Origin of the sequence: Mesorhizobium sp. B4-1-4, from assembly GCF_006439395.2 — a bacterium.
Taxonomy (GTDB): domain Bacteria; phylum Pseudomonadota; class Alphaproteobacteria; order Rhizobiales; family Rhizobiaceae; genus Mesorhizobium.
Genome location: NZ_CP083950.1, coordinates 4374237 through 4483586, shown reverse-complemented (window position 1 = coordinate 4483586; position 109350 = coordinate 4374237). Strand labels below are relative to the sequence as shown.

The window sequence follows — 109350 nt, the reverse complement described above, 5'->3', positions numbered from 1 at the left end:
GACCGGCTGCGCGAAGAGGGTTGGGACAAGATGGATGCCGTGCTGCAGACCTGCCGCGAGCGTGCGCGACCGGTGGTTCTGACCGCGGTGTCGGCGATCCTGGGTGTGCTGCCGATCGCCTTCGGCCTCGGGCTGGAAATCTTCCATCACGAGACGACGATCAACGCACCGTCGACGCAGTGGTGGATATCGCTGTCCTCGGCGATCGTCTTCGGCCTGTCCTTCGCCACCATCCTGACACTGGTGGTGACGCCGTCGATGCTGATGGTGTTCACCCGCGCCAAGGTGAAGCCTGGCGCCAGGCGCGGCTGGTTCAGCCGGCTGTTGCGGCGCGGCAAGGGCGAGATCCCATCGGACGCGCCGACAGCGGAGGCGGCCACCGAGCCGGCCATCGCCTTCCCGAAGGCCGCCGAATAAGCAGGCTTGCCGATCTGACCGGCAAAGGCCGCACGGAACATCCGGGCGGCCTTTTGCATTTTGTCCTCACGAGCAATGCGAAGCATCGTCTCGGGAGCAATGCAGAGCGGGGATTTCGTCATGCCGATCATCACCATTGTCATCATCGTCCTGATCCTTGTGCTTATCGGTGCGGTGCCGGCCTGGCCGCATTCGCGCTCCTGGGGATACGGACCTTCGGGCATAGTCGGTGTGGTGCTGGTGGTGGTTCTGGTGCTGCTTTTGATGGGGCGGCTCTGAGCCGCCTTCGGTTCGAGGAGAGGCGTGGGCGAGCTTGGCCCTCCAACCTCATTCAGGCGGCGTGCAAATGGCCATTCGCGGTGGCGATGCCGATATCCTCGAGGGCTTCGGCGATAGCCTGATCGAGCGGCGTATGGGGTATCTCACCGATGATGCCCTCCAGCCGCGTCGAGGCCAGCCGATGCGGTTCGAAACGCAGATAGGACATCGAGACGATCTCGCGCCACATTGCCACGAACGGGCTGCCGGCGCGCAGCACCCACCACGCCATCGCGCTCATCTTCAGCGGCCGGCCGAGTGCTTTCTCGGCGGCGGCCTTGATTTCCAGATCGGTGACCGCGTGGCCGGGAAAGTTCAGCGCCTCGTAGGAGCCGAGCTTGTCGAGATTGCGCGCCAGCGCCACGAAGCCCACGGCGAAGTCTGGCAAATAGGCCCATTCATGCATGAGGTCGGCCGGGCCGGGCGCGGTGTAGATGCCCTTGGTCATCTTGGCGGCGACGACCAGGTCGAACCATGAGCCGCTGCCGGTGCCGCCGAAGAAGTCGCCGGCCCGCAGAAGAATGGTGCGCACCCGGCCTGCCTCGGCTTCATGGCGGAACAGCTCTTCCATGGCACAGCGGATGCGGCCCTTTTCAGTCGTCGGATGGAAGGGCGTGTCTTCCGACAGCACGGCCGGCATCGGCGAACCGTAATTGTAGATGGTACCGGGAAAGAGATGCAGCGCGTTGTTCGCATAACAGGCCGCCATGACGTTCCGCGCCATCGGCAAGCATTTGCTCCAGTCGGTGTAGATCGGGCTGAGGCCGTTGAAGACGATATCGACGCCCTCGGTGGCGCGGATCAGCGATTGACGGTCCAGCGCATCGCCGACGACCGCTGTGGCGCCTTTGAGCTCGGCCGGCACCTTGCCGGTGCGGGTGACGGCGCGGACGTCGAAGCCGGCATCGATGAAGGCTTTGGCAACCACGCGGCCGAGCCGGCCGTTGGCGCCGAGAATTGCGATCTTGGTCATGTCAGTACTCCTGGTTGGTGTTGCAGTCCGTATCGCTGTTTGCATGGCGAATATGAGTGCCTCATTGATGAATTGAAATTGGCCATGAACGTAGGCTTGATATTCATTCTTGAATGGATGATATCGACTAGAACCCGATCGAGAGCTTCGTCATGGTGGCGGAAACCGGCAGCCTGTCGGCCGCAGCGCGAAAGTTATCCGCCAGTCAGCCGACGCTTGGCGGCAGATCGGGAGTTGGAGGAGGCGCTCGGCGTCACGCTGTCCCGGCGCGGGCGAAGAGGCTATGCGCTCACGGAAGCCGGGGCCACGATGTTCGAAAGCGGCAAGGCGGTCCGCGAGCAGGCGAGTGGGAAGCGGTGCGGACGGGAAACGGTATCGGCCTCGGCCAGCAACGGCTGGCCGAGCGGGATCCGCTGGTGGAGAAGGTCTGCCCGGCCTGCCGCTGCCGCTCGGCGTCACGCTGTCCCGGCGCGGGCGAAGAGGCTATGCGCTCACGGAAGCCGGGGCCACGATGTTCGAAAGCGGCAAGGCGGTCCGCGAGCAGGCGAGTGGGAAGCGGTGCGGACGGGAAACGGTATCGGCCTCGGCCAGCAACGGCTGGCCGAGCGGGATCCGCTGGTGGAGAAGGTGCTGCCCGGCCTGCCGCTGCCGAACCTGCCAATGTGGCTCGCCATGCATCGCGATGTGCGCGGCAGCGTGCGCATCCGCCGCGTGGCGGATTTTCTCCATGAGGAACTGAAGCGCTATTCGGCGGGTGCGGGCGCGAATTCGGCGCGGTGAGCCAGTCCGGCCATCAGCAACACGACGATCAGCAAGCCCGCCATGGCGATGAAGATCGGGCCGAAGCTGAAATGCTCGGCGACGAAGCCGATCGCCGACGGCGCCACCAGAATGCCGGAATAACCCATGGTGGTGACGACGCTCATGCCGGTGCCCGACGACATGCCTTCCTGGTTACCGCCGGCCGAAAAGATGATCGGCACCATGTTGGCGATGCCGAAGCCGCAAAGCGCAAAGGCAGCGATGGCGAGCCAGGGCGAGGGCGACAGGCCGGCGATCAGCATACCGGCGGCGGCGACAATGGCCGAGCCGCGCAGTGTCGTCACGGCGCCGAAACGGTTGCGTACGCCATCGCCGAAAAAACGCATGATTGCCATGACACCGGAGAAGGCGGCGTAGGCGAGACCGGCAACGGCAAGGTCGGCGCCGAGTTCCTGCCGCAGATACAGCGCCGCCCAGTCGAGCACGGCACCTTCGGAGATCATCGTCAGCAGCGCCATCAGCCCAATGAAGTAGACCAGGGGGCTCGCAGGCAGTGTGAACCTATGATGCTCCGCGACCTGCGGCCTGTCTTCGGCCACGAGATGGGAAACCGCCGCCGCGATCGCCGCGAGGGCAAGCGCCGTTACCAGCGCGGCATGGGCGAGGTGGCCATAATTCTGGATGGCGAAGCCGCCAAGCGCTCCGCCGGCGAAGCCGCCGAGACTCCAGAAGCCGTGCGAGGAGGACATGATCGCCCGGGACAATTTTCGTTCGACGACCACCGCGTTGGCGTTCATGGCAACATCCATGCCGCCGATCGAGCCGCCGAAGATGAACATGGCGATGGCCGCCAGCGGCACGTTGGGCGCCAGCGCCACGACCAGCAGGCCGAGGCTGCCGCAGAGGCCGAACCAGCGCAGCACGATGCGTGAGCCGTGTTTGGAGATCAGGTGGCCGCACCAGGTCATCGCGGTGACAGCGCCGGCGCCGAACAAAAGGATCAGCAGGCCGAGCGTGAACTTCGAAATGTCCAGCCGGGTCAGGAACACCGGGATCTGCGGCGCCCAACTGCCGGTCAGGAAGCCATTGGCGAGGAAAACAGCGGCCACGGCCCATCGCCCGCGAATGGCAGTCTGCATGGCGTTCGACGCGTTCATAAGGCGAATCCGGTCAGAAAATGGCTTTGCGCCGCAAATTAGATCGATTCAATTTTCAGTCAAGCACCGCGCAAAGAGAAGTGTTTGGACCAAAGGGAGCGACCAAGGGGTCGGTTTCGTTCGAGGCAGGCTGCGGCGTTGTTGGCAGAAACGCCTCTCCGTTCGTCATCCACGGGCGAAGCAAGGAGCGAAGCGACGCGGCGCAGACCCGAGGATCCATGCCGTGACCGAGGAGCGCCGCTAGATGCAGAATGTTCCCTGGTTGCGCCGTTACGATCATATTCTGGACCGCGGTGCTCTTCGGCAGCCGTCACGGAATGGATTCTAGGGTGTCCGCGACGTCGCTTCGCGACTGCTTCGCCCTAGAATGACGAAGCCGCAAACTTCGTCCCGCGTCGGAAGTAGGTGCCGGAGGCTGGTGGCCGTCTAAGGTTCGCTAGTGGTCCTTGGGACGCCTCGCTTCGAACTCGGCCTTTTTGGCATCCGAAGCTTCGGTTTGATTGAGCGCCTGCCAGTCGGCATAGGGCATGCCGTAGACGATCTCGCGCGACTGGTCCTTGCTGAGATCGACGCCCTCGGCATTCGCCGCCTCGCGATACCAGTTCGACAGGCAATTGCGGCAGAAACCGGCAAGATTCATCAGGTCGATGTTCTGCACATCGCTGCGTTCCCTGAGATGCTCGACCAGCCGGCGGAAGGCCGCGGCCTCGAAGTCGCGCTTCTGCTCGTCATTGAGTTCGATCATCGTAAGCTCCTTACGGCTTAAACCGGCCCGGTGCGCGAGCCGAATTGCCTGACCACATGTATATCGGCACGGCGGTCGATGGCGTCAACGATCGGAGCCAGGCGCTCGGCCCACGCGATCGCACCTTTCTGGTCAGATATCAGGTCCTGGCGGATCTCGATCAGCGCGTGGGCATAGCCGTTGACGATGGCATGCTTGAACATGGTGTCGCCGCGCAGCGCGCCGTCATAGGGTTCATTGTCGCCGACGACGAGGGTCTTATCCTCACCGAGCATATCGATCAGCGGCCGCGCAACCCGGTCGTCCCGGTCCCACAGGATACCGACGTGCCAAGGGCGTTGGATCCCTTGCATGACCGGCGTGAAGGAATGCACCGAAAAGATGAACGGCGCCTGCCCGGAAGCCTGCGCGACCGAAGCGATCATGGCGGCCACGGCGTCGTGATAAGGCCGGTAAAAGCGGTCGAGCCGTCTTTCGCGTTCCTCCGGCGCCATGGGATAGTTTCCCGGCACGATCGTGCCGTCATAGAGCTGGCGAATGAGGGTCGGATCGTCCTCGCCGCGGTTGGGGTCGATCAAAAGCCGCGAGAAATTGGCGATCACCGCGGGCACGTCGAGCAAGGCGGCGAGTCCGCGCGTCACCGCCTCGACGCCGATGTCATAGGCGATATGGCGGTCGAACTCGGCAGCCGGCAGGCCGAGGCTGCCATAGTCGTCGGGCAGGTCGCGGCGGGCATGATCGGCCAGGAGCACGATGCCTCGCTTGCGGTCGCCCTCGACAAGGTCGAAGGGCGCGAAAACTGTGGATCGGGTCATTGGCGGGAAATGGTCTGTTCGCTGGCTTCCGGGGAGGGTGCTATCGTCATTCCACGAAGACGACGCGTGCGCAATGCCGTTGTTTGGCCAAGGTTTCCGCCGAAATCTGGCAAGGGGCGACGGAAAGCGCGCCGGGAGCCTTCCTAAATCGATTGGAATTGGTCAAAACGGCGCGTTGACATGCGCTCGGACTTTTCCGAAAAGGGGCGCAGAGAGATGCAGATGTGGTTCTTGAGGGGTTTTCGGATGGGTTCCGCCGGCAGGCAGCGCATGCGCCCTGCCTTTGCCATGCCGCTCCTGATCCTGACCGTCGGCATGTCGGCAATGGTCGTGGCTTCGCCGGCACGCGCCGATTTCCGCGTCTGCAACGCCACGCAGAACCTGGTCGGCGTCGGCATTGGCTATCGTGCCAAGGCCGGCTGGATCACCGAGGGCTGGTGGCACATTGAAGGATCGAGTTGCAAGACGTTGATCGAAGGGCCGCTGTCATCAAGGTTTTACTATCTTTATGCAGAAGACGCCGAGCGTGGTGGACGCTGGGACGGCCCGATCAACATGTGTGTGGCTGAAAAAGAGTTCAAGATCGCCGGCGTAAACGACTGCGTCGCCCGGGGCTTCCAGCGCGCCGGATTCCAGGAATATGACACGGGCGAGCAGGCAAGCTGGATGGTCCAGCTGACCGATGAGCCCGCAACGGGAGGCGCCCCAGCCACCCCGGGAATCAATAGTCAATGAGACGTAGCCGCAAGGTCAAGATCCTAGCCACAATCGGCCCCGCCTCCTCCTCCGAGGAGATGCTGAAGAAATTGTTCGAAGCGGGCGCCGATGTGTTCCGCATCAACATGAGCCACACCGATCACGAGCTGATGCGGACGCTGGTGGGCCGTATCCGCGCCGTCGAGGAAAAGGTTGGCCGGCCGATCGGCATCCTGGCCGACCTGCAGGGCCCCAAGCTGCGTGTCGGCAAGTTCGCCAATGGCAAGGAAGTGCTGACATCCGGCCAGACCTTCACGCTCGACGACAATCCCGAGCCCGGTACGTCGAACAGGGTCTATCTGCCGCACCCCGAAATCCTGAGTTCGGTCGAGGCTGGCGATCGCCTTTTGATCGACGACGGCAAGCTCGAGCTGAAGGCGGTGAAGAGCAACGGCAAGTCGATCACCTGCACTGTCGTCGCCGGCACCACGATTTCCGACAAGAAGGGCGTCAGCCTGCCCGATACCGACCTGCCAGTCGGCGCGTTGACCGAGAAGGACCGCAAGGATCTCGACGCCGTGCTTGCTACGGGCGTCGACTGGGTCGCGCTGTCCTTCGTGCAGCGGCCGGAGGATCTGGCGGAAGCGCGCAAGATCGCGCGCGGCCGGGCTCTGATCATGGCCAAGATCGAAAAGCCGCAGGCGGTTGCCAGGCTGGCCGAGATCATCGACCTGTCCGACGCGCTGATGGTCGCCCGTGGCGACCTCGGCGTCGAGATGCCGCTGGAAGCCGTGCCCGGCATCCAGAAGCAGATCACGCGCGCCGCGCGCCGCGCCGGCAAACCGGTGGTGATCGCCACGCAGATGCTGGAATCGATGATCACCGCCCCGGTGCCGACACGCGCCGAAGTGTCCGACGTCTCGATCGCCGTCTTCGAGGGCGCCGACGCCATCATGCTGTCGGCCGAATCGGCGGCGGGGGCCTATCCCGTGGAAGCGGTGGCGATGATGAACCGCATCGCCACCAAGGTCGAAACCGACCCGACCTATGCCGGCATCATCAACGCGCAGCGCTCGGAACCCGAAGCGACAGGCGCCGATGCGATTTCGCTGGCCGCCCGCGAAATCGCCGAAACGCTGAAACTGTCGGCGATCATCACCTATACCGCGTCCGGCACCACCGGGCTGCGGGCGGCGCGCGAACGGCCGCAGGTGCCGATCGTGGCGCTGTCGCCGATCCTCAACACGGCCAGACGGCTGTCGCTGCTGTGGGGCACGCACTGCGTCGTCTCGCCCGACGCCACCGATCTCGACGACATGGTCAACCGCGCCTGCCGCATTGCGCTGGAAGAGGAATTCGGCAAGCCGGGCGATCGCGTCATCATCACCGCCGGCGTGCCGCTCAGGACGCCGGGATCGACCAATATGCTGCGCATCGCCTATGTCGGATCGGAAGCAGCCGGCCGGTAAGCCCAGCCTTTCCTGACGGAAGCATATCTCGCGCCCTGTGCGTAGCTCAACGTGGCAGCGATACAACAGAGGCTTGGACAATGGTCCTGGCCTCTGTCTGGACACGGGCTTGCCGTGATCGCCTCTACAAGGCGCGGTCGAGTGGCGCTAACAGTCGCCCTACCCGCCAGCATCTCCCATTTTGAAAGTGTACTTCAATGTCATCTCTCGTTTCGCGCGGTCGCTGCTGACCGGGCTGTCGCTTGTCGGGGTTTCGGCGATCTCGGCCTATGCCCAGATGCCCAGACAGCCGATCAGCGCGGCCAGTTCCTTCAATCCCGCGCCGCTTGAGCCGACACCGGAAAAGGCGCCGATCGAACAGGCCGCGCCTGAAATCATGGTCCCGGTGTCGCCCGACTATGCGAGCATGTACAGCGCGGTCGGGGATGGCGGCCATGCGTTGCCGGCTATACCCTTCACCAAGGTCGACGAACGGTTTCTGCGACAGATGGTCGACGATCCGACGGGCGAGAAACCTGGAACGATCGTGGTCAATACGACCGACAAGTTCCTCTGCTTGGTGCTCAAGGGTGGCAAGGCCATGCGCTATGGCGTCGGCCTGGGTCGCCAGGGCTATTCCTGGAAGGGACGTGCGATCGTCCAGTGGAAACGCAAATGGCCGACCTGGACGCCGCCTTCGGCTATGATCCGCCGGGATCGGAAGCTGGAAAAATGGCGCCAGGGCATGGAGCCCGGCGTCAGCAACCCGCTCGGATCTCGCGCTCTCTACATCTTCAAGGATGGCGTCGACACGCTTTACCGCATTCACGGGTCGCCGGATTGGAAGTCCATCGGCAAATCCGCTTCGTCCGGCTGCGTGTTCAATCAGGACGTCATGGATCTTTACGAGCGCGTTCCCGGCAAAACGCCGCTGCTGGTGATCTAACTTGTGGCGCTGCCTGCCTGAGGAGGCATCTTCCCGCCTCAGGTCGGTGCAAGCTCGGTCTCCGGCAGCTTGATATCGGCACATCGGCCCGCCCCGTAGGCGTCGCCGGCGATCCGCCTTTCCACTGCCCTGGCCATCGCCTCAAGATCGATGTCCTTGCCGGCGACCTTTTCGATGGCGCCGGCGACGAGGTCAGGGGCGATCCAGTCCGGCTTGTGGCCGAGATTGCCCACCCAGACGAGTTCGGCGCCGGCGATGTCGCGCACCAGGCCGACGGAATGGATGTGAGCGTAGACGACCTTGTCCCGGTCGCCGGAGATGACCACGGTCGGCGCCTTGATCTCGTTGTAGCGTGGCGCGGCGCCGAGCGCATAGCGGTAGAGCCCGGCAACATCGCTGGCATTGGCGCGGAAGGCTGCCGGCCGCAGCACCAGCGGGATCGACGCTTTGTCGATATAGTCGTCCGGCACCTTGTTGGGTGAGAAGACGCAGGTCGTGGCATCGGCAATCCGCACTGTTCCGGCGGGATAGGTCAGCGTTTCGGAGAACAGCCGGCCGATCACCGGAAGCATGGTCAGGTCGTAGTACCAAGATGTCGCGCCGCCCGGCCACGGATGGGTCGCCGGCGCCAGGAAGATCAGTCCGAGCATCTTGTCGGGATGTTCGCAGCCGAATGCCGATGTTACCACGCCGCCGAAGGAATGGCCGACGATGACTGCCTTGCGGATGCGCAGATGATCCATCAGCGCGGCGAGGGTATTGGCCTGCGCCGACGGGTCTTCATTGGTGCCCGGTCCGCGCCCGGACCAGCCGAATCCCGGCCGGTCGAAGAACAGCATTTCGGCGCGGCCTTCCAGCAGCGGCCTCAGCGGCAGCATTTGATCCCTGAGATTGGCGCTGGCGCCATGAATGAAGACGACCGGCGGCAGGTCCGCGTTGGCGGGGGCGGGAATATGGACGTAGTGAATACGGGCGCCGCGGATGTCGGCGAATTCACCGATGGACGGATTACGGCGTTCGATCAGCCACGAGCCGATCCGGGTGACGCCGACAAGGACGAAGACAAGCGCCAGAAGGAAGGCGAAGGCGGTGTAGAGAAGGTTCATGGAGATTCTGCAGTAGGCAGTAGGCGGTAGGCGGTAGGCGGTAGGGGAAAGGGCATCTCAGCTTACTGCCTAATCCCCATTCGCTACTGCCTAGTCAAATTCCTTCGCCGGCGAGCTCTTCCGAAAGGGTGGCGACCTGGTTCTGGGCGCTGCGCATCATCGGATAGATTGCCAGCACCCTCTGCCAGGCTTCGAGCGCCGATTGCTTATGGCCGGTCAAAGCCATGATCTGCGCCAGGCCCGCAAGCGCGCCGAAATGGCGGGGCTCCAACTGCAGCGTATGATCGATGTCGGACATCGACTTGCTGTAGTTTTTCATCATGAAATGCACCGTGGCGCGCCGGTTCCAGCCTTCGGCATAGGTCGGCTGCAAGGTCACCACCTGGTCGAGGAAATCGAGCGCGACGTCGAATTTCTGGTTCTCGATCGCCTTTTGCGACCACTGCATCATCAGGTCGATCGAAGCGCTGCCGGAGTGGAACCATTCGTTCCAGATATTGCCGGCGATGCGTTCGGCGGCCTTTTCATTGCGCTCGCGCTTGAGGTCGGCGAACAGCTTGTCAAGCCGGGCCTGTTTCGTCAGCGGCGCGGCCGGAGCTTCCGGGGCCGCCGGTGCGCTGGCCTGATCGTCCGCCAAGGCGGGCACGGACAAAGAAACAGGCAACGCGATCAGAAATGCAAAAAGAATCCGCATCGCCCGACTCTAGTCCCCGGGCGGCGGAACATCAAAGTGATTTTGCGTGAGAACGGTCGGCAGGCCGACAAGCATCAATGGCGGAGGCGGTCAGCCTCCAGCCGAAAGCTCAGCCCTGGCGCGCCTTGTAGCGCGGGGCGGTCTTGTTGATGATGTAGACGCGGCCCTTGCGGCGAACCAGCTGGCTGTCGCGGTGACGCGCCTTCAGCGCCTTGAGCGAATTCTTGATCTTCATGGTCTTGCCTGTCGATGTGGACCCGGTCCCGGGTCGAAATTTTAAGGCGCGCCAGAAGACGCGCCTTTTGAACGGTGGGTGGCTCATAAACGAGGAGGCTTGCCCATGTCAACCGTGAGTCAACCGCAAGCATGCCGCGCATCCCAATATTATCAAATATCCGCCATGTTGGCCCTGCGGCATTGCACGGTTCCGGGCCGGCTGGAATGATGCCGTAGATTTGAAGTGATTTGGGGACGAGCATGCGCCGAACATTCCTGTATGCCTGGCTGGTCGTGCTGGCGGCGACCGCAGCCGTCCGCGCCCAGGAATGCGACCGCTCCGACGACAGCCAGCAGATGATGAACATCTGTGCCGGCGAGGACTACCAGGCGGCCGACGCCAGGCTCAACAAGGCTTATCAGGACCTGATCGGCTCCGACGATGCCGATGACAAGAGATTGCTGCAGGCGGCACAGCGCGCCTGGATCGCCTTCCGCGACGTCGAATGCGCGCATACCACGGCCGCCAGTCAGGGCGGCTCCATCCATGCGCTGGAGGTTTCGCAATGCCTGACCAGGCTGACCAACGAGCGCATCAAGCAGCTCGCCGCCTCGGCCAATTGCCAGAAGGGCGATGCGAGCTGCGCCAGTCCCGACGACAGCGACGAGGTGGAGTAGTTTGCCGTCCTTGGGCAGCCATTGCAGGGCGTGCGTGAGCGGCTTTACCGGCGGCCGATCCGGGTGAAATGACCCATCTTGCGGCCGGGCCTTGCCTCCGCCTTGCCGTAGAGATGCAGCATCAGGCCGGGCTCGGCGAGCAGGGCTGGGACGCGCAGCACGTCGTCGCCGATCAGGTTTTCCATCACGCAATCAAAATGGCGGTTCGGGCTGCCGAGCGGCAAGCCGGCAACGGCGCGGATGTGCTGCTCGAACTGCGAAACGATGCAGGCGGCTTCGGTCCAATGGCCGGAATTGTGGACACGCGGCGCGATCTCGTTGGCGAGCAGCGAACCGTCCGCCAGCACGAAGAATTCGACGCCGATGACGCCGACATAGTGGAGCGCCGACAGGATCTTCGCCGCCGCCGCCTGTGCTGCCTCAGCCGTTTTGGGCATGACGGCAGCCGGCAAGGTCGATGTGTGGAGAATGCCGTTGCGGTGCACATTCTCGGCCGGATCATAGGCGGCGACCGTGCCGTCCAGCCCGCGCGCCGCGATCACCGAGATCTCGCGCTCGAACGGCACGAAGCTTTCCAGGATCAGCGGCACATTGCCCATCGCCTCGCAGGTGCCGGCGAAACCGCCGGCTTCCATGTTGCGGAAGACGCGCTGGCCCTTGCCGTCATAGCCCATGCGCCGCGTCTTCAGGATGCCGCTGCCGCCGAATGCCTTCAGCGCCGCCGTCAATTCGTCGTCAGTGTCGACCCGCCGGAAATCGGCGGTGGCAATGCCGATGCCATTCAGGAATGTTTTCTCGCTCACACGGTCTTGCGCCACGTCCAGCGCGCGTGCCGGCGGATAGACCGCGACCCTGGCGGCGAGCGCTTGTGCCGCGGCAACCGGAACATTCTCGAACTCATAGGTGACAACGGAACTTGCCGCCGCCAGTTCGGCAAGGGCGGCCGGATCGTCATAGGCGGCCGTTATCTGGCGGTTGGCGACCGGGGCGGCCGGGCAATCCGGCTGCGGCTCCAGCACGATGGTGCGGTAGCCGAGACGGGCGGCCGCCATCGCCAGCATGCGGCCGAGCTGGCCGCCGCCGATGATGCCGATGGTCGATCCGGCGGGCAGGCTCATGGCGTATCCGTGGGCTCAGCCGCGACCTTGGCGGTCTGCGAGGCGCGCCAGGCATCGAGCCGCTGGGCGAGCTTGTAGTCATTCAGCGCAAGCACGGCGGCCGCCAAGAGGGCTGCATTGGCGGCACCCGCCTTGCCGATGGCCAGTGTTCCCACCGGAACGCCGGCCGGCATCTGGACGATCGAGAGCAGCGAATCCTGCCCCGACAGCGCCTTCGATTCCACCGGCACGCCGAATACCGGCAGCGGCGTCATCGCGGCTGTCATGCCGGGCAGGTGGGCGGCGCCGCCGGCGCCGGCGATGATCACCTTGTAGCCGGCGGCCTTTGCGCCCTTGGCGAAGTCATAGAGCCGGTCGGGGGTCCGGTGTGCCGAGATGATCAGCCGTTTGTGCGGGATGCCAAGCGCTTCCAGCGTTTCAGCGGCCTGGCGCATGGTCGCCCAGTCGGACTGGCTGCCCATGATGATGGCGACGTCGGCGCGTTGATCGTTCAAGCTTCTGCTCCCCGGCGACAAAGGCGCGCCTTAGCGGAAATCGGAGGCGACGGCAAGGATGAGCAGCGTTGGCCGCGCCCCGGCAAACCCGCGCCGGTGTCGGTTCATCAAGTGTCTGGCGAGAGCTTCATAGGCCGGCAACGAGAATAACCGGATGAAATAGCTGCCGGCGAGGACTGCGCGCCGCGCGGCGTTTCTTGCCCGAATGGGCAGCTCCTGTTCACGCGACCGAACCAGCGACCGCCGGTCTTCGCAGCCGTCGGCGGCGCGAATGCTCGCGTCCACAAGGATCATTTGGGCCGTTTTCCTGAAACTGGGTCATACCGCCGCCTTGCGGAAGCGGGCGACGAAGTCGTCGAGTTCCGGCCGCTCCATGTCGGAGATAGCCCAGAAGGAGAAGGCGCCGTCACTCCAGTGCACCATCGAGAAGCCGCCTGACGAAAGGTCGTCAGGCTGAGTGACCTTGCCGTCCTGCTGCGGTTCGGCGACCAGCGTGATCAGGTGCTCGCGGTGGCGGTAGACCAGTGCCGGCACAGGCCGGCCTGATATCACCTCGACCCGGCCACCAATCAGCGCGTAGCCGTCCTGGGCAAGGTCAGGGGCAGGGGGCGACACGCCGATGCGGGCGTCGAGCCACGGCTTGACCGTATGGCGATCGGACGAGACGATGTCGGTCGGGCTCGTGGCAAGTAGGCTGCGGCGATGGCCGTTGGCGACCGCCGCGGCAACGCCGTCATCCATGCCGCCTTGCATCACCCATTGCGTCGCTCCACTGGCCAGCACTGCGCTGATCATGATCGACGCGGCAAGAGCGCGCCAGTCGAACGAGCCGAAGCGGCGTGCCCCCGGCGACGACCGCGTCTGGGACGGGCGTGTCCCGGCTTCCCGTCTCTGGCCCGCGCCGGCGCCCACAATCGATCCCGGCGGCGCCAACGGTGCGCGCTGCTGTGGCTCTGTCGCCTCGGCTTGCTCCTGCTGTTCGGCGCCCGCCATGCCGATCGCCGCGATACGGGCCCGGAAGGCATCGCTGACGTCGGGGCGCGGCAAACGACTGACCGTGGCGCGCAAGGCAACGATACGGGCATGTTCGGCGGCAAGCCGGGGGTCGGCGGCGATGCGGCGCTCCACGGCAAGGGCGGCCGCGGCATCGAGTTCTCCGTCAACAAGGGCGTGGATCATAAGCCTGATACCTTCGGGATCATTGGGCAGTCCATCGTCATGGCTGGTCATGGCGCTCTCCCCAGTTCGGACGCAAGCAGGCCGCGAGCGCGGGCAAGCCTGGACATCACCGTGCCCATCGGCACGTCGAGCATGGCCGATATCTCGCGATAGCTGAGGCCGTTGATGTCGCGCAACACCAGCGTTTCGCGAAATGGCTGCGGCAGCGCCGCGATCGCCGCTTCTAGTGCGGCTGTGTCGGCCCTGGCGATCAGGCTCGCCTCCGGGCCATCCTCGTCCGGCAGGCTGGTGCCATGGGCCGCCGCCATGTCGTCGAGATCGCCGAGGTCGCCGACGGCCATAATGGCGCGCGGCCGGTTGCGCGACATCCAGGTGTAGGAGGTGTTGCGCACGATGGTCAGCAGCCAGGCGCGGGCGTTGCCGCCGGCATAGCCTGATATGCCGGCATGCGCCTTGATACAGGCGTCCTGCACGACATCCTCGGCATCGGCGGCGTTGCCGGTCAGCCATCTGGCAAGCGCCAGCGCGTCGCCGAGATGCGGCAACACCACCTCGTTGAAGCGTTCTGCCAGGGCCCTCTCGCTCAAAGCAGCACCATGATTCGATACTCCGGGAGGAACAGGCCGTGCGCTTTCAAGCAAGGACGGTGATCTCGTCCTGCCTGTGCGGGTGAAACCCGCCGAAACAGGCAACGCCGCCTGCTGTGGCGAAAGTGAATTCATCTGCGTCACCAGTGTCAAGCGTTCCGGGAAGGCGGGGCGCCATGGGGGAAAGAGCGGTGATGTTCATGCGCGCCAGCATATGGCGGCGACTGAAGCCGCGACCATATTCGCCGCCGTCCGCGCGATGATGGGCCATGCCGATCTCCTCAGCGCCAGCAGTGGCGCATGCCGAGGAGACTTGTCGCGACCGCAATTTAGTCCCGTCGCCGGTTCACAGTCGCGTGATCAGCCTGATGCAGCCGGGGAATTTTACCGGTGGACGGTGTCTGGCAGTCAATCCGGCCAGCGCAAAGCGCCTGATGAATCCTTACGGGCGGCTTTCATCGCATCGGCGGGACGATCCTTCGCGGTCAATATGGCCCGTAGCTGTTCGGCGACGATGTCGGCTTCGCCGGGATGAAGGTTGCAGGGGTCGAGGAAGAAGTGGCCGCGTTCGACCTCGTGGTTGCGCACGATGATCGGCGGCGAGCCAACGGCGAGCGCCGAGGCCAGGCCGGCGGCGGTGAAGCGGCTTTCCGGCCGCACGAAGACCTGCAGGCGATCGAGCGGGTTGGCGGTCGGGTCGGGTATGATCTCAGCCGATATGCCCGGTATGCCCTGCAAAGCGCCCTTCCAGAGGGTGAGCGCGGCTTCCTCGCGCCGGCGGATACCGGCGTGATCGCGCTTCTCCCAGGCTTCCAGCGCCGCCATGGTGCCGGCTATGCTTTCCTTGCCGACCTTCATGGCGCGCGCGACGCCGCGGTTCTGCAGATAGGCGGCACGCACGAGGTCCTTGCGGCCGGTGACGATGCCGCTGGTCGGCCCGCTCAGGAATTTGTGGCCGCTGTAGATGACGATGTCGGCGCCGCGCGCGAGGAAACCGCGCAGATCGTATTCGGAAGCGGCATCGACGATCACCGGCACGCCCCTGGCGTGGCAGATCTCGCAGAACTCTTCCAGCGAGAGCATGCCGTACTGCACGGTATGATGCGCAACGACATAGAGGCCGGCCGCGGTGCGGTCGTTGATCGCTTCGAGCACATGATAGTCCTGCGTCACGCTGACCGTGCCGGCAGGCACCACCTTGGCGCCGGCGACGCGGACCGACTGGTCGATCGGTGCGCCATAATTGACGATGTGGCCAAGCTGGATGACGACTTCCGATTTGAGCTCCCCGGTGTCGTCAGGCAGGCGCTCGATGGCGAGCAGGCTGGTACCCGTCATCGCGCCGGCGATCGCCATGGTGATGCCACTGGCGCAGCAGGCGGTGATGAAACCGGCCTCGCCGCCGGTGAGGCGTGCGACGACCGTGCTCGCGGCGCGCTGCAGATCGTCCATCTCCACCCATTGCGAGGCGATTTCGGCCATGGCGCTGATCGCCTCGGGAACGATGATGGATGCGCCGAGAGCGGTCATTGTGCCGGAAACATTGATGATCGGCCGCAAGCCGAGCCGTTCGCGGATGGTGGTGTTGGAGCCGGTGTCGGAATAGGTCTTCATGTGAGTGGATCCCGTGTGGCAGGTCAGGCGGCGATCTCGACGACCGCCTCGATTTCGACAGTGATGTTTCCAGGCAGCGAGCCGACGCCGATCGCCGAGCGCGCGTGGCCGCCGACCTTGTCGAAGACATCGGCGAACAGGTCCGAACAGCCATTCATCACCTTCGGGTGGTCGCTGAAGGTCGGCGTCGCGTTGACGAAGCCGAGCAGCTTGACGACGCGCACGATACGGCCGAGATCGCCGGCGGCGGCATGCATGACCGCAAGCAGATTGAGCCCGGTCAGGCGGGCATGCTCATACGCCTGCTCGACGCTCACATCCTCGCCGACTTTGCCGGTGCAGAGCGTGCCGTCGGCGCGCAGCGGCCCTTGGCCGGACAGGAAGATCAGCCGGCCGCTCTCGGCATGGGTGACGAAATTGGCTATGGGGATCGGCGGCTCGGGCAGCGTCAGGCCGAGTTCGGCAAGCCGGGTATAAGGCGTCATAGAAGAAGGCTCCCTTGGTTGGCTTCAGCCATCCGATATTCAAAAATGAGCGGCGTCGGCCGTCCAATGTCAGAAATGCGAGGCGCGGAAGCGCGCCAGGAAGGTGCGGAGGCGTTCGTTGCTGGTCTCCGCCGCGAGGATCTCCTTCGGCGGGCCGACGGCGCTGACGCCGCCATCGGCCATGAAGACGATGCGGCTCGAAGCGTCGCGGGCAAAGGCCATTTCGTGCGTCACCATCAGCATGGTCATGCCGTCCTCGGCAAGGTTGCGCACGACGGCCAGCACCTCGCCGACCAGTTCGGGGTCGAGGGCGGAGGTGATCTCGTCGAGCAGCAGGATCTTCGGCTCCATCGCCACGGCGCGCGCGATGCCGACACGCTGCTGCTGGCCGCCGGACAGCTCCGCCGGCAAGCTGTCGGCCTTGTGGGCGAGGCCGACGCGGCCGAGCCAGTGTTCGGCGGCCTTGCGCGCCTCGGACTGGCTCTTTCCGCGCACCTTGGTGAGCCCAAGCATGATGTTGCCGGCCGCCGTCAGGTGAGGAAACAGGTTGAAGCTCTGGAACACCATGCCGGTTTCGGCGCGCATGGCGGCAAGGTCGCGTTCGCTGCGGCGCTGGCGTGTTCCAGTCTCCCGATAGCCGACCTCCCTGCCGTCGATGCGGATCGAGCCGCTGTCGTAGCTTTCGAGGAAGTTGACGCAGCGCAGCAGCGTGGTCTTGCCGCTGCCCGAGGGGCCGATGACCGTCACCACCTCGCCGCGCTTCACCTGAAGGCTGACGGAGCGCAGAACCTCCACGGCGCCGAAGGCCTTACAGACATCGCGCACGTCGAGCAGCGCGGGACTGGCGTTTGTGGTGTCGGACATGGTGCTATTCCCGGATGAAGGCAAAGCGCCGCTCGAGCCGCCGGCTGGCGAGCGAAAGCGCGTAATTGACCGCGAAGTAGATGAGCGCGCCCAGTATATAGAGCGGCATCGCCTCATAGGTGCGGCCGATGACCTGGTTGATGGCCTGCATCAGGTCGGTGATGCCGAGCAGCGAGACCAGCGCGCTGCCCTTGACCGCGTCAGTGACGCCGTTGATCCAGGGCGGCAGGAAGCGCCTGAAGGCCTGCGGAAAGATGACCGAGGTGAGCCGCTGGGGGAAGGTCAGCCCGATGGCCATCGCCGCTTCCGACTGGCCCTTGGGAATGGAGGCGACGGCGCCACGCACATATTCCACCACCTGCGCCGTCTTGAACAGAGTGAGCGCCAGCACCGCGGCCCAGAAGGACGGCAGATGAAGCCCGATCGCCGGCAGGCCGTAATAGACGAAGAACATCAGCACCAGGATCGGAATGCCGCGGATCGTATCGGAGAAGATGCGCACCGCCCAGCGCAACGGGGCAGGGCCATAGACCAGGCCGACGCCGAGCAGGACGCCGGCGATGAGCGAGAGCACCACGACCAGCAGCGACACCCACAGGGTCACGGCGAAGCCTTGGGCGAGGAAGGGCAGGGCGTAGAGGATCTGGCTCAACATCTCAGCGCGCCGCCCTGAACCGGCGCTCGACGAGTCTCAGCGCGAAAAGCAGCGTATAGCCGGTCACCAGATACATTGCCGTGGTGACCAGGTAGACCTCGACGATGCGGAAAGTGTTGAAGTTGATCCACTGGGCGCCGTAGGTGAGTTCCGGCACCGAGATGACCGAGGCGATCGAGGTGTCCTTGAACAGCGAGATGAAGGTGTTGGAGAGCGCCGGCAGCGTGATGCGCAGCATGGTCGGCAGACGCACGTGGAGCAGCCTTTGCCAGGGCGTCAGGCCGATGGCCTTGCCGGCATCGAGCTGGCCACGTGGAACAGCCTCGAGGCCCGAGCGAAACACCTCGACCAGATAGGCGCCGCTATAGACCGACAGCGTCAGGACAAACGAGGTCGGCGCGCTGTAGGCGAGGTCCACCACCGTCGGCAGGCCGTAGAAGACGAGATAGACGAGCAGGATCAGCGGCACGTTGCGGATGAATTCGACATAGGCGGCGATCGTCGCACGCACGACGCGCCCGGCCGAGACATACCAGACCGCCAGCACCAGCCCGATGACGATGCCGATGGCGATCGAGATCACGGCAAGCTCGAGGCTGAGCAGCAGGCCGCCCCACAGCTTGTCGAAGTGCCGCCAGATCAGGTTGAAGTTGAGGGCATAGCCCATGCGTCCGCCTTGGTGTGAAGGGCGTCGGAAGAAGCCAGGCGGAAAGGGTGCCGAATGCCGCCCCTTCCGCCTGCTGGATCAGATGACCGGGAAGCCGGGGTGGCGCGGCGGCGGCTCCTGGCCGAAATACTGCTTGAAGGCGGCGTCGTATAGCGCCGTCTCATGGCCGAACATGGCGATGGTGAAGGTCTGGTCGACGAAGGTCAGCCAGTCCAGATCGTCTTGCCGGACCGCGGCGCCATAGAGCATCGAATACCAGCTCTTGCCGGCATCGAAATATTTGTCCGGATTGCGCGAGGCGAGCCAGCGCACGGTGGAGAGATCGACCGCGGCGGCGTCGACCCGTTTGGATTCCAGCGCCTGCAGAACGTTGGCCTGGGTGTCGATCTGCATCACCTGCGCCTGCGGCAAGGCAAAGTGGACAGAGGACTCCGCGTCGACATTCTGTAGGATGGAAATGCGCGTCGCCGAACCGCCGGCAAGCAGCTTGTCGAAGGTCTTGTTCTCGGCGCTGGGAAGCGTCAGCAGCGCAACGCCCTCGACATAGTATGGCCTGGTGAAGTTGATCAGCTGCGAGCGCTGCGCCGTCATCGTCATGAACTGGATGGTGATGTCCACCTTGTTGGTGGTGACGTTGGGAATGCGCTGCGCCGGATCTTGCATGACGAACTCGACCTTGGTGGGGTCGTCGAAAAGCCCCTTCGCCAGAATCCGCCCCATGGTGATGTCCATGCCGACCAATTCGCCGGCGTCGTTCTCGAAATGCCAGGGCGCGTTGGTGCTGCCGGTGCCGACAATCAGCTTGCCGCGGTCGAGCACGGTGCGCAGCAGGCTTTCGGATGCGGCCTGGGCGGCGGCCTTCTGGGCATCGACGGTTGCCAGCACGCCGGCCGTCGCAAGTCCCGCCATTCCCAATTTCAGAAAATCACGTCTTCCGGATGTGTCGTTCACGGCGACCTCCCTTCGTGTTGTGTTCCCCTACGCACAGGTCATACACGCGACAGCGATCATTCCGATTGTCTCTTACAAGAGACGCATGTATCCTGTACAAGACAGATACTAACACCAGGAATCGACAATGCAAGATGGCAGTGCCTTGGCTGTTTCAGACAGCGAGAAGATCTCGGGCTCTCGTGAAAAGGGCCTCAACCGGGTGCTCGAGATTCTGGAGTTTCTGCACACGACGCAGAGGGCGATCGGGATCGGCGATCTTGCCAAGGGGGTGAACGCACCCCGCTCGACGACCTATACGCTGGTGCGATCGCTGGTCGATGCCGGCCTGTTGGAAATGGCCGGCGATGGCAACCGCGTCTATTTCGGCAAGAAGCTGTATCTCTATGGAATGGATTATCTGCGCGGCAACGACCTGCTGCGGCGCGGGCGCCAGGAGGTCGACAATCTGTCACGCGAGACGGGCGAGACCTCGGAATTGTGCATGCTGCAGAGCGGCCGCTACACCATCGTCCATTCAAGCCCGGGCAGCAGGCCGTTCCGCATCAGCTCGGCCACTGGCCTGCAGATACCGCTGCCCTGGACCGCGTCCGGCCGGCTGCTTCTAGCGGGGCTGGAGAGGGCCGCGATCGAAGGCATGGTATCGGAAGACGATCTCGTGCTGCCCGACGGCCGCAAGTTGCGGCTCGACGATTTTATCGCCGACATCGCCAAGGCGCGCGTCACCGGCTACTGCGTGACCTCGGGTCTGGTCGATGCCTACACCAAATGTCTTGCCGTGCCGGTCTTTTCAGCGCCAGGCAAGGTCGAGGCGACGATGTGCCTGGTGGTCCCGATCGATACGTCGCAGGAGCGGACCGGCAGCCTAATTGGCCTGTTGCGCGACCGCGCGGCCAGGCTCTCGATCGCCGGATAGGCGAAGGCGCCTCAAGCGATGATGTCGGGAATGATCTTGTCTTCCAGCTTCATGAGCCGGTCTTTCAGTGCCAGCTTCTTTTTTTTCATGCGCTGGATCTGCAGCGGGTCGCAATTCATGGCGATCATCGCGTTGATCGCCGCGTCGAAATCGGCGTGTTCCTGCTTCAGCCGCGAAAATTCAAGGCGAATATCGGCCTGTTCCTGATCGGACATTCTTTACCGTCTGCACGTCTGCGGCGCCCAAAACTGGGCCTGATTGGGCGGGGGCGGCAAATTTCTGCCACCGGCGCGCAGCCCATACCACATTTCACATTGTCGTGGAATGCTACCACGGATCATTCGACATCGCTGTCCGAAGGTGGCACAGTGTCACCGTGCCGTCACAGAAGCGACCTGCGGTGGACGTGCCTTTGACGGCTGCAATCGAGGAAACCATGAAAGGGAGAACCAATCATGTCTCTTGCATCCCATCTTGATGAGTTGCAGCGGAAACACGGCGACATTGAACGTGAAATCGATGACGCGATGAACCACCCGTCGGTGGACGACCTCGAAATCGTGAATCTCAAGCGACGCAAGCTGGCAATCAAGGATGCGATTGAGAAACTAAGGGCGCAACCGACCACGCATTGAACCCTCACCTGATATAGCCGCTCACCTCTTGCGGTTTTGCTTGCCGGCGGTAAAAGCCGCCGGCCTGGTGAGCTTTGAGCGCTGCGCTACAAGCCGGTAGCCGATATCCTCTCAGATACTTTTACTTCCATGTCTCGGCCGCGCTGGGTCGCGCCCTGTTTTCAGGTCCGTCGCGAGGCTCAATTGCTGCCAGTGGCGACCTATCGCCATTGACAAGCGATCTTTGCTCCTCCACCTCATGCCCGGACTTCAGCGTATAGGCCCGGAGCGCCCTATGCGTCCACGTGGGTGCATGGCGCTTCAGAGACAAAAGGCTGCCGGCATGACCGGATATTTTTCCTTTCCCTTCCCCCGCCGCACCTCGGTCGGCGTCGACGTCGGCGGCGTGGTCGTCGGCGGCGGCGCGCCCGTTGTCGTGCAGTCGATGACCAATACCGACACGGCCGATGTCGACCAGACGGTGGCGCAGGTGGCGGCGCTGCACCGTGCCGGCTCCGAGATCGTGCGCATCACCGTCGACCGAGACGAGAGCGCCGCCGCCGTGCCGCATATTCATGAGCGGCTTCAGCGCCTCGGCATCGATGTGCCGCTGGTCGGCGATTTCCACTATATCGGCCACAAGCTTCTGGCCGATCATCCGGCCTGCGCCGAGGCGCTGGCCAAATACCGCATCAACCCCGGCAATGTCGGCTTCAAGGACAAGAAGGACCGGCAGTTCGCGGCGATCGTCGAAATGGCGATCAAGCACGACAAGCCGGTGCGTATCGGCGTCAACTGGGGCTCGCTCGACCAGGATCTGTTGACGCGGCTGATGGACGACAACCAGGACAAGGGTTTCCCGTTGACGGCGCAGGAGGTAACGCGCGAGGCGATCGTGCAGTCGGCGATCCTGTCGGCCGAGATGGCCGAAGAGATCGGCCTTGCCCGAGAGAAGATCATCCTGTCGGCCAAGGTCAGCGGCGTGCAGGATTTGATCGCGGTCTACACGGAACTCGCTACCCGCTCCAACCATGCGCTGCATCTGGGGCTCACCGAAGCCGGCATGGGCTCGAAAGGTATCGTCGCCTCGTCCGCCGCCATGGGCATTCTCCTGCAGCAAGGGATCGGCGACACCATCCGCATCTCGCTGACACCGGAGCCCAATGGCGACCGCACGCGCGAGGTGCAGGTTTCGCAGGAATTGCTGCAGACCATGGGCTTCCGGCAGTTCGTGCCGATCGTCGCGGCTTGCCCCGGTTGCGGCCGCACGACTTCCACCGTGTTCCAGGAATTGGCGCAGAACATCCAGGCGGACCTGCGCAAGAACATGCCGGTGTGGCGCGAGAAATATCCCGGCGTCGAGAACCTGAAGGTCGCGGTGATGGGCTGTATCGTCAACGGGCCAGGCGAATCCAAGCATGCCGATATCGGCATTTCGCTGCCCGGCACCGGCGAGACGCCGACGGCGCCCGTCTTCGTCAACGGCAAGAAGGCGGCGACGCTGCGCGGGCCTTCGATCGCGGCGGATTTCGAGAAAATGGTCGCCGACTATATCGAGCAGAGGTTTGGTAGCGGCGGCAAAGCCGCGGCAGAGTAAGTCCAATGCAGCGTTTCCCCTGGGCGACGCTAATCCTGTTATGTGCGCTGGGCTGGCCGGCACTCGTTCAGGCCGATCCGCCGCAATCGGCCAAGCAGAGGCTGATCGACAAGGTCTGCAATCTGATCCAGGCCTATGCCGACCAGAACGGCCTGCCCAGGGATTTCTTCGCCCGGCTGATCTGGAAGGAAAGCCGTTTCGACCCCAACGCCGTCAGCCCGGTCGGCGCCGAGGGCATTGCCCAGTTCATGCCGGGCACCGCCAAGATGCGGGGGCTTGAAAATTCCTTCGACATCAACCAGGCGATCCCGGCCTCGGCGAAGTACCTGGCTGAAATGAAAACCAGCTATGGCAATCTTGGCCTGGCCGCCGCCGCTTACAATGCCGGCGAAAACCGGGTGTCGCGCTGGCTGGCTACGGGCGGCTTCCTGCCGATGGAGACCGAGAGCTATGTCTTCGACATCATGGGCGAACCGGTCGACAAGTTCTCCGATCCTGCATATGGCGGAAAGATCGAGCCGCTCGACGCCAAGACGGATTTCGCCGTCGCCTGCCGCAAGCTGCCGGTGATCATGTCGCGGACCGTAGCGATGGCCTCGATCAACGTCAAACCATGGGGCATCCAGGTGGCCGGCAATTTTCGCCGCGGCGCCGCGATCAACCAGTGGCTGAGGGTGAGGAGCCGGTTTCCGGCCCTGCTCGCCAGCCATGATCCGGTGGTCAGCCGGGTGCGCACGCCGATGGGCCGGCGCGGCATCTATGCCGTCAGGATCGGGGTGGACGACCGCGCCGCCGCCAATGTCATCTGCCAGAAATTGCAGAGCGTCGGCGGCGCCTGCGTGGTGGTGCGCAACCGATAGGCGAAGCCCAGCGCGCGGATAGGCTCTCGGGTCTGGCGCGCTGGCAATTTAGGCGCGTGCACCAAAATATGCCTTACGATCTCGAAGCCGATGCCAGCCGGCTCACGCCGCTTGAATGCGCCCGTCGCATCCGTCTGGAATTTCGACTATAGGCGGCGATGGGCTTGGCCAGGGTTGCTCTGCCTGTGAGGAACGACAGGGCAGGGGATGTTCGAGGCATACATTATCTGCGGCACGCCGAGAACCGGCAGCACGTTGCTGTGTAAGCTACTGGCGTCCACCCGGACTGCCGGCGATCCTCACTCCTTCTACCGGCGGCAGGATATGTCGGAGTGGGCCGAGGATTGGAAGCTGCCCGGTCGCGACACAATGGGCGAGCTTGAATTCAACGTCGCCTATCTCAACGCGGCTATCATTGCCGGCAAGGGCGGGGCCGGCAAGGGCGGGACGGATGTCTTCGGCCTGCGCCTGATGCGTGAAAACCTGGACGAGCTTTCAGCCATACTCGACCAGATTTTCCCCGGGCTTGCGTCGGACAGAGCGCGTTTCGAAAGGCCTTTGGCCGTGTTCTCTACGTACATTTGTCGCGCGCGAACAAGCTCGCGCAAGCTGTCTCCCTGGTGAAGGCACGGCAAACCGGTCTTTGGCACGTCGCTCCCGATGGGACCGAGATCGAGAGAGTGGGATCTCCTGGGGAACATCAATACGATTTCGCGCGCATCAAAGGTGAGCTCGCCTGACCCAATGACGCGCTTCAGGCGGTTTTGGCCACCACTGTTTCACTGAGCCATGTGCCGATCTTGGTGCCGAGGCGATCGGGCGAGACCGGCTTGGGCAGATAGTCGTCCATGCCGGCCTCGATGCACTTGTCGCGATCGCCCTTCAGCGCGTGCGCGGTGACGCCGACGATCGGGATGCGGCCGCCCGACGAAGCCTCGATCGCACGGATGGCGCGGGTTGCCTCGTAACCGTTCATCTCGGGCATCGAGACATCCATCAGGATCAATTTCGGACGCAGCGACCGGTACATCTCGACCGCCGTGCGGCCGTTGCCGGCAATGCGGTAGCTCAAGCCCAGCCCGTTGAGGATCTGGCCGAACACCAGCTGGTTCACGTCATTGTCCTCGGCAATGAGGATGTCTATCGGGCCGTTCGGCGTGAGGGTCGATTCCGGCGCTGTCACGACCGGCACGGCTGGCCCCCGGATGACCGTGAAGGCAGGCGGAGCCGCCGGCGGTGGCTGGATCGGCTCGCGAACGAATTGCGCCTTGCCGACCTGCGAGCGGGCTTTCTGGATGACCGAAATGACCGTGCCGAGCAGCACCGCCGAGCGCGTCGGCTTGGTCAGGTGCGCGGCAATACCGAAGTCGATGATCATCTTGCCGAAATCGACCTGGTCGACCGAGGTCAGGATGACGATCGGGATGGCCGACAGTCGGCTGTCGGCGGCGATGGCCCGGGCGACATCGGCACCGTTCATGCCGGGCATCTGGTAGTCGAGGATGATGCAGTCGACGCTGGCGCCCAACTGGCAGGCGCGATCGAGGAAGGCCAGCCCCACGGCGCCGCTTTCGGCGGCGGCGCAATCGAAGCTCCAGCTTCTGAGCTGCTCGAGCAGGATCTCGCGGTTGACCGGATTGTCGTCGATGACCAGCACGCGCGCGCCGGTGACGTCGACCGGCACGATCGCGTCGCGCGCCTCGGCACGGTGTACGGGCAGCGGCACCGCGAACCAGAAGACGGAGCCCCGCCCGATCTCGCTCTCGACGCCGATCTTGCCGGCCATCAGGTCGACGAGGCGGGCGGCGATGGCAAGCCCAAGGCCGGTGCCTTCGTGACGGCGGGTCGAGGAGCCATCGACCTGGGCGAATTTCTCGAACACGTTCTGCAGTTTGTCACCCGGGATGCCGATGCCGGTGTCCTCGACGCGCAGCTTGAGCTGGACGACGTCGTTGACGGTTTCGCCGCCGACATCGATCAGCACATGGCCCTTTTCCGTGAACTTCACCGCATTGCCGACCAGATTGGTGACGATCTGCCGGAAGCGGCCGGCATCGCCGACGACATAGGCCGGCAGGCGCGGGTCGACGCGTACGATCAGCTCGAGGTTCTTCTCGGCGACGCGCGCCGCGACCAGTGTCGCGACATCCTCGACCGCTTCGGAGAGACGGAAAGGGGCGGGATCAAGCGTCAGCTGTCCGGCATTGATCTTGGAGAAATCGAGGATATCGTTGATGATGGTGAGCAGCGCATTGCCGGATTTGACGATAACGTCGGTGAAGGTCTTCTGGCGTGGGGTCAATTCGGTCTTGGCCAGCAATTCGGCCATGCCGAGCACGCCATTCATCGGCGTGCGGATCTCGTGGCTCATATTGGCCAGGAATTCGGACTTTGCGCGGTCGGCGGCCTCGGCCTTGAACAGGGATTCGGCCGATTGGGCGAAGGCGCGGCGGATCGCCTGTTCCATCGGCCGGAAGATCCAGAAGGCGACGATGGCCAGGACGCCGAACAACAGGCCGCTCGCCCACAAAAGCAGCCTGTCGCTGGAAGTGTCGGCTAAATGGCGCTCTTCGTCCAATGCGGTACGGACCCGCACCAGCATCGGTTGGACAAACAGGTCGTTCTGGTTGCGGATTTCCCGGTAGCTCCATTCATCCGCCTTCTGCGCCACCGACATCAGATTGAGATTGCGCACCATGTCGCGCGGCGACCAGAACAGGTCGCCATTGACCGAGGAGGCTTCGAGTTCGTCGATGGTCTTGGCCGACAGGCGCTGATGTATCGCGGCGAGCTGGGCGGTCAGTGTGTCGATCTCGCCGGTCAGGCGTTCGGAATGGGCGCGCGCCGAAGCAGTCAGCGCATCGCGCGTTTCGTTGCGCCAGGCGGAGCCGGTGGTCTCGGCGAAGCTGGTCGCGTTGCGCAGGTCGCGGGTGAAGATGACGAGATTGCTGCTCAGCGCATCGACGTCGTGGCGAAAGGCATTGACACGGTCGAGCGCAACCATGATGGCCGTGGAAGCGAGCGCGAAAATCAGCAATCCTGAAAGATAACGAATCCGGACAAACCGGATGAAGGAAGAATATTCCGGCATGCGCAACCCCAACACATACGCATTATTTTAACGACCGGGATTACGCTTCATTTACATTAAGATTTCGTTGGCGCGAGTGCAGGTTCCCTGTGCCGCGGATCAGACCGATGCGGTGATGCCGCCATCGACATAGAGGATGTGGCCGTTGACGAAGGACGAGGCATCGGAGGCGAGGAACACACAGGCCCCAACCAACTCTTCCACCTTGCCCCAGCGGCCGGCCGGCGTGCGCTTTTCGAGCCAGGCGCTGAAGGCTGGATCGGCGACGAGGGCCGCGTTGAGCGGCGTATCGAAATAGCCGGGCGCAATGGCGTTGCACTGCAGGCCGTGTCTGGCCCAGTCGGTCGCCATGCCCTTGGTCAGGTTGCCGACCGCTCCCTTGGTTGCCGTGTAGGGCGCGATGCCGGGGCGGGCAAGTGCCGTCTGCACGGAGGCGATATTGATGATCTTGCCGCGACCCCGCCTGATCATATGGCGGGCGACCGCCTGGCCGACATGGAAGACGCTGGCAATATTGGTCTGCAGCAGGCGCTCGAACGCATCTTCGGGAAAATCCTCGAGCGGCGCGCGGAACTGCATGCCGGCATTGTTCACCAATATGTCGATCGGCTCGCCGGAGAGCTCGAAATTGTCGATCGCGGAGCGGACCGCGCCATGATCGGTCGCGTCGAAGGCGAGCGTTTCAGCGCCGGGAATCTGCGACACCGCGGCGCCAAGCTTTGCCGCGTCACGGCCGTTGAGGATCACACTGGCGCCGGCTCGCGCCAGGCCTTTGGCCAAGGCGAACCCGATGCCTTGCGAGGAGCCGGTGACGAGCGCCCGGCGTCCGCTGAGATCGAACAGATTGGATGACATCGAAGCTGATCTCCCACTTGGCTCTTGCCACGCACCACCAATATCGAAGCCGCCGTCAGCTGTTGCGCATTGCCACGAAGGTCGCGGCTTGCCTCAGCAGGGCCGCCTTGTCGCCATAGGGTTCGAGCAGCGCGTGCGCCTGGCCGACAAGGCCGTGCAGCTGGCCGCGCGCCCAGTCGGCGCCGTGCAGCGCCACCAGCGTTCCCTTGCCGGCGGCGGCGTCCTTGCCGGTCGCCTTGCCCATCTGCTTGATGTCGGCGGTCAGATCGAGCAGGTCGTCGGCAAGCTGGAAGGCAAGACCGATCGCCGAGCCGAATTCGGCCAGTCGCTCACGGTCTTCCGCCGAAGCGCCGGCGATGATGGCACCCGCCTCGCAAGCGAAGCGGATCAGCGCCCCGGTCTTCATCGCCTGCAGCCTTATGATGCCGGTTTCGTCGGGCGGGATGCGCTCGGCTTCGAGGTCGAGAATCTGGCCGCCGACCATGCCGCCGGCGCCGGCGGCGCGGGCAAGCGCCAGCACCAAAGCGGCCCGCCGCTCGGCCGGCAGCAGGGTCGCCTCGCCGGCGATGATGTCGAAGGCCAGCGTCAGCAATGCGTCGCCGGCCAGGATGGCTGTCGCTTCGTCGAACGCCTTGTGCACGGTCGGCTGGCCGCGGCGCAGGTCATCGTCGTCCATCGCCGGCAGGTCGTCATGGATCAGCGAGTAGCAGTGAACGCATTCGAGGGCCGCCGCGACGCGCAGCGCCGCTTCGCCATCGGCGGAAAACAGGGCAGCGCTTTCCATGACCAGAAACGGGCGCAGCCGCTTGCCGCCGTTCAGCACGCCGTGGCGCATCGCCGCCATCAGACGATCGGGCCGCGTGATCTCGCCCGAAAGCGGTCGGTCGTCGAGCAACCGCCGCAGCAGCACCTCGACGGCGGCGGCCCGCCTGATGAGCGCCATTTCGAACGCCATTTCGTCGTCATTCGTCATGGCCGGACCGGTAGCCGACACTCAGACGTTGCGCAAGAAGCCAAGCGCCATTATGCCGGAGCGGTAAGAGCCCGTTGGGAAACTCCAATCCTACGGTCATCTGACGGCGTTTCCCGCGCTTCCGGTGCTCACGTACTCGACTGTACGCACGGCTCCGGTTCTCGACAACGCCGCCGAATGACTGACAGGAGCGATCTCGCAACGCGCTCCACAGCACGGGTTGGGCGGCTTGGCGGAACCGATCGTCGATCATGAAACCGAAAAGCTGGACATGGCGACGAGATCGCGCGGCATAAACCGCCGCAGTCTCAGGCGCTGGGTCCGGCGCGGCATTGTCGTGGCCGCCGTGCTGGCGCTTATCCCGGCGGTGCTGACATTCCTCTATCTGCCGCCCTTCGTGCACCCGGTCTCGACATTGATGCTGAAGGACCTGGCGACCTTCTCCGGCTATGACCGGCGCTGGGTGTCGATCGACGATGTGGCGCCGGTGCTGGCCCATTCCGTCATCATGTCGGAGGACGGACAGTTCTGCTTCCATCGCGGCGTCGATCTCGGCGAACTCAGGGGCGTCGTCGACGATGCGCTGGCTGGCGAGGCGACGCGCGGGGCCTCGACCATTACCATGCAGACGGTGAAGAACCTGTTCCTGTGGTCGCGGCCGCTGGGCTCGGTGCGCAAGGTCGTCGAACTGCCGCTGGCCGTCTATTTCGACGCCGTGATGTCGAAACGGCGCATCATGGAAATCTATCTCAACATCGCCGAATGGGGGCCGGGCATCTATGGAATCGAGGCGGCGGCGCAGCATCATTTCGGCATTCCGGCAAAGCAGTTGTCCAGACGGCAGGCGGCACTGCTGGCCGTCACCTTGCCCAATCCGATCGCCCGCAATCCGGCAAAGCCGGGGCCGGGCCTTCGGAGACTCGCCAATCTGATCGAGCGGCGTGCCGGCCGTTCCGGCGCTTATGTCGGCTGTCTCGAGTAGCCGACTCAAAAAAATTCACCGCAGTGCTGGCCAAAACGATGTCAGGCGTGTATAGGCACCCGACTTTCTCAGATTTAGGCCCCGACATGGCCCTTTCACGAGGGCGGGCGGGGCTTTTGACCATGTAGTGGAGCATATCCATGGCCGTTCCGAAACGCAAAACCTCTCCGTCCAAGCGCGGCATGCGCCGCTCGGCCGACGCCCTCAAGGCCCCGACCTATGTTGAGGACAAGAATTCCGGCGAAATGCGCCGCCCGCACCACATCGACCTGAAGACCGGCATGTATCGCGGTCGCCAGGTGCTGACGCCCAAGGAAAGCTGAGACAAGCTTTTTAAGGTTTGAGTTGCAAAAGACCGGCCTCTGGCCGGTCTTTTTGCGTTTGGTCGGCAAGGGACGTCTCGTCGGCACGGACATCGTCGAGATCGCGCCGGCACGCGATATCGCCTCGACGACGCGGGCCATATCTCTTCAATGTCATCGGTGCCGCCGTGCGCGCCGGCTATTTCAGGTGTCGAAGTCTCTGTCGGCTGCTCCCATGTCGGCCGGGCAACCGGCTGACATGGTTGTTGCATCCGGTCTTCGACCGTGTTTGCGGCCGCGCACGAAAAATCTTGACGGCATGCCTGTGGCGCATTCTACAGAAGGTGCCCCCATATGGAGACGCCAGATGTTCGGTGCCGTCCCGCTTTTGATCGTGCCTTTCGTGCTCTACAATCTCGGCCTGCTCGGGATATTCGGCGGCGGTGACGATCCGTGGGCGAGCGAGGTCTTCTCGTTCCGCATGATGTCGGGCGGGGTATTCTCGATGACGCTCGGCGACCTGATGGTGCTGATCGGGCTGATCTTCCTGTTCCTCGAAATGGTGAAGTCGGCGCGCACGACCACCGCCTCGATCATGGACCATCTTCTCTCGACGCTGGTCTTCGTCGCCTTCCTGGTCGAGTTCCTGCTGGTCAAGGGCGCCGCGCACTCGATCTTCTTCACGCTGACGATCATCGCGCTGTTCGATGTGCTGGCCGGATTCGCGGTTTCGATGCGATCAGCCAGCCGGGACATCAATTTGAATTGAGGCTCAGCCCGGATCGGCGGTGAAGCCGGCGGCCTCGATGCCAGCGATGGCCGCTGCCTCGTCATTGTCGGATGTGTCGCCGGAAATGCCGACGGCGCCAAGGACGGTGCCGGCCTTGTCGCGGATCAGGACGCCGCCGACCACCGGCAGCACGCGTCCACCCGACACGTCGGAGATGCCAGCGATGAGATGCGGGCGCTCCTTGGCGAAGGCCTCGACACGGCGCGAGCCCATGCCGATGGCCAGCGCGCCATAGGCCTTGCCGGCCGACATTTGCGGGCGCAGGAACGAGGCGCCGTCCTGGCGCTGGAAGGCGACCAGGTGTCCTCCGGCATCGAGCACGGAGACGCCCAGCGGTTTGAACTTGAGGTCGGCGCCCTTGGCGAAGGCGGCGTCGATGATCTCAATGGCTTTTTCGAGCGGCAGCGCGGTCATGGCAGTCTCCTGTTTGAAATGGACAATCATCGGCGACCGGCCGGACGACGCAATCCCGGTTTGGGTTGAAAATGCTTCTTGCGAGAAGGCGGGATGAAGGACTGCCCTATCTGGACGGCGCCGATGCCGTGATCTCAATGCAGTCGACGGCCACTGGCTCAAGGCCATTGGCGAGGCAGCCGGGGAAGTGCGTGTTACTTTTTCTTGGCGCGCGCGGGCTTCTTTGCGGGCACTGCCGGTGTGTTGGCAAGATCTTCGGCTTCCTTGGCGAGCCGCAGCGCCCTCAGCTTGTCGGTCTTGGCCTTGCGCGCGTCACTCTCCGCGGCGTATTCCGCCATCGCTTTCTGGCGGACTGTCGCCGCCTCTTCCTGCTTCTTGAAGCGCAGATCGGCGCGCGCGCGGGCAGTATCCCTAGAGTTCTCAACCAAGAGCCTTATCCAATCCCGTCACGTGTGATTTTCCATAGTTGTAGCAGAGCCGGCCTCTTAGCGGGGAAAATAGTTGGTCACGTGGTCGGGCCGGCGCTGAGAGCCTTGCTGGCAACCACGGCTTCATAGGCGGCCCGCAGCGTCGCGCGGACAGAAGGGCCGGACGGTGTGTCGAGCGGCGTGCCGAGATGCTCGTGGCGCAGTTCGTCCATGAATTTCTCCCACATCGGCGGTCCGCCCTTTTCCAGAAGCTCGGCGCGCATCGAGAGTTCATCGCTGGTCGGCAGCCAGACCCGACCCCAGGCGCCGAGATGGGCCAGGATCGGCACCAGCGTGATGGCCATCTCGGTCAGGCTGTAGATCGCCTTCTGCTTGTGGCTGGGGTCGTCGGCCTTGGTCAGCATGCCAAGCTCCATCAGTCGCTTCAGGCGGTCGGCGAGGATGTTGGAGGCGATGCCTTCCATCGATCCGTTGAGCAGTTCGCGAAAATGGCGCCTGCCGCCGAAAATCATGTCGCGAAGGATGATCAGGCTCCAGCGGTCGCCGAACACTTCCAGCGACAGGTTGATCGGGCAGCCGGACCGGCGATCGAGGCTCATTCGATTCTCTCCGCAAAACCAGTTGCATTATCGTATCAGTTTTATTATCGTGCAACTGATTTCAAAATGCAATCAGTATGGGAGGATCTAAATGACTGCGATCGATCGCCCCGAGATCGTATCGGAAGCCTTCGGCGACCGTGAAAATCCCGCGCTGCTCCTGATCATGGGCGCAATGGCTTCGATGCTGTGGTGGCCGGAGGCCTTTTGCCGGAAGCTCGCGGGTGCCGGGCTCTACGTGATCCGCTATGACAATCGCGATACCGGCCGCTCGACCAAATATCCGCCGGGCGCGCCGCCCTACACATTCGACGACATGGCGGACGATGCGATTGGTGTGCTCGACAGCCACGGCATCGGCGAGGCCCATGTCGCCGGCATGTCGATGGGCGGTATGATCGCGCAGCTTGCGGCGCTCAAGCATCCCTCCCGCGTCGCGTCGCTGACCACGATCAGCAGCTCGCCGATGGGAATGGACACCTCGCATCTGCCGCGGCCGAGCGATGCCTATACCGAGCATTCGGCCGAGGGCGCCGATGTCGACTGGTCGGACCGCCGCCAGGTGATCGACTTCATGGTCAGGGATGCCAGGGCGATCGCCAGCGTTGCGCATCCCTTCGATGCGGCCCGGACGCGCGCTTTCATCGAACAGGATTATATCAGGTCCGGCGGGTTCCTGAGGGCAACCAATCATTTCCTGCTCAAGGGCACCGACCGATGGAATGGCCGCCTGCACGAGATGAGGGCGCCGCTGCTGGTCATTCACGGCACGGCGGATCCGATCTTTCCGATCGAGCACGGCGAGGCGCTGGCAGGGGCGGTCGCCGGTGCGAAACTCCTTCGTGTCGAAGGCGGCGGCCATGAGCTGCATCCGGACGACTGGACGAAGATATCGGCGGCAATCGTCGCCCACGTCCACGCCAACCGAGGCGGCGGCAGGTCTTGACGGACGAAGTTCGCCGCAATAGTTAAGTAAATGCTTCAGTGTTGATCCGGCGAAAGCGCCGGCCGGCCACCGATGAACCGGAAACAGACGAGTAAAGAATGTCCCTGACGCTGCATTTCCATCCCCTGGCCTCTTTCTGCTGGAAGCCGTTGATCGCGCTCTACGAGAACGCCACGCCTTTCGTGCCGGTCATCGTCGATCTCGGCGACGAGCAATCGCGCGCGGCCTTCCTGAAAATTTCGCCGACCGGCAAGATGCCGGCGCTGCGCGACGATGCGCGCGACCGCACGGTGCTGGAATCGACCATCGTCGTCGAATATCTGGCCGCGCACTATCCAGGGCCGGTCGAGCTCGTTCCGGCCGACATCGATCTGGCGCTGGCCGTCCGCCAGGCCGACCGCTTCTATGATTTCTATGTGCAGGAGCCGATGCAGAAGATCGTCGGCGATCGGTTGCGGCCGCTGGACAAGACCGATCCGTTCGGCGTCGAGCAGGCGCGCGGTCAATTGCGCAACTCCTACGCCATCATCGAGCAGGAGATGCGGTCGAAGACCTGGGCGATGGGCGACACCTTTACAATGGCCGATTGCGCGGCTTCTCCCGCGCTCTTCTATGCCAACAAGGTCGAGCCGTTCGGCGACAAATATCCTGCCGTCAAGCGCTACCATGACCGCCTGTTGCAGCGTCCCGCCTTCAGCAGGGTGATCGAGGAGGCGCAGCCCTACTTCAAATTCTTCCCCTACAACAACGGCTGACCGCGATGCTGCACGATCCCGCCCAGCTCGACCTGATGTTCCAGGCGCTCGCCGATCCGGCGCGGCGGCAGATGGTCGACCGGCTGTCGCGCGGCCCCGCCTCCGTCAGCCAACTGGCCGAGCCACTGGCGATGTCGCTGTCGGCCGTCGTCCAGCACCTCAATCTCCTGGAGGCGAGCGGCCTGGTGCGCACCCAAAAGGTTGGACGGGTGCGTACGTGCCAGATCGAGCCTCAGGCGCTGAGATCGGCAGAGCACTGGATCAATGAGCGTCGCCTCTCCTGGGAGCGCCGGCTGGATCGGCTCGGCGATTTCCTCGCGCAAACCAAGGACGAAAGCTGAAGGAGGAATGGCCATGTCCGCCAAAAGCAGAGCGGAATCGATCCGCTTTTATTTTGCCATCTACCAGGCAAATGAGCGTGATGTCGCCGAGACGGTACTGGCGGACGATTTCACGTTCACCAGCCCCTGTGACGATGCCATCGGCCGCGCGACCTATTTCGCCCGGTGCTGGCCGGACACTCGTTTCGCGGCGACCGGCTGCGCAGCGTCGAGGTCTATTTCGGCGCTGCCTATCGTGGCGGGGTCTGCATTCCACAGAACCAGTCGAGTTGACCAACGAGGACCCACTCCATGACCGAACGATCCGTTGTTCATTCCACCTTTGTCGTCGAGCGGAGCTACCCGGTGGCTCCGGCGAAAGTCTTCTCGGCGTTCAGCGATCCGGACGCCAAGCGGCACTGGTTCGTCGATCCCCACGACCCGACGCCCAGCCGCCACGAAATGGACTTCCGCGTCGGCGGCAAAGAGGTCAATGCCGGTTGTCCGAGCGATGGGCAGATGCATTTCTTCAACGCGGTCTATCAGGACATCGTGCCAGACCGGCGCATCGTCTACAGCTATGAGCTGCTGTTCGGCGAAACCCGCGTCTCGGTGTCGCTGGCGACAATCCAGTTCGTGGCGGAAGGCGGGGGCACGCGGCTTGTGATGACGGAGCAGGGTGTCTTCCTCGACGGCCACGACACGTCAGCCCCGCGCGAGCATGGAACGGGCGAATTGCTCGACGCGCTTGGCGCTTTCCTGGACGGGCAAGCCTGATTTTCGAGGTGCGTTGCTGATCAGGCGATGTGGATCAGGCTTCCCAGAACTGATCGAGCCAGATGTTGAGCTTCAGGAAGCCGGCGTTGCTTACCGTGTAGACCCGCCGCGTACCTTCAGCCTTGGCGTTGACCAGTCCGGCATCGAGCAGCACTTTCAGATGCTGTGATACGGCCGGGCGCGAGACTGGTAGCCCAGCCGCCAATTCGTTGACGGTCTTCGGACCGCGTCGAAGTTCTTCCAGAAGATGGCGCCGATTGGGGTCGGCGATCGCCATGAAGGCGTCGGAAAACATCATGCCTCATTTGTGAGGCAAAGTTTTTCAAATCTCAACTGCTTGCTTCTGCTTTTCTTCTTGGATCGAGCCGCAATGCTTCCGGGGTCACGGAGCGGTCTGCCGGTTGCGTCTTGAAGGCGTCGCGATCCTCGATCGGCACCGGAGCGCGGCGGCTGATGCGCAGCAGGGTATAGCCGGCCAGAGACAAATGCGCGAAGGCGGTGGCCAGGAACAGGCCCTCCGGTCGCATCCAGCCCATCAGCGCTGCCGCCAGCAAGGGACCAATCATGGTGCCGAAACCATAGAGCAGCAGCAGGCCGCCCGAGACCTTGACGAAATCCTCGGCACTGGCGTGGTCGTTGGCATGCGCCACGGCGATCGAATAGAGCGTATAGGCGAAAGCGCCGTAGGCGGCAGTCAGCACGATGACGAAGCTGGCGGAGCGCGGCTCGAACAGGAAGATGAGAACCGCAACCAGCGCACCGCCGAAAGCGGCACCGGCCAGCACGAAACGCCGGTCGGTCTTGTCGGACAGGCGCCCGGCCGGAAGCTGCATGGCGGCGCCGGCAACCACCACCAGGCTCATCATCAAGGCGATCTCGGCGGTGGAGATGCCGATGCGGGCGCCATAAACCGCGCCAAGCGTGCCCCAGGCGCCGTTGGCGATGCCGATCAGCAGGCAGGCGATCGCCGACACGGGCGAATTCGCATAGAGGCTTTTGACGTCCAACTTGACGTCCTGCAATGGCTTGGGGGACGATGCCGTCGACACTGCGGTCGGGATCAGCGACAGGCAGAACAGGATGCCGGTGATCATGAACAGCGAAGCCGATTTCACGTCGCCGCCGGCGACGATCATCTGCCCGCCCATGATCGAGGCGTAGGTGACCATCATATAGAGGCCGAAGACGGTGCCGCGGTTCTCGTTGGTGGCTTTCTCGTTCAGCCAGCTCTCGATGACCATGAAGGCGCCGGCCATGGTGAAGCCGGTGAAGGCGCGCAGCAGGATCCAGATAGATTCATTGATGACGAGGCCAGTCAGTAGCGCAATGATCGCGCCCGCCGCGGCGAAGGCGCCAAACGCCCTGACATGGCCTGCACGGCGCACCAGGCGCGGTGCGAAGAAACAGCCGGTGACGAAGCCGCCGGCCCAGGCCGTGCCCATCAGGCCGAGCGAGGCAGTCGAGAAGCCTTCCACTTGGCCGCGCAGCGGCAAAAGCAGGCCGTGCAGGCCGGATGCCGCCAGCAGGAATGCGGTGCCGCGAAGCAGGGAAAGGATCGGTCTGTAGGTTGCGAGCATTTTTTGATCCGGCTGGACTCTGGGAGGGAGGCAGGTCTGAAGACAGTCCCATTCGGGCTTTTCGGCGGCGGACCTTCGACCTGCAGCCTATCCGCGGCGGAACAGCGCCTCAGCGGCTGATTTGGTGCTGTCCTTTGCCTTGAGTTCGGCCTCGAGCCGGGCGATCTCGTCGCGCAGGATGCCGATGCGCTCTGACAGTTCGCCGGCGGAAAGCAATGCCAGGTCCTGCCCGATCTCGTGCGGGCGCGCCTTCTTCCTGGGTTCGTCGTCGAAGATCGCCATCGTCGCTCCTCCCTTGCTCACGCCAGATTGGCCATTTGCCTGATTTGGCAATGAGCATACATAGGGCAGGGACGTCGATGCAAACAGCCGATCGAAAAGCGGCGAGGAAGACGGGAAATACTATGGCGAGCGGACAGACAATTCCGGCGAAGATGACGGCCATCACGATCTCGGAGCCGGGCGGCCCACGGGTGTTGAAACCGGAAACGCGCGAGGTGCCGCAGCCCGGCCCCGGCGAAGTCCTGATCAAGGTGCATGCCGCCGGCGTCAACCGGCCCGATGTGCAGCAGCGCAAGGGCGCCTATCCGCCTCCGCCGGGAGCATCGGATCTGCCGGGCCTCGAAGTGTCGGGCGAAGTGGCGGCCCTTGGCGACGGGATATCGCGCTGGCGCATCGGCGACCGGGTCTGCGCCCTTACCCCCGGTGGCGGCTACGCCGAATATGTCAAGGTTCACTCCGGCAGCGTGCTGCCACTGCCGGCCGGCTTCACCCACACGGAAGCGGCCGCTGTGCCGGAAAACTATTTTACCGTCTGGCACAATGTGTTCGAACGCGGCGGCCTGAAGAAAGGCGAGACGCTGCTGGTGCATGGCGGCTCGTCCGGCATCGGCACGACGGCGATCCAGCTTGCCTCGGCCTTCGGCGCTTATGTCATCACCACCGCCGGCAGCAAGGAGAAGTGCGACGCCTGCCTGAAGATCGGTGCCGACCGCGCGATCAACTACCGGGAGGAGGATTTTGTCTCGGCGGTGAAAGGGGCGACAGGCGGCAAGGGCGCCAATGTCATCCTCGACATGGTCGGCGGCGACTATGTCCAGCGAAACTACGAGGCCGCGGCCGTCGAGGGCCGTATCGTCCAGATCGCCGTTCAGGCCGGCGCAATGGCGACCGCCGACTTTTCCAAGATCATGGTCAAGCGGCTGACCCATACGGGGTCGACGCTGAGGCCGCGCACCGTCGAATTCAAGGCGGCGATCGCAGCGGCGCTGGAAGCGCAGGTCTGGCCGTTGCTCGGCACCCGCAAGGTTGCTCCCGTCATGGATATGATCTTCCCGCTTACCGATGCCTGGCGGGCGCATGAGCGGATCGAGGAGGGCGATCATATCGGCAAGATCGTGCTCGACGTCGGCTAGGACGCATCGATCCAGGCGAGGCCGGCCTCCAAACGGCAGTCTCCCGTGCTTCCGGCGTTCAGGTACTTTTAGGACGCTGCGCTCAAGGTTCTCGGAGCCTGCCGTTTTCGACTCGGGCCTGACCTGAATCGGGACGCGTTCTCGGCGTTTCGTCCTTGCTTACAAAGTGAACAGAAGCTTAATGCTGCAATGCAGCATTTGCATCATTGCTATGCAAAATCGGCCGTTCAAGTCCTGATCGATGATGACTATCTGTGCAGCATCGAAACGAACACCCCATTTGGAGGACTATCATGAACCCGATCCGCGCTTTCCGTAACTGGCGCATGTACAACGAGACCGTGCGCGAACTGAACCGTCTCAACGCACGTCAGCTCAGCGACCTCGGCATCAACCGCGCCGACATCGAAAGGATCGCCCGTCAGGCGATCTGATTTCAAGCGTGACCCGGCCGCAGGGCCGGTCTCATGCCGGGAAGTAGAGCTGTCGCAGACGTTTGTCGTCTCCGGTTCCGAGCCCGCTGGACATCGTCCAGCGGGTTTGTTTTTTGCGAATGGCTGTTCCAGTGGGCCTTTGTCCATGCGCGGCAATACCTGAATCCCTGGTCCGGTTCATTGTGTTCCGGCTGCCGCTCACAGGCTGCCACCCTAATCCCTCACATCCTGCCGCTGCGCCGTTCGGCGGGCTGTTCGACCTGGCGCCAGCCGCGGCGCGCTGGCTTCGGCTCTTTTGCGGGGCGAGCCCTGATGGAGGCCGCGGCAAGCGCCAACATCACCAAAAGGCCGGCGAACCTTTCTCGAACGCATATTCGCCAAGACCGGAACGCGCCAGCAGAGCCAGCTTGTCGCGCTTCTCAAGAGCGCGGAGCGATCCCGGTAGCCGCTCGGTTGTGGTTTCAGGTGGGTGCATCCAAAAACGTTGCGAAACAGCAAGGGAACGGTTATACAAGCCGCGAATTTCCCATTTTGGTGGCTCTAAACCACCGCCCGCGCGGGAACGCGGGCGAACGAGAAGGATTTTTTAAAATGGCCAATACGCTGCTGATGCCCAAGGCGACCGCCGTCTGGCTGGTCGACAACACCGCGCTCTCCTTCGAGCAGATCGCGCAATTCTGCGGGCTGCATCCGCTCGAGGTCAAGGCGATCGCCGACGGTGAGTCGGCGCAAGGCATCAAGGGCATGGATCCGATCATGACCGGCCAGCTGACCCGCGACGAGATCGCGCGCGCCGAGAAGGATCCGAACCACCGGCTGAAGCTTTCCGACCCCAAGGTGCGGGTGCCCGAATCCAAGCGCAAGGGGCCGCGCTACACGCCGCTTTCGAAGCGTCAGGACCGGCCGAACGCCATCCTGTGGCTGGTGCGCAACCATCCCGAACTCAAGGACGCGCAGATTTCGCGCCTCGTCGGCACGACCAAGTCGACGATCGAGCAGATCCGCGAACGCAAGCACTGGAACTCGGCCAATCTGCAACCGATGGACCCGGTTACGCTGGGTCTCGCCTCGCAGATCGACCTCGACATGGAAGTCAACCGCGCCTCGCGCGGCCGCGAACAGGCGCAGCCGGTCGGCGACACGCTTTTGCCGGCGGCTCTGACCGAGCGGCTGGTGCCGGCTCCAGAAAAGCCGAAGGACGAGGATGCCGAGCTTGACGCCAATGCCGTGTTCGCCAAGCTCTCGGCGCTGAAGTCCAAGAACGAGGACACCGACGACGAATAGGATTGCGATAGACCAATGAAAAAAGCCCGCTTCGCGCGGGCTTTTTTATTGGGATCCTTTTCTCAGCTTCGCGCCGCACGGTCCGGCGCCATGCCGTAGTCCTCGCTGCGCTCCACCGCGCGGTAGAAATCGGCAAGCTGCTTGCCGCGCTCCGGCTTGAAGATGCGGCCGGCGATGACCACCGAGGCGATGCGGTCGATGCGGAAGGCGCGGAAATCGTCGCGCATCTCGCACCAAGCGACCAGCGTCCACACCTTGCCCCAGAACCACAGGCCGAGTGGCCTGATGTCGCGCGCGGTGCCGCGGCCGGCCTCGTCGCAATAGTCGATGGTCAGCACCTGGCGCTTCTCGACCGCCCGCTCGATCAGGTCGATCGCCTCGCGGGCGGCGTCGCTGACGACCCACATCGGGGTGTGGATCTCGGTGCGGGCGATGCGGTCCTTCTCGGCGTCGGGCAACACGGCGCCGATCTTGACCAGCGCCTCGTCGGCGGCCCGCGCCATGGCGGCGCCGCCAAAGGCGCGCACCATGCGCGCGCCGGCGACCAGCGCCACGATCTCGTCACGCGTGAACATCAGCGGCGGAAGGTCGAACCCCTCCCTCATCATGTAGCCAACGCCAGCCTCGCCGTCGATCGGCACCCCGGTCGACTGCAGGTCGGCAATGTCGCGGTAGATCGTTCGCTCGGAAACCTCGAGCCACGTGCCGAGCTTCTGCGCGGTGACCAGACGGCCACCACGCAGATGCTGCACGATCTGAAAGAGCCTGTCGGCGCGGCGCATCGTGTCGTCCCTCGGTGTTGTTTCCAGAGCGGCTTACCGTTTCACCGAAATGGCGAACCGCTCCATCTCTCTGTTTCGAAGCAATTCCGGGCGGAAGACAGGAGCACACTCTTCCTGGAATTGCTCTAGGCATGCCGCTGTCCCAGCCCGGCGCCCACCCTGGGGCGGCATGCATTATGGTTTCAGCCCTTCGCGCTTGCGCTGCGCGGCGACGAATTCCGCGCCAAAAGACAATTTCCTCGTTGTCGGCGCCGTCGCATCGAGCACGCGCCAGAAGGGTGCGATGTCATCAAGCGTCATGCCGCGCCCGAGATCCTCGTTGGCTGCTTCGGCGACTGTGCGCAGATGATAGCCTATCGTGGCCGGGCATGTCACTTCAGCGCCATGTTCGATGGCGAGCGCGGTGCGCAAAGCGCGGACATCCATGCCAATGCCTGCGGGAATCGAGCGGATGAAATCGTCGACCTGCCGCGCGGTCGGCACCAGCATCGGCTGGCCCTCGATGACGTCTCCCATGGCGCGGGGCGTCGGTTTCACGCCGTTGATGCCAGGCGTGTTCAGCCTGTCGTTCCAGCTCTTCATCGATCGTCCTCTCGGCCGGCCATGCGCATTATGTCACCATCGCACGCACCTCCTGACAGCATAGTGTCAGGATGCTTCCGCGTACTCCTTCATGAACAGCGTCCGCATCTGCGCGAGATCGCCGCCTTTGCCGGGATAGAGAGCCTGCAGAAAAGCAAGGGCGAAGGTGCCGGGCGCCGAACCCGGCGCGGAAACGATTTTGCCGTCGGCCACGGCGTGCGGCACGTCCTGATAATTGTTATCGCCAGCATAGCCGGCTTCGTGGCGATTGATCCAGTCACGGCCATTGCTGGTATGCTTGGCATTCTCGAAGAGGCCAGCCCGGGCCAGCGCCAATGTTCCGGCGCAGATACCGCCGACCACACCGCCGCGCGACGCGACGCTGGTGAGCAGTTCGGCGGCATCCGGCGGTTCCTTGCCAGCCCACTGATCCGAGCCGATGACGGCAACCGCATCAAGATCGATGTTTTCATCGGCTTTCGCCGAGCGGTCCGGCTCCAACCGAAAACCGCTAATTCCCGTCACCGGCTTGTTACCCGGCGTCAGCGACACAGCGCGAGCGCCAAACCATTCCACCGCCGAGGCCGCCAAGAGCCCATATTCCCAGTCGGCGAAACCTTCGATGAAAAGGAAGCCGATAGTCTTCCGATCGGGCATGCGCTCGCTCCATCCCTTGCGCGCCGGGCTCTATTTCAGGCGTGCCGTGCCTGTAAAAACGGGCCACCTTTGGATGGCACGCGTTGATATCTGGGCGTTGACTCGTCCGCGTCCAACAGTCGCCTCGAAAATTTTGTCTCAATTGCCGCGAAGGCGACGGTCGGCATACATGTCCGGCCAGCCGATATCCTTGCGAATGTCGGCGGGGAGCGAATTCATAAAGCGCTGCGTGCGGATTTCATTGCGCATCGTGCGCACCTTGCCGACATAGTGCTGCATGCCGCGCAGAATGGTAAAACCGTTCATGGCTATTCTCCTCTCTCTGACTGGAGGCAGTATCGCACACCCCTCCTGACAGCAGTCTGTCAGGAGCATGGCAGGGCACAGAAGATGGTTCCCTTCGGCGCGTATCTCCAGGGCAAGCGTCGGTTTTCCCGGCGTCACGTCCGCCCGCAGCTGGTCTCGGCGGGCACTGATTGTTCACCAATGGAATGCCAATCGACGGGGCGTTGTTCATCGTCCGATGACGGACTGTCGGGATGGGCGGCCTTCCGCGATGGGACCCCAATGCTGATATGAAAGGGAGAAAATTCTTCCCACAAAACAGGGAGACGACCATGAGCCTGCAACTGACAGGAATCCACCATCTGACCGCCATCACCGCCAATGCGCCGGGCAATCTTCACTTCTACACGAAGGTGCTGGGCCTGCGGCTGGTCAAGAAGACGGTGAACCAGGACGATACCTCGGCCTACCACCTCTTCTATGCCGACGGCGAGGCAACGCCGGGCACCGACCTCACCTTCTTCGACTGGCCGGTTGGCCGCGAACGGCGCGGCACCCACAGCATCGCGCGGACCAGCCTCCGGGTCGGCGGCCGGGAGAGCCTTGGCTGGTGGAAGCAGCATCTGGCCGGCGAGGGCGTCGTGACAGGGGAGATTGCCGATATAGGCGGCTACCCGTCACTGGATTTCGAAGATCCCGAAGGCCAGCGTCTGCGGCTGGTCAGCGATGGCGGTAGCGGCGGCAGCCATCCCTGGGCGCAAAGCCCGGTACCGGCCGAGCATCAGATCCGCGGGCTCGGGCCGATCGTCATCAGCGTTCCCGACATCACCAACACCGAGGCGGTGCTGACCAAGGTGATGAACATGCGTGAAGTCCGCGACTATGCCTCGCCGGATGGCGAGGGCCAGGTCCACGTCTTCGAAATGGGCGCGGGCGGGCCGGCGGCGGAGCTTCATGTTGCCGTGCAGCCTGGACTGGCGCCAGCGCGGCAAGGCGCCGGTGCGGTCCATCATGTCGCCTTCAGAGCGCCGGACCAGGAGACGCTGCATCAGTGGACGGCCCGCCTGACCGAATTCCGTCTGCCGTCGAGCGGCGAGGTGGAGCGCTATTACTTCCGCTCGCTCTATTTTCGCGAGCCGAACGGCATGCTGTTCGAGATCGCCACGGACGGGCCGGGGTTCACCGCCGACGAGCCGCTGGAGACACTTGGCGAAAGCCTGGCGCTGCCGCCCTTCCTCGAAGCAAAACGCGCTTCGATCGAGGCCGGCCTCAAGCCGCTGAGGTAGATCTAGGTCGTTCCCTGAAAGATAACGCCGCGTTCCGGTTCGGATCGCGGCGCGTATTCATTCTCAGGAACGAAGAAGGCGCTTTGACAGCCGGCCGCGTTGCTGGTCAAAGGCGGCATGACGAAACTCCTCGCCCTTGTCATTGTCGGTTTCATGGTGATCCAGATCATCAAGCCACTCGGCTGGCCCGGGCTCAAGCGACGGAGCGATTTCTGGAAGCTGGCGGTTCTCGCGATGGCAGCGATCTCGCTGGCCGCCGTGCTTGGGCATTTAACATAGGCCCCCGCACTGTCCGTCGGTCTTCAGTCGCCAAGCACCGGGCCGACGAGATGTTCCGCCCAGGCCCGGTAGCCGGCTTCCGAGGCGTGAAAGCCGTCCGAGGCAAAGCCGGCTTCAGGATTGGTGATCGGCAGGCGAGGTGCCGGCACCGCGCCGCGCTCCAGGCAGAGGCGTTCGCCCATCCGGTTCATTGCGTTTGCGCGGATTTCCAGGATCTTGCCGAGCAGCGGCGGCATGGCCGGCGCTCGCGTGAACTCCAGCACCGGCGACCACACGACGCGCGCCTCCGGCCATTTGGCACGCAACGCATAGAGCAGGCCGCCGAACTCTTTCTTGAAGCGCGACACCGAGTGGTAATTCTTGGTGTCGTTGGTGCCGATGGCGAGCACGATATGCGTCCATGGCTCGGCCGACAGATTGGGCAGGACGTGGTCTCGGATCTGGCCTGACGTCGCCGAATTGAAGCCGGCGGCACGCCAGCGCACGGCGCCGCCGGTGCGCTGGGAGATCAGCACGGCGAGTTGCGCGGCAAGTCCGTTTTCGGAATTGCCGATGCCCACCGAAGCGGCCGAGGAGTCGCCCAGCACCAGCAGCGAAATTGCCGGCGCGCTGCCCGCTATCTCATGCATGACCGGGCCCTGCGCCGGCAGCATACGCGTGGTGCGGCGGCGCACGGCCAAGCCCTGCCAGACATAGACGGGGAAGGCGAGCCAGGTGAGAAGGGCCGGGAAGCGCATGGCGGAACCGTGGAACAATCTGCGGCAGGTCTAGCGCATGTTTCGGCGCAGGTGAACGATCTTCAGTCGCAGCAGCCCGGCGGTTCATCGTTCTGCGTCGGGTGACGGTCCTGATATTCGTCATGCAGGCGGACCCAGTCCATCAGGCCATGATAGGGGCCATTTTCGTTGCGCCCCTTCGGCGTCATGTCGAGATAGGCATAGGTGCCGATCAGCGCCTCGCCACCCCGGGCGCGCGACAGGAAGGTGAGAAAGGTGTCGCCATTCTCATCCCTGTAAAAGACGCTGGTGCCCGGAAGCTCCTTCGAGGTCCGGGGACGGGTCTCGAAATTGTAGGTGGTGTCGCCGGTGGCGATCTGCCGGTCGGTGAAGGAAACCTGCATGTCGAAATTGAAATCCGACGCATAGGAGGACACCCAGTCGAATTTCCAGCCCATGCGCTGCTTGTAGGTCCGCCAGGGGCGCGCGCGAGACCACGACGAGCGACACGTCGTGATGCCTGAGGTGCCGGTTTGCGCCATCGATATGGTCGGCCAGGAAAGAACAGCCCTCGCAATGATGGACGCAGCCCGGCCCGAACATGAAGTGGTAGACGATCAGCTGACTGTTGGCGCCAAACAGGTCGGCCAGCTTCTTCGGGCCTTGCTCGGTGTCGAAGACATAGTCCTTCCTGATCTTCAGCCACGGCAATTCACGCCGCTCGGCCGCGATGCGCTCGCGCAACCGCGTCAGTTCCTTCTCGCGGATCAAATGCGCCTTGTGTGCCTGGAACCAGTCTTCGCGTGAAACGACCTTGTTGCGATGCATGAACCTCTCCCTGTCTGCACCCCAAGGACGTTCGGGATGGGCGCAAACCGACATCGCCGCTAGTGACGCCTTGAGGAAATAGGAACGGGAGACCTTGGCCCAAGTCCGACAGTCACAAACAAAACCCGGGCACGTCGGCCCGGGTTCGCGGCAGGACGGACGAATTGCGATCAGGCGGCGCTTTCCAGCGTTGGCTTCCATTTTCCCAATGCCGCAAGATGGTTCATGTGGGCGCGATGGGTAAAGGCGGCCTGGCCGGCGGCGACGTTCGAGGCCTTGCCGCTCCATGCCTTCTGCGGCGCGGCCTGCAGCGCGCGGCCGTAGGAGAAGGTCAGCTTCCACGGATGCGGGCCGATGGCGTTGATGGCGTTGAGGTTGGCGGTCGCTTCCTCGTCCTCCTGACCGCCGGAGAGGAAGGCGATGCCCGGCACGGCGGCCGGCACCGTCTCACGGAAGAGTTTTATGGTCTTTTCGGCGACCTCCTCGGGGCTGTCCACCTTGCCCGACTTCTTGCCCGACAGCACCATGTTCGGCTTCAGGATCATGCCTTCGAGCACGACGCGCGCCGCGTAGAGCTCGTCATAGAGCTTCATCAGTGTGGCCTTCGAGACCTCGTAGCAGGTAGCGATGTCGTGGGCGCCGTCCATCAGCACTTCCGGCTCGACGATCGGCACGATGCCGGCTTCCTGGCACAGGGCGGCGTAGCGGGCGAGCGCGTGAGTGTTCGAGGCGATCGAATTGGCCGAAGGCACGCCCTTGGTGGTGTCGATGTCGATCACCGCGCGCCATTTGGCGAAGCGGGCGCCGAGCTTGTAATAGTCGGCAAGCCGCTCGCGCAGGCCGTCGAGGCCCTCGGTGATGGTGTCGCCGGGAAAGCCGGCGAGGGGTTTGGCTCCGGCATCGACCTTGATGCCGGGAATGGCGCCGGCCGCCTTGATGATATCGACCAGCGGCGTGCCGTCGGCCGCCTTCTGGCGGATGGTCTCGTCATAGAGGATGACGCCGGAGATGTACTTGGTCATCGCGTTGGAGGCGCGGAACATCATCTCGCGGTAATCGCGGCGGCTGTCGGCGGTCGATTCGACGCCGATGACATCGAAGCGCTTTTTGATGGTGCCAGAACTTTCATCGGCGGCCAGCAGGCCCTTGCCGTTGGCCACCATCGCGGCGGCAATGTCTTCGAGACGTTCGCTCATCATGCTTCTCCTGAAGGGGTTCGTTCCGCGCTTAATGGAAGTCTACCGCCAAAGGAATGGCATCGGAAAGCTCGAATCGATTGAAAGTCTCTGGCGCCCTCGTTTGCTCCGTGTTGATGCAAAATCCCGGACGAAAAACCGTCTCACACTTTCCTGGAATTGCTTACCGCTTCAACACGTCGACGCCGGGCAATGGCTTGCCTTCCATCCATTCCAGGAAGGCGCCGCCGGCGGTCGAGACATAGGTGAAGTCGTCGGCGACGCCGGCGTGGTTGAGGGCCGCCACCGTATCGCCGCCACCGGCGACGGAGACCAGCTTGCCGGCCTTGGTGCGCGCCGCCGCGTGCTTGGCCGCGGCCACCGTCGCGTGGTCGAAGGGCTCGATTTCGAAGGCGCCGAGCGGGCCGTTCCAGACCAGCGTGGCGGCGCGGTCGATCCATTCGCCGATCGTCGTCACCGTCTTGGCTCCGACATCCAGGATCATGCCGTCAGTCGGCACGTCCGAGATGGCGACGGTCTCGCAGGCGGCACCCGCCTTGAACTCCTTGGCGACGACGCCATCGACCGGGAGGATGATGGCGCAGCCTGCCTCGGCCGCCTCGATCATGATCTGTTTGGCGGTCGCGGCCAAATCATGCTCACACAGCGACTTGCCGACATCGGTGCCGCGCGCGGCGAGGAAGGTGTTGGCCATGCCGCCGCCGATGACCAGCGCGTCGACCTTCTTCACCAGGTTCATCAACAGATCGATCTTGGTTGAGACCTTGGCTCCGCCGACGATGGCGACGACCGGCCGGACCGGATTGCCCAGTCCCTTTTCCAGCGCCTCGAGCTCGGCCTGCATGGTGCGGCCGGCAAAGGCCGGCAACAGACGCGCCAGCCCTTCAGTGGAAGAGTGGGCGCGGTGGGCCGCCGAGAAGGCGTCGTTGACGAAGATATCGCCATTGGCGGCGAGCCGATCGGTGAAGGCGTGGTCGTTTTTCTCCTCGGCCTTATGGAAGCGGGTGTTTTCGAGCAGCAGCACGTCGCCCTTGTTCATGGCGGCAACGGCGCTGCCTGCCGTGTCGCCGACGCAATCGCCGGCGAAGCCCACGGGGCGCCCAAGCACTTCGGCCGTGGCTTTTGCAATCGGCTCCAGCGAGAATTCGGGCGAAGGGCCATCCTTGGGGCGGCCGAAATGGGCGAGCAGGATGACCTTGGCGCCTTTGCTGGACAGTTCGGCGATGGTCGGCGCAATACGCTCGATGCGCGTGGCGTCGGTGACCTTGCCGTCGGCGACGGGAACGTTAAGGTCGACGCGCACCAGCACGCGCTTACCGCTGATGTTGCCGATATCATCCAGTGTCTTGAAGGCAGCCATGCCGGTCCCTTTCCTAGGAAATCGCCGGGACCATACCCCGCATCGGCGGCGATGCAAGGCTTTGACAGGGCGGGGCGCGAAATTTTGAGGCGGGCGGGGACATAGTCCGTGAGGGCTGCCCCAGGCGGATGGAGTGATCGCCGTCGTCAGTTCCCGGTCGTCGCCTTTTCAACCGGTGGCTCGGCGTCGTCAGTCCGTGCCGGCGCTGCCTGCGTCTGCGCCGGCTTGCGCCAGTTGCGGATAAAGGCGCTCAAACGGTCGCCCATCTCGCCGGCGCTGAGGAAGACCGGCACCCGCGCCACCGGCGCGGTCGGCTCAAAGGAAAGGCCAAGGCCCGTGATCCTGCCCTTGTCGTCGACATCCCTGACGATCAGCTCGATTGGACCGAGCAGCACGCGGTCGGCATATTCGGCATGGCCGCCGAGCCGCGCGGTGACCAGCGCGCCGACGGTGAGCTTCTGCTCCGCCTCGGTCAGGCCTGGCGTGTAGGCGGCTTCCAGTTCGGCGGCGGAGCGCGCCGGGTCGACGGCGAAGGCGCCAAAGAAATCGGCATCCTCGGGATCGACCACGGCCCGGCTGGCGAACAGCTTGTCGAGCAGGCGAGGATAGCGGTCCGGCACGAAGATGTAGACCTGATCGCCGGCGGCCAACCGCCCCATGTCCTGGAAACGCATCGAGCGGCCGTCACGCAGGACCAGCGAGGGACGGGCCCAGCGCGGAATGCGTTCGCCGCGCGCCACCGGACTGCCTTGAGCCACGCGATAGGCGAGAAGCTCGTGATGGGCGGAACCGGGAAGCTCCAGTTCGACCTTGTCCAGCGGCCCGAGCCGCGCCGGCACGATAAGGCCGAGCCGGCGCGCCAACGGGCCAACGGTCCAGCCCTGGATAACCAGCGAAACCAGGACGATCATGAAGGCGGCGTTGAAGATGGTGCGGCCGTTCTCCAATCCACCGAGCAGCGGGGTGATGGCGAGCAGGATCGAGACGGCGCCGCGCAGGCCGACCCAGGAGACGAAGGCGACTTCGGGGCGCGGCAGGCGAAACGGGATCAAGCAGAGCCAGACCGCGACCGGTCTCGCCACAAACATCAGGAACAGGCCGAGCAGCACCGCCGGCACCATGATCGCCGGAAATTGCGAGGGCGTCGCGAACAGGCCGAGGATCAGAAACATGATGATCTGCGCCAGCCACGACATGCCGTCCTGGAAGCGCTTCAGGATGGTGACGGCGCGGATGTCGGAATTGCCTGATATGAGGCCGGCGAGATAGACCGCCAGGAAGCCCGAGCCGCCGATCGCGCCGGCGGCGGCGAAGACCATCAGCGACAGGGTCAGCACGAAGATCGGCAGCAGGCCATGGTCGAGATTGAGCCGGTCGACGAGGCGCACGATGGCAAGGCCGCCCAGCACGCCGACAATGGCGCCGAGGCCCATATTGATGACGAAGCCGAGGATCAGGTTGGTGACCAGGACATTGGCTTCAGGGTTCGCATGGGCGGCGATGATCTCGACCAGCGTGATGGTCAGGAAGATGGCGATCGGGTCATTGGTGCCGGACTCCACCTCGAGGGTGGAGCGCACGCGCTCGCGCAGATTGATCTCGCCGGCGCGCAGCAGGAAGAACACCGCCGCGGCGTCGGTCGAGGCGACGGCGGCGCCGAGCAGGAAGGATTCCAACCAGGAGAGGTTGAGCATGGAGTGGGCGGCGGCTCCGAACAGGCCCGTGGTCAGTACCACGCCGACCGTGGCCAATGACAGGGCCGGCCCCGCAGCCTGCCGCAAGGCGTTGAGCGGTGTGCCGAAGCCGGAATCGAACAGGATGATGGCCAGCGCCAGTGAGCCGGCAAAATAGGCGACACGGGCATTGTCGAATTCGATGCCGAGGCCGTCAGTTCCGGTGGCGAGCCCGATGCAGAGAAACAGAAGCAGGAGGGGAGCGCCGAAGCGGAAGGCGATCAGGCTCGAAAACGCGGCGGCGACAACCAGCGCCGTGCCGACCAGCGTGACGAGATAGATCGCGTGCTCCATCCGTGATTTGCCCCTCGAATTCCTCTGCTTTCTCGCTTTACGGGAGAGTGGGGCGAAGGCATGGCCAGTGCAAGGCGGCCGGATGGTTTTTTGCCCAATGCCGCTGATTTTCGACGGTTCTGGAGTTGTTGCTTCGGCAAACGAAAACGCCCGGCCGAAGCCGGGCGTTCTGATCTGTCGAGACTGGCTCGCGATCAGGCGATGGTCTTGCCGAAAGCGACGGCGGTATCGGACATGCGGTTGGAGAAGCCCCACTCGTTGTCGTACCACGACAGCACGGAGACGAAGTTGCCGTCCATGACCTTGGTCTGGTCGAGCGCCATGATCGAGGAATGCGGATCGTGGTTGAAGTCGACCGAGACGTTCGGATGATGGGTGACCGACAGCACACCCTTCAGCTTGCCGTTCGAGGCGGCGATGACCGCGTCGTTGATTTCCTGCACCGTGGTCGGTCGCTTGGCGATGAACTTGAAGTCGACGACCGAGACGTTCGGGGTCGGCACGCGGATCGAGATACCGTCGAGCTTGCCCTTGAGGTCGGGGAGCACAAGGCCGATCGCCTTGGCGGCGCCGGTCGAGGTCGGGATCTGCGAAAGGGCCGCGGCGCGGGCGCGGTAGAGATCCTTGTGCATAGTGTCCAGCGTCGGCTGATCGCCGGTGTAGGAGTGGATCGTCGTCATCATGCCCTTTTCGATGCCGACCGTCTCGTGCAGCACGGCCGCCAGCGGCGCAAGGCAGTTGGTGGTGCAGGACGCGTTCGAGATGACGATATGGTCCTTGGTCAGCTTGTCGTGGTTGATGCCGTAGACGACGGTGAGGTCGGCACCTTCTGCGGGAGCCGAAACGAGGACGCGCTTGGCGCCGGCGGTCAGGTGCGCGGCGGCCTTGTCGCGGGCGGTGAAGATACCGGTGCATTCGAGCGCGACGTCGACGCCCAGTTCCTTCCACGGCAGCTGCGTCGGATCCTTGATCGCGGTGACCTTGAACTTTTCCTTGCCGACCGTGATCTGGTCGCCGGAAACGGACACTTCATGGGGAAAGCGGCCATGCACGCTGTCAAAGCGCAGCAGGTGCGCATTGGTCTCGACCGGACCAAGATCATTGACGGCGACGACCTCGATGTCCTTGCGGCCGGATTCATGGATGGCGCGCAGGATGTTGCGGCCGATGCGGCCGAATCCGTTGATGGCAACTCTGACAGTCATTTTTCTCTCCCGGGGAGCTGGAGGGCGGACAATTGGTCCGCAGCTTCATAGCGGCGGACGGACAAAGAATCCAGCCGCAGTGGCATGGATTTAAATCGATTTAGTCGATCCAGACCCGCGAAGTCGCCTCAGGCGACCTCGCGGTGGGACCAGGCCTTATTTGCCGTGCAGGCGAGCTTCGGCTGCCTTGGCGGCCGCCTCGGCGGTGATGCCGAAATGCGGATAGAGCTGTTCGATGGTGCCCGAGGCGCCGAAGCCGGTCATGCCGACGAAGATGCCGTCCGAGCCGATGAAATGATCCCAGCCCTGGCGGATACCGGCTTCGATCGCCATTTTGATCGGCGCGTCGCCGATCGTCTTCTTGCGGTAATCGTCGCTCTGCTTGTCGAACAGTTCAAAGCAAGGCACCGAGACGACGCGGGTCGGATGACCGTGCTTTTCCAAGAGGTCGCGGGCGCCAAGCGCGATCTCGACCTCGGAGCCGGTGGCGAAGATGGTCACCGCGGCTTCACCGCTGGCGGCGGCCAGTTCGTAAGCGCCCTGGCCGCTCAGGTTCTTTTCGGTGAACTCGGTGCGCACCGTAGGCAGGTTCTGCCGGGTCAGCGCCAGCGTTGACGGCGTCTTTTCCGATTCAAGGGCGATCTGCCAGCACTCGGCGGCTTCCACCGCGTCGGCCGGACGGAAGACGTTGTGGTTAGGAATGGCACGCAATGCCGCCAGATGCTCGACCGGCTGGTGGGTCGGACCGTCTTCGCCCAGACCGATGGAATCATGGGTCATGACGAAGATCGAGCGGATGCCCATCAATGAGGAAAGCCGCATCGCGGGGCGGGCGTAGTCCGAGAAGCAGAGGAACGTGCCGCCATAGGCGATAAGGCCGCCATGCAGCGTCAGGCCATTGATCGCGGCGGCCATGCCGTGCTCGCGGATGCCGTAGTGGACATAGCGCTGGCCATAGTCATCAGGCGTGATGTTCTTGGTCTGGCTCGTCTTGGTGTTGTTCGAGCCGGTCAGGTCGGCCGAGCCGCCGATGGTTTCGGGCACGGCACCGTTGATGACCTCCAGCGCCATTTCCGACGATTTGCGGGTAGCGACCTTGGGCTTGTCGACGGACAGCTTCTTCTTGTAGTCGGCGATGACGGCGTCGAAGTTGGACGGCAGTTTGCCGGCGAGACGGCGCTCGAACTCGGCCTTCAGCTTGGCGTCGGCCTTGGCAAGGCGGCCTTCCCAGTCGGTGCGGGCCTTGACGCCAGCCTTGCCGGCGGTGCGCCAGGCGTCGAGGATGTCGGCCGGGATTTCGAAGGGCGGCGAGTCCCAGTTGAAGAACTTGCGGGCGCCGGCGATCTCATCGGCGCCGAGCGGCGAGCCGTGCGCCTTGTTGGTGCCGGCCTTGGTCGGCGCGCCGAAGCCGATGGTCGTCTTGCAGGCGATCATCGTCGGCTTGTCGGAATGGCGGGCGGCTTCGATGGCATAGGCGATCGCTTCCGGATCCGTACCGTCGATATGGCTGGCGTTCCAGCCCGAGGCCTGGAAGCGGGCGACCTGGTCGGTGTTGTCGGCCAGCGATACCGGACCGTCGATCGAGATGTTGTTGTTGTCCCAGAAAACGATCAGCTTGTTGAGCTTGAGGTGCCCGGCAAGCGCGATGGCTTCCTGGCTAACGCCTTCCATCAGGCAGCCGTCGCCGGCCAGCACATAGGTGTAGTGGTCGACGAGGTCGTTGCCGAAGGCGGCATTCATGATGCGCTCGCCGAGCGCGAAGCCGACCGAATTGGCGAGGCCCTGGCCGAGCGGGCCGGTTGTGGTTTCAATGCCGGTGGCGTGACCGTATTCGGGATGGCCGGCGGTCTTGGAGCCCAACTGGCGGAAATGCTTGATCTGGTCGATGGTCATGTCTTCGTAGCCGGTCAGGTGCAGCAGCGAATAGAGCAGCATCGAGCCATGGCCAGCCGACAGGATGAAGCGGTCGCGGTCGGGCCAGTGCGGGGCCTTGGGGTCATATTTCAGGAAGCGGGTGAACAGTACCGTGGCGATGTCGGCGCAGCCCATGGGCAGGCCGGGATGCCCGGAATTCGCCTTTTCGACGGCGTCCATGGAGAGAAAACGGATCGCATTGGCCATCCGGTCATGTTGTTCACGCGACGTCATGGTTCCTCCGGGGTGAGGGTTTGGGGCTTGGGAGAGCCCTTGAAAAGGGTGCGCGACACATAGCAGGCGCGGGTTTTTAGTCAACAAATCGGGTGCACATTTGCCGGTCTTGTGATGCCGGCGGCGAGCCTACATTAGCGTTAGCAGGGGACAGTCGCGAGAGCTTTGTTGACGTCGCCTTCACCCGGTGCCTAATGTTTCGGGGATAACGCGTTCTGAACGCGAACGATTCGGTGATGGGCAGGGCACAGGACGAAGGCCATGACCGGGGAAACCACGCTCAAGGAAGTGATCGCAAGGCTGGGCAAGGCCATTGAAGGGCTGGAAAATGCCGTCGCGGCCAAGCTGGAGCATGAACGCGACTATTCGGAAGCCGAGGCCGAGGTGCAGCGGATGAATGCCGACCGCTCGCGGCTGGCGCAGGAACTCGACAATTCCGAAGCGCGCGCCGAACGGCTGGAAGATGCCAACAAGGAAGTATCGCGACGGCTGGTGACCGCCATGGAAACCATCCGCGCCGTGTTGGACAGATAGGAGCTGGCCCATGGCACAGGTCACGGTTTCAATCGACGGCAAGCAGTATCGGATGGCCTGCGACGAGGGCCAGGAAGAGCATCTGATCGACCTTGCCGAGCGCTTCGACCGATATGTCTCGCATCTGAAGGATTCTTTTGGCGAGATCGGCGACCAGCGCCTGACCGTGATGGCCGGGATCATGGTGATGGACGAGCTTTCGGAACTGCAGAAACGCGTCAAGGGCATGGAAAGCGAAGTGCTGACCTTGCGCAAGACCCGCGACGAGGCGCTGACCAAGGCTGACAGGAACGACAGCGTGCTGACCAACGCGCTTGGCGCGCTGGCGCAGCGCATGGAAGATCTGACGGTGACGCTTGCGATCAACAAGGCCTGATCGCTCTTCCAGTCGGACCCCTCTGGGCGTTATGGGTTCAGCGGATATCTGAAAACTCCTGCCGTCCCTGCCATGAAGGACGGAAATTTCGCCGCCAGCGCTGCCGCTGGGGGCTTTAAGCATTTTGTAGGTCGCTGCCGAGGGTGCTAGAAAGGGTGCCGAGCCGCGGCATTGGGTTGGCGGCATTTGTCACAAGGTAGGGATAAGCCATGAGCCTTCGTATCAACGACATTGCACCGGATTTCACCGCGGAGACGACGCAAGGGACCATCAAGTTCCATGACTGGATCGGCGACGGCTGGGCGATCCTGTTCAGCCATCCAAAGAATTTCACGCCAGTCTGCACGACCGAGCTTGGCACGATGGCGGGGCTCGAAGGCGAGTTCAAGAAGCGCAATGTCAAGATCATCGGCATTTCGGTCGATCCGGTCGCGAGCCACGAAAAATGGCAGGCCGACATCAGGACGGCGACCGGCCATTCGGTTCACTATCCGCTGATCGGCGACAAGGACCTCAAGGTCGCCAAGCTCTACGACATGCTGCCGGCAGGCGCTGGCGAGACCTCGGAAGGCCGCACGCCCGCCGACAATGCCACCGTGCGCTCGGTCTATGTCATCGGGCCGGACAAGAAGATCAAGCTGGTGCTGACCTATCCGATGACCACGGGCCGCAACTTCGACGAGATTCTGCGCGCGGTCGATTCCATGCAATTGACCGCCAAGCATCAGGTGGCGACGCCGGCGAACTGGAAGCAAGGCGAGGACGTCATCATCACCGCCGCTGTTTCCAACGAGGACGCGATCAAGCGCTTCGGCGCCTACGAGACCGTCCTGCCCTATCTCAGGAAGACCAAGCAGCCGTCCGCCTGAAACAGCAACGGTTTTTGCCTTTTCCTTCCTCCCGGGCCAAGTCATGCTTGACTGGCCCGCTTGGGTGGACAACCATGCCTCTGCCGGGGTTCGGCGGAGAAAATCGTTCCGGCCGGTAATGGGTTGGGGAAGCTCGCTTTGGACGTGGCTTTGGCAAGACCGCAGGTCAGGGGTTTCTATGACAAGCCGACAGGGGCCGTCCAGTATGTCGTCGCCGATCCGGCGACGAGGCGGTGCGCCATCATCGACCCGATTCTCGATTTCGATGAGAGATCCGGCGCAACGGCGACAAGGAGCGCCGACGCGGTGCTCGATTTTGTCAGGGAAAACGGGCTGGAGCTCGAGTGGATCCTCGACACCCACCCGCATGCCGACCATTTCTCGGCCGCGCATTATCTGAGCGAGAAGACAGGAGCGCCGATGGCGATCGGCGACAGGATCGTCGACGTCCAGGCACTGTGGAAAGTGATCTACAACTGGCCGGATTTTCTGGCCGACGGCTCGCAGTGGGACAGGCTGTTCAGGCAAGGCGAGATCTTCCAGGTCGGGACCATCCCGGTCAAGGTGCTGTTCTCGCCCGGACACACACTGGCCTCGATCACCTATGTGATCGGTGACGCCGCCTTCGTGCATGACACGCTGTTCATGCCCGACAGCGGCACGGCGCGGGCGGACTTTCCCGGCGGCAGTGCCGCGCGGCTGTGGCGCTCGATCCAGGAGATCCTGGCGCTGCCCGACGAGACGCGCGTGTTCGTTGGCCACGATTATCAGACCGGTGGCCGCGAGCCCCGGTGGGAAAGTACGGTCGCCGCGCAGAAGGCCAGCAACATCCATCTCGGTGCTGCACACAGCGAGGCCGAGTTCGTCGCCCTGCGCGAGGCGCGCGACCGGACATTGCCGATGCCGCGGCTGATCCTGCATGCCTTGCAGATCAACATGAATGGCGGGCGCCTGCCGGAACCGGAAACCAACGGAAGGCGGTATCTGAAGTTTCCCTTGGATGGGCTGTAGGCAGTGCTACTGCCGGCACTCGAGGCTCTAAGGCAGATGCCGTCAGTGAAACTGCTGATCTGCCCGCAAGGGGGGATCAACTGTCGCCTCGTTTTTGCCAACCACCCGAACACAAAAAAGCGGCGCCAGTTTCCTGACGCCGCTCAGACTGCTGACGAACCCCGTCGATTTTCGGCGGGGTTTTGTTTTGCGCGTTGATTGAGCTTTGTAAATTGGTGTCAGGAGAAGATGTCAGGAGGCTGGCGCTGCGCATCTGGCCTCAGGCGGGTGCTGGTTTTGGGCTTGGCCAGAGGCTGATTGCGATCTTTTTCATGTTCTGGGCGGCGGCGGCGATCAGGCACTGGCAGGCGACGCGGGTTCGCCCTCGGAAGCGGGCATAGCGGTGGCCGAAGAGCTGCTTGGCGTCGGCGAAAGACCGCTCGACCGTCTCCTTGCGGCGCCGGTAGATGGCCTTGCCCCATGCGGTCGAGCGATTGGCGTCGACCCGCTCGCGGGCGTCCTGCCAGACATGGCGCGTGATGGTGCGTTCGGCCTTGGCGTTTGAGGTGCAGGAGGCCAACAGCGCGACAGTCGCGGCAGATCGCCGGATCGCTCCTGTAATGCCGGTAGCCGCTGCGGTCGGTTGTGGCATAGGCAAGCAACTGGCCCTGCGGGCAACGATAGCCGTCCGCATCCGGCTCATAGACGAAGGCGCTCTTCCTCATCATGCCGGGCTTGGGCGGGGTCGGGTTGCGATAGCCGGTGACGCCCCTGATCGTCCTGTCCTCCAGCCCCTTGGCGATGCCCGGCGTGGCGTAGCCGGCATCCAGCCCCGCAGCCGCCACATTGAAGCCGAAGCGCTCCACCTGGCGGTCGAGCCGGCCGAGATAGACGATCGAGTCATGCACGTTGGCCGGCGTGGCGAACGTGTCGGTGATGATGCCGCAACGGCCATCCACCGTGCGGTGATCGAGATAGAAGAAGCCCTTCGGCTTGCCCTCGCGCACCATGTAGCCGGCCTCCGGATCGGCACGGCTGACCTTGGTCTGCTTCTCGGGCGGCTTGCGCTGCTTCTGCTTCTGCTTCAGCGGCTTTTGGCCATGCAGCGCCCGCTCCACCTCGATGGCGCGGTCGAGTTCGCTCCAGTAGTCGGCCCGCGACTTGGCGACCAGGGCAAGGTCGTATTTGCCCTTGTTGGCGTTGGCCTTCAGATGCGTGCTGTCGGTGTAGAGCACCGTCCCGTCCACCAGCCCCGCCCGGATCGCCTGCTCGACGATGCGGTCGAAGATCGCCTGCGCGATCGTCTCGTCCTGGTAGCGCCGGCGCCGGTTCTGCGACAGCGTCGAGGCGTCGAACACCTTGTCCGTCAGCTTCAGCCGCAAAAACCAGCGGTAGGCGACATTGACCTCGATCTCGCGCACCAGCTGCCGCTCCGAGCGCACGCCGAACAGGTAGCCGATGAACAGCGCCTTGAACATCAAGGTCGGATCGAGCGGCGGTCGGCCATTGTCGGCGCAGTAGAGCGGCGCTGTCAGATCGTGGATGAAGAAAAAAGTCGATCGCGCGATCGATCTTGCGCAACAGGTGGTCAGCCGGAACCAGCTGATCCAACGTCACCATCTCGAGCGCGGTCTGTTCAGGGGCGGGTCGCTTCAACATGACCCAGTGAATCAAAAACCCCCGGCAAATGCCAGGGGTTTGTCAGCAGTCTGAGCGGCGCCAGTTTCCTGACGCCGCTTTTGTTTCTAACCGAACCCGACGTTAAGCCGCCGGCTGCGCCTCGATGGTGCGCAGCGCCTGGGTCTGGCGCTTGGCGGCGGCTTTGACCGCGTCCTGCACCTTCTCGAAGGCGCGCACCTCTATCTGGCGCACGCGCTCGCGGCTGATGTCGAACTCGGCCGACAGCTCTTCCAGGGTCAGCGGCTCCTCGGCGAGGCGACGGGCCTCGAAAATGCGCCGCTCGCGATCGTTGAGCACGGCAAGAGCGCCCGACAGCATGCCGCGCCGGTTCTCCAACTCGTCCTGCTCGATCAGCATCTCTTCCTGGCTTTCGTGGTCATCAACCAGCCAGTCCTGCCATTCGCCGGACTCGCCTTCCGTCGCGCGGATCGGCGCGTTGAGCGAGGCGTCGCCCGACAGGCGGCGGTTCATCGACACGACTTCGGCTTCGGAAACGTTCAGCCGCGTGGCGATCTCGGCAATCTGGTCGGGCTTGAGGTCGCCGTCGTCCAGCGCCTGGATCTTGCCCTTCACCTTGCGCAGGTTGAAGAACAGACGCTTCTGGTTGGCGGTCGTGCCCATCTTGACCAGGCTCCACGAGCGCAGGATGTATTCCTGGATCGAGGCCTTGATCCACCACATGGCATAGGTCGCGAGGCGGAAGCCACGCTCGGGTTCGAATTTCTTGACGGCCTGCATCAGGCCGACATTGCCTTCCGAGATCACTTCGCCGATCGGCAGGCCGTAGCCGCGATAGCCCATGGCGATCTTGGCGACGAGCCTCAGATGGCTGGTGACGAGCTTGTGCGCGGCGGACGTGTCTTCATGCTCGGCATAGCGCTTGGCGAGCATGTACTCCTCTTGCGGCTGAAGCATGGGAAAGCGACGGATTTCTTCCAGGTAGCGGCTGAGACCGCCTTCACCGGAAACGATACTGGGTAATGACTGGGCCATGATAGCGCCCCCTCTCTATTGGAGTAATGCCCCCGAAACGCGGCGAGCATGTGACGCGAGCACCATAAGGCTCGCCCGCGACATCGGATGTATACAGGAACAAAACCAGAAAGGACAGCATTTGTTCAACACGAAACAGTGTGTCACGCTCAAGTGAACAATGCCAGTCAGGTTTTTTGATGGCTGGTTTCGAGCTTGTTGATGGCAGGTTCAGAGATCGCGGAAGCCGCCGACGAGTTTCTCCATGTCCTCCGGCATCGGCGCCTCGAACCTCATCGTTAGATGGGTATCGGGATGGCGAAATGCAAGGAGCCAGGCATGCAAAGCCTGCCGGGAAAATGACTTGACCTGACTTTTCAGCGGTTCCGGCAGCCGATTGGCCTTGGTGCGGAAGGCCTGGCCATAGTCGGGGTCGCCAACCACGGGATGGCCGATATGGGCCATGTGGACGCGGATCTGGTGGGTGCGGCCGGTTTCCAGCCGGCATTCGACAAGGCTCGCGGTGGCGAATTCCCGCTGGTTTTCGCCGAAGCGCTCCTGCACGGCGAAGTGGGTGACGGCATGGCGTGCGTCGTCGCGCCCTTCCGGCACCACGGCGCGACGCACCCGGTCGGCGGCCCGGCCGAGCGGTGCATCGACCGTTCCGGTCGGCCTTTGCGGTATGCCCCACACCAAAGCCAGATAGGCGCGTTCGAGATCACCGGTTCGGCCGTGATCGGCGAAGGCTTCGGACAGGGCCTTGTGGGCGCGGTCGGTCTTGGCCACCACCATGACGCCGCTGGTTTCCTTGTCGAGGCGATGGACAATGCCGGGCCGACGCACGCCGCCAATGCCCGACAGGCTGTCGCCGCAGTGATGGATCAGCGCATTGACCAGCGTGCCGGTCCAGTTGCCGGCGCCGGGATGCACGACGAGCCCCGCCGGCTTGTTGACGACGATCAGCGCATCGTCCTCGTAGAGCACATCGAGCGCGATGTTTTCACCCCGTGGCGAGGCCGGCTTCGGTTCCGGCATGGCGACCGATACGCTTTCGCCTGGTGTCATCTTGCGCTTGGTCTCGTCGACCGGCCTGTCGTCGATCATCACCGCGCCCTGCCGGATCAGCATCTGCACGCGGCTGCGCGACATGTCCGGACCAAGCCGGGCGGCCAGCCATTGATCCAGGCGCTGGCCGGCCGCATCCGCGCCCGCCACAAGCACGGTCGGCGCGGCCGCCATGAATTGGTCCTCTATTAATTCAGGGGCCTCTTCGTTATGAGCGCTCATCGAAAAAGTTCCGGAACTGTTTGCCATGGTCAGGCCAATCGCCGACGAAGATCACGAAAAGCCGCTCGACCCTGAAGTCGAAAAGGTTCGCAGGAAACTCATCCGTTTCGTCGGGATCAATCTCGGCCTGCTGTTTCTTGCCCTTATGGTGGTGATCGGAGCCCTTGTCTACAAAGCGCGCAACACGCCGCCGGCGAGCCCGTCGCTGGCCGGCGACGTCCAGGCACCCGCGGGCGAGCCGATCAGCGCCGACATCGTGCTGCCGGTCGGCGCCAAGGTGGTCAGCCAGTCGCTGTCCGGCAATCGCGTCTCGATCGATGCCGAACTTGCCGACGGCGGCCGCACGATCTTCGTCTACGACACGGCGGAGCGCCGCCTGATCGGCCGTTTTGCAATTCGCAACAAATAGGCCGGCCGCAACAATGACCGGGTTTGCCGAACGTCGCCGTGTTGCCACCGTTGCGCTGGTCGTGGCCAACTATGACGAGGCGATTGCGTGGTATGTCGGGCGGCTGGGTTTCCGGCTCGTTGAGGATGTCGATCTCGGCGACGGCAAACGCTGGGTGGCGGTGGCGCCGGCCAACGGGCAAGGTGCCAGACTGCTCCTGGCCGAGGCGTCGGACGAGGCGCAGAGGAAAAGCATCGGCAACCAGACCGGCGGGCGGGTTTTCCTGTTCCTCGAAACAGATGACTTCGCACGTGACCATGCGACGATGCTGGAACAGGGCGTCGAATTCCGCGAGGCGCCGCGTTTCGAGCCCTATGGCACGGTGGCGGTTTTCGCCGATCTGCACGGCAATCTCTGGGACCTCATCGAGCCCAAGCGATAACGCGCGGGCAGCTTTTTGTTCGATGCGGTAAAGCGGCCGAACCCCAGTTGCTTTTTGTCGGCCGTCAGCCTATATCGCCGGTTCTTGAGCGCGCCCATCGTCTAGCGGTCAGGACACCGCCCTCTCACGGCGGGAACAGGGGTTCGATTCCCCTTGGGCGTACCACGACATATCAAGCACTTAGCTCTGATCAACGGAAAACCGTCAAAATAGCGGTTAAAAGCTTGCGCCCCACCACCCTCGGTGCTGCGAGCCGGCTGATCGTCGAACGGATTCGTCACCCACCAACCCGGTGTCGCCAATTGACCGAATACACCCAATTTAAGTCAGGCCGCGACGCTTGAAAGCATAGCGATTTCTGCTAGTTGCGGCGCGGGGTTGCATCCGCGGCAGCGCGGATTTGGGTTGGGGTAGAGTTGGAATGGCCTCGGTGAAGATAATTTGCCCGCGCTGCCACGGCTGCGGCAAGGTTTTCGATTGCTCAAGATGGTGTACGTCAAAAGGACATTGCTGTCCGCAAGGGACGCATCAGACCGGTTGCCCCGGGAAGACCCTCGCCTGCACCGAGTGTGGCGGCGTGGGGATACTGGCGGAAACGGAGCTTAGGGCTGTGGTATAGCCTGGCTTCGGTCAGAACGGGCGGTTTCGCGTTGCGATTGTGCCCTGCATCATCTGGAAAAGCCCTCGACCTTGAACGCCAAGCCTCCTTGCACCGCCGCGCATCGCTAGGAATCGTTGCTGCTGGCGCCGCAGGGCTGATTGCATTAGCATCACGACATGGATCTTGAAGCCGGGCTCAGGCGGCGCGCAGAACGCCGGATGCCGGGCAGGTCCGCACGGGCGGCTGGTGCCGCTGGGAGAGGCCAATGCAGAAACTGCAATCGCAGGGCGTCCATCACATCACGCTGGTCGGCGCCGGGCGCCAGACCTCAATCGATTTCTGGGAAGGCGTGCTTGGCATGCCGTTCATTTTCGAACAGCCCAACCTCGACAAGGCCAGCGAGAGCCATCTCTATTTCGATCCGGGCGACGGCCGGCTGATCACCGTCTTCACCGATGAGAGCCGTACGCCGCAGAAGCGGCGCACGCCGACCGATCCGGGCTGCGTCCATCACATCGCGTTTGCGGTGTCGCGCGTCACCTTCCTGCAAGCGGTCGCCCGGCTCGACGAGCGCGACATCAAGCACAGCGGCGTCAAGGATCGCGGCTTCATGGATTCGATCTATTTCGAGGATCCGCTCGGGCTGCTGATCGAGCTCGCCTCCTACCGTTTCGAGCCGCCGGTGGGCTTTACCCATGCCGACGTGCTGATGGAAGCGCACAGGCTGCGTTTGGCGCGCGGCGACTACAATATCACGGAAGTGCATCTCGCCGACGCGATTCAGGCGCTCGTCGAGCGTTCCCGCGCAACCTTGTCGAACGACCGGACACCGAAGAATCCATACTGAACGGATCAGAGGGAGGAGCAAATGGCGAAGACAGCGACGAAGAGTCCGAAGAAATCCGCGGCGAAATCAGTGGCCAAGCCGGCGGTGAAATCAGCCGTAAAGCCGGCGGCAAAAACAGTGGCAAGGCCGGCGGCCAAGGCCACTGCCAGGCCCGTTGCGAAGGGCAAGGCGAAATCGGCGAAGAAACCTGCCGTGAAGCTCAGCATGCTGAAGCCCAGCGTCAACAACATGACTGTACGGGTGTTCGCGCGCGCGGCCGGGCTGGATGCCGCCGAAACCGATGCCTGGGGCCATACGCGCTCGCCCGAATTCACCGCGCGAAACCCGTCCCATTTGACGCCGATGATCGAAGACAAGGGCCTTCCCAGAGGTGTGTTGTGGGAAAGCTGCGCCATCATGCAGTATCTCGCAAACAAGCACGGGCTGGAGAAATTCTACCCCAAGGCGCCGGCCAAGCGGGCCATGGTCGACAGCGCCATGTTCTATCTGGTCGGTACGCTCTACCCGTATGTGGCGCGCGCCACCTATCCGTTGCTCGGCTTCCCGCAATATGCCGGCGAGGTCGGCCACAGCGACGCCCACCCGGACAAGAAGTCCGAAGCGCAGAAGGCCGCCATGGCCGCGATCGCCGAGCCGCTGGAGATCTTCCACAGCTTCTTCAGGAACGGCAAGCCGTTCATCGGCGGCAAGCATCCGTCGATCGCCGACATCCGGCTGGCGGCGACGCTCGAATTCCTGGCTGTCATCGACTATCCGCTGCCCAAATGGGCGAAAGAGTACATGGCGACGATCGAGAAGAAGCTCGGCAAGGCCTATGCCGAGCCGGCCGGCGACGTGCGTGGCTATATCGCCCATGTGAGGTCGCAGGCGACGGCCTGAGGTTAAGGGTTCGTTAACCAAGCCCCTGTCTACTGTCAGGAATTCACCCCGCGACCACGGATGTACTGGCACAATATCGGTGAAAGGAAAGGTCGGCTCATTGCCGGCCTTTTGCTTTTCGGCCCCATGCTGGAACATCACGGGACAGCGATCAGGCAACGCCAGAGCATCAACTTTTTGCGCCGGGATATTGTCATTGCCGGCGTTGGCTCTAACATCCCTTTCAACGGGTCGGGCAAAGAATGTCGGCTTGGGAGCGAGATGAGGGCTTGCAATGAAAAGCATGGCTGCGACGCTGATCATCGCCGGCGGAATGCTGGTTGGCACAGTCCTCCCGTTGCATGCCGCAACGCTCAACACTATGGATGATGTCGGGGCAGCGATTCAGGCATGCTGGACGCCGCCGCCCGATGCCGGGGATTCGACCGTAACCCTGAGCTTCAGTTTCAAACGCGACGGCACGCTGATCGGCGCGCCGCGGCCGACCGCCGCCAAGGTGGCCGGTGACGACAAGGCGCGGAAGTCGTTCATCGACGCGGCGGTCGCGGCGGTCAAGAATTGCACGCCGCTGAGCTTTTCGCCGACGCTGGCTCAAGGCATAGGCGGCAACGTCTTCACGCTGCAATTCGTCTCGCCGAAGAAATAGCCGTTCTTGCAGAGTTTTCCGGGTTGTCCTGACGCAGATGGGGCCGGGAAAGCTCATATATATATCAACTATATATCAACGGTCCGACAACGGCTTCCAGCTCTGCCAGGATGGCTTTTCGGGCGAGCCCCCGGTCAATGGCTCAGGCGCCGTACCTTGGCATGCCGTGCCAGGTCCGGTGTCTCGAAGACATAGTCGCTCCACGCCGATTCCGGAATTTGCCCGGCCAGATAGCACTCCAGCAACAGGTTTTGCTCGGGAGTGAGCGGCCTTGGCGCGCGCTCGTGATCCAGCCCCAGGGAATGAAAAAGGTTCCTTGTCAGTTCCGATACCGTGAAGTGGATCGACATCCGCGTTCTCCTTTGCCCCTTCAACGCCGCAACCCGGGCAAGGTTTCAGGAGCAGGCCCCGGTAACGACGGATTGATCGTTCGCCCGGTAAACAGCGCAAATGCACGGCGCGAACTGCCACGGCCGGCTTCTTCAACGCTTGCGCGGACCCTGCCAGTAACTGGACGAAAGGTGCAGCGCCCTATACTCCGGGTATCGCCCAGCGGCAGTCGATCGAGGCCGGCAAGCGGCCGGGTGCGCGTGGTACGGCCCGGCCACTTCCCGGGTAGCGAGGAGCCTGCCGCTTGCCCGATAGAACCGTGATCTGCCTGGAACAGCCGCGTGCTTGCGGCGTTGTGATCGACACCAGCCGGGAGAGACGCCATGGCCACGTTCAGGGAAATGAGGGTTCTGGAGATCGTCGAGGACGGCTCACTGACCAAGGATGAGAAGATCGCTGAACTGCGCAAGATCGAATCCGAGGCACGCGGCCTGCAGCGAGCCGCGTCGGAAAGCCCGATGGGCGAAGATGATGGCTGGCAGGACGATTTGCGCCAGGTTCGGCTTGCGCTCGACAAACTAGGGGCAAAGGAGCCGAAGAAGGGCGCGGCATCGCTATAGGTGCGCTGTTTGCCACAAAGCTCTGGCGAATTGCGGGGGCAGTTCATTGTTTCGCGGAAACGAAGAACGGCTCCATCTCCTGGTTTCAAAGTAATTTTGGTCTCGAGCAATTCCGAGCGGGAAGCTGCTTTGCAGCTTTGCGAGGATTGCCCTAGTCGCAGACCATGCGAACCCTTTCGCCTGGCGCGCTCACATTCCTGCAGGCCAGTTGCCTTTCCGGCTCGGAGGATGGCGGAGACGGCGGCGAAAGCCTCGTCTGGCGCCGTCTCTGCATGGCCGGCTTCACGACCTTGCGTTCGGAAAACTGCCCAGGCTGCTGCGGCGGCACCGGAATGGCGCCATTGTTGACCTGCGGTTGGTAGTCGACATTGGGCGGCGGCCGATCCCAGAAACGCCTGGCGTCGAGGGGTCGCGGGATGATGACCGTGCCGTCATAGCTTCGCGAGCAGCCACTGCCGAAAAGCAGCGTCACGCCCAGCAAGAAAGGCCCTATCCGTCCATACATTAGCAACACCCCTGCGGGCTTATAACGCGGCCTTGGTCCACCAGACAACCGGACGGAATAACGCAGCAGGAACCGCTCGGTTGCTCCGTTAAGGTTAGCGGATCGTTAATGCTTGTCGGGCACATTCCGCCGACGAACCGCGGAGGGAGGGTTCGACCTTGTTTTTCGGGGTGGGGACAGCATGGCGGAAGCGGACGAAGCGATCGGCGGGCGCGGCAAGGGCGGGGCAGGCAAGGGCGGGGCAGGCAAGGCAACAGCGGATGGCGGCGACAGGTCATCGTGCACGCCCGATCTGGATTGCGCCGACGCGCTCCGCCAACTTGTCGAGCTGGGCTCGGACTGGGTCTGGGAAACCGACGACGAGCTGCGCTTTTCCTGGCTTTCGCCAAACTACCAGGCTGCCACCGGTATCGATCCAGCCAATGTGCTTGGCCGGTTCCGCTTCGATTTCCTCAACCAGGTCCTGAAGGGCAAGCGCAGCGCGACAGCGCATCTGGAAGATCTGCAGGCGCACCGGCCATTCCGCGATTTCATCTACGAACTGAAGGGAGGCCGCGACGACTGCCGCTGGGTGCTGACCTCGGGCTTTCCACGGTTCGACGGTGAAGGAAAATTTGCCGGCTATCGCGGCATAGGCCGCAATGTCACCGCGCTGGCCAGCGCCTTCGGAGACAGTGAGCACAAGGAGGGCGAACGATTTTCTTCGGAAAGCCTCGCCAACCTTCGCGCGATGGTCGATTCAATGCCGATCGGCGTGGTCGTCCTCGATGCCGACATGCGTGCCGAGGTGATCAATCGCGCCTTCTATGATTTCTGGAAGATCGATCCCACTCGCGCCGGCATCGGCTCGGCCTTCCGCGATCTGATGGAGGCCAGCCGCGGCATCGATCCCTACGGCGCCGATGAAATTGCCTGGCAACGCCACACCGCCGAGCGCGAAGCCGAAATCAGGGCCGGCGTCGCCGGTTCCAGACGATTGCCCCACAATGACGGGCGCACGCTGGTCGCATCGCTGGCACCGCTGGCCGGCGGCAAGCGGCTCATTTCCTATGTCGACGCCACCGACATGAAGAGCCGTGAAACCGAGCTCGCCGACGCGCTGGAAAAGGCGAGGCTGGCGGAGGCGGTGATCAACGCGGTCGAGAATCCGATTTTCGTCAAGGACGATCATCTGAGATTCGTCTTTGTCAACGAGGCGTTCGCGGCGCTGTTTGGCCAGACGCCGCAAGCCATGCTTGGCAAGCCTGGCGACGATTTCCTGAGCCCGGCCGAGGCCGCGCTCTTTGAACGCAGCGAACGGGAAGTCCTGTCGACCGGACAAATCTACGAAGTCGAGGAAAATTTCGAGGACGAAGGTGTCGCCCGCTCGCGCATCGTCCGGAAAAACCGCGTCCGCATGCCCAGCGGCCGCGACTATGTCGCCGGTTTTCTCTTCGACATCTCGGAGATGAAGCGGCGTGAGACCGAGGCGCAGGATGCGCGCAAGCATTTGGCCAGCGTGCTCGAATCGCTACCGGCCGGCGTGATCATCTACGATCGCGATGACAATTTCGTCTTCGCCAACCGCAAGATGAAGGATGCGGTTCCGGAACTGGAGACGGTATGGCAACCCGGCCGCACCTTCCGGGAAGCGTTGGCATCCGGCAATTCCGCCGGTTATTTCCGGCAGAGCGGCGATCCGGAGCTCGACAAGCTCTACGACAGCGATCCGCAGCGTTGGGTCGACGGGGTCCTCGCGCGGTGCCGCCTGCCCAGCGCGTCGTTCGAGCGCGTCAATCCCGACGGCAGCTGGCATCAGGTCTACGACATGCGCACCGATGACAGCACGTTCATCGGCGTGCGCGTCGACATCACAGGCATCAAGAGCCGCGAGGCGGCGCTGCGCGACTCGATGCGACAGATCGATCTCTTCCGGCACGTCATGGACGAGTTGCCGGTGGCAGCCTTCATCAAGGCGCAGGACCTCAGCATCGAATTCGTCAACAAGGCCTGGTGCGCTATTACAGGCCTGGCCAAGGAAGACGTCATCGGCCGGACCGACCGCCAGCTGTTCGGCGCCGAGGCGGCGGAAAGCTACGGCCATGACGACAGCGATGTCGTGGCGACCGGCAGCGTGCGCGAGGTCGAGGAGCCCGTCACCCATCGCGACGGCACGGTGCGGCAGTTAATGACGCGCAAGAGCCGCCTGGTGGCCATCGACGGATCGGTGCATCTGGTCGGTTCCAGCACCGACATCACCGAGGTCAAGGCACGCGAGCAGGCTCTGGAGGAGAGCATGCGCGAGAACGAGGTGTTTCGCAGCCTGATCGACAATGTGCCGGTGTCGATCTACGCCAAGCGCTCCGATCTCAGGCAGTTCTACGTCAACAAGGGCTGGTGTGATCTCACCGGCTTCAGCAAGGAAGAAGCGATCGGCAAGACCGATGTCGAGATCTTCGGGCCGGATGGCGAAGCCTTCGTGGCCGGCGATCTGGCCGTGCTGCGTACCGGCGAAACCCAGGAGATCGAGGAGACGGTGCGGTTAGCCGACGGCAGCGTCAGGCACCAGTTCGCGCGCAAGGGCGCGATGATCGCCTCCGACGGTTCGCTCTACCTGATCGGTTCGACCACCGACATCACCGAGCTGAAGCAGCGCGAGGCGGAACTCAGCGAGGCACGCCAGCGCGCCGTCCTCGCCGACCGCGCCAAGTCGGAATTCCTCGCCAATATGAGCCACGAGATCCGCACGCCGATGAACGGTGTGCTGGGCATGGCCGAACTCCTTGCCAAATCCAATCTCGATGCGAAGCAGAAGACGTTCACCGACATCATCGTCAAATCGGGCAACGCGCTTCTGACGATCATCAACGACATCCTGGATTTCTCCAAGATCGATGCCGGCCAGCTGGTGCTGGACCCGGCGCCCTTCAACCTTGGCGAGGCGATCGAGGACGTGGCGACGCTGGTTTCGACACGCGCCAAGGAAAAGGATCTCGAGCTCATCGTGCGCATCGAGCCGGGGCTCGAAAGCCTGTTCATCGGCGATGTCGGCCGCATCAGGCAGATCGTCACCAATCTGCTCGGCAATGCGGTGAAATTCACCGACGAAGGCCATGTGCTTGTCGATGTGACCGGCGAGAGGATCCCGACTGGAACCAGGTTGACGATCTCCGTCACCGACACAGGCATCGGTATCCCCGAGGACAAGCTGAAGCAGGTGTTCGAAAAATTCAGCCAGGTCGACACGTCCTCGACAAGGCGGCACGAAGGCACCGGGCTCGGCCTTGCCATCACCTCGCGGCTGGTCGAGCTGATGGGCGGCACAATCGGTGTCGAGAGCGCCGAGGGCAAGGGCTCGACTTTCTGGTTCACGGTAACGCTGCCCAGGGCTGAACAACAGCAGGGGCAGCGCATCATGCCGGTGGACGTCACGGGCGCGCGCGTGCTGATCGTCGACGACAATGCCGTCAACCGCGCCATCCTGACCGAGCAGATGACGTCATGGACGTTCGATTCCTGCGCGGCCGAAAGCGGCGCCGAGGGGCTGAAGGTGCTGATCGCCGCGGCCGCCTATGGCGTGCCCGTCGATTGTGTCGTGCTCGACTACCAGATGCCCGGGATGAGCGGCGCCGAAATGGCCCGCATCGTGCGCAACACCGAAGGCCTCGCCGACACGCCGATCATCATGCTGACCTCGGTCGACCAATCGCTCGCCAACACCAGCTACCGCGATCTCGGCATAGACGCCCAGCTGATCAAGCCGGCGCGCTCCTCGGCGCTCCTGGAAACGCTGGTCGGGACCATCCAGCGCCATCGCCATGCGACGAACGGCCACGCCCAGCCGCCGGCAGGCGAGGGCCTCGGCGCTTCCCAGCGGCGGCCGCTGGCGCCGTCCGAACAACGCGCGCAATTGCAGCCGCCGCCGGTTCGTCCGAGGCCTCCCGTCACCGGCGGTGGCGGACATCGGCTGGATATCCTCGTGGCCGAGGACAATGAGGTGAACCAGATGGTCTTCACTCAAATTCTCAGCGAGACCAGCTATGGTTTCGAAATTGTCGGCAACGGCCGCAAGGCGCTCGACGCCTTCGGCAGGCTCAATCCGTGCATGATCCTGATGGACGTCTCGATGCCGGAGATGAGCGGGCTGGAGGCAACCGCCGCGATCCGTCGGCTGGAACAGGAAACCGGCACGCATGTACCGATCGTGGGCGTCACCGCGCACGCGCTCAAGGGCGATCGCGAACGATGCCTGGAGGCGGGCATGGACGATTATCTGCCCAAGCCGATCAGCCCGAGGGCCCTGCTGGAGAAAGTCGAGCGCTGGATTAGCGCCGGCCAACAGGTCCAGCGCAACGCGGGATAGCACCGCGTCGGCCGGTTCCAGCAATCCGAAGAGGCGGGCCGGAGGGAATCAGTCGGGATTTGCTGCTACCCCTGCGTGCAAAGACTATGGTGCGATCGCACCATATCAAAGGCGGTGCTTAGCCGGGACAATGGCAACATCGAATTCCGCTCTTCTCAGTTACGGGCGGGAGCAGCGACCGCCGGCAAGAAACAGCGTCACTCTACCCCAACGGACCTGTTTTCGGCGATGGCCCGGCCACGACACGCTCTGGCCTCGAGCAACGCGCTCCCGTCCGGATTTTCTTCATCCGAGCCGGCCCGGCGAATCCAACGCCGGCTTCGAGCCAGCAATGGCTCAAGCCACTGATTCCCGGGGCAAACCCGGACCGGGCCGCAACCATGCGAAGCTACCGCCTTTCCCCGCGCCGGCGACGCGTTACCCGGTTGACACGAAACTGTCATGCGACTGTTATAATCGAAGGCTATTGGCCTCAGCGGGCGCCGGCAAAAGGGCGCCGAGAGACCATCTTCCGAACAGGAGCAGGCCACATGAGACATTTCATCCGCTCGGCGGCCGTTGCGATTGCAATGGCTGCGGCGTCCACCTTCACCATGTCCGCAGCGTTTGCGGCTGATATCTCCGGCGCTGGCGCCACTTTCCCCTACCCGATCTACGCGAAGTGGGCCGACGCCTACAAGAAAGAGACCGGCATCGGCCTCAACTACCAGTCGATCGGTTCCGGCGGCGGCGTCAAGCAGATCAAGGCCAAGACCGTTACTTTCGGCGCTTCCGACGCGCCGCTGAAGGGTGAAGACCTCAACTCCACCGGTCTCGCCCAGTTCCCGATGGTGATGGGTGGCATCGTGCCCGTCGTCAATCTCAAAGGCATCAAGCCGGGCGAACTCGTTCTCGACGGCACGACGCTGGCCGATATCTTCCTCGGCAAGATCACCAACTGGAACGACGAGGCGATCAAGAAGCTCAATCCCAAGGCCAAGCTGCCAGACCAGGCGATTGCCGTTGTCCACCGTTCGGACGGCTCGGGCACCACGTTCAACTTCAGCTACTATCTCGCCGACGTGAACGCCGACTGGAAGTCGAAGGTTGGCGTCAACAGCGCGCTCGAGTGGCCGGTGGGTATCGGCGCCAAGGGCAATGAAGGCGTTGCCAACAACGTGTCGCAGACCGGCGGCGCCATCGGCTATGTCGAATACGCATATGCCAAGCAGAACAAGCTGACTTACACCGACATGATCAACAAGGACGGCAAGAAGATCGAGCCGACCGCGAAGGCGTTCTCGGCCGCGGCGGCCAATGCCGACTGGAACTCACAGCCGGGTTATGGCGTCATTCTCGCCAACCAGCCGGGCGCCGAGTCCTGGCCGATGACGTCCGCGACCTGGATCCTGCTGTACAAGAAGCCCGATGACGCCGCGGCGACCAGCGAAGCGCTCAAGTTCTTTGCCTGGTCCTATGCGAAGGGCGACAAGATGGCGGGTGAACTGGACTACGTTCCGATGCCGGACAAGGTCGTCAAGAGCGTCGAGGAAATGTGGAGCAAGGACATCGTCGGCAGCGACGGCAAGTCGCTCTACGCCGCCAAGTAACTCTCTTTGTCGAAGGGAGGACGCCTTTGGCGTCCTCCCATTTCTTTCGAATACGAGGGGCTAGATGACCACCGTTTCAGAAGCTACGCCGTTATCGAGCGTCATGCGGTCCAGGGATGCGACAGTGCGGCGCTTCGCCTTCACGGACATGGTGTTTCGGGAGGCTACACGCTCTTCTGCCGTCCTCGTCCTGCTCATCCTCAGCGGCGTCGCCATCTCGTTGTTTGCCGGCTCATGGGAAGCCCTGTCTAAGTTCGGCTTTTCCTTCCTGACGACCGAGGCATGGAACCCGGTCACCGAGAATTTCGGCGCCCTGTCGCCGATCTACGGCACCATCGTCACGTCAGCCATCGCAATTCTGATCGCCGTTCCCATCGGCATCGGCATCGCCGTCTTTCTTACCGAACTTTGCCCGCGGCCGCTGCGGCGCCCGATCGGCATCGCCGTCGAGCTTCTGGCCGGCATCCCTTCGATCATCTACGGCATCTGGGGCCTGTTCGTGTTCGCACCGTTCCTGCAGACGACGATACAGCCTTTCATCATCGACATCTTTCACAACGTGCCCGGGCTCTCCAGCCTGTTCGCCGGCCCGCCCTATGGCATCGGCCTACTGACGTCGTCGCTGATCCTGGCCATCATGGTGCTGCCGTTCATCACCTCGATCACCAAGGACGTGTTCGACACAGTGCCGGCGGTGCTGAAGGAATCGGCCTACGGCATCGGCTGCACAACCTGGGAAGTCACGCGGCGCGTGGTCATTCCCTACACCCGTGTCGGCATTATGGGCGGCGTTATGCTCGGCCTCGGCCGCGCGCTCGGCGAAACCATGGCGGTGACCTTCGTCATCGGCAACGCGCATCGTATCAGCGCCTCGCTGTTCGCGCCGGCGACGACGATCTCCGCGACGATCGCCAACGAATTCACCGAAGCCGACGGCCAACTCTACACCTCTTCACTGGTGGCGCTCGGCCTGATCCTCTTCGTCATCACCTTCATTATCCTTGCCATCGCACGCTATATGCTGATGCGCATCGACGCCCGCACGGGAGCCTGACCAATGTCGACGTCCCTGGCACTCCACAACAGACGCAAGAGAAGGAACGGCGTGATGATGGCGCTCTGCGTCGTCGCCGCCGGCATCGGCCTTGCCTGGCTGGCGCTGATCCTCGGCGCCCTGGTCTACAAGGGCCTGTCCGGCGTTTCGCTGGCGGTCTTCACCGAGATGACGCCACCGCCCGGCGATGCCGGCGGCCTGCTCAACGCCATCTATGGCAGCGTCGTGATGACCGTCATCGGCGTCATCGTCGGCACGCCGATCGGTGTGCTGGCCGGTACTTACATGGCCGAATACGGACGCTTCTCGAAGCTGACCACGGTGGTGCGTTTCATCAACGACATCCTGCTGTCGGCGCCGTCGATCGTTATCGGCCTGTTCGTCTATGAATTGCTGGTGCGGCCGATGGGGCACTTCTCCGCCATCGCCGGCGCCGTCGCGCTGGCCATCCTGGTCATCCCGGTCGTGGTGCGCACCACAGAGGACATGCTCAACCTGGTGCCGAACGCCTTGCGCGAGGCAGGCACCGCGATCGGCGCACCGCGCTGGGTGGTCATCCGCTCTGTCGCCTATCGTGCGGCACTCTCCGGCATCGTCACCGGCATATTGCTGGCCATCGCCCGCATCTCCGGCGAGACGGCGCCGCTGCTCTTCACCGCGCTCAACAACCAGTTCTGGTCAAGCAATCTCAACGCGCCGATGGCCAGCCTGCCTGTCACCATTTTCCAGTTCGCTCTCAGCCCTTACGAGGAATGGCAGCAGCTGGCGTGGACCGGCGCACTTATAATCACCCTAACGGTTCTCGGGCTGAGCATCTTCGCCCGCAGCCTTACCGGACGCAGAGAGGACAGATGAAACCGATGTTGTCCACCGATTTGAACGTGGCCGAGGCTGCCGTGGAAAAGGCCAAGATCGAGGTCAAGAACCTCAATTTCTACTATGGCCAGTCGAAGGCGCTGAAGGACATCAGCCTGTCGCTGCCCGAGCGCAGTGTCACCGCCTTCATCGGCCCTTCGGGCTGCGGGAAGTCGACGCTGCTGCGCGTCTTCAACCGCATCTACGAGCTCTACCCGAGGCAGAGCGCCGAGGGTCAGGTGCTGCTTGACGGCCGGAACATTCTCGACCGCTCGCAGGACCTCAACCTGCTGCGCACCAAGATCGGCATGGTGTTCCAGAAGCCGACGCCGTTTCCGATGTCGATCTATGAAAACATCGCGTTCGGCGTCAGGCTCTATGAGAAGATCAGCAAGGCCGAGATGGACGGCCGTGTCGAGCAGGCGCTGAAGCGCGCGGCTCTGTGGACCGAGGTCAAGGACAAGCTCAACGCCAGCGGCCTCAGCCTTTCGGGCGGCCAGCAGCAGCGTCTTTGCATCGCCCGCACCGTGGCGGTGAAGCCGGAGGTCATCCTGCTCGACGAGCCGGCATCGGCGCTCGACCCGCTGTCGACCGCCAAGATCGAGGAATTGATCGACGAGCTGCAAGCCGACTACACGATCGTCATCGTCACCCACAACATGCAGCAGGCGGCGCGCGTGTCGCGCCAGACGGCTTTCATGTATCTGGGCGAGCTGGTCGAGTTCGATCGTACGGAGAAGATCTTCACATCGCCCCGCGAGAAGCGCACGCAGGACTATATCACCGGCCGCTTCGGCTGATCTCACGCATACGAGGACCAGGATCATGGCCGAACACACAGTCGCTTCTTTCGACGAGGATCTCGGACAGATCAGCAGGCTGATCAGCGACATGGGCGATCTCGCCAGCTCGATGGTCGGCGGCGCCACCAAGGCGCTGCTGAACTCCGACAACGCGCTGGCACAGCGCGTTGTCTCCGACGACGTCATCATGGACGCGCGCCAGCGCGAACTCGACGACCGCGCCATCACGCTGATCGCCAAGCGCCAGCCGATGGCCGACGATCTGCGGCATGTCGTCGGGTCGATCCGCATGGCCGGCGACCTCGAACGCATTGGCGACCTTGCCAAGAACATCGCCAAGCGCGTCGGTACGGTCGGCCTGTCCACCACGCCGCGCGACCTGTCGCATTCCATCGACGCCATGGCGCAGCTGGTGCTGATCCAGGTGCAGGGCGTGATCGAGGAGTATGCGGCGCACGATGCCGAAGCCCTCGCCAAGCTGCGCGCCGATGACGAACGTATCGACGTCAAATACACCTCCGTGTTCCGCGAACTTCTCACCTACATGATGGAGGATCCGCGCAACATCACGGCTTGCACGCATCTGTTGTTCTGCGCCAAGAATCTCGAGCGCATCGGCGACCATGTGACCAACATCGCCGAGAATGCCTACTATGTGCTGACCGGTACGCAGTTGCCCGCGAATCGTCCGAAGCAGGACGAAACGGCGATGTCGGCGCCGGCGGCTTGATCGTCAGAGCGGTTCACCGTTTTACGGAAAACCGCTCTCTCTCTTGTTTCCATGCAATTCCGGACGGAAAACCGCTTCACACTTTTCCTGGAATTGCCTTAGAGGTGACCAGTCGATGATCGCGCCACGCATCATGGTGGTGGAGGATGAGGAGCCACTCGGCGTGCTCCTCCGCTACAATCTGGAATCGGAAGGCTACCAGGTCGAGGTGGTCCCGCGCGGCGACGAGGCGGAGATTCGCCTGCAGGAGAACGTCCCCGACCTCCTGGTGCTCGACTGGATGGTGCCGGCTGTGTCCGGCATCGAACTCTGTCGCCGGCTAAGGATGCGGCCCGAGACCGAGCGGCTGCCGATCATCATGCTGACGGCGCGCGGCGAGGAAAGCGACCGCGTGCGCGGCCTTTCGACCGGCGCCGACGATTATCTGGTCAAGCCGTTCTCGACACCGGAATTCATGGCCAGGGTCAAGGCGCTGCTGCGCCGCGCCAAGCCGGAAGTGCTGTCCAGCGTGCTCAAGGTGGGCGACATCGTGCTCGACCGCGAATCACATCGCGTCTACCGCAAGAAGAGCGAGATCCGGCTCGGGCCGACCGAATTCCGCCTGCTCGAATTCATGATGCGTCATCCCGGCCGGGTGTTCTCGCGCAGCCAGCTGCTCGACAATGTCTGGGGGGAGACGATCTATATCGACGAGCGCACGGTGGACGTGCATGTCGGCCGGTTGCGCAAGGCGGTCAATAACGGCCGCATGCCCGACGTCATCCGCACCATTCGTGGTGCGGGGTATGCAATCCGCGAGGATTGAGCGCGACTTTATTCAGGCCACGTTCTTCCCGGAGCCGGCTTTCGCCTGCATGCCCGGCGCGAAAATCTCCTGGTCGACGAAGGTCAGCGCCCGCATGGCGCAGCCCTCGCGGATCAGCGGCAACTCGTTGGGCTCGGTGTCGAAGGAAATCGATTTCGAGTGCTGGCCGCCGGCGGTCTGGGCGATGGCCTCGCGCAATGCCGGCTCGATCAGGTCGAAGGCGGCGGCGCTGACGCCGACCATGGCGACGGGGGCGGGATCGATCAGCGCGAACAGGCTGCCGAGGCCGTAGCCCAGCGCCTCGCCGGCCCTGCGGTAGGCCTCGCGCTCGGGCCCGTCCGTTTGCCGCGCCGTCGCCGCCAGCGCCCGCATCTGCGCGTCGCTGACATCGGCGACCGGCTCGGTGTCCTCGCTGAGCTGCCTGGCGTTGCGCCAGATGGCGTAATTGCCGGCATAGGCTTCGACGCAGCCGCGCCGCCCGCAGCGGCAGAGCGCGCCGCCTGGCCGATGGATCATGTGGCCGAATTCGCCGCCCGAGGAATGGGTGCCGGTGAAGAGCTCGCCCTTCAGCACCAGGCCCATGCCGATACCGTGCGAAAGGAGAATGGCGATGAAGTCGTCGCGGTAACGCTCCGGATCGCGCCAGCGCAGCGCCACCGCCATCATGTTGCAGTCATTCTCCACGGTGGCGGGGATGCCGAACTCGGCTTCGAGTATGTCGGCGAAGGCGATGTCGGTCTGCGGCGTGATGGGCGACCACAGCATTGCCCGGGCATCGGTGTCGGTGATGCCCTGGATCGCCAGCGCGATGCGGGCGACGCTGCGCACGTCGAGGTCGGGATCCTCCAGGCGCCGCCGCACGATGGCGACGCATTCGCCGATCAGTGCATCGCGCGACATGGTCAGCGTGTCCAGCCGGCGCTGTTCCTCTGATATGACCTGGCCGGCATAGTCGATGACGGCGACGGACAGGAAATTCAGCGACAGCACCACGGTCATCACCGTTGCGGCTTCCGGATTGAGGCCAAGCCCGACCTGCGGCCTGCCGCGTTTGAGCGCGCCGGCCTCGCTCGGCTTGCCTTCGGCCAGGATACCTTCGCCGATCAGATCGGAGGAAATCGCCGATATGGTGGAGTGGCTGAGGCCGGTGGTCGCGGCGATTTCGGTGCGCGAGGGCTGGCCGGCCCGGCGCACGGCCGCAATCACCATTGCGCGGTTGCGCCGGCGCAGATCGTCGTGGCGGATTCCGACCGACATGCCTTTCCAATATCCTCCCGGTCGCCGCGGCTCGTCGTGCCCCTCGAACACTGCGGCAACAGATCAAATACTGGCAGAAGCGGCCGGCGATGTCATTTATTTATTGCGGGGCTCGAAAAAAGTTCTCGGCCCTCAAAATCCATCAGAATCATTGTTGACAGCCTTCCGGCGATGCATCACTATTTTTTTTGAGGCTCGAAAAAATAGAGCCTTTGTGCCGGCCTTCGGGTCAGTTTGGTCGCGCCATACGCGGCGCAGGGAGGATATCATGAAGAGATTCGCAGTCGCCATCCTGGCGGGTGTCGCCATGTCACTGACGCTCGCGTCGGTCGCGCAGGCGAAGGGCAAGGTCATCGGCGTTTCTTGGTCCAACTTCCAGGAAGAGCGCTGGAAGACCGACGAGGCCGCCATGAAGAAGGCAATCGAGGCCGCAGGCGACAAGTACATCTCCGCCGACGCGCAGTCCAATCCGGGCAAGCAGCTCACCGATGTCGAGAGTCTGATCTCGCAGGGCGCCAATTCGCTGATCATCCTGGCGCAGGATGCCTCGGCCATCGGCCCGGCCGTCCAGAAGGCGCTGGACGAAGGCATTCCGGTCGTTGGCTATGACCGCCTGATCGAGAACAAGGACGTCTTCTACCTGACCTTCGACAACAAGGAAGTCGGCCGCATGCAGGCCCGCGCGGTGTTCAAGGTCAAGCCGGAAGGCAACTATGTCTTCATCAAGGGCTCGGGCGCCGATCCGAATGCCGACTTCCTGTTCTCGGGCTCGATGGAAGTGCTCAAGCCGGCCATCGACAGCGGCAAGATCAAGAATGTCGGCGAGGCCTATACAGACGGCTGGCTGCCAGCCAACGCCCAGAAGAACATGGAGCAGTTCCTGACCGCCAACGACAACAAGGTCGACGCCGTGGTCGCCGCCAATGACGGCACCGCCGGCGGTGTCGTCGCGGCGCTGACCGCGCAAGGCCTTGCCGGCACCGTGCCGGTGTCGGGCCAGGACGGCGACCATGCCGCGCTGAACCGCATCGCGCTCGGCACTCAGACCGTGTCGGTGTGGAAGGACGCGCGCGAGCTCGGTAGGAATGCCGCCGAGATCGCCTCGCAGCTGGCCGACGGCAAGAAGATGACCGACATCGCCGGCGTGAAGGACTTCACGACGCCTGGCGGCAACACCGTCAAGTCGCTGTTCCTGACCCCGGTCGCCATCACCAAGGACAATCTCAACGTCGTCATCGATGCCGGCTGGATCAAGAAGGACGAAGTCTGCGCGGGCGTCGCCGCCGGCACCGTCGCGGCCTGCAACTAAGCTGGCCTGTTTCTCTCAGATATAGACGCCGCGGCCCTGGAACGTTTCAGTGTTTCTTGAATCGCTGAACCGTTCCAGCCCATTGTTTCCCGCAATTCCGGACGGAAACCGCCACGCACTTTCCTGGAATTGCCTCAAAGCCGCGGCGTTTTCTCAAAAAGATTTGTGTTTCCGCATCAGGCGGATAGCTTCTAGGCTGGGCTCCGGCGTCCGCGCCAGACGGCGGCCAGTGGGAGGAAATCATGACCGACACGACGTCCAACCCGCCGCAGGTCGATACCGCACGCGCCTCGGAACTCGGCGCGGTCGCCCGCTTCCTGAAGGCAACCGAGATCGACACCCGCATGCTCGGCATGATCGGCGCCCTGTTGCTGATCTGGGTGGGGCTGCACGTGATTTCGAGCCTGCGTCTGGGCGTCAATCCGCTCGATTTCGACAGCCGCACCTTCCTCACGCCGCGCAATCTATGGAACCTCTCCGTACAAAGCTCCGCGGTCGCCATCATGGCCTGCGGCATGGTGCTGGTCATCGTCATGCGCAACATCGACCTGTCCGTCGGCTCGGCCGAGGGCCTGATCGGCATGGTCATGGGTTTTGCCCAGGTGCATTTCCTGGTTCGGTTCGTCGGGCTTGAACTCGGCAATCCGTGGATCTGGGTGCTCGCGCTTGTCATTGGCCTGGTGCTGGGCCTGCTGATCGGCGCCTTCCAGGGCTTCATCATCGCCTATCTCGAAGTGCCGGCCTTCATCGTCACGCTGGGCGGTCTGCTGGTCTGGCGCGGCGCTGCCTGGTGGGTCACCAGCGGCCAGACCGTGGCGCCGCTCGACGCCACCTTCCAGCTGATGGGAGGCGGGCCGGCCGGATCGGTCGGCGCCACCTGGAGCTGGATCATCGGCATCGTCGCCTGCCTCGCCGTGGTGTTTGCGCTTTTCAACGGGCGGGTGCAACGCAAGCGCTTCCGTTTCCCGCTGCGCCCGATCTGGGCCGAGACGCTGCTTGGCGCCGTCACCTGCGCCGCCATCATGGGCGCGGTGTGGCTGGCCAACTCCTATCCGTGGCCGATCGGCATCGTGAACAGATACGCCGCCGCCAACAACATCACCGTGCCCGAGGGCGGCCTGTTCATCGCTCACGGCGTCGCCATTCCGGTGCTGATGGCGGTTGCGGTCGGGCTGATCATGACCTTCATCACCAACCGCACCCGTTTCGGCCGCTATGTCTTTGCCATCGGCGGCAATCCGGAGGCCGCCAATCTCGCCGGCATCAACACGCGCTGGATCACCATGAAGGTGTTCATGATCATGGGCGTGCTGGCCACGATCGCAGCCGCGATTTCGTCCGCCCGGCAAAACTCGTCCACCAATGTGCTTGGAACATTGGACGAGCTGCTCGTCATCGCCGCGGCCGTCATCGGCGGCACGTCGCTGGCCGGCGGTTCGGGAACGATCATCGGCGCCATGCTTGGCGCGCTGCTGATGCAGTCGCTGCAATCCGGCATGGTGCTGCTCGGTGTCGACTCGCCGCTGCAGAGCATCGTCGTCGGCGCCGTGCTGGTCATCGCCGTCTGGCTCGACACCGTCTATCGCAAGCGGGTTTAGAGGATACGATCATGGCTGACAAAAACGCTCCCGCCGGCCCGCCGCTGGTCGACATGCGCAACATCTCGATCGCCTTTGGCGGCATCCGGGCCGTCGATGACGCCTCGATCGATCTTTTCCCCGGCGAGGTCGTGGCGCTGCTCGGCCACAACGGCGCCGGCAAGTCGACGCTGATCAAGATCCTCTCCGGCGCCTACAAGCGCGACGCCGGGCAGATATTCGTCAATGGCGAGGAAGCCACGATCACCAACCCGCGCGATGCCAAGAAATACGGCATCGAGACGATCTACCAGACGCTGGCGCTGGCCGACAATGTCGACTCCGCCGCCAATTTGTTTCTCGGCCGCGAGCTGATGACCGCCTGGGGCACGCTCGACGACGTTGCGATGGAGGCCGAGGCGCGCAAGGTGATGGGGCGCCTCAATCCCCGCTTCCAGCGCTTCAAGGAGCCGGTCATAAAGCTGTCAGGTGGGCAGCGGCAGTCGGTGGCGATCGCACGCGCGATCCTGTTCAACGCCCGCATCCTGATCATGGACGAGCCGACCGCGGCGCTTGGGCCCCAGGAAACGGCACAGGTCGGCGAACTGGTCAGGCAGCTCAAGTCCGATGGCATCGGCATCTTCCTGATCAGCCACGACATCCACGATGTGTTCGAACTGGCCGACCGGGTCTGCGTGATGAAGAACGGCCAGGTCGTCGGCACCGCGCGTACCACGGATGTAACCCAGGACGAGGTGCTCGGCATGATCATCCTGGGCAAATGTCCTCCTGGCGCCATTCCCGGACCGGGTGCGCTGAAGATCGCCGCCTGAGGCCTATCGGTCGCGCCCGGCATTGGCGGACCAGGCCCGCGTTGCCGCTCATGTGATATGCCAGTGATCGCGATGGCTTGGCCTGGCCATTGTGTTGGCCCGGCGACTTGCCCATAAAGGTCCGGTATTGCCCATGGACCGCATCATCCGTTGAAGAGACTTTTTCCAATCGTTGCGTTCATCGCCGTTGCGCTGATCAGCATGACCATGGCTGGGTTCGCCTATTTCGCGACGCAGGAAGCCGCCCGCATCAAGTTCGAAGCGGCGGCCGACGACGCACTCAACCGGATCGAGAGCCGGATCGACCTGCATCTGTCGCTGCTGCGGTCGACGCAGGCCCTGTTCGATGCCCGCAATGGCGACATCTCCCAGAACGAGTTCAAGGCGTTCTTCGACGCGCTGGATATCGACAACAATTTCGCTGGCCTGGGTGGCATCGGCTTCCTTCAGCTTGTCAAGACGGGCGACGAAGCGGCGGTCGAACGCGATATCCTGCACGATTTTGGCGCGAGCCATCCGGTCTATCCGGCCTCGACGCAGCCCTGGCGCGCGCCCATCACGCTTTTCGAGCCGCTGGATCCCTCCAGCCAGTCCAGCATCGGCTACGATATGTTCAGCGAACCGGTGCGGCGCGCGGCGATCGAGAAGGCAATGGCCGATGACCAGCAGCACGCGAGCGGGCTGGTGCAACTGGGCCAGGGCACGGGTGTGGCGCAGACCTTCACCGGCTTCCTGGTCTTCGTGCGGCTCAACGTCGAAACCGCACCGGAGGTCATCAACGCATCGCGATCCTCGACCGCGGGCTTTCTTTACGCCGCCTTCCGGGCCCGCGACCTGTTCCAGATCGCGCTCAGCCGCGCGCCGCTGCTGCCGGTCAACACCGAGATCTATGACGGCGCGGTGAACGGCGACAATCTGCTGTTCCGGTCGGAGACGCCACCGGTTTCGGCCCTTGGTGACCGGCTGCTGGTCACCCGAAAGATCACGGTGGCCGGCCGTCCGTGGACCGTGCTGTTCAGGCCGACCAGCGCCTTCTCACAACCGTCGTCGCGCGCCATCCCGATGATGCTGGGGCTGTTCGGCCTGCTGCTGGCGGGCGCCATCGCGCTGGTGGCCCGCTATCAGGAGCGGGCCTACGAGGCGGTATCGCGCCTGCACGAAACGACCGAAAAGAGCCTGCTCGAAAAGGACCTGATGCTGCAGGAGATGAAGCATCGCATCAAGAATTCGATCACCAGGGTGCTGGCGATCGCGCGGCAGACGGCTTCGCGGGCGACCGATGTCAACGAGTTTTCCGCATCCTTCTCGGCCAGGCTGCAGGCCATGGCTGCGTCGCAGGACATGCTGACGCGCTCGCGCTGGCAGAAGGCCGATCTCGCCGACCTCCTGCGCATCGAGCTCGGTCAGGTTTTCGGCAAGGAATTGCCCGACGAGCTCCTCTCAGGCCCGGAGGTGCTGCTCGACGAGACCACGACGCAGGCGCTTGGCCTGACCTTCCATGAGCTGGCGACCAACGCGCTCAAATACGGCGAAGCCGGCAATTCCGTTGGCGCGCTCAAGGTGGACTGGCTGCTGGAAGGGCGCGGGCGCGAGCGGACGCTGGCCCTCAACTGGCGGGAGGCCGGAAACAAGAAAATCGAGGCGCCGGCCGAAACCGGATTCGGCACCAAGCTGATCGACCTCAATGTCACGCGCGAACTGCGCGGCACGATCAAACGCGATTTTCAGGCCGATGGTCTGAAGGTGGAAATCAGAATTCCGCTGGTCGGCTAAATCTGCCGTCACCAGGCCAAGCAACAGATCGCCGGTCAAGAAAATCCGGAGGCACGATACCGGCCTCCGGATCTGGATTCCGTTGTCGCTGACTAGTTGCAGCGCGCCGTGTAGATGCGGCCGTGGCGATCACGGTATTGGCAGTAGCCATTGCGCAGGTTGCGCACCAAAAGGCCGGAACCGGCACCAACAGCCGCACCGACCAGTGCGCCCTTGCCGCCGCCGACCAGGCCGCCGATACCGGCACCAATCAAGGTACCGCCAGCCACATCCTTTTCGGTGCTGGTACAGCCGCTGACCGCGACCACCGCAACCATGGCAATAATCATTTTCCGCATAGAGTCACTCCTCACTTTGTGTCCTCACTTTAGTAAACTCCAACCGCCATTTAGCATGAAACAACGGTCTTTGCTGCTCGAATTTATTGTTGGCTAAGGTCGTCTTTTTCTGGGCGCGCCGCGTTAGATGCCATAACGGGGCTGGAAATCGCCAGCGAAGCGTCGAGGCTGCCATCAGGGCGCACATTCCAGACGATCTGGTCGTAGTCATCCTCGAGCGCGGGATCGACAGCCAGGCATTTGGCAACGATGTGCTGCGCCTGCCCCTGAACGTCGCCCATGGCGAAGGGACGCTCGGCGGTGCATTGGTCGGCGGTTGCGAAGACGCTGACCGGCACCTGCAGTTCACGGCACTCGGCCATCGAGTTGGTGCAACCGATGACCAGCAGCAACGCGGCGATGTGTTCCATGGAGAAATATCCTCTCGCCACAACAACGGACCGCATCGCCAGAAAGTTCCTTTTCTACCCAGGGATAGGCGAATAATGCCGGCCCGCCAGCAACAGATTTCCGCAATGGCCCCCGTCACCTGTTGGAACGGCGGCCAGACCATATCCGAGCCGGCCCCCAGCCAGGACGCCGATCGCGATCAGGTGAACTGGAACAGCACTGTCAGGAGGATTGCCGCGACCAGCGCCAATGCAACGATGTCCGGTAACCGGTTGCGGGCAGCGGGAAGCGATTGCGCGGATGTCTCAGGGTCCAGAAACTCGCCCATGGAAATTCGGGCGGCCTGTTCCAGCCTGTTCATGTCGGCAACCGTCAAGGGCATCCTCCCGTACCGAGCTGTAAATGCTCCTGCGGAAATGTCCAAAAAGGCCGCAGGTTCCGCTGGTACCTGAGAAAAACAGTATTCATTCTCATGGTGAATAGCCGGTTAAGAATCGCTGCTTGTCGTGGCCCGCTCATTGAGTATCGAAGTTGCTGTGCGGAACGGTAAGGCGGTATTCAAGATGGCCATCGGCGATGTCGAGGCTCGCGGTTCCACTCAGGGATGCCGGCACCACCCGTTCCAGCGCGACGCTGCCGAAACGCTTTTGCTTGCCTCGGCCGCCGTTGGTGCCAATGGTTTCGGCCCATATGAGTGACAGGGTAACTTCACCGGTGGCGGCAGTGTTGAGATCGGCGGTCACCTCTACGAAACCATCCGGCCGGGACAGGGCACCGTAGCTGACCGAATTGACCGCGAGTTCATGCATCGCCAGGCCGATATGCAGCGCGGCGTTTGGATTGAGGTAGGGATTGGCGCCTCGGAAGCGAAGGCTATGCGGTGTGTTCGTCTCGTAGCGGCCGACCTGGCTCGCCACCAACTCATGGAGCGCCGCGCCGCGCCAGTTGGAGGATGTCACCAGATCCTGGGAAGAAGCCAGCGACTGCAGCCGGCCGCGAAAACGCGTCAGGAAGTCGCTGATGCCATCGGAATAGCGACCGGTCTGGGTCGCGATGCTCTGGATGATCGCCAGGAGGTTCTTTGAGCGGTGGCTGACTTCGCGCAGAAGCGTTGTCAGCGTCTGTTCGCGCCGTTTCTGCTCGGTCGTCTCGACCATGGTGGTGACTACACCTTGCACGTCGCCGTCGTCGCCCCGGTCGGCATCAACCCAAACCTGGAACCAGCGCACGCCGTTCTCGACCGGCATACTGATCTCAAGGTGCTGAGGATTGCCAGTCACGACCACATCGCGCTTGGCGGCGCTGATGCGGTCGGTCTGCGCCAGCGGCAGGATGCCGTTGCTATCGGTATTGTCCGAAACCCAGGGCGCACGCATGTTGCGGGCCCAGACGGTCTTCATCTCGCGATCCTGATAAAGGACCGAGATTCCAGCATTGTAGAGGGCGTGGAGTAAAGCCCGGCCAAGCTGCATGCCGCTTTCTGCCGGATGCAGGGCAATGACCTCGTCGCTTCGTGCGCTTTCCGTTTTATCTGGAGTCCTGGAGCGCATCGGTCCATCTGTCCACCCACCTCAGGCTGAACGGCTCACCGTCAAATGGGTTCCCCATGAAATTTGTCGAAAGCCGGCCTCCAAAATCGGTCCGCCGGACGGTGTCCCTTTGAAAGGATACCGCCCGGCGGTGGCTGGAAACCGTTTGAGGGGTGCGGCTTCCAGTGTTCGCCTGGATGGAGCGTTCACGCCCGCCTGAACAGGCCGGCAAGAAGCGAAATGACCAGGAAGGCGAGAAAGATGAAGAACAATATCTGCGCGATCCCAGCAGATGTACCGGCGATGCCGCCAAAACCAAGCGCGCCGGCGATGATTGCTACGACGAGAAATACGAGCGCCCAGTAAAGCATGGCTCTTCTCCTTCCGAATGATGCTGACAAAACGTGGGTGGCTGCGGATTGTTCCACCCTTTGCCGAAAAAGACGATGCGTGCAATGGTTCGGATCAATTCGCCGATAAGGACCGCAAAGGGCCGCCCGATGCATCACATCGGGCGGCCCTCGCAGTCATACTGTCCGATCAGATCCGCGAAGCCCTGATCCTACGCGGCGGCCTTAGCCTGACGGTCGAAGAACAGCGCCTGGCTGATCAGCGCCTTGACCATGTCGGGATTGAAAGGCTTGGTCACCAGGAAGGCCGGTTCGGGGCGCTCGCCGGTCAGGAGGCGCTCCGGAAAGGCGGTTATGAAGATAACCGGCACGGAGGTCGACGACAGGATTTCGTTGACCGCCTCGATGCCTGAACTGCCGTCGGCGAGCTGGATGTCGGCCAGCACCATCTTCGGCCGCGTCTTGCCGAACATCGTCACCGCTTCGGCGTGGGTGCGCGCCGTGCCGACGACACGATGGCCGAGGCTCTCGACCATCTCTTCTATGTCCATGGCGATCAGCGGCTCGTCCTCGATGATCAGCACGTCGGTTGCCACCTGGCGGGAAATCTCATCGCTTGCCTGGGCAAGCAATTCGGAGAACTCCTGTTCGCCGACGTCGAGTATCTCGGCGGCCTCGTCCTCGCTGAAGCCTTCCACCGCAACCAGCAGGAAAGCCTGGCGGGGAAGCGGCGCGATCGCATTGAGATTGGCGGCCGCGCGTTGCTCCCACGCCGATTGTGCCTGCTCCTGCGGCACGCGGATGGCGACCGAGGTGAAGAGCTTGGCGAAAACCTTGTACAAGGCGATGCGGTCGCTCGATGCCTCCGGGAAGATGTCGATATCGGCAATGATGGCCTCGAGCATGGCGGCGACCAGCGCGTCGCCGCTCTCTTGCGATCCCGAGACGGCACGCGAGAAGCGGCGCAGGAATGGCAGATGCGGAGCGATGGTAGCGGATAAGCTCATGATGGACGTCTCCCTCAGATGACGCGTTTGACTGAATCGCAGGTCAAGCTGCATGCAAGTCCCACGGGTACAACGCAGCCATTCCGAAAAAGTTCCGCGCGATATGGAACGAATGGGCGACGACGGCGTTTGACGACGGGATGGGCAACCACACGGGGGGCCGTTCGCCTTGTGTTGAGTTGAATAAGGGCGGCTTCGGTGCTGGGAATATAAGGGCAAAATGAAGAATATGACGAAAGATATTTTGGCTGGCGCCGCGGGCAGGCGCCGGAACGGGGTCGGCGATCCATTGGGGCCGAATTCCGAAATCGGGCGAAAACTCAAACAGTATTATGACGAGTTGGTGTCCGACGATGTGCCGGATCGCTTTGCCCGGTTGCTCAGCCAACTGGAGCAGACCGAACCCGCGCAGAAAAAGGACTGAGGGCATGGCAGCGGTCTCCCAAGGCTTCAAGACCGATCTGCTTGGGGCAATACCAAGCTTGCGGGCGTTTGCCGTGTCGCTGACGCAGAATGCCGACAAGGCCGACGACCTCGTTCAGGAAACGCTGGTCAAAGCCTGGGACAAGCATGAGAGCTTCCAGCCCGGCACCAATCTCAAAGCCTGGCTTTTCACGATTCTGCGCAATGAATTCTATTCGCAAATGCGCAAGCGCGGCCGCGAAGTGCAGGACAGCGACGGCATCATGACGGCCAGGCTCGCGGTGCATCCGGCCCAACACGGTCAACTCGACCTCAAGGATTTTCGGGGCGCTCTCGAGCAGCTTCCGGAGGACCAGCGTGAGGCCATCATCCTCATCGGTGCGTCGGGCTTCTCCTATGAAGAGGCCGCCGAAATCTGCGGCTGCGCGGTCGGAACGATCAAGAGCCGCGTCAGCAGAGCCCGCACACGGCTGCAGGAAATTCTCAAAATCTCCGGCGAAGACGAATATGGCCCCGATGCGATCTCAACTCAGGTCACCGGGACGGCTGCACATTGAAGCGCGATCCGGACGCGGCCGTATCGGTCTCGACACCAGGGGAGCCACGTCCGTAAGCCAGTGCCACCGCTTCGACGAGATCTTGGCCTGAATAGGGTTTGGAGACCAGCCTCACTTCAGGAAAGGATACCTGGATCTCGTGCGCATCCGAATAGCCGGAGGCAAAGACGAACGGGACGCCTGTTTCCCGCAAGCCGGCGGCGAATTCGAGCGTCGAGGCGCCACCCAGCATCAGATCGACGATGGCCACGTCGAATTGCAGTGCGATCTTTCGGCCATCGACCTCGGTCAGGTCGCGGGCAACCACCACTTCGTTGGCACCATGGTCGCGGCAAAGCTGCTCCACCTCCATGGCAATGAGGAATTCGTCCTCCAGGACAAGAATTCGTAATCCGTCAAGCAAGTGAGGCACAGGCAATCGCTCCATGAGACGTCCTGAGTCATGATCGCAATTTGGCGCGTTGTCATTTAAAAAAGACATGCCGCGAGCGGCGGGATCCGATCCCTGGCAAGCGATTGAAACCGGACCTGCCGGCTGGCAGGCTTTCGAAGAGGGGGTCGACAACGAAAGCGCTCAAGCAGCTCGCCGGCTGGGAAGGGCTGGGCGGGGGCCGCCGCCCACTGATCTGATGCGGCTAATCCCTGGCAGATGGATGCGCGCCGGGAGGTTTTCGGCTAGTTTGTCCCAACGTCGGAACCTTGAGACGCACGGCGCGTTTGAAATCGAGCAATCACAAGGAGTTAAGCAATGGCAACCGCCGCAGGGAAAACCGCCAACGAGGCACGGGCGAATTCGGATCTCGAAGCCGACATCAGGCAGTTGAAGGCCGATATCAACAAGCTCACCAAGCAGTTGGCCAAGACCGGCGAAGATGGCTATGGCACAGCGCGCCGTGCGGCGGCGGAAGGCGTCGAGCAGTTGCGCGCTCAGGGTGAAGCGGCCTTCGACAGCCTGCGCGGCAACGCAAGGGATATCGAGGCCCAGATCGTTGCAAGCGTTCGGGAAAAGCCCGTGACGTCCCTGGCGATCGCCGCCGGCGTCGGCTTCCTCTTCGCGCTGCTCGCGCGCCGCTAGTTCCGCCGCAGATGGGACTGCTGACATCCCTGCTTTCGGGTTTCGCCTCCGGTGAAACCATGGCCGCCATACGCCGCGCGCGTACGGCGGCCATCGTCTATGCGCTTGCCGCGCTGGCGGCGCTCTGCGGTCTCGGCTTTCTGGTCGGGGCAGCCTATATCTGGGTCGCCGCCCGCTATGGATCACAGGTGGCGGCACTCGGTTTCGGCATCGGTTTCCTGGTGATCGCCGGGCTCGTGCTTCTGAGCCATCGCTTGATGGCCGGTGCCCGTGCTCGCCGCGAGGCAAGGCGGCGCACTGCCGATATGAAGGCGATCGGGATCACGGCCGCACTTGCGGTGCTGCCGGCATTGATTAAGGGAAAAGGCGGCCTCGGCGTCATTCTGGGTCCGGCCGCGGCACTTGTGGCCTATGCCATCTACCGCGAGAACGTGAAGCCCGACGATCCGGAGGCCAGGGGGCGGAAATGACGCCGCCGCTCAGTCCCGCGATCATGGCCAGTCAGTCACTTAGACAGATCTTCCAGCGGCATCGATATTGCGGCGAATACGCCTTCGGGCCGGAATTCATGGGTCACTTCGCTTGAAATGACCTTGGCCAGGCTGCGGCGGATGAGGATCGAACCAAAGCCGTGGCGCTCGGGCGGGGCAACCCGTGGGCCGCCGCTTTCGCGCCAGGTCAGCACCAGGCGCCGGGCGCCCTTCCTGCCCTGTGTCTTCCAGTCGAGATCGACCTTGCCGGATGCAACCGACAGAGATCCATATTGCAGCGCGTTGCTGGCCAATTCGTGCAGGATAAGGCCGAGGCCGACGGCCTGATCGGGCGACAGCAGCAGATCGGCGCCGGAGATGGTGATACGCGGCCGATCGGCCGCGTCGAACGGCCTGATCTCGATCTGGACGAGTTCGCGGATGCCGATACCGCGCCACTCGCGGTCGGACAAGAGATTGTGGGCGATGCCCAGGGCCTGAAGCCGGGCCCCGAAAGCCTCGAGAAATTCGCTTGGCTGACGGGCATGACGCACGGTCTGAGTCGCCAACGCCTGGACGGTCGCCAGCGTGTTCTTGACGCGGTGGTTGAGTTCGCGCAGCAAAAGCCTCTGCCGCTCCTCGCCGAGCTTGCGTTCGGAGATGTCGTAGTTGACGCCGAAGATCAGCGTGGGCTTGCCGTCGCCATCGCGCTCGATGACACGGCCGCGTGTCGCCACCCAGCGCGGCGGATGAAAACCTTTCACGCGATATTCGCCGAAATAGTCGTCGCTGCCGGTCAAGGCATCGCGAAAGCGGGTTTCGGTCTGGTAGACGTCGCGCGGGTCGATGGCGGCGAGGATGTCGCGTGCTCGCAGGCGGGTCGAGCGCGGCAGGTTGAATAGTTCCGACAGCCGGACATCGCATTCGATCATGTCGCTGCGGATGTCCCATGCCCAGCTGGCGAGCGAGGCCGCGTCGAGCGCGATGGCGCGCCGTTTTTCCTCGCGCGCAAGCGCGGCCTCGGCGATAGCACCGCTACGGGTCGCATCCTTCAAGGTGAACAGGCTGCCGGCAAGGCCGGCGAGAGTCTTCAGCTGGTCGAGCCTGGCCGGGGATGGATAGGCGTGAGGCTTGCGGTCGAACACGCACAGCGTGCCGATCCTGGCGCCCGCGACGATGATCGGAGCGCCGGCATAGAAGCGCACATGACGCTTGCCGGTGACCAGCGGGTTGGCTCTGAACCGTGGATCCGTCGTTGCGTCCGCCACCACCATGGGTTCGTCGCCAGCCGGATGGTGTGGGCGCAAAAGGAGATATTGGTCGCGGTCCCGGTCTGGTCCAGGCCGAAGCGGGACTTGAACCATTGCCGTTCGAGATCGACGAGCGTGACCAGCGCGACCGGCACGTGCATCACGGCCGCGGCAAGGCTGGTGATGCGGTCGAAATCCGGATCGGCCGCGGTATCCAGCATCTCCAGCCCATGCAACACAGCCAGCCGGTCTTCGTCCCTCACCGCGCGCGCAACCTTGGCCGGCAGACCCGGCCCTGTTTCGCTCCTGCTATTCACCCAAATCCCCAATGTCCCGGCCTTCGCCGTCTTGCCCGCCAGGCCAGGCGTCTCCGGAACCATCCTAGCAAGGAACCGTTACCCGACCGTGATTTGCCGGATGCACCCGGTAGTGCAAAACGAGACAAGGACCGACCATGACCAAGATCATTCCCGAAAACAAAGCGCGTCAGGGGCGATGGGGCTGGCACGGTTTGCGTATTCTGATCGCTGCGCTGCTTCTGGCCTTCGCGGCCTGGGGCATTGCCGAAATCTATGGCGAGGTGGCCAAGACCCCGGCGACAGAGCAAGGAAGTGCGCCAAGCGGCTAGATTTTCGGCCGCCGTCGTTTGAGATCGCATCAGGCGGCCTTTGCCTCGGCGATGCTGGCCGGCACCAGGACATTGAGCGCGCCAGGCTGGATTTCAATGATCGTCTCACGATCGAGCCTGACCAGTTCGCCATCCATGACGGCACGGAACTTCCTGCTGCCGGAATGAATTTTCAGAACCGTCCGATCGGATTGATGGATTTCGACATGCTCGTTATCGCGCCATTTGCCGCGCGCCATGTTGAACAGGAACTTGACGAGCTCGGCGCGTTGCTGCGCCACCGTGACATAGATGCCGAGCACGCCGCCCGCCGGATTGTCCGCATAAGGCAGGTGGCCTTCGCCGAACAGGTTGTTGGTGACACCGATGCCTGATATGCGCGCCGTCATCTCGGCCTCGCCGATACTGAGCGTGACGTTCATGGCCGGCGGATTCTTGATCGTCGCCCAGGCCGCCTTGGCCGAAGCGCCGATCTTTCCCAGGCGCGAACCGAATTCCATCCTCTCGCGCAGCTGCACCATCCTTGCATGCATGCCTATGGAGAACTGATGGATGAAGGGCTGGCCGTTGGCCGTAGCCATGTCGACCGCGATGATTTCGCCGTCGGCGAAGGACTTCAGCGCGGCATCGAGCGACTGCGGAATGCCCAGGCCACGCGCGAACAGGTTCATGGTGCCGGCGGGCAATATGGCAAGCGCCTTTTTCTTGCCCATCAACCTGGCCGCCGCGGCTGAAATGGTTCCGTCACCGCCACCAGCCAGCACAACATCGACGGTGCGGCGCGAAACGGCATGGTCGAGAGTTTTCGCTACGTCCTTGCCGGCGACCACGTCTATGCTGAGAGTGTGGCCTGCCGTTTCCAGCGTCTGACGCATCGTGTCGGAAAAAGCGGCGAGGTCGGTGGTGCGCAAAGTGCCGCCGTCCTGGTTCAGCACCGCAGCAAATTTCATACCCCGCTCCGTAAGCTCAACCAAAAGCCGACCGGGACGCGCCCAGCCAAGGCAAAAACGCGGCGAAACGGGAAAAGTTCCGGCAGCGCCGGGGACCTACGGCTGCGTTTGGCGGCTGTCATCCATGAGCGTCGTGTTGGTAACGAATGCCAGGGCGTCTTTTGGAACAACAGCATGGTCACGACGTTGTGAACCTGTAGAAGACGCCGCGCCCGCGCCTTCCCTGCGATGGTTCAACCGGACGCGGCGTGCACGAAATCACGAGGAGACCATCATGATCCGCACCCTTTTTGCCACCACCGCCCTCGCGACATTGATCGCGACCGGCGCTTTCGCGCAGAGCGCGACAACTCCCGCACCCGCCGCACCCGCCGCTGAGCAGCCGGCACCAGCAGCTCCGGTTCCGCGCGCCGAAGGCAGCATCGTCACCAACATCATTGGCGCATCCGTCTATAACGGCACTAGCGACAACGCCGAGAAGATCGGCAAGGTCAGCGATGTCGTCTTCGACAAGGATGGTATGGCGAAGTCCGTCGTCATCGGCGTCGGCGGCTTTCTGGGCGTCGGCACGAAGAATGTCGCCTTCGATTATGACAAGCTGCAGTGGGCCGAGAAGAACGGCGACCGCTGGCTGGTCGCACAGACAAGCAAGGACGAACTGAAGGCGCAGCCGGAGTTCGACAGCAAGGCCTATGCGCCGGCCCCTGCTTCGACGGGTGCGGCAGCGCCCGCGACAACCGCGCAAAATTCCGCCGACACGAATGCCGCGCCTGCCCAACCGGTGAAGCACGCCGAGGGCAACCTAGCGACTAACATCATCGACAAGGCCGTCTATAACGGCACCGGCGATGACGCGCAGAAAATCGGCAGCGTCAACGACATCGTGCTGTCCAAGGAAGGCAAAGCCCAATCCCTGGTCATCGCCGTAGGCGGGTTCCTTGGGCTCGGTGCAAAGAACGTAACCTATGATTTCAACAAGGCGCAGTGGGCGGAAAAGAACGGCGAGCGCTGGCTGGTGGCGCAGACCACCAAGGAAGAGCTGCAGGCACAGGCGGATTTCAACCGCAAGGCCTATGATCCGGCACCGGCGACGACCGCTTCCAACGCACCGGCGGCAACTGCGCCGGCTACCACCACGGCACCTGCCGCCGCTCCGGCGAACAAGACAGCCGAGGCTCAGCCAGCGCCCGACCAGACACAGACGGCCGCCATCGACAAATCGACGCTGACCGCGATGCCGGTCGGCGAGATCAGGGCCGACGACCTGAAAGGCACCACCGTCTACGGCGCCAACGACGCCAAGGTCGGAACAATCGGGGATGTCGTGCTCACACCCGACAAGAAGCCCGATGCGGTTATCGTCGACGTGGGCGGCTTCCTTGGCATCGGCGCGAAGGAAGTGGCGGTCGGCATGGACAATTTGAAATTCATGACCGACAAGAACGGCAAGAAATACCTCTATACCACTTTCACCAAGGAACAGCTTCAGGCGCAGGCTGCCTACGACAAGGGCAGCTATGCGCAGAACCGCGACCAGCAGCGGATGGTTGTAAAGTAAGGGAACAGGGAATAGGCAGTAGGGCAGTAGGTGGAGAAAGTCTGGCGCGCAGCAGCGTTTTGGGATTTCCTACTGCCTACTGCCTACTGCCTACTGCCCACGCCCTTCCAAAATGCCCAGCAACGCCATTCTCCGTCAATTCCGCCAGCGCCAGAGACTGGTCGAGATGTTCAGCCCGCCAGGCGAGCAACCGTTCGGCGAACTCCAGCCGGGTGGACAGATGTGCAGGGCTCGTGGCGAGGTTGGTCAGTTCGCCAGGGTCCACCTCCATGTTGAAAAGCAAGGGTGGCAAGCCGCCGCCAAAATGCACGTATTTGAATTTCTTGGTGCGGATGACGGCGAGGTTGCACTGACGCGAGGACACGCCGAAGTGTTGCTCGGCTTCGCCGTCCGCGATCGAGCGGAAATCGAACTCCCAATGCGCGGCGTCGCGCCAAACCGCGGGGGTTCCACCGCTCAGGAATGGTTTCAGTGAGCACCCATCGAGATGCGGTTCGGGAGCCGCGCCAAGCAGATCCGCGAGCGTAGGCAATATGTCCACCGCTTCGGTGAAGCGATCGACAGCGCTGCCGGCGGCCTTGCCGTGACGCGGGTCGCGGATGATCAGCGGTATGTGGTAGCCGCCCTCGAAATAGCCTCCCTTGCCCAGCATGAAATGGTCACCCATCATCTCGGCGTGGTCGGAAGTGAGCACGATGATGGTATCGCCCCATGCGCCTGATGCCTTGACCGCTTGCCATACGCGGCCAAGCTGTACGTCGACTTCCGAGATCATGCCGTAGTAAATCGCCCGGATGGTGCGGAAATCATCCTCGCTCCAGTCGTGCACTTTGCCTGTAGCGCCGGGGCGGAACTTCGCCCGTTTCTGCCGGCCAAGATCATAGGCGAGATAGGGATGGCTCTGGGCTTCAGCCCGCCAACTCGACGCGCGGTGAAAAGTGGGGCCATCGGCCGGATCGTATAGCGTGTTGTAGGGCTCCGGTACGATGAAGGGTGGATGCGGGCTGATGAAGGAGAGATGCGCGAACCAGGGCGTGGCCTGCTCCTGCTCGCCGAGCCAGCGGATGAACTCACCGGCAAGGAAAGCCGTCGGCGTATGGTCTTTCGAATAGATTGGCGGCGCCTCAGTCACTGCGTCGGCGCCGTCTTCCTCGTCCAAAGGACGGTGGATGCCGGGAAATCCGGCGCTGGCATCGATGCCCTGCTGCGCCAGCCAGGACAGCCATTGCTTCTGATGTTCGGGCAGCAGCTGGCGCACCGTGAAACCCGGCAGCACGCCCTCGTAGCTTTTCAACCTTGGATCATCAGGCGCCAGCAGGCGGGGATCGAGCGCGATGTCGGTATAGCCGAACAGCGTCGGATCATAGCCGAGGGCTCGGGCGTGCAGCGCGATGTTGCCATGACGGGCATCAAGCGGCGAGCCGTTGCGGCAGACGCGGTTGTTCATCTGATAGAGGCCGGTATAGAGGCAGGCGCGCGCCGGCGAGCAGGGCGCCGCGCCGCCATAGTGCCGCTTGAACAGCACGCCCTCGGCGGCCAGCGCGTCGGCGTTCGGCGTCTTCACCACGGGGTGGCCGGCGGCCGACAGGCAATCCCCCCGCCACTGGTCGCAGGTGATCAGGAGAACGTTCGGGCGCCTGGCTTTTCCTGTCATTCGCGATACCCTTGTCCCGACATGGCCGAGTACCATTCATGGACCCGATTTCCGGCACCAACGCAAGACCACCGGCTCTAGTTGATTGGTGAACAAAGCTCTTTCGGCTGTTCACTTTTAAAGCACAGTCCATGCTGTGTTTGCAGCCTTGGACGCAAGCAGGCCTGCCCTCATATTGGCATGGACAGCGGCCAGGGCCGCACGAACAGAAGGGAAGGAGCCAAGACAATGCTCGACCAGATCAAGGGTCTGCATCACGTCACCTCGATGGCTGGGGATGCCCGACAGAACAATGATTTCTTCACCCACAAGCTCGGCCTGCGCCGGGTCAAGAAGACCGTCAATTTCGACGCACCAGACGTCTATCATCTCTATTACGGCGACGAGGTCGGCACGCCCGGCTCGGTGATGACCTATTTTCCGTTTCCCAACATCGGCAAGGGCCGTCATGGCGTCGGCGAAGTCGGCACCACCGTTTACTCCGTGCCGGAGGGCACGCTCGACTATTGGGAAAAGCGGTTCATCGACGAAGGCGTGACCGGTGTTTCCCATGAGGAGAGCTTTGGCGAGAAGCGGCTCAAATTTACCGGTCCCGATGGCGATGGTTTCGCGCTCGTCGAGGATAAGGCCGACGGCCGCGCGCCCTGGGTGAAGGGCGGTGTTCCCGCTGACGAAGCGATCCGTGGCTTTCACTCGGTTTCGCTCAGGCTGAAGGATGGCGGCGCCACCGAGGAGCTCCTGAAATTCATGGGCTACGAAGAGATCGAGACATCAGGCAATGTCAGTCGGCTCGCCGTGAGGAACGGCAACGGCGCCGATGTCGTCGATATCGAATCGCTGCCGACCGCGGCCTTCGCCGATCTCGGCGCCGGCTCCGTCCACCATGTCGCTTTCGCGGTCGAGAACCGCGCCAAGCAGCTCGAAGTGCGCAAGGCGTTGACGGACACAGGCTATGGGGTCACGCCGGTGATCGACCGCGATTACTTCTGGGCGATCTATTTCCGCACGCCGGGTGGCGTGCTGTTCGAGGTCGCCACCAACGAGCCGGGTTTCGACCGCGACGAGGACACCGCGCATCTGGGCGAAGCGCTGAAACTGCCGACGCAGCATCAGCATCTGCGGCCCTATCTCGAACAGCATTTGCAGAAGCTGGAAGGCTGAAGCAATGAGCAAGGACGCTTACACCTATAAGAGCCTGCCCGGTTCGCCGGGCGGTCCCTTGCTGTTCGTCTTCCACGGCACGGGCGGTGACGAGAATCAGCTCGTCTCGCTGGGGCACGATCTCGCGCCCCAGGCTACCATCGTCTCGCCCCGCGGCGATGTGTCGGAGTATGGCGCGGCGCGCTTTTTCCGCCGCACCAGCGAGGGTGTCTACGACATGGACGATCTTGCTCGAGCGACCGGGAAGATGGCCGATTTCGTCAAAGCGCATGTCGAGGCGGCGAAGCCCTCGGCGGTCTACGGCCTTGGCTATTCCAATGGCGCCAATATCCTGGCGGCTCTGGTGTTCGAAGCCCCTGAGCTGTTCGACGCTTCGGTGCTGATGCATCCGCTGATCCCGTTCGAGCCGGAGGTCAAAGGCAGCCTTGCCGGCCGCCACATCCTGCTGACCACTGGCAAGCGCGATCCGATCTGCCCGCCGAACTTGACGGCGCGGCTCGAAGCCTATTTGCGTGCCAATGGTGCCGATGTCACAGTGGAGTGGCACGAAGGCGGGCACGAGGTGCGGCCAAATGAAATCGAGGCGGCGCGGCGGCTTTTTGCCGGTGTCGCCCAAGGAGTGTAGAGATGCCCGACCAACTGCCCGAGATCGAGCTGGAAGATCGCGGCTCCAAAGGCCGCTATGTCCTGCGCGGGCCCGACGGCGCCGAGGCGGAGATGACCTTCACCAAGATCGGCGAGCATCAGCTCATCATCGATCACACTGAAGTGCCGGACGCGTTTCGTGGCCAGGGTGCCGGGCTTCGGCTCGTCACCCGAGCGGTCGAGGACGCGCGCGCGGCAGGCAAGAAGATCATCCCGCTTTGCCCGTTCGCCAATGCGCAGTTCCGGCGACACCCGGAATGGGCCGATGTGTTGAAGCAGTAGGCGCGCAGGCACTTTTTGGTAGGCAGCAGCGGGGGACAAAAGGGGCAGTCCCCGCTGCCGGCCGGCATTGTAATTTGCGCCGACCGTGCATCTTGCCTAGATAGGGTATATCGCCGCGCCGACAAACGAATTGAATGATCCCCCGATGACCGAAACAGACCTCGTCCCCGTCTTCGACGGCCATAACGACACGCTGCTCAGACTCTATCAGTCGAAGGATACGGACGTTGAAAAGCTGTTCGTCGAAGGGAAATCGGGCGGGCATATCGACCTGCCGCGCGCCAAGGCTGGTGGCTTCGCCGGCGGCATGTTCGCCATCTTCCCGCCGCCGGTCGAAAAGGCCAGGCGCAGCGCCGTGCCCTCGGCGCCGAGCGCCAGCGAGCCGCTGCCGCCAGAGGTGCCGCGCGCCGATGCGCTCAATTCGACGATCGCCATGGCCTCGATCCTGTTCCGGCTCGAGCGGGCGGGAGCGCTTGCCGTCTGCCGCAGTGCCGGCGATATCCGCAACGCCATGGCCAAAGGCACGATTGCCGCCGTGTTCCACATCGAGGGCGTCGAGGCAATCGATCCTGAACTCACCATGCTCGACGTGCTGCATGCGGCCGGCTTGCGTTCGCTCGGCATCGTCTGGAGCCGGCCGAACGCCTTCGGCCACGGCGTGCCGTTCCGCTTTCCGTCCTCGCCCGACACCGGCCCGGGCCTGACCGATGCCGGCAAGGCGCTGGTCAAGGCCTGCAACGAACTCAAAATCATGATCGACCTCTCGCATCTCAACGAGAAGGGCTTTCGCGATGTCGTGGGCCTCAGCGACGCGCCCCTGGTCGCCACCCACTCCAACGTGCATGCGATATGCGGCCATTCGCGCAACCTCACCGACTGGCAGCTCGGCGCGATCCGCGAATCCGGCGGCATGGTCGGGCTGAATTTCGCCACCGGGTTTTTGCGCGAGGACGGCCGCATGAATGCCGATACCAGCCTCGACCTCATGGTGCGCCACATCGATTCCCTTTTGCAGGCCCTGGGCGAGGACGGTGTCGGTCTGGGCTCCGATTTCGACGGCGCCATGATCCCGGCCGTGATCGGTGACGTCGCCGGCCTGCCGAAGCTCATCGATGCACTGGCGGCACGCGGTTTCGGCCACGCGCTGATTGAGAAGATCGCCTATCGCAACTGGCTGGCAATGCTGGAAAAAACGATAGGATAGAGCACCCTATTCGAAGCCCATGCGCTTCAGCCAATCCCTGCCGACACCGCGATCCCTGATGATCGGCAGCGGGTTCTCCGAATCCAGTCTTGCGCAGATGCGGTAGACTTCGAGCGTCTCGGCGCTCATCTCATCACGCTTGTAGAAGAACATGGCGGCGGCGTAGCGCGTGCGTCCGGACCATTTCGCGCCGAGTGGCGTGTTGACCAGTTGCCACTGTTCGGCGGCTTCCGCACCATCGTCCAGCTTGTCGGCTTCGTCCATGGTCAGAAATCCGCCGGCGGATTGGCGGTGCGGCGGTCGAGCTTGATGAAAGGCCGCGCCACCACCTTGGCCCGCTTCATAAGCTTCTGATACTGCAGCTCGCGCATGGCGTAGATCTCGACCCAGAGGTCTTCCACGACAGTATCACCGTATGGCCGCGCCAGCGAGGCGATAGCGATGTTTCGCTTGGCGATCGGCGACCACATGGCGGCGCTGACGAGGCCAACTTCCTGGCTTTTCTTGTGGTAGACGATAGCGTGTTCGGCTGGGATGTTGCCTTCGATCTCCAGTCCGACCAGCACATGGCGGAACTTCCGTTTGGCGCGCGCTTCGAGGATGGCGCGGCAGCCGTTGAAGTGGCCTTTTTCCGGATCGATCATGAAGCCGAGCCCGATCTCGTTGGGCATGCGCGGACGGTCGGCGCGGATGGCATGCTCGGCGGTGGTGAAGTCGGCATTGGCGACGATCAGCCCGGCCTCGAGCCGCGCGCGGTTGAGCGCGGTGTAGCCGATGGCCCTGATGCCGCGCAGTTCGCCAGCGGCCATCAGCCGGTCCCAGAGGCTCAACGCCTTTTCGGCTGGGACGAAGAGTTCGTAGCCGAGATCGCCGGTGAAACCGGTGCGCGATATGGTGACGGTGCCGCCATCATGAGCAAACTCGGCGAGGTCGAAGATCTTCAATCCCTCGACACCGGCGAAACCGGCGTCGCGCAATACGGCGAAGGAGGTCGGCCCTTGCAGCGCGAGCCCGGCGACGGCCTCGGTTTCTTCCTCGACGAGGACGTCGAAACCAATGGCGCTATCGAGCAGCCACGGCAGATGCCGCTCCTGCGAACACAGGCGAAAGCATGTCGGCGAGAGGCGGAACAGGGTGCCGTCGTCCAGCACAAACCCCTCATCGTCGCACCAGGCGGTGTAGTGGACGCGACCGGGCTTCAGCTTGCTGACATCGCGCAAGGTGACGCGGTTAAGAAAGGCTTCGGCATCCGGTCCCTCGATCCGGTATTTGGTCATCGGCGAGATGTCGAACAGCGCTGCCTGGCTGCGGATGGCGAAGTATTCGAGTTCCTCGTCCCACAGCGAATGCGGCGCGCGGTAGCCGGCCCAATTGTACCAATCCTGGGTTTTGGCCAACGCGTCGAGGCGCGGCTGGAATGGTGTGCCGAGGCGCAGCGTGCGGAAATGCCCCTGGGCGGCGATGCGGGTGGAAACAGCCGCATCGGCCGGTCTTGCAACGGGCTTCTTCCTGGTTGCCTGAGCCATGGCCTACCCCTTCATCGCAATGATACGCCGTGCGGCGTTCAAGCCCGGTGCACCCGAGACGCCGCCGCCGGGATGTGAGCCGGCGCCGGCGAGAAACAGACCTTCGAGCGGCGTGTCGTAGCCGGACCAGCCGGAGACGGGGCGCGAGACCAGCATCTGGTCGGCCTGTAGCTCGCCATGGTGCCAATGGCCGCCCGGCATGCGGTAGCGTGTCTCGATATCGGCCGGCGTCAGAAGCTCGGCATGGACAACGCTCTTGCCGATGCCAGGCGCGTAGGCTTCGAGCTGCGCCATGATCGCCTCGAGGAATTTCGGTTTGCCGGCATCCCAGCCTTCCTTCAGCGCATAAGGTGCGTATTGCACCACGGCCGAGAGCACGCAGGCGCCATCTGGTGCCAGCGACGGATCGGCAAGGCTGGGCAGCGTGATCTCCATCACCGGTTCGGGCGAGAACTCGCCATATTTCGATGGATTGAAGGCGCGCTCGACGTGATCGGGCGAGGGCGCGATGACAAGTCTGCCCTTATGGGCTGCGGCATCGGCACCCGTGAACCGCGGCGGCCGGTCAAGTGCCAGATGAAGCTTGGCGGCATCGCCATTCATGCGGATGTTTTTCACCTTGCGGACAAAGCCGGTGTCGAGCTCGCGCGGCCCGACGATGGCTAGGAAGGTGGTCGCCGGATTGATGGCCGAGACGATCGTCCTGGCGCGCAGCTCCTCGCCAGTGTCGAGCGCGACGCCGACGGCGCGGCTTTTCTCGACGACGATCCTTGCCACCGGCGACGATGTGCGGATGGTGACGCCGGCCTTTTCCGCCGACGCGCGGATGGCGGCGACGACGGCGCCCATGCCGCCCTCCGGCAGCAATTGCGCACCGGCAGCACCGCCGACTTCTCCAGCCAAGCGATAGTAGAGGCCGAGCAGCGAAGTCGGCGAGCGCGGGCCTAGGTGGCTGCCGAGCGTGGCGTCGAAGGCAAGCAGCCCCTTCAGCCTGACGTCGGCAAGCTGCTCGTCAAGCAGGTCGGCGACGTTCATCAGCAGAACGCGCAGGAAATCGCGCATGTCCTCCTTGCCGAGCTTTTTCAGGGCCAGCGCTGTTTGACCGAGGGAAGCGGTCTCGAGCAGCGACATGCCGGCAAGGCCCGGCGTGCGTCGGGAGAGGAATGGCTTCAGGATGCCGGCATAGCGAAGCAGCTGCGCGCGCAGTTCCTTCCAGGCGGACTGTTCCGTCGAGCTGGCGCCGGCCAGCACTTCCCCATAGGCGCCATGCAGGACAAGCGGCGGGCCGTGTTTCGACAGGGCAACCGAGGGCAGGACGTCAGCGTGGGCGAATTGCAGCCCATGCTTCTCCAGTTCCAGCGTCTTCACCACATCGGGATGCAGACGGTTCAGCAGATGGGCGATCGAGGAGGCGCGGAAGCCTGGGGCGAATTCCTCCGTGCGCGCGGCGCCGCCGGCTTCGGCCGCGGCCTCCAGCACCAGCACCTTGCGGCCGGCTTTGGCCAGCGTGGCCGCGGCGACGAGGCCATTATGGCCGCCGCCAATGACGATTGCATCAGATGACGTCATGGGCCGGGCTCATATGTGAGGTGGATTTGGCGAGATCGCGCAGGATTTCAGCCGCGGCATTACGGCCGGGCGCGCCCGTCACGCCGCCGCCCGGATGGCTCGAGGAGCCGCACATATAGAGCCCACCCACCGGCGAGCGATATTGCGCATAGCCCGGCACCGGGCGGTTGAACAGCAGCTGGTCGAAGGTCAACTCGCCCTGGAAGATGTTGCCTTCGGTGAGGCCGACCTCAGCCTCGATCTCGCGTGGCGTGCGCACCTCCATGTGGACGATGCGGTCGCGGAAGCCCGGTGAATAATCAGCGATCTGTGCAATCACGCTTTCTGCGAAGCCGTCGCGATCGGCATCGGTCCACTCACGGCCGGCGATCTTCGGCGGCGCGTATTGCACGAAGCAGCTCATGAAATGTTTTCCCGGCGGCGCCATGGTCGGGTCGAGCGTTGTCGGGATCATCATGTCGAGGAATGGATCGGCCGACCAGCGCCCCGCCTTCCAGTCGTCATAGGCTCGCTCCATGCGCTCCATCGAATCGGTGAAATGCATGTCGCCGCGATAGACGGGGGAGTCCTTCGGCAAAGCGGGGAATTCGGGCAGCGAATCGAGCGCGATGTTGAGCTTGCCGGAGGAGCCTCGAATCTTGAAGTTCTTCACCCGACGCAGGAAGGTGTCGGGCAGTTCCTTCTCCTCGACCAGCTTCAGGAAGGTGCGTTTCACGTCGGCGTTGGAGACAACCAGCTTGCCGTAGATCTCCTCGCCGCCGGCCAGCACCACGCCCTTGGCCTTGCCCCGGTTCACCAGCACATGGTCGACCTCGGCGCCCGTGCGGATGGTTCCGCCCGAAGCCTTGAACGACGCGGCCAGCGCCCTGGTCACCGCACCCATGCCGCCGCGCGCATAGCCCCAGGCGCCGACCGACCCGTCGACCTCGCCCATATAGTGGTGCAGCAACACATAGGCCGTGCCGGGCGACATCGGCCCCAGTGCTGTGCCGATGATGCCCGACAGCGCGAAGTTCGCCTTGATGACGTCGGTCTCGAAATACTCGTCGAGGAATTCCGAGATCGACATCGTCCAGAAGCGCAAGGTCAGCGCCATTTCCTCGGCGGACAGGCCGGCGAATTTCTTGCCGAGATAGAGCAGTTCGCCAAGGTCGCGCGGCTTGAGGCTGGTCGGGTCGGGCGCGGTGCGCATCAGCAGCGGCTGGATGAAACGGCACTGCCGCGTCACGTCGCGGGCGTAGCGGTCATAGGCCTCGGCATCGCGCCTGGAGAAGCGGGCGAATTCGCGGCGGTGCGCATCATGATCGCGGTAGTTGGCAAGGTAGTCGCCATCGCGGGTGAACACCACGCCGCCCTCATAGGCGATGACCTGCAGGCCGAAGCGCGGCAGCTCCAGATCACGCATGATTTCCGGGCGGAACAGCGAACAAACATAGGAGCAGTTGGAGTAGAGGAAGCCCGGCGTCAGTTCGCGGCTGGTGGCCGCACCGCCGACCCAGTCATTCTTCTCCACCACCAGCACGTCGAGCCCGGCCCGTTGCAGGTAGCAGGCATTGACCAGGCCGTTGTGTCCGCCGCCGATGACGATCGCATCCCAAGCTTTCATTGTGGCCCAATTTTCGTATGCGACCCGCTCTTCATTTTGCGTGATCTGTTCCCGAATGCGCTGAATTTGGCATGGCATCAGCCAATTTGTCCAGCCATTCTGAATGAATGTTCAACAAATGATGTTGCTTTTTCGCCCGTATGCGCTACGCTTTGCTGGCGATCGAAATGAGCATTCATCGATTGGATCGAAGGCTGATGATCGAAGCGGCTGATGCCGAACCGGAGTACGACGACACCGCGATCCGCTTCCTCGAGGCGTTGTGGGGCGATGGTTACCTGTCGCCAGGCGGGCCGGACGAGGTCGACCGGCAGGTCGAAGGGATATTGTCTTTCGCCATGGCATCGCCATCGCGCTATGCGCAGGCAATGCGCCAAGCGGGTTTTGCCGATGGCATCGTCAGGGACCGCAACCCGTGGTATCGCGAGGTCGCGCGCGGCCAGTTGCAAAGGCTGAAAGGGCCGCTCTATGCGCCGGTCGCCGCCGTGGTCGGCGCCGCCTATGTCGACAAGAACATCCGAACCTGGGAGGCCATGCAGAAGGTGCTTGACAGTGGCGAGCACCGTCCCACTCATCTTCGCGGGTGGAAGCCGGATGCGATTGGATAGCCGGCGATGCTGGAGACCATCACACGCATGAAGACGGCAGACGCCAGGGACGCCCTCCTTGAACCGGCACAAAAGGCTGAATCCGAGAAGCGCGGACGCAAGGCCTCGAAGGAGGTCAGGCAACTTCAGCTCATCGAGGCAACGATCGATTCACTCGCCAAGCGCGGCTATTCGGAGACGACGATGGCCGATGTCGCCGACGGCGCAGGCCTGTCGCGGGGCATCGTCAATTTCCACTTCGAGAGCAAGGAAAAGCTGCTCGTAGCGACGCTGCAGCACATGTATGACGAATATTCGGCCCATTGGCGCAACGCGCTGCAGAAGGCGGGGGGTGACCCGGCCCGCCAGCTTCAGGCCCTGGTCGCCGCCGATTTCGACCGCTCGATCTGCAACAAGCGCAAGCTTGCCGCCTGGTGCGCCTTCTGGGGCGAGGCCAAGTCGCGGCCGACCTACCAGGCGTTGAGCAGCGCGCGGGACGCCGTCTACCAGAACATCTTCATCGAGCTTTGCGCGGCGCTGAAGGAAAGCGGCGGCTATGCCTATGAGCCGCAGGTCATGGCGCTGGCGCTCAGCGCCATGACGGAGGGGTTGTGGCTGCGCTTGATGATGGGCACCGAGGACACCACCCGCGAGACCGCCTTGCAGGCGGCGAACGAATTCCTGTCGGCGGCTTTCCCGAGACACTACGCGCCGAAGGCCGCCGGGGCGACGAAACCATAAGAAAACCACAGAGGATGGAACAGCAATGAAGCGATTCACTCGACGCCTGACGCTGACATTGGCGCTTGCCGGGACGTTGGCAGCTTCGGCCGCAGCCCTGGCGATCGCCGCCGACAAGGACCTGATCGTGTTCGACTGGTCCGGATACGAAGCCCCCAACTTCCATCCGAAATACGTCGAGAAGAACGGCGATTCGCCAACCTTCGCCTTCTTCGGCGATGAGGACGAGGCGTTCGAGAAGGTCCGTTCCGGCTTCAAGGCCGATATCGGCCATCCCTGCTCGCAGAGCGTGGTGAAATGGCGCGAGGCCGGCCTGCTGCAGCCGCTCGACACTTCAAAGATCGCGGGCTGGAAAGACCTCAATCCCGGCATCATGGCGATGAAGAATCTCGCAACGACCGACGACGGCAAGGCGTGGTTCATGCCGTGGGACTGGGGCAATACGCAGCTCACCTACAACGCCTCCAAGATCGACGAGAAGGACGTCCAGTCGCTGAAGGCGTTCGCCGATCCGAAGTACAAGGGCCGGGTGTCGATCGGCGACAATGTCGACGACGCCTATGCACTTGCAGCCCTCGCCATTGGCCTGAAGGATTGGACCAAGATGACGGACGACCAGTTCAAGCAGGCGTCCGATTTCCTGCGCGAGGTGCACAAGAACGTCCGCTCCTACTGGACCGATACGACAGATATCGTGCAGTTGCTCTCCGGCGGAGAGGTCGACCTCGCCTGGGCCTGGAACGACGCGACCGTGCAGTCGGTCGCCGCCGGCGTGCCGATCAAATCGAAGAAGGACACGGCGGAGGGCATATCGACCTGGGTTTGCGGCTATGTGCTGTTCAAGGACGCGCCGGGCAATACCGACAAGGCCTATGACTACCTGAACGCGGTCAATGATCCGGAGATCGCCAAGGTGCTGGTCAAGGACTGGGGCTACGGACAGGCCAACGCCAAGGGCATGACTGGCGTCGACCAGGCCATCCTGAAGGAAAAAGGCTATGACGACGTACAGAAATTCGTCGACAAGACGCTGTTCCAGTCGCCGTTGCCGTCAGATCTCAAGCTGAAGATGATCGCCGAATTCGAGAAGATCAAAGCCGGCTATTGAGTGCTGCGGAAACGACCGGTCGCTCCTGAACTGAAACGGCGTGGCGCAATGGCTTCAATGGCGGTTTGTGGTTGTTTGGCAGGTGCAGATCGCCGATACCGTTGATTTCGGCAATTGATGGTTGGAGACAAGTCAGAAAAGTCCATTGTCTGGAGCCGAACCGGTCGGGCTCGCCAAAGCCTTTGAATTCTCCTAACCTCCCCTCAATTCGGGATGGGCGGAGTACTCGGCCATGACATCCATGCTACACCGCTTTGCGCTCGCCGCTGTCGTCACCGCCGGCGCGGGCACCGCCTATGCGCTTGCCGAAGGCGGTGGCGGCCAGATCAAGGCCGGCTGTTGACGCACGAACCGGAAAGAACCGACGTCGTTATCGTCGGCGCCGGCTTCACCGGCCTGTCGGCGGCACTTGAGTTGAAGGCAGCCGGCATCGGTTTCCTGCTGCTCGAAGCGCGCGACCGCGTCGGCGGGCGGGTCGAGGCCCGACAGAACGGGCTCGGCGAACGGATCGACAGCGGCGGCCAGTTCCTCTGCGAGGACATGCCGGAAGTGATGGCGCTGGCCAGGGCGCGCGGCAAGACATTCGTCGAGACCTATGTCGAAGGCGGGTTCATCACGCATCCGTCGATGTCGGCCAGGGACGCCAAGCGGACCTATCACGGCGCAATGGCGATCCGCGATCGCATGAACGGGATCGAGCCGGACGACCCCTCAATAGCCGGCATGAGCGTCGCCACCTGGCTGGAGCATCAGCACGATCCCACCGATGCCAAGGCGGCCTTCCGCTCGATGATCGAAGGCTTGTGGTGCCTGGCGGCGGACAAAGTGCCGCTCTGGTACCTGATCGACAATGACCGGCGCATCACCAACGAGGTGCCTGAGCTGCAGTATTTCCTGCGCGAGACCATGCAATCACTGGCCGAGGATCTGGCTGGCGACCTCGGGGGCCGGGTGCGGCTCGGCCAACCGGTCACGCGCATCGAGCACGGGCCGCAAGGGGTTCGCGTTGTTTCAGGCCATGGCGTGATCGAAGCGCGCGAAGTGCTGGTCGCGCTGCCGCCGGCGACGGCCGCCAAGCTCGCCTTCGCACCCGCTTTGCCAACGGCTCTCCAGAGAGCGCTTGGCGCTTGGGAGAGCGGCGCGGTGATCAAGATCCTGGTGCGCTATGCCAAGCCTTTCTGGCGGCAGCGGGGTCTGAGCGGCATGGTGATGTGGCGCGATCTGCCGGGGCTGTTTGCCTGCGACGTCAGCAAGGACGCGGAGCACGCAGCGCTCGTCGTTTTCGTCGGTGGACCGCTGGCGTTGCGCTGGCGAGCGCTGGGCGAGGCGGAGCTACGTGCGGAAGTGACGGCCAGGCTCGCAGATGCGCTCGGCCCCGACGCGGCGGGCATTGCCGACTTCAGCTTGCGCGACTGGATAGAGGATCGTTGGAGCGGTGGCGCCTACAGTGATCTTATCGTCGACGTAACGGCGCGGGATGCCGAGCGCACAATTCTTGGCGGCGCGCCACGAGTTCATTTCGCCGCTTCGGAACTGTCGCCGTCATTCCCGGCTTATGTCGAGGGCGCCATCATTGCAGGGCGCATCGCGGCGCGCAGGATCGTCTCCGGACTTCAGTCCGCCATCGCCACCAGGGCCTCGGGATCGTAGGCGAGGCGGATCGAGGTGCCGACCGGAATGTCGTCGGCGCCGAAATCGTTGGTCTCGGTCACCGACAGCGGCTTTTCCAGGCCTGGTACCTCGACGATGAGATGGGTGATCTCGCCGAAATAATGGCGCTCCACCACCTTGCCGGCGACTTCGAACTTTGCCGTCGCATTGTCCCACAGAACGCGCAGCCGCTCCGGCCGGATGCCGAGCGTGGCGCCGCCGCCATTGCGCACGAAGGCCTTCGGCTTGTCGGTCTTGACGCGGCCGAAGCCCAGCGTGTCGACAACCAGCGAGGCACTGTTCTCCTCGACGATCTCGGCCTTGACGAAATTCATGCCGCCGAGGAAGTCGGCGACCTGGCGGTTGACCGGGCGCTGGTAGATCTCCTTGGGCGACGCGACCTGGGCGATCCTGCCGCCGAACATCACCGCGATGCGGTCCGACATGGCGAGCGCCTCATACTGGTCGTGGGTGACCAGCACGAAGGTGATGCCGACCGCCTGCTGCAGGCGGCGCAGTTCGACCTGCATCTGCTCGCGCAGCTTCTTGTCGAGTGCCGACAGCGGTTCATCGAGCAGCAGCACCTTGGGCCGCATCACCAGCGCGCGGGCCAGCGCCACGCGTTGCCGCTGGCCGCCGGAAAGCTCGGTCGCGCGCCGCTTGCCGAGGCCCGTCAGCGATACCTGCGCCAGCGCCTCCTCGACGCGGCGTTTCTCCTCACCGCCCTGCAGCTTCAGCCGCTTCAGCCCATAGGCGACGTTCTGCTCGACATCGAGGTGCGGAAAGATCGCATAGCTCTGGAACACCATGTTGGTCGGCCGGCGATTGGCCGGGATGCCTTCCATAGGCTGGCCGCCGACCACGATCGAACCGCTGGTCGGATTGTCGAAGCCGGCGATCATGCGCAGCAGCGTGGTCTTGCCGCAGCCGGACGGGCCGAGCAGCGAGAAGAATTCGCCTTCCCGGATAGTCAGGGAGGCGTCGTCCAGCGCCTTGAACGCGCCATAGCTGCGGGTGACGTTGCGAATCTCGATCATCGGCCGGTCAGATTGCGGCCGGCCCGGTGGGGAGCGCTCGGTCTGTGGCTGATCAGGCATAGAGGCCTCCCTCGTTCTGGGTGCGTCTGGCCGCGCGGCGGCGCAGGATTTCGGCGACGGTCATCAAAAGGAAAGAGGCGACCAGAAGCAGCGTGCCCAGCGCCAGCACGCCGGGCAGTTTCGATGCGAAACGCAACTGGCCCCAGATATAGATCGGCAGCGTCGCTTCGGTGCCTGTCAGGAAGAAAGCGATGATGAACTCGTCCAGCGAGATGGTGAAGCAGACCAGCAGGCTGGAGATGATCGCCGGCGCCACCATCGGCAGCGTCACCCGCCGGAAGGTGCCGAACGCGCTTTCGCCGAGATCGGCCGAGGCTTCCTCGAGACTGCGGTCGAAGCCCTCGAAGCCGGAGGTCAGCACCGTCATCGAATAGGGAATACAGATCAGCACGTGGCCGAGCACGACGGTGAACAGCGACAGGCTGAGGCCCAGTTGCAGTATCACCAGCAGCATGGAGATGGCGACGATCACCTCGGGCAGCACCAGCGGCGCCATGATCAGGCCGTTGATGGTGCGGCGGCCGGGGTAGCGGTAGCGAGTGATCGACCGGGCGGCGAGAATGCCGAGCACGGTGGCGAGAACCGAGGCGGAGATGCCGACGATCAGGCTGTTCCAGGCGGCGTCGAGCAAGGCCGGCGTGTTGGGCAGGTCCTCGTACCATTTGAGCGTATAGCCGGTGAGCGGGAATTTCGGCGTCGGGGCGGTGTTGATCGAGAAGATCGGCAGGAAGATGACCGGCAGATAGAGGAAGACGACATAGAGGACCGCATAGGCCGACAGCCAGCCGCCCGGCAGGAAGCGGCGCGCCCTCATCGCGCCAGCCTCTGCAGGGCGTGGATAATCAGCACGGTGGCGCCCGCCATCAGGGTGACGATCACCATGGTGGTGACGGAAAGGGCCGCGCCCAGCGGCCAGTTGGCCGCCTTGCCGAACTGCGCCTGGATGGCGTTGGCGATCATGACGCCGTCCTTGCCGCCGACGAGTTTCGGCGTGACATAGTCGCCGACGGTCGGGATCATGACGATCAGCGCCGCCGAGATGACGCCCGGCGCCGACAGCGGCAAGGTCACGCGCAGGAACGAACGCAAGGGACCGTCACCAAGGTCGGTGGCCGCCTCGACCAGTGTGCGATCAACCTTTTCCAGCGACACGAAGATCGGCAGGATGGCGAAGGCGGCCCAGGCATGGGTCAGCGTGATGATGACGGCGTTCGAATTGTAGAGCAGGGCCGTGGACGGCTCGTCGATGATGCCGAGGCCCATCAGACCGGAATTCAAGACGCCGTTATAGCCGAGGATGACCTTCCACGACATGACGCGCAGGAGATAGCTGGTCCAGAACGGGATGGTGATGAGGAACAGCCACAGGCTCTTGTGGCGGCCGCCATGGAAGGAAATGCAGTAGGCGATCGGGTAGGCCAAGACGACGGTGGAGAGGCTGACCGTCAGCGAGATGTAAAGCGAGCGCCACAACAGATCGCGGTAGATCGGTTCGGTCAGCGTGACGCGGTAGTTTTCCAGCGTGAAGGTGCGGTCGATGGTCAGGTAGTGCTGCGTCCAGAAGGAATGGGCGATGACCACCAGGATCGGCAGGACGAGCAGGACGAGCGCGTAAAGAAAGGTCGGGCTGATCAGGGCAAAACCCTGTACGGGCTCGGATTGCAGAAGGGCATTTCGTCTGGCCCACGTCATGCGTAACGGGGGCGAGCCTTCCGCGGCCACTGTCATTGCCAGACTCCGGGGGGCAGGGCTGCGGGCGTGATCTCGGTTGCTGGCCTGGATTGTTCCGCCATCGGCATCCCATTGTGCTGACGCCGACTGCTTGTTCCCCTTGCCGGCTTTCTTTCATCATGCACGCATCCGCGGATTGAAATCAAGCGCCATTTCTGAGATATTGATTGAACGGACATTCAAAATCAGGTGAAGAAAGCCTTCGTTTCGGGCATTCGACACCGGATTGAATGCTCTGGGAAAATCGACGAGAGATGTGGAGGCGACGATGGCGGCGGTGCGGGATCTGAAGGCGACCGAGATGGCAGCGCCCGGGTGTGACGATGCCGTCGGCCTGGCCAAGCGCCATCTCATTCAGCCCTGGCCCTACGCTGGTTCCGTCGGCGCCGAAGCGCGCGCGCTGATCGGCGAGGGCGATGGCATCTACATCACCGACAGCGCCGGCAAGCGGCTGATCGACGGGCCGGCCGGCATGTGGTGCGTCAATGTCGGCCACCGCCGCGAGG

General features: G+C 63.3%; 123 protein-coding genes, 1 tRNA gene and 4 pseudogenes (2 of these 128 running past the window's edge). 63 read left to right on the top strand and 65 right to left on the bottom strand.

The features are described 5' to 3' along the window. Positions 1-417, top strand: the end of a protein-coding gene (locus FJW03_RS21595) for an efflux RND transporter permease subunit (RefSeq protein WP_140760910.1). It extends 2760 nt beyond the left edge of the window; the window shows 417 of its 3177 coding nt (coding positions 2761-3177); the start codon falls outside the window, past its left edge; its stop codon occupies positions 415-417. A gap of 120 nt (positions 418-537) precedes the next feature. After that, positions 538-696 (top strand): DUF3309 family protein, encoded by a 159-nt coding sequence (locus FJW03_RS21590; RefSeq protein ID WP_140608213.1) that lies wholly within the window; start codon positions 538-540, stop codon positions 694-696. Between the two features lie 52 nt (positions 697-748). On the opposite strand, the gene FJW03_RS21585 is transcribed toward FJW03_RS21590, so the two are convergent. Beyond that, complete coding sequence (locus FJW03_RS21585; RefSeq protein ID WP_140694967.1) at positions 749-1708, bottom strand: SDR family oxidoreductase; 960 nt, start codon at positions 1706-1708, stop codon at positions 749-751. A 558-nt stretch (positions 1709-2266) separates the two neighbouring features. Here FJW03_RS21585 and FJW03_RS21580 point away from each other — a divergent pair. Then, the gene (locus tag FJW03_RS21580) at positions 2267-2488 is read left to right on the top strand and encodes a hypothetical protein (RefSeq protein ID WP_226890427.1); all 222 of its coding nucleotides are present in this window, start codon (positions 2267-2269) and stop codon (positions 2486-2488) included. Here FJW03_RS21580 and FJW03_RS21575 read toward each other — a convergent pair. The 3 genes from FJW03_RS21575 to FJW03_RS21565 form a co-directional block, all read right to left on the bottom strand. Then, the gene (locus FJW03_RS21575; RefSeq protein WP_140760908.1) at positions 2452-3627 is read right to left on the bottom strand and encodes an MFS transporter; all 1176 of its coding nucleotides are present in this window, start codon (positions 3625-3627) and stop codon (positions 2452-2454) included. The genes FJW03_RS21580 and FJW03_RS21575 overlap by 37 nt on opposite strands. Before the next feature lie 436 nt (positions 3628-4063). Beyond that, on the bottom strand, positions 4064-4372 hold the full coding sequence (locus tag FJW03_RS21570; RefSeq protein WP_140760903.1) for a DUF1244 domain-containing protein: 309 nt from the start codon (positions 4370-4372) through the stop codon (positions 4064-4066). Between the two features lie 17 nt (positions 4373-4389). Then, a complete protein-coding gene (locus FJW03_RS21565; RefSeq protein WP_140760901.1) occupies positions 4390-5187 on the bottom strand; it encodes an N-formylglutamate amidohydrolase in 798 nt (265 codons plus the stop codon). A 180-nt stretch (positions 5188-5367) separates the two neighbouring features. On the opposite strand from FJW03_RS21565, the gene FJW03_RS21560 reads away from it, so the two are divergent. From FJW03_RS21560 to FJW03_RS21550, 3 genes are all read left to right on the top strand, one after another. Next, the gene (locus FJW03_RS21560) at positions 5368-5922 is read left to right on the top strand and encodes a DUF1036 domain-containing protein (RefSeq protein WP_181173141.1); all 555 of its coding nucleotides are present in this window, start codon (positions 5368-5370) and stop codon (positions 5920-5922) included. Continuing rightward, entirely contained in the window at positions 5919-7352 is a 1434-nt protein-coding gene (gene pyk / locus FJW03_RS21555; RefSeq protein WP_140608201.1) for a pyruvate kinase, read from the top strand. Before FJW03_RS21560 ends, pyk begins: the two co-directional genes overlap by 4 nt. Positions 7353-7629: 277 nt before the next feature. Beyond that, positions 7630-8277: a L,D-transpeptidase gene (locus tag FJW03_RS21550; RefSeq protein WP_140761122.1), complete on the top strand. Its 648-nt coding sequence runs from the start codon at positions 7630-7632 to the stop codon at positions 8275-8277. Between the two features lie 38 nt (positions 8278-8315). Here FJW03_RS21550 and FJW03_RS21545 read toward each other — a convergent pair whose 3' ends face one another. The 3 genes from FJW03_RS21545 to ykgO all read right to left on the bottom strand — a co-directional run bounded on the left by FJW03_RS21545 (position 8316) and on the right by ykgO (position 10312). After that, positions 8316-9383 carry an alpha/beta fold hydrolase gene (locus FJW03_RS21545; protein ID WP_140760899.1) on the bottom strand — a complete coding sequence of 356 codons (1068 nt, stop codon included), beginning with the start codon at positions 9381-9383 and terminating at the stop codon, positions 8316-8318. Positions 9384-9477: 94 nt separating this feature from the next. Next, positions 9478-10077 carry a tetratricopeptide repeat protein gene (locus FJW03_RS21540; protein WP_140760897.1) on the bottom strand — a complete coding sequence of 200 codons (600 nt, stop codon included), beginning with the start codon at positions 10075-10077 and terminating at the stop codon, positions 9478-9480. 109 nt (positions 10078-10186) lie between these two features. Further along, positions 10187-10312 (bottom strand): type B 50S ribosomal protein L36, encoded by a 126-nt coding sequence (ykgO, locus tag FJW03_RS21535; RefSeq protein WP_140760895.1) that lies wholly within the window; start codon positions 10310-10312, stop codon positions 10187-10189. Positions 10313-10554: 242 nt separating this feature from the next. On the opposite strand from ykgO, the gene FJW03_RS21530 reads away from it, so the two are divergent. Next, positions 10555-10971 (top strand): lysozyme inhibitor LprI family protein, encoded by a 417-nt coding sequence (locus tag FJW03_RS21530; RefSeq protein WP_140760893.1) that lies wholly within the window; start codon positions 10555-10557, stop codon positions 10969-10971. Between the two features lie 44 nt (positions 10972-11015). Here the strand turns inward: FJW03_RS21530 and FJW03_RS21525 are convergent, their stop codons facing one another. From FJW03_RS21525 to FJW03_RS21470, 12 genes are all read right to left on the bottom strand, one after another. Then, positions 11016-12089 carry a 5-(carboxyamino)imidazole ribonucleotide synthase gene (locus FJW03_RS21525; protein ID WP_140760891.1) on the bottom strand — a complete coding sequence of 358 codons (1074 nt, stop codon included), beginning with the start codon at positions 12087-12089 and terminating at the stop codon, positions 11016-11018. Further along, positions 12086-12583, bottom strand: coding sequence for a 5-(carboxyamino)imidazole ribonucleotide mutase (gene purE, locus FJW03_RS21520; protein WP_140760889.1), 498 nt, complete (start codon positions 12581-12583; stop codon positions 12086-12088). The genes FJW03_RS21525 and purE overlap by 4 nt, the downstream gene beginning before the upstream one ends. A 30-nt stretch (positions 12584-12613) precedes the next feature. After that, complete coding sequence (locus FJW03_RS21515; protein ID WP_140760887.1) at positions 12614-12877, bottom strand: hypothetical protein; 264 nt, start codon at positions 12875-12877, stop codon at positions 12614-12616. A gap of 24 nt (positions 12878-12901) precedes the next feature. Beyond that, positions 12902-13813, bottom strand: a complete 912-nt coding sequence (locus FJW03_RS21510) for an anti-sigma factor family protein (RefSeq protein ID WP_140760885.1) — start codon at positions 13811-13813, stop codon at positions 12902-12904. Continuing rightward, positions 13810-14349, bottom strand: coding sequence for a sigma-70 family RNA polymerase sigma factor (locus FJW03_RS21505; RefSeq protein ID WP_140760883.1), 540 nt, complete (start codon positions 14347-14349; stop codon positions 13810-13812). The genes FJW03_RS21510 and FJW03_RS21505 overlap by 4 nt, the downstream gene beginning before the upstream one ends. 46 nt (positions 14350-14395) lie before the next feature. Next, positions 14396-14620 (bottom strand): hypothetical protein, encoded by a 225-nt coding sequence (locus FJW03_RS21500; protein WP_140760881.1) that lies wholly within the window; start codon positions 14618-14620, stop codon positions 14396-14398. A 137-nt stretch (positions 14621-14757) separates the two neighbouring features. Next, complete coding sequence (locus tag FJW03_RS21495; protein ID WP_140760878.1) at positions 14758-15963, bottom strand: aminotransferase class V-fold PLP-dependent enzyme; 1206 nt, start codon at positions 15961-15963, stop codon at positions 14758-14760. Positions 15964-15986: 23 nt separating this feature from the next. Beyond that, positions 15987-16448: a RidA family protein gene (locus tag FJW03_RS21490; RefSeq protein ID WP_140608187.1), complete on the bottom strand. Its 462-nt coding sequence runs from the start codon at positions 16446-16448 to the stop codon at positions 15987-15989. 69 nt (positions 16449-16517) lie between these two features. Next, positions 16518-17312, bottom strand: a complete 795-nt coding sequence (locus FJW03_RS21485) for an amino acid ABC transporter ATP-binding protein (protein ID WP_140760876.1) — start codon at positions 17310-17312, stop codon at positions 16518-16520. 4 nt (positions 17313-17316) lie between these two features. Continuing rightward, positions 17317-17967, bottom strand: coding sequence for an amino acid ABC transporter permease (locus FJW03_RS21480; protein WP_140608183.1), 651 nt, complete (start codon positions 17965-17967; stop codon positions 17317-17319). A gap of 1 nt (position 17968) precedes the next feature. Continuing rightward, a complete protein-coding gene (locus FJW03_RS21475; protein WP_140608181.1) occupies positions 17969-18634 on the bottom strand; it encodes an amino acid ABC transporter permease in 666 nt (221 codons plus the stop codon). Between the two features lie 78 nt (positions 18635-18712). Next, positions 18713-19543: a transporter substrate-binding domain-containing protein gene (locus FJW03_RS21470; RefSeq protein ID WP_181173153.1), complete on the bottom strand. Its 831-nt coding sequence runs from the start codon at positions 19541-19543 to the stop codon at positions 18713-18715. Between the two features lie 169 nt (positions 19544-19712). On the opposite strand from FJW03_RS21470, the gene FJW03_RS21465 reads away from it, so the two are divergent. Beyond that, positions 19713-20501 (top strand): IclR family transcriptional regulator, encoded by a 789-nt coding sequence (locus FJW03_RS21465; protein ID WP_140760872.1) that lies wholly within the window; start codon positions 19713-19715, stop codon positions 20499-20501. A gap of 11 nt (positions 20502-20512) precedes the next feature. Here the strand turns inward: FJW03_RS21465 and FJW03_RS21460 are convergent, their stop codons facing one another. Further along, positions 20513-20716, bottom strand: a complete 204-nt coding sequence (locus FJW03_RS21460) for a YdcH family protein (RefSeq protein WP_140550905.1) — start codon at positions 20714-20716, stop codon at positions 20513-20515. A gap of 240 nt (positions 20717-20956) precedes the next feature. Between FJW03_RS21460 and FJW03_RS21455 the strand changes: the two genes are divergently transcribed. The 5 genes and pseudogenes from FJW03_RS21455 to FJW03_RS21435 all read left to right on the top strand — a co-directional run bounded on the left by FJW03_RS21455 (position 20957) and on the right by FJW03_RS21435 (position 24312). Continuing rightward, a complete protein-coding gene (locus FJW03_RS21455) occupies positions 20957-21136 on the top strand; it encodes a YdcH family protein (protein ID WP_140608175.1) in 180 nt (59 codons plus the stop codon). Positions 21137-21458: 322 nt separating this feature from the next. Then, the gene (gene ispG / locus FJW03_RS21450) at positions 21459-22712 is read left to right on the top strand and encodes a flavodoxin-dependent (E)-4-hydroxy-3-methylbut-2-enyl-diphosphate synthase (RefSeq protein ID WP_140760870.1); all 1254 of its coding nucleotides are present in this window, start codon (positions 21459-21461) and stop codon (positions 22710-22712) included. Between the two features lie 5 nt (positions 22713-22717). Further along, positions 22718-23572, top strand: a complete 855-nt coding sequence (locus FJW03_RS21445) for a lytic transglycosylase domain-containing protein (protein ID WP_140760868.1) — start codon at positions 22718-22720, stop codon at positions 23570-23572. Continuing rightward, positions 23518-23724: a phosphotransferase-like protein gene (locus FJW03_RS30420; protein WP_140761119.1), complete on the top strand. Its 207-nt coding sequence runs from the start codon at positions 23518-23520 to the stop codon at positions 23722-23724. Before FJW03_RS21445 ends, FJW03_RS30420 begins: the two co-directional genes overlap by 55 nt. 55 nt (positions 23725-23779) lie before the next feature. Next, positions 23780-24312: pseudogene (locus tag FJW03_RS21435) on the top strand (Stf0 family sulfotransferase). Between the two features lie 14 nt (positions 24313-24326). On the opposite strand, the gene FJW03_RS21430 reads toward FJW03_RS21435, so the two are convergent. The 3 genes from FJW03_RS21430 to FJW03_RS21420 form a co-directional block, all read right to left on the bottom strand. Beyond that, positions 24327-26663 carry a response regulator gene (locus FJW03_RS21430; protein ID WP_140760865.1) on the bottom strand — a complete coding sequence of 779 codons (2337 nt, stop codon included), beginning with the start codon at positions 26661-26663 and terminating at the stop codon, positions 24327-24329. A 99-nt stretch (positions 26664-26762) separates the two neighbouring features. Next, a complete protein-coding gene (locus tag FJW03_RS21425) occupies positions 26763-27518 on the bottom strand; it encodes an SDR family oxidoreductase (protein WP_140760863.1) in 756 nt (251 codons plus the stop codon). Between the two features lie 55 nt (positions 27519-27573). Beyond that, a complete protein-coding gene (locus tag FJW03_RS21420) occupies positions 27574-28491 on the bottom strand; it encodes a polyprenyl synthetase family protein (protein WP_140608165.1) in 918 nt (305 codons plus the stop codon). A gap of 220 nt (positions 28492-28711) precedes the next feature. Here FJW03_RS21420 and FJW03_RS21415 point away from each other — a divergent pair, with 220 nt between their 5' ends. From FJW03_RS21415 to FJW03_RS21405, 3 genes are all read left to right on the top strand, one after another. Beyond that, the gene (locus FJW03_RS21415; protein ID WP_140608163.1) at positions 28712-29473 is read left to right on the top strand and encodes a biosynthetic peptidoglycan transglycosylase; all 762 of its coding nucleotides are present in this window, start codon (positions 28712-28714) and stop codon (positions 29471-29473) included. A gap of 140 nt (positions 29474-29613) precedes the next feature. Continuing rightward, the gene (rpmF, locus tag FJW03_RS21410; protein WP_008834724.1) at positions 29614-29796 is read left to right on the top strand and encodes a 50S ribosomal protein L32; all 183 of its coding nucleotides are present in this window, start codon (positions 29614-29616) and stop codon (positions 29794-29796) included. 346 nt (positions 29797-30142) lie between these two features. Next, positions 30143-30544, top strand: a complete 402-nt coding sequence (locus tag FJW03_RS21405) for a hypothetical protein (protein WP_140608161.1) — start codon at positions 30143-30145, stop codon at positions 30542-30544. Positions 30545-30547: 3 nt separating this feature from the next. Here FJW03_RS21405 and FJW03_RS21400 read toward each other — a convergent pair whose 3' ends face one another. The 3 genes from FJW03_RS21400 to FJW03_RS21390 form a co-directional block, all read right to left on the bottom strand. Further along, a complete protein-coding gene (locus FJW03_RS21400) occupies positions 30548-30979 on the bottom strand; it encodes a GlcG/HbpS family heme-binding protein (RefSeq protein WP_140608159.1) in 432 nt (143 codons plus the stop codon). A gap of 194 nt (positions 30980-31173) precedes the next feature. Next, on the bottom strand, positions 31174-31407 hold the full coding sequence (locus FJW03_RS21395; protein WP_140608157.1) for a hypothetical protein: 234 nt from the start codon (positions 31405-31407) through the stop codon (positions 31174-31176). 77 nt (positions 31408-31484) lie between these two features. After that, positions 31485-32006: a winged helix-turn-helix transcriptional regulator gene (locus FJW03_RS21390; protein WP_140760861.1), complete on the bottom strand. Its 522-nt coding sequence runs from the start codon at positions 32004-32006 to the stop codon at positions 31485-31487. A 91-nt stretch (positions 32007-32097) separates the two neighbouring features. Here FJW03_RS21390 and FJW03_RS21385 point away from each other — a divergent pair, with 91 nt between their 5' ends. The 5 genes from FJW03_RS21385 to FJW03_RS21365 all read left to right on the top strand — a co-directional run bounded on the left by FJW03_RS21385 (position 32098) and on the right by FJW03_RS21365 (position 34804). Then, complete coding sequence (locus FJW03_RS21385; protein ID WP_140608153.1) at positions 32098-32952, top strand: alpha/beta fold hydrolase; 855 nt, start codon at positions 32098-32100, stop codon at positions 32950-32952. A gap of 98 nt (positions 32953-33050) precedes the next feature. Next, entirely contained in the window at positions 33051-33707 is a 657-nt protein-coding gene (locus FJW03_RS21380; protein WP_140608151.1) for a glutathione S-transferase family protein, read from the top strand. Between the two features lie 5 nt (positions 33708-33712). Beyond that, positions 33713-34048, top strand: a complete 336-nt coding sequence (locus FJW03_RS21375; protein ID WP_140608149.1) for an ArsR/SmtB family transcription factor — start codon at positions 33713-33715, stop codon at positions 34046-34048. A 13-nt stretch (positions 34049-34061) separates the two neighbouring features. Next, complete coding sequence (locus tag FJW03_RS21370; RefSeq protein WP_226890426.1) at positions 34062-34343, top strand: hypothetical protein; 282 nt, start codon at positions 34062-34064, stop codon at positions 34341-34343. Then, positions 34340-34804 carry an SRPBCC family protein gene (locus FJW03_RS21365; protein ID WP_140608147.1) on the top strand — a complete coding sequence of 155 codons (465 nt, stop codon included), beginning with the start codon at positions 34340-34342 and terminating at the stop codon, positions 34802-34804. Before FJW03_RS21370 ends, FJW03_RS21365 begins: the two co-directional genes overlap by 4 nt. Positions 34805-34838: 34 nt before the next feature. Here FJW03_RS21365 and FJW03_RS21360 read toward each other — a convergent pair whose 3' ends face one another. From FJW03_RS21360 to FJW03_RS21350, 3 genes are all read right to left on the bottom strand, one after another. Next, positions 34839-35102 carry an ArsR/SmtB family transcription factor gene (locus FJW03_RS21360; protein WP_027031521.1) on the bottom strand — a complete coding sequence of 88 codons (264 nt, stop codon included), beginning with the start codon at positions 35100-35102 and terminating at the stop codon, positions 34839-34841. Between the two features lie 31 nt (positions 35103-35133). Further along, entirely contained in the window at positions 35134-36381 is a 1248-nt protein-coding gene (locus tag FJW03_RS21355; RefSeq protein WP_140608145.1) for an MFS transporter, read from the bottom strand. 87 nt (positions 36382-36468) lie between these two features. Beyond that, positions 36469-36663, bottom strand: coding sequence for a DUF1192 domain-containing protein (locus tag FJW03_RS21350; protein WP_140608142.1), 195 nt, complete (start codon positions 36661-36663; stop codon positions 36469-36471). Between the two features lie 122 nt (positions 36664-36785). On the opposite strand from FJW03_RS21350, the gene FJW03_RS21345 reads away from it, so the two are divergent. Together FJW03_RS21345 and FJW03_RS21340 are read left to right on the top strand one after the other, a co-directional pair. Further along, positions 36786-37796 (top strand): NAD(P)H-quinone oxidoreductase, encoded by a 1011-nt coding sequence (locus tag FJW03_RS21345; protein ID WP_140608140.1) that lies wholly within the window; start codon positions 36786-36788, stop codon positions 37794-37796. Between the two features lie 293 nt (positions 37797-38089). Next, a complete protein-coding gene (locus FJW03_RS21340) occupies positions 38090-38230 on the top strand; it encodes a DUF1127 domain-containing protein (protein ID WP_064987068.1) in 141 nt (46 codons plus the stop codon). 337 nt (positions 38231-38567) lie between these two features. Here FJW03_RS21340 and FJW03_RS21335 read toward each other — a convergent pair whose 3' ends face one another. Continuing rightward, entirely contained in the window at positions 38568-38744 is a 177-nt protein-coding gene (locus FJW03_RS21335; RefSeq protein WP_181165541.1) for a hypothetical protein, read from the bottom strand. 77 nt (positions 38745-38821) lie between these two features. On the opposite strand from FJW03_RS21335, the gene FJW03_RS21330 reads away from it, so the two are divergent. Further along, positions 38822-39514 (top strand): DUF1013 domain-containing protein, encoded by a 693-nt coding sequence (locus FJW03_RS21330; protein ID WP_140608138.1) that lies wholly within the window; start codon positions 38822-38824, stop codon positions 39512-39514. 62 nt (positions 39515-39576) lie between these two features. On the opposite strand, the gene FJW03_RS21325 is transcribed toward FJW03_RS21330, so the two are convergent. The 4 genes from FJW03_RS21325 to FJW03_RS21310 form a co-directional block, all read right to left on the bottom strand. Next, positions 39577-40296 (bottom strand): helix-turn-helix transcriptional regulator, encoded by a 720-nt coding sequence (locus tag FJW03_RS21325; RefSeq protein WP_140760859.1) that lies wholly within the window; start codon positions 40294-40296, stop codon positions 39577-39579. Positions 40297-40470: 174 nt separating this feature from the next. Further along, positions 40471-40878: a hypothetical protein gene (locus FJW03_RS21320; RefSeq protein WP_140613534.1), complete on the bottom strand. Its 408-nt coding sequence runs from the start codon at positions 40876-40878 to the stop codon at positions 40471-40473. Positions 40879-40944: 66 nt separating this feature from the next. Continuing rightward, positions 40945-41535, bottom strand: a complete 591-nt coding sequence (locus tag FJW03_RS21315; protein WP_140760857.1) for a DJ-1/PfpI family protein — start codon at positions 41533-41535, stop codon at positions 40945-40947. A gap of 138 nt (positions 41536-41673) precedes the next feature. Then, the gene (locus tag FJW03_RS21310) at positions 41674-41841 is read right to left on the bottom strand and encodes a hypothetical protein (RefSeq protein ID WP_140613532.1); all 168 of its coding nucleotides are present in this window, start codon (positions 41839-41841) and stop codon (positions 41674-41676) included. Positions 41842-42152: 311 nt separating this feature from the next. Here FJW03_RS21310 and FJW03_RS21305 point away from each other — a divergent pair, with 311 nt between their 5' ends. Continuing rightward, on the top strand, positions 42153-43106 hold the full coding sequence (locus FJW03_RS21305; RefSeq protein WP_140760855.1) for a ring-cleaving dioxygenase: 954 nt from the start codon (positions 42153-42155) through the stop codon (positions 43104-43106). A gap of 117 nt (positions 43107-43223) precedes the next feature. After that, positions 43224-43385, top strand: a complete 162-nt coding sequence (locus FJW03_RS21300) for a hypothetical protein (RefSeq protein WP_140699566.1) — start codon at positions 43224-43226, stop codon at positions 43383-43385. 23 nt (positions 43386-43408) lie between these two features. On the opposite strand, the gene FJW03_RS21295 is transcribed toward FJW03_RS21300, so the two are convergent. From FJW03_RS21295 to tkt, 7 genes and pseudogenes are all read right to left on the bottom strand, one after another. Beyond that, complete coding sequence (locus tag FJW03_RS21295; RefSeq protein WP_140760852.1) at positions 43409-44122, bottom strand: SGNH/GDSL hydrolase family protein; 714 nt, start codon at positions 44120-44122, stop codon at positions 43409-43411. 62 nt (positions 44123-44184) lie between these two features. Continuing rightward, positions 44185-44929: pseudogene (locus FJW03_RS21290) on the bottom strand (DUF899 domain-containing protein). 170 nt (positions 44930-45099) lie between these two features. Further along, on the bottom strand, positions 45100-46125 hold the full coding sequence (locus tag FJW03_RS21285; protein ID WP_140760850.1) for a class I fructose-bisphosphate aldolase: 1026 nt from the start codon (positions 46123-46125) through the stop codon (positions 45100-45102). 163 nt (positions 46126-46288) lie between these two features. Further along, complete coding sequence (locus FJW03_RS21280; RefSeq protein ID WP_140760848.1) at positions 46289-47485, bottom strand: phosphoglycerate kinase; 1197 nt, start codon at positions 47483-47485, stop codon at positions 46289-46291. A 146-nt stretch (positions 47486-47631) separates the two neighbouring features. Further along, positions 47632-49512 (bottom strand): potassium/proton antiporter, encoded by a 1881-nt coding sequence (locus FJW03_RS21275; protein ID WP_140699552.1) that lies wholly within the window; start codon positions 49510-49512, stop codon positions 47632-47634. Positions 49513-49706: 194 nt separating this feature from the next. Continuing rightward, a complete protein-coding gene (gene gap / locus FJW03_RS21270) occupies positions 49707-50717 on the bottom strand; it encodes a type I glyceraldehyde-3-phosphate dehydrogenase (RefSeq protein WP_140760846.1) in 1011 nt (336 codons plus the stop codon). Positions 50718-50873: 156 nt separating this feature from the next. Next, the gene (gene tkt / locus FJW03_RS21265; protein WP_140760844.1) at positions 50874-52865 is read right to left on the bottom strand and encodes a transketolase; all 1992 of its coding nucleotides are present in this window, start codon (positions 52863-52865) and stop codon (positions 50874-50876) included. A 261-nt stretch (positions 52866-53126) separates the two neighbouring features. Here tkt and FJW03_RS21260 point away from each other — a divergent pair, with 261 nt between their 5' ends. From FJW03_RS21260 to FJW03_RS21245, 4 genes are all read left to right on the top strand, one after another. Then, positions 53127-53399 (top strand): DUF4164 domain-containing protein, encoded by a 273-nt coding sequence (locus FJW03_RS21260; RefSeq protein WP_006200774.1) that lies wholly within the window; start codon positions 53127-53129, stop codon positions 53397-53399. 10 nt (positions 53400-53409) lie between these two features. Next, positions 53410-53775, top strand: a complete 366-nt coding sequence (locus FJW03_RS21255; RefSeq protein ID WP_140608902.1) for a cell division protein ZapA — start codon at positions 53410-53412, stop codon at positions 53773-53775. 209 nt (positions 53776-53984) lie between these two features. Continuing rightward, positions 53985-54644 carry a peroxiredoxin gene (locus FJW03_RS21250; RefSeq protein ID WP_140760842.1) on the top strand — a complete coding sequence of 220 codons (660 nt, stop codon included), beginning with the start codon at positions 53985-53987 and terminating at the stop codon, positions 54642-54644. 150 nt (positions 54645-54794) lie between these two features. Further along, the gene (locus FJW03_RS21245) at positions 54795-55655 is read left to right on the top strand and encodes an MBL fold metallo-hydrolase (protein ID WP_226890425.1); all 861 of its coding nucleotides are present in this window, start codon (positions 54795-54797) and stop codon (positions 55653-55655) included. Between the two features lie 76 nt (positions 55656-55731). On the opposite strand, the gene FJW03_RS21240 is transcribed toward FJW03_RS21245, so the two are convergent. From FJW03_RS21240 to FJW03_RS21225, 4 genes and pseudogenes are all read right to left on the bottom strand, one after another. After that, complete coding sequence (locus tag FJW03_RS21240; RefSeq protein WP_226890424.1) at positions 55732-55908, bottom strand: hypothetical protein; 177 nt, start codon at positions 55906-55908, stop codon at positions 55732-55734. Between the two features lie 6 nt (positions 55909-55914). Then, a pseudogene (locus FJW03_RS21235) lies at positions 55915-57293 on the bottom strand (IS1182 family transposase). 102 nt (positions 57294-57395) lie between these two features. Continuing rightward, on the bottom strand, positions 57396-58307 hold the full coding sequence (gene rpoH / locus FJW03_RS21230; protein WP_027053961.1) for an RNA polymerase sigma factor RpoH: 912 nt from the start codon (positions 58305-58307) through the stop codon (positions 57396-57398). Positions 58308-58517: 210 nt separating this feature from the next. Beyond that, the gene (locus tag FJW03_RS21225; protein ID WP_140608896.1) at positions 58518-59573 is read right to left on the bottom strand and encodes an RluA family pseudouridine synthase; all 1056 of its coding nucleotides are present in this window, start codon (positions 59571-59573) and stop codon (positions 58518-58520) included. Positions 59574-59598: 25 nt separating this feature from the next. Between FJW03_RS21225 and FJW03_RS21220 the strand changes: the two genes are divergently transcribed. From FJW03_RS21220 to FJW03_RS21195, 6 genes are all read left to right on the top strand, one after another. Further along, positions 59599-59982 (top strand): fimbrial protein, encoded by a 384-nt coding sequence (locus tag FJW03_RS21220; RefSeq protein ID WP_140608894.1) that lies wholly within the window; start codon positions 59599-59601, stop codon positions 59980-59982. Between the two features lie 13 nt (positions 59983-59995). Continuing rightward, positions 59996-60403 carry a VOC family protein gene (locus tag FJW03_RS21215; RefSeq protein WP_140608892.1) on the top strand — a complete coding sequence of 136 codons (408 nt, stop codon included), beginning with the start codon at positions 59996-59998 and terminating at the stop codon, positions 60401-60403. A gap of 90 nt (positions 60404-60493) precedes the next feature. Beyond that, positions 60494-60568: transfer RNA gene (locus FJW03_RS21210), tRNA-Glu, on the top strand. 701 nt (positions 60569-61269) lie between these two features. Then, positions 61270-61851, top strand: coding sequence for a VOC family protein (locus FJW03_RS21205; protein ID WP_140765968.1), 582 nt, complete (start codon positions 61270-61272; stop codon positions 61849-61851). Positions 61852-61872: 21 nt separating this feature from the next. Continuing rightward, on the top strand, positions 61873-62730 hold the full coding sequence (locus FJW03_RS21200; protein ID WP_140765967.1) for a glutathione S-transferase family protein: 858 nt from the start codon (positions 61873-61875) through the stop codon (positions 62728-62730). Positions 62731-63004: 274 nt separating this feature from the next. Further along, the gene (locus FJW03_RS21195; RefSeq protein WP_140699524.1) at positions 63005-63376 is read left to right on the top strand and encodes a cell envelope integrity protein TolA; all 372 of its coding nucleotides are present in this window, start codon (positions 63005-63007) and stop codon (positions 63374-63376) included. Positions 63377-63510: 134 nt separating this feature from the next. On the opposite strand, the gene FJW03_RS21190 is transcribed toward FJW03_RS21195, so the two are convergent. Continuing rightward, positions 63511-63726 (bottom strand): hypothetical protein, encoded by a 216-nt coding sequence (locus FJW03_RS21190; protein ID WP_140699521.1) that lies wholly within the window; start codon positions 63724-63726, stop codon positions 63511-63513. A 363-nt stretch (positions 63727-64089) separates the two neighbouring features. Between FJW03_RS21190 and FJW03_RS21185 the strand changes: the two genes are divergently transcribed. Next, on the top strand, positions 64090-64326 hold the full coding sequence (locus FJW03_RS21185; protein WP_140608882.1) for a hypothetical protein: 237 nt from the start codon (positions 64090-64092) through the stop codon (positions 64324-64326). Positions 64327-64477: 151 nt separating this feature from the next. Here FJW03_RS21185 and FJW03_RS21180 read toward each other — a convergent pair whose 3' ends face one another. Continuing rightward, positions 64478-64798 (bottom strand): hypothetical protein, encoded by a 321-nt coding sequence (locus FJW03_RS21180; RefSeq protein WP_226890708.1) that lies wholly within the window; start codon positions 64796-64798, stop codon positions 64478-64480. Between the two features lie 214 nt (positions 64799-65012). Between FJW03_RS21180 and FJW03_RS21175 the strand changes: the two genes are divergently transcribed. The 7 genes from FJW03_RS21175 to phoB all read left to right on the top strand — a co-directional run bounded on the left by FJW03_RS21175 (position 65013) and on the right by phoB (position 75009). Further along, positions 65013-69173, top strand: a complete 4161-nt coding sequence (locus FJW03_RS21175; protein ID WP_226890423.1) for a PAS domain-containing protein — start codon at positions 65013-65015, stop codon at positions 69171-69173. A gap of 530 nt (positions 69174-69703) precedes the next feature. Beyond that, positions 69704-70762 (top strand): phosphate ABC transporter substrate-binding protein PstS, encoded by a 1059-nt coding sequence (pstS, locus tag FJW03_RS21170; RefSeq protein ID WP_140608876.1) that lies wholly within the window; start codon positions 69704-69706, stop codon positions 70760-70762. Positions 70763-70826: 64 nt separating this feature from the next. Continuing rightward, the gene (gene pstC / locus FJW03_RS21165; RefSeq protein WP_140608874.1) at positions 70827-71816 is read left to right on the top strand and encodes a phosphate ABC transporter permease subunit PstC; all 990 of its coding nucleotides are present in this window, start codon (positions 70827-70829) and stop codon (positions 71814-71816) included. A 3-nt stretch (positions 71817-71819) separates the two neighbouring features. Continuing rightward, the gene (gene pstA, locus FJW03_RS21160) at positions 71820-72671 is read left to right on the top strand and encodes a phosphate ABC transporter permease PstA (RefSeq protein WP_140765963.1); all 852 of its coding nucleotides are present in this window, start codon (positions 71820-71822) and stop codon (positions 72669-72671) included. Next, entirely contained in the window at positions 72668-73471 is an 804-nt protein-coding gene (pstB, locus tag FJW03_RS21155) for a phosphate ABC transporter ATP-binding protein PstB (RefSeq protein ID WP_140765961.1), read from the top strand. The genes pstA and pstB overlap by 4 nt, the downstream gene beginning before the upstream one ends. Positions 73472-73496: 25 nt before the next feature. Next, complete coding sequence (gene phoU / locus FJW03_RS21150; protein WP_140608868.1) at positions 73497-74204, top strand: phosphate signaling complex protein PhoU; 708 nt, start codon at positions 73497-73499, stop codon at positions 74202-74204. 115 nt (positions 74205-74319) lie between these two features. Next, on the top strand, positions 74320-75009 hold the full coding sequence (gene phoB / locus FJW03_RS21145) for a phosphate regulon transcriptional regulator PhoB (RefSeq protein WP_032917568.1): 690 nt from the start codon (positions 74320-74322) through the stop codon (positions 75007-75009). A 12-nt stretch (positions 75010-75021) separates the two neighbouring features. Here the strand turns inward: phoB and FJW03_RS21140 are convergent, their stop codons facing one another. Beyond that, positions 75022-76266, bottom strand: coding sequence for an ROK family protein (locus tag FJW03_RS21140; protein ID WP_140698489.1), 1245 nt, complete (start codon positions 76264-76266; stop codon positions 75022-75024). 268 nt (positions 76267-76534) lie between these two features. Here FJW03_RS21140 and xylF point away from each other — a divergent pair, with 268 nt between their 5' ends. The 4 genes from xylF to FJW03_RS21120 all read left to right on the top strand — a co-directional run bounded on the left by xylF (position 76535) and on the right by FJW03_RS21120 (position 81758). Beyond that, on the top strand, positions 76535-77575 hold the full coding sequence (xylF, locus tag FJW03_RS21135; protein WP_140743024.1) for a D-xylose ABC transporter substrate-binding protein: 1041 nt from the start codon (positions 76535-76537) through the stop codon (positions 77573-77575). Positions 77576-77817: 242 nt separating this feature from the next. Beyond that, positions 77818-79173 carry a sugar ABC transporter permease gene (locus FJW03_RS21130; protein ID WP_140765959.1) on the top strand — a complete coding sequence of 452 codons (1356 nt, stop codon included), beginning with the start codon at positions 77818-77820 and terminating at the stop codon, positions 79171-79173. Positions 79174-79184: 11 nt separating this feature from the next. Then, a complete protein-coding gene (locus FJW03_RS21125; RefSeq protein ID WP_140765957.1) occupies positions 79185-79985 on the top strand; it encodes an ATP-binding cassette domain-containing protein in 801 nt (266 codons plus the stop codon). A 150-nt stretch (positions 79986-80135) separates the two neighbouring features. Then, positions 80136-81758, top strand: a complete 1623-nt coding sequence (locus FJW03_RS21120) for a CHASE domain-containing protein (protein WP_140765955.1) — start codon at positions 80136-80138, stop codon at positions 81756-81758. 92 nt (positions 81759-81850) lie between these two features. On the opposite strand, the gene FJW03_RS21115 is transcribed toward FJW03_RS21120, so the two are convergent. The 6 genes from FJW03_RS21115 to FJW03_RS21090 all read right to left on the bottom strand — a co-directional run bounded on the left by FJW03_RS21115 (position 81851) and on the right by FJW03_RS21090 (position 85372). Beyond that, positions 81851-82096: a YMGG-like glycine zipper-containing protein gene (locus FJW03_RS21115; RefSeq protein WP_140608856.1), complete on the bottom strand. Its 246-nt coding sequence runs from the start codon at positions 82094-82096 to the stop codon at positions 81851-81853. An 83-nt stretch (positions 82097-82179) separates the two neighbouring features. Next, positions 82180-82506: a hypothetical protein gene (locus tag FJW03_RS21110; protein WP_140608854.1), complete on the bottom strand. Its 327-nt coding sequence runs from the start codon at positions 82504-82506 to the stop codon at positions 82180-82182. A gap of 179 nt (positions 82507-82685) precedes the next feature. Beyond that, positions 82686-82868, bottom strand: a complete 183-nt coding sequence (locus tag FJW03_RS21105; RefSeq protein ID WP_226890422.1) for a hypothetical protein — start codon at positions 82866-82868, stop codon at positions 82686-82688. Between the two features lie 133 nt (positions 82869-83001). Next, positions 83002-84036, bottom strand: a complete 1035-nt coding sequence (locus FJW03_RS21100) for a sensor histidine kinase (protein ID WP_140765953.1) — start codon at positions 84034-84036, stop codon at positions 83002-83004. Positions 84037-84221: 185 nt separating this feature from the next. Next, positions 84222-84386, bottom strand: coding sequence for a DUF1328 domain-containing protein (locus tag FJW03_RS21095; protein ID WP_010911886.1), 165 nt, complete (start codon positions 84384-84386; stop codon positions 84222-84224). A 191-nt stretch (positions 84387-84577) separates the two neighbouring features. Then, the gene (locus FJW03_RS21090) at positions 84578-85372 is read right to left on the bottom strand and encodes a response regulator (protein ID WP_140608850.1); all 795 of its coding nucleotides are present in this window, start codon (positions 85370-85372) and stop codon (positions 84578-84580) included. Positions 85373-85592: 220 nt separating this feature from the next. Here FJW03_RS21090 and FJW03_RS21085 point away from each other — a divergent pair, with 220 nt between their 5' ends. Together FJW03_RS21085 and FJW03_RS21080 are read left to right on the top strand one after the other, a co-directional pair. Further along, positions 85593-85796, top strand: a complete 204-nt coding sequence (locus FJW03_RS21085; protein ID WP_140608848.1) for a NepR family anti-sigma factor — start codon at positions 85593-85595, stop codon at positions 85794-85796. Positions 85797-85800: 4 nt separating this feature from the next. Beyond that, a complete protein-coding gene (locus FJW03_RS21080) occupies positions 85801-86352 on the top strand; it encodes a sigma-70 family RNA polymerase sigma factor (protein ID WP_013892668.1) in 552 nt (183 codons plus the stop codon). Here the strand turns inward: FJW03_RS21080 and FJW03_RS21075 are convergent. Then, positions 86330-86833 (bottom strand): response regulator, encoded by a 504-nt coding sequence (locus FJW03_RS21075; protein WP_140608846.1) that lies wholly within the window; start codon positions 86831-86833, stop codon positions 86330-86332. The genes FJW03_RS21080 and FJW03_RS21075 overlap by 23 nt on opposite strands. Positions 86834-87100: 267 nt before the next feature. Between FJW03_RS21075 and FJW03_RS21070 the strand changes: the two genes are divergently transcribed. Together FJW03_RS21070 and FJW03_RS21065 are read left to right on the top strand one after the other, a co-directional pair. Beyond that, the gene (locus tag FJW03_RS21070) at positions 87101-87427 is read left to right on the top strand and encodes a DUF883 family protein (RefSeq protein ID WP_140608845.1); all 327 of its coding nucleotides are present in this window, start codon (positions 87101-87103) and stop codon (positions 87425-87427) included. An 11-nt stretch (positions 87428-87438) separates the two neighbouring features. Continuing rightward, positions 87439-87897 carry a hypothetical protein gene (locus FJW03_RS21065; protein ID WP_140765951.1) on the top strand — a complete coding sequence of 153 codons (459 nt, stop codon included), beginning with the start codon at positions 87439-87441 and terminating at the stop codon, positions 87895-87897. A 35-nt stretch (positions 87898-87932) separates the two neighbouring features. On the opposite strand, the pseudogene FJW03_RS21060 reads toward FJW03_RS21065, so the two are convergent. Beyond that, positions 87933-89464 (bottom strand): annotated as a pseudogene (locus tag FJW03_RS21060) (sensor histidine kinase). A gap of 137 nt (positions 89465-89601) precedes the next feature. Between FJW03_RS21060 and FJW03_RS21055 the strand changes: the two are divergent. Then, a complete protein-coding gene (locus FJW03_RS21055; RefSeq protein WP_140608839.1) occupies positions 89602-89775 on the top strand; it encodes a hypothetical protein in 174 nt (57 codons plus the stop codon). Between the two features lie 29 nt (positions 89776-89804). Here FJW03_RS21055 and FJW03_RS21050 read toward each other — a convergent pair whose 3' ends face one another. Further along, entirely contained in the window at positions 89805-90725 is a 921-nt protein-coding gene (locus FJW03_RS21050) for a diacylglycerol/lipid kinase family protein (RefSeq protein WP_140765950.1), read from the bottom strand. 274 nt (positions 90726-90999) lie between these two features. Between FJW03_RS21050 and FJW03_RS21045 the strand changes: the two genes are divergently transcribed. Continuing rightward, positions 91000-92283, top strand: coding sequence for a PRC-barrel domain-containing protein (locus FJW03_RS21045; protein WP_140608835.1), 1284 nt, complete (start codon positions 91000-91002; stop codon positions 92281-92283). 76 nt (positions 92284-92359) lie between these two features. Here FJW03_RS21045 and FJW03_RS21040 read toward each other — a convergent pair whose 3' ends face one another. Then, positions 92360-93937 (bottom strand): alkaline phosphatase family protein, encoded by a 1578-nt coding sequence (locus tag FJW03_RS21040; RefSeq protein ID WP_140765948.1) that lies wholly within the window; start codon positions 93935-93937, stop codon positions 92360-92362. A 228-nt stretch (positions 93938-94165) separates the two neighbouring features. On the opposite strand from FJW03_RS21040, the gene FJW03_RS21035 reads away from it, so the two are divergent. The 4 genes from FJW03_RS21035 to FJW03_RS21020 all read left to right on the top strand — a co-directional run bounded on the left by FJW03_RS21035 (position 94166) and on the right by FJW03_RS21020 (position 97229). After that, positions 94166-95098: a VOC family protein gene (locus FJW03_RS21035; protein ID WP_140698523.1), complete on the top strand. Its 933-nt coding sequence runs from the start codon at positions 94166-94168 to the stop codon at positions 95096-95098. 4 nt (positions 95099-95102) lie between these two features. Next, entirely contained in the window at positions 95103-95723 is a 621-nt protein-coding gene (locus tag FJW03_RS21030) for an alpha/beta hydrolase (RefSeq protein WP_140765946.1), read from the top strand. A gap of 2 nt (positions 95724-95725) precedes the next feature. Then, on the top strand, positions 95726-96025 hold the full coding sequence (locus tag FJW03_RS21025; RefSeq protein WP_140765944.1) for a GNAT family N-acetyltransferase: 300 nt from the start codon (positions 95726-95728) through the stop codon (positions 96023-96025). A 145-nt stretch (positions 96026-96170) separates the two neighbouring features. After that, positions 96171-97229, top strand: a complete 1059-nt coding sequence (locus FJW03_RS21020) for a dipeptidase (RefSeq protein WP_140765942.1) — start codon at positions 96171-96173, stop codon at positions 97227-97229. A gap of 6 nt (positions 97230-97235) precedes the next feature. Here the strand turns inward: FJW03_RS21020 and FJW03_RS21015 are convergent, their stop codons facing one another. Genes FJW03_RS21015 through FJW03_RS21000 form a run of 4 tightly spaced genes read right to left on the bottom strand, consistent with a single transcriptional unit; the run spans position 97236 to position 101930 of the window. After that, entirely contained in the window at positions 97236-97493 is a 258-nt protein-coding gene (locus tag FJW03_RS21015; protein ID WP_140765940.1) for a hypothetical protein, read from the bottom strand. A gap of 2 nt (positions 97494-97495) precedes the next feature. Then, positions 97496-98755 carry an aminomethyltransferase family protein gene (locus FJW03_RS21010; RefSeq protein ID WP_140765938.1) on the bottom strand — a complete coding sequence of 420 codons (1260 nt, stop codon included), beginning with the start codon at positions 98753-98755 and terminating at the stop codon, positions 97496-97498. Positions 98756-98758: 3 nt separating this feature from the next. Beyond that, positions 98759-100324, bottom strand: a complete 1566-nt coding sequence (locus FJW03_RS21005; RefSeq protein ID WP_140765936.1) for a phytoene desaturase family protein — start codon at positions 100322-100324, stop codon at positions 98759-98761. Then, positions 100311-101930, bottom strand: coding sequence for a phytoene desaturase family protein (locus tag FJW03_RS21000; protein ID WP_140765934.1), 1620 nt, complete (start codon positions 101928-101930; stop codon positions 100311-100313). The genes FJW03_RS21005 and FJW03_RS21000 overlap by 14 nt, the downstream gene beginning before the upstream one ends. A gap of 197 nt (positions 101931-102127) precedes the next feature. Between FJW03_RS21000 and FJW03_RS20995 the strand changes: the two genes are divergently transcribed. The 4 genes from FJW03_RS20995 (at position 102128) to FJW03_RS20980 (ending at position 106016) form a co-directional block, all read left to right on the top strand. Continuing rightward, positions 102128-102538: a hypothetical protein gene (locus FJW03_RS20995; RefSeq protein WP_140765932.1), complete on the top strand. Its 411-nt coding sequence runs from the start codon at positions 102128-102130 to the stop codon at positions 102536-102538. Between the two features lie 6 nt (positions 102539-102544). Further along, positions 102545-103258 (top strand): transcriptional regulator BetI, encoded by a 714-nt coding sequence (gene betI, locus FJW03_RS20990; protein ID WP_140765930.1) that lies wholly within the window; start codon positions 102545-102547, stop codon positions 103256-103258. Between the two features lie 25 nt (positions 103259-103283). Continuing rightward, positions 103284-104366: an ABC transporter substrate-binding protein gene (locus FJW03_RS20985; protein WP_140765928.1), complete on the top strand. Its 1083-nt coding sequence runs from the start codon at positions 103284-103286 to the stop codon at positions 104364-104366. 339 nt (positions 104367-104705) lie between these two features. Further along, on the top strand, positions 104706-106016 hold the full coding sequence (locus FJW03_RS20980; protein WP_181173297.1) for a flavin monoamine oxidase family protein: 1311 nt from the start codon (positions 104706-104708) through the stop codon (positions 106014-106016). Here the strand turns inward: FJW03_RS20980 and FJW03_RS20975 are convergent. Genes FJW03_RS20975 through FJW03_RS20965 form a run of 3 tightly spaced genes read right to left on the bottom strand, consistent with a single transcriptional unit; the run spans position 105980 to position 108841 of the window. After that, positions 105980-107053, bottom strand: coding sequence for an ABC transporter ATP-binding protein (locus tag FJW03_RS20975; protein ID WP_140765971.1), 1074 nt, complete (start codon positions 107051-107053; stop codon positions 105980-105982). The genes FJW03_RS20980 and FJW03_RS20975 overlap by 37 nt on opposite strands. Positions 107054-107105: 52 nt before the next feature. Then, positions 107106-107927 (bottom strand): ABC transporter permease, encoded by an 822-nt coding sequence (locus FJW03_RS20970; RefSeq protein WP_140765924.1) that lies wholly within the window; start codon positions 107925-107927, stop codon positions 107106-107108. After that, positions 107924-108841, bottom strand: a complete 918-nt coding sequence (locus FJW03_RS20965; RefSeq protein ID WP_140765922.1) for an ABC transporter permease — start codon at positions 108839-108841, stop codon at positions 107924-107926. Before FJW03_RS20965 ends, FJW03_RS20970 begins: the two co-directional genes overlap by 4 nt. Positions 108842-109112: 271 nt before the next feature. On the opposite strand from FJW03_RS20965, the gene FJW03_RS20960 reads away from it, so the two are divergent. Next, positions 109113-109350, top strand: the 5' portion of a protein-coding gene (locus tag FJW03_RS20960; protein WP_140765920.1) for an aminotransferase. It continues 1181 nt past the right edge of the window; 238 of the gene's 1419 nt are visible here — the first part of the coding sequence; it begins with the start codon at positions 109113-109115; its stop codon lies beyond the right edge, outside the window.

Bases quoted from the DNA above. Each gene is read 5' to 3' on its own strand.
- FJW03_RS21590 (WP_140608213.1), top strand. From the start codon at position 538: ATGCCGATCATCACCATTGTCATCATCGTCCTGATCCTTGTGCTTATC.
- FJW03_RS21585 (WP_140694967.1), bottom strand. From the start codon at position 1,708: ATGACCAAGATCGCAATTCTCGGCGCCAACGGCCGGCTCGGCCGCGTG.
- FJW03_RS21575 (WP_140760908.1), bottom strand. From the start codon at position 3,627: ATGAACGCGTCGAACGCCATGCAGACTGCCATTCGCGGGCGATGGGCC.
- FJW03_RS21570 (WP_140760903.1), bottom strand. From the start codon at position 4,372: ATGATCGAACTCAATGACGAGCAGAAGCGCGACTTCGAGGCCGCGGCC.
- FJW03_RS21565 (WP_140760901.1), bottom strand. From the start codon at position 5,187: ATGACCCGATCCACAGTTTTCGCGCCCTTCGACCTTGTCGAGGGCGAC.
- FJW03_RS21560 (WP_181173141.1), top strand. From the start codon at position 5,368: ATGCGCTCGGACTTTTCCGAAAAGGGGCGCAGAGAGATGCAGATGTGG.
- pyk (WP_140608201.1), top strand. From the start codon at position 5,919: ATGAGACGTAGCCGCAAGGTCAAGATCCTAGCCACAATCGGCCCCGCC.
- FJW03_RS21550 (WP_140761122.1), top strand. From the start codon at position 7,630: ATGCCCAGACAGCCGATCAGCGCGGCCAGTTCCTTCAATCCCGCGCCG.
- FJW03_RS21545 (WP_140760899.1), bottom strand. From the start codon at position 9,383: ATGAACCTTCTCTACACCGCCTTCGCCTTCCTTCTGGCGCTTGTCTTC.
- FJW03_RS21540 (WP_140760897.1), bottom strand. From the start codon at position 10,077: ATGCGGATTCTTTTTGCATTTCTGATCGCGTTGCCTGTTTCTTTGTCC.
- ykgO (WP_140760895.1), bottom strand. From the start codon at position 10,312: ATGAAGATCAAGAATTCGCTCAAGGCGCTGAAGGCGCGTCACCGCGAC.
- FJW03_RS21530 (WP_140760893.1), top strand. From the start codon at position 10,555: ATGCGCCGAACATTCCTGTATGCCTGGCTGGTCGTGCTGGCGGCGACC.
- FJW03_RS21525 (WP_140760891.1), bottom strand. From the start codon at position 12,089: ATGAGCCTGCCCGCCGGATCGACCATCGGCATCATCGGCGGCGGCCAG.
- FJW03_RS21515 (WP_140760887.1), bottom strand. From the start codon at position 12,877: ATGATCCTTGTGGACGCGAGCATTCGCGCCGCCGACGGCTGCGAAGAC.
- FJW03_RS21510 (WP_140760885.1), bottom strand. From the start codon at position 13,813: ATGACCAGCCATGACGATGGACTGCCCAATGATCCCGAAGGTATCAGG.
- FJW03_RS21500 (WP_140760881.1), bottom strand. From the start codon at position 14,620: ATGGCCCATCATCGCGCGGACGGCGGCGAATATGGTCGCGGCTTCAGT.
- FJW03_RS21495 (WP_140760878.1), bottom strand. From the start codon at position 15,963: ATGAAGACCTATTCCGACACCGGCTCCAACACCACCATCCGCGAACGG.
- FJW03_RS21490 (WP_140608187.1), bottom strand. From the start codon at position 16,448: ATGACGCCTTATACCCGGCTTGCCGAACTCGGCCTGACGCTGCCCGAG.
- FJW03_RS21485 (WP_140760876.1), bottom strand. From the start codon at position 17,312: ATGTCCGACACCACAAACGCCAGTCCCGCGCTGCTCGACGTGCGCGAT.
- FJW03_RS21480 (WP_140608183.1), bottom strand. From the start codon at position 17,967: ATGTTGAGCCAGATCCTCTACGCCCTGCCCTTCCTCGCCCAAGGCTTC.
- FJW03_RS21475 (WP_140608181.1), bottom strand. From the start codon at position 18,634: ATGGGCTATGCCCTCAACTTCAACCTGATCTGGCGGCACTTCGACAAG.
- FJW03_RS21470 (WP_181173153.1), bottom strand. From the start codon at position 19,543: ATGGCGGGACTTGCGACGGCCGGCGTGCTGGCAACCGTCGATGCCCAG.
- FJW03_RS21465 (WP_140760872.1), top strand. From the start codon at position 19,713: ATGCAAGATGGCAGTGCCTTGGCTGTTTCAGACAGCGAGAAGATCTCG.
- FJW03_RS21460 (WP_140550905.1), bottom strand. From the start codon at position 20,716: ATGTCCGATCAGGAACAGGCCGATATTCGCCTTGAATTTTCGCGGCTG.
- FJW03_RS21455 (WP_140608175.1), top strand. From the start codon at position 20,957: ATGTCTCTTGCATCCCATCTTGATGAGTTGCAGCGGAAACACGGCGAC.
- ispG (WP_140760870.1), top strand. From the start codon at position 21,459: ATGACCGGATATTTTTCCTTTCCCTTCCCCCGCCGCACCTCGGTCGGC.
- FJW03_RS21445 (WP_140760868.1), top strand. From the start codon at position 22,718: ATGCAGCGTTTCCCCTGGGCGACGCTAATCCTGTTATGTGCGCTGGGC.
- FJW03_RS21430 (WP_140760865.1), bottom strand. From the start codon at position 26,663: ATGCCGGAATATTCTTCCTTCATCCGGTTTGTCCGGATTCGTTATCTT.
- FJW03_RS21425 (WP_140760863.1), bottom strand. From the start codon at position 27,518: ATGTCATCCAATCTGTTCGATCTCAGCGGACGCCGGGCGCTCGTCACC.
- FJW03_RS21420 (WP_140608165.1), bottom strand. From the start codon at position 28,491: ATGACGAATGACGACGAAATGGCGTTCGAAATGGCGCTCATCAGGCGG.
- rpmF (WP_008834724.1), top strand. From the start codon at position 29,614: ATGGCCGTTCCGAAACGCAAAACCTCTCCGTCCAAGCGCGGCATGCGC.
- FJW03_RS21405 (WP_140608161.1), top strand. From the start codon at position 30,143: ATGTTCGGTGCCGTCCCGCTTTTGATCGTGCCTTTCGTGCTCTACAAT.
- FJW03_RS21400 (WP_140608159.1), bottom strand. From the start codon at position 30,979: ATGACCGCGCTGCCGCTCGAAAAAGCCATTGAGATCATCGACGCCGCC.
- FJW03_RS21390 (WP_140760861.1), bottom strand. From the start codon at position 32,006: ATGAGCCTCGATCGCCGGTCCGGCTGCCCGATCAACCTGTCGCTGGAA.
- FJW03_RS21385 (WP_140608153.1), top strand. From the start codon at position 32,098: ATGACTGCGATCGATCGCCCCGAGATCGTATCGGAAGCCTTCGGCGAC.
- FJW03_RS21380 (WP_140608151.1), top strand. From the start codon at position 33,051: ATGTCCCTGACGCTGCATTTCCATCCCCTGGCCTCTTTCTGCTGGAAG.
- FJW03_RS21375 (WP_140608149.1), top strand. From the start codon at position 33,713: ATGCTGCACGATCCCGCCCAGCTCGACCTGATGTTCCAGGCGCTCGCC.
- FJW03_RS21370 (WP_226890426.1), top strand. From the start codon at position 34,062: ATGTCCGCCAAAAGCAGAGCGGAATCGATCCGCTTTTATTTTGCCATC.
- FJW03_RS21365 (WP_140608147.1), top strand. From the start codon at position 34,340: ATGACCGAACGATCCGTTGTTCATTCCACCTTTGTCGTCGAGCGGAGC.
- FJW03_RS21360 (WP_027031521.1), bottom strand. From the start codon at position 35,102: ATGATGTTTTCCGACGCCTTCATGGCGATCGCCGACCCCAATCGGCGC.
- FJW03_RS21355 (WP_140608145.1), bottom strand. From the start codon at position 36,381: ATGCTCGCAACCTACAGACCGATCCTTTCCCTGCTTCGCGGCACCGCA.
- FJW03_RS21350 (WP_140608142.1), bottom strand. From the start codon at position 36,663: ATGGCGATCTTCGACGACGAACCCAGGAAGAAGGCGCGCCCGCACGAG.
- FJW03_RS21345 (WP_140608140.1), top strand. From the start codon at position 36,786: ATGGCGAGCGGACAGACAATTCCGGCGAAGATGACGGCCATCACGATC.
- FJW03_RS21340 (WP_064987068.1), top strand. From the start codon at position 38,090: ATGAACCCGATCCGCGCTTTCCGTAACTGGCGCATGTACAACGAGACC.
- FJW03_RS21330 (WP_140608138.1), top strand. From the start codon at position 38,822: ATGGCCAATACGCTGCTGATGCCCAAGGCGACCGCCGTCTGGCTGGTC.
- FJW03_RS21325 (WP_140760859.1), bottom strand. From the start codon at position 40,296: ATGCGCCGCGCCGACAGGCTCTTTCAGATCGTGCAGCATCTGCGTGGT.
- FJW03_RS21320 (WP_140613534.1), bottom strand. From the start codon at position 40,878: ATGAAGAGCTGGAACGACAGGCTGAACACGCCTGGCATCAACGGCGTG.
- FJW03_RS21315 (WP_140760857.1), bottom strand. From the start codon at position 41,535: ATGCCCGATCGGAAGACTATCGGCTTCCTTTTCATCGAAGGTTTCGCC.
- FJW03_RS21310 (WP_140613532.1), bottom strand. From the start codon at position 41,841: ATGAACGGTTTTACCATTCTGCGCGGCATGCAGCACTATGTCGGCAAG.
- FJW03_RS21305 (WP_140760855.1), top strand. From the start codon at position 42,153: ATGAGCCTGCAACTGACAGGAATCCACCATCTGACCGCCATCACCGCC.
- FJW03_RS21300 (WP_140699566.1), top strand. From the start codon at position 43,224: ATGACGAAACTCCTCGCCCTTGTCATTGTCGGTTTCATGGTGATCCAG.
- FJW03_RS21295 (WP_140760852.1), bottom strand. From the start codon at position 44,122: ATGCGCTTCCCGGCCCTTCTCACCTGGCTCGCCTTCCCCGTCTATGTC.
- FJW03_RS21285 (WP_140760850.1), bottom strand. From the start codon at position 46,125: ATGAGCGAACGTCTCGAAGACATTGCCGCCGCGATGGTGGCCAACGGC.
- FJW03_RS21280 (WP_140760848.1), bottom strand. From the start codon at position 47,485: ATGGCTGCCTTCAAGACACTGGATGATATCGGCAACATCAGCGGTAAG.
- FJW03_RS21275 (WP_140699552.1), bottom strand. From the start codon at position 49,512: ATGGAGCACGCGATCTATCTCGTCACGCTGGTCGGCACGGCGCTGGTT.
- gap (WP_140760846.1), bottom strand. From the start codon at position 50,717: ATGACTGTCAGAGTTGCCATCAACGGATTCGGCCGCATCGGCCGCAAC.
- tkt (WP_140760844.1), bottom strand. From the start codon at position 52,865: ATGACGTCGCGTGAACAACATGACCGGATGGCCAATGCGATCCGTTTT.
- FJW03_RS21260 (WP_006200774.1), top strand. From the start codon at position 53,127: ATGACCGGGGAAACCACGCTCAAGGAAGTGATCGCAAGGCTGGGCAAG.
- FJW03_RS21255 (WP_140608902.1), top strand. From the start codon at position 53,410: ATGGCACAGGTCACGGTTTCAATCGACGGCAAGCAGTATCGGATGGCC.
- FJW03_RS21250 (WP_140760842.1), top strand. From the start codon at position 53,985: ATGAGCCTTCGTATCAACGACATTGCACCGGATTTCACCGCGGAGACG.
- FJW03_RS21240 (WP_226890424.1), bottom strand. From the start codon at position 55,908: ATGCGCAGCGCCAGCCTCCTGACATCTTCTCCTGACACCAATTTACAA.
- rpoH (WP_027053961.1), bottom strand. From the start codon at position 58,307: ATGGCCCAGTCATTACCCAGTATCGTTTCCGGTGAAGGCGGTCTCAGC.
- FJW03_RS21225 (WP_140608896.1), bottom strand. From the start codon at position 59,573: ATGAGCGCTCATAACGAAGAGGCCCCTGAATTAATAGAGGACCAATTC.
- FJW03_RS21220 (WP_140608894.1), top strand. From the start codon at position 59,599: ATGGTCAGGCCAATCGCCGACGAAGATCACGAAAAGCCGCTCGACCCT.
- FJW03_RS21215 (WP_140608892.1), top strand. From the start codon at position 59,996: ATGACCGGGTTTGCCGAACGTCGCCGTGTTGCCACCGTTGCGCTGGTC.
- FJW03_RS21205 (WP_140765968.1), top strand. From the start codon at position 61,270: ATGCAGAAACTGCAATCGCAGGGCGTCCATCACATCACGCTGGTCGGC.
- FJW03_RS21200 (WP_140765967.1), top strand. From the start codon at position 61,873: ATGGCGAAGACAGCGACGAAGAGTCCGAAGAAATCCGCGGCGAAATCA.
- FJW03_RS21195 (WP_140699524.1), top strand. From the start codon at position 63,005: ATGAAAAGCATGGCTGCGACGCTGATCATCGCCGGCGGAATGCTGGTT.
- FJW03_RS21190 (WP_140699521.1), bottom strand. From the start codon at position 63,726: ATGTCGATCCACTTCACGGTATCGGAACTGACAAGGAACCTTTTTCAT.
- FJW03_RS21185 (WP_140608882.1), top strand. From the start codon at position 64,090: ATGGCCACGTTCAGGGAAATGAGGGTTCTGGAGATCGTCGAGGACGGC.
- FJW03_RS21175 (WP_226890423.1), top strand. From the start codon at position 65,013: ATGGCGGAAGCGGACGAAGCGATCGGCGGGCGCGGCAAGGGCGGGGCA.
- pstS (WP_140608876.1), top strand. From the start codon at position 69,704: ATGAGACATTTCATCCGCTCGGCGGCCGTTGCGATTGCAATGGCTGCG.
- pstC (WP_140608874.1), top strand. From the start codon at position 70,827: ATGACCACCGTTTCAGAAGCTACGCCGTTATCGAGCGTCATGCGGTCC.
- pstA (WP_140765963.1), top strand. From the start codon at position 71,820: ATGTCGACGTCCCTGGCACTCCACAACAGACGCAAGAGAAGGAACGGC.
- pstB (WP_140765961.1), top strand. From the start codon at position 72,668: ATGAAACCGATGTTGTCCACCGATTTGAACGTGGCCGAGGCTGCCGTG.
- phoU (WP_140608868.1), top strand. From the start codon at position 73,497: ATGGCCGAACACACAGTCGCTTCTTTCGACGAGGATCTCGGACAGATC.
- phoB (WP_032917568.1), top strand. From the start codon at position 74,320: ATGATCGCGCCACGCATCATGGTGGTGGAGGATGAGGAGCCACTCGGC.
- FJW03_RS21140 (WP_140698489.1), bottom strand. From the start codon at position 76,266: ATGTCGGTCGGAATCCGCCACGACGATCTGCGCCGGCGCAACCGCGCA.
- xylF (WP_140743024.1), top strand. From the start codon at position 76,535: ATGAAGAGATTCGCAGTCGCCATCCTGGCGGGTGTCGCCATGTCACTG.
- FJW03_RS21130 (WP_140765959.1), top strand. From the start codon at position 77,818: ATGACCGACACGACGTCCAACCCGCCGCAGGTCGATACCGCACGCGCC.
- FJW03_RS21125 (WP_140765957.1), top strand. From the start codon at position 79,185: ATGGCTGACAAAAACGCTCCCGCCGGCCCGCCGCTGGTCGACATGCGC.
- FJW03_RS21115 (WP_140608856.1), bottom strand. From the start codon at position 82,096: ATGCGGAAAATGATTATTGCCATGGTTGCGGTGGTCGCGGTCAGCGGC.
- FJW03_RS21110 (WP_140608854.1), bottom strand. From the start codon at position 82,506: ATGGAACACATCGCCGCGTTGCTGCTGGTCATCGGTTGCACCAACTCG.
- FJW03_RS21105 (WP_226890422.1), bottom strand. From the start codon at position 82,868: ATGCCCTTGACGGTTGCCGACATGAACAGGCTGGAACAGGCCGCCCGA.
- FJW03_RS21100 (WP_140765953.1), bottom strand. From the start codon at position 84,036: ATGCGCTCCAGGACTCCAGATAAAACGGAAAGCGCACGAAGCGACGAG.
- FJW03_RS21095 (WP_010911886.1), bottom strand. From the start codon at position 84,386: ATGCTTTACTGGGCGCTCGTATTTCTCGTCGTAGCAATCATCGCCGGC.
- FJW03_RS21090 (WP_140608850.1), bottom strand. From the start codon at position 85,372: ATGAGCTTATCCGCTACCATCGCTCCGCATCTGCCATTCCTGCGCCGC.
- FJW03_RS21085 (WP_140608848.1), top strand. From the start codon at position 85,593: ATGAAGAATATGACGAAAGATATTTTGGCTGGCGCCGCGGGCAGGCGC.
- FJW03_RS21080 (WP_013892668.1), top strand. From the start codon at position 85,801: ATGGCAGCGGTCTCCCAAGGCTTCAAGACCGATCTGCTTGGGGCAATA.
- FJW03_RS21075 (WP_140608846.1), bottom strand. From the start codon at position 86,833: ATGTCTTTTTTAAATGACAACGCGCCAAATTGCGATCATGACTCAGGA.
- FJW03_RS21070 (WP_140608845.1), top strand. From the start codon at position 87,101: ATGGCAACCGCCGCAGGGAAAACCGCCAACGAGGCACGGGCGAATTCG.
- FJW03_RS21065 (WP_140765951.1), top strand. From the start codon at position 87,439: ATGGGACTGCTGACATCCCTGCTTTCGGGTTTCGCCTCCGGTGAAACC.
- FJW03_RS21055 (WP_140608839.1), top strand. From the start codon at position 89,602: ATGACCAAGATCATTCCCGAAAACAAAGCGCGTCAGGGGCGATGGGGC.
- FJW03_RS21050 (WP_140765950.1), bottom strand. From the start codon at position 90,725: ATGAAATTTGCTGCGGTGCTGAACCAGGACGGCGGCACTTTGCGCACC.
- FJW03_RS21045 (WP_140608835.1), top strand. From the start codon at position 91,000: ATGATCCGCACCCTTTTTGCCACCACCGCCCTCGCGACATTGATCGCG.
- FJW03_RS21040 (WP_140765948.1), bottom strand. From the start codon at position 93,937: ATGACAGGAAAAGCCAGGCGCCCGAACGTTCTCCTGATCACCTGCGAC.
- FJW03_RS21035 (WP_140698523.1), top strand. From the start codon at position 94,166: ATGCTCGACCAGATCAAGGGTCTGCATCACGTCACCTCGATGGCTGGG.
- FJW03_RS21030 (WP_140765946.1), top strand. From the start codon at position 95,103: ATGAGCAAGGACGCTTACACCTATAAGAGCCTGCCCGGTTCGCCGGGC.
- FJW03_RS21025 (WP_140765944.1), top strand. From the start codon at position 95,726: ATGCCCGACCAACTGCCCGAGATCGAGCTGGAAGATCGCGGCTCCAAA.
- FJW03_RS21020 (WP_140765942.1), top strand. From the start codon at position 96,171: ATGACCGAAACAGACCTCGTCCCCGTCTTCGACGGCCATAACGACACG.
- FJW03_RS21015 (WP_140765940.1), bottom strand. From the start codon at position 97,493: ATGGACGAAGCCGACAAGCTGGACGATGGTGCGGAAGCCGCCGAACAG.
- FJW03_RS21010 (WP_140765938.1), bottom strand. From the start codon at position 98,755: ATGGCTCAGGCAACCAGGAAGAAGCCCGTTGCAAGACCGGCCGATGCG.
- FJW03_RS21005 (WP_140765936.1), bottom strand. From the start codon at position 100,324: ATGACGTCATCTGATGCAATCGTCATTGGCGGCGGCCATAATGGCCTC.
- FJW03_RS21000 (WP_140765934.1), bottom strand. From the start codon at position 101,930: ATGAAAGCTTGGGATGCGATCGTCATCGGCGGCGGACACAACGGCCTG.
- FJW03_RS20995 (WP_140765932.1), top strand. From the start codon at position 102,128: ATGATCGAAGCGGCTGATGCCGAACCGGAGTACGACGACACCGCGATC.
- betI (WP_140765930.1), top strand. From the start codon at position 102,545: ATGCTGGAGACCATCACACGCATGAAGACGGCAGACGCCAGGGACGCC.
- FJW03_RS20985 (WP_140765928.1), top strand. From the start codon at position 103,284: ATGAAGCGATTCACTCGACGCCTGACGCTGACATTGGCGCTTGCCGGG.
- FJW03_RS20975 (WP_140765971.1), bottom strand. From the start codon at position 107,053: ATGATCGAGATTCGCAACGTCACCCGCAGCTATGGCGCGTTCAAGGCG.
- FJW03_RS20970 (WP_140765924.1), bottom strand. From the start codon at position 107,927: ATGAGGGCGCGCCGCTTCCTGCCGGGCGGCTGGCTGTCGGCCTATGCG.
- FJW03_RS20965 (WP_140765922.1), bottom strand. From the start codon at position 108,841: ATGACAGTGGCCGCGGAAGGCTCGCCCCCGTTACGCATGACGTGGGCC.